General features: G+C 61.4%; 91 protein-coding genes, 2 tRNA genes and 1 pseudogene (2 of these 94 cut by a window edge). 54 read left to right on the forward strand and 40 right to left on the reverse strand.

Going from position 1 to position 115,343, the window contains the following annotated elements:
• The 9 genes from Q0367_RS04090 to Q0367_RS04130 all read left to right on the forward strand — a co-directional run.
• On the forward strand, positions 1 to 85 hold the final stretch of the coding sequence (locus Q0367_RS04090) for a 3-methyl-2-oxobutanoate dehydrogenase subunit VorB (protein WP_297632040.1). The gene continues 1,019 nt to the left of window position 1, outside the view; only the last 85 of its 1,104 coding nucleotides appear in the window; its start codon lies off the left edge, out of view; it ends in the stop codon at positions 83 to 85.
• Positions 86 to 145: 60 nt separating this feature from the next.
• The gene (locus Q0367_RS04095) at positions 146 to 901 is read left to right on the forward strand and encodes a thiamine pyrophosphate-dependent enzyme (RefSeq protein ID WP_363325831.1); all 756 of its coding nucleotides are present in this window, start codon (positions 146 to 148) and stop codon (positions 899 to 901) included.
• Positions 902 to 954: 53 nt separating this feature from the next.
• Positions 955 to 1,512, forward strand: coding sequence for a 2-oxoacid:acceptor oxidoreductase family protein (locus Q0367_RS04100; protein ID WP_297632045.1), 558 nt, complete (start codon positions 955 to 957; stop codon positions 1,510 to 1,512).
• Between the two features lie 211 nt (positions 1,513 to 1,723).
• Positions 1,724 to 3,454, forward strand: a complete 1,731-nt coding sequence (gene nusA, locus Q0367_RS04105) for a transcription termination factor NusA (protein WP_297632048.1) — start codon at positions 1,724 to 1,726, stop codon at positions 3,452 to 3,454.
• Between the two features lie 143 nt (positions 3,455 to 3,597).
• On the forward strand, positions 3,598 to 3,915 hold the full coding sequence (locus Q0367_RS04110; protein ID WP_297632051.1) for an RNase P modulator RnpM: 318 nt from the start codon (positions 3,598 to 3,600) through the stop codon (positions 3,913 to 3,915).
• 467 nt (positions 3,916 to 4,382) lie between these two features.
• The gene (gene infB, locus Q0367_RS04115; protein WP_298981046.1) at positions 4,383 to 6,383 is read left to right on the forward strand and encodes a translation initiation factor IF-2; all 2,001 of its coding nucleotides are present in this window, start codon (positions 4,383 to 4,385) and stop codon (positions 6,381 to 6,383) included.
• Positions 6,384 to 6,487: 104 nt separating this feature from the next.
• Positions 6,488 to 6,865 (forward strand): 30S ribosome-binding factor RbfA, encoded by a 378-nt coding sequence (gene rbfA / locus Q0367_RS04120; RefSeq protein WP_297632057.1) that lies wholly within the window; start codon positions 6,488 to 6,490, stop codon positions 6,863 to 6,865.
• A 226-nt stretch (positions 6,866 to 7,091) separates the two neighbouring features.
• Positions 7,092 to 9,284, forward strand: a complete 2,193-nt coding sequence (locus Q0367_RS04125; RefSeq protein WP_297632065.1) for a serine carboxypeptidase — start codon at positions 7,092 to 7,094, stop codon at positions 9,282 to 9,284.
• 358 nt (positions 9,285 to 9,642) lie between these two features.
• Positions 9,643 to 12,357, forward strand: a complete 2,715-nt coding sequence (locus tag Q0367_RS04130) for a UxaA family hydrolase (protein ID WP_297632068.1) — start codon at positions 9,643 to 9,645, stop codon at positions 12,355 to 12,357.
• A gap of 50 nt (positions 12,358 to 12,407) precedes the next feature.
• Here Q0367_RS04130 and Q0367_RS04135 read toward each other — a convergent pair whose 3' ends face one another.
• Positions 12,408 to 13,466 carry an SH3 domain-containing protein gene (locus Q0367_RS04135; RefSeq protein WP_297632071.1) on the reverse strand — a complete coding sequence of 353 codons (1,059 nt, stop codon included), beginning with the start codon at positions 13,464 to 13,466 and terminating at the stop codon, positions 12,408 to 12,410.
• A 64-nt stretch (positions 13,467 to 13,530) separates the two neighbouring features.
• Here Q0367_RS04135 and Q0367_RS04140 point away from each other — a divergent pair, with 64 nt between their 5' ends.
• Positions 13,531 to 14,043, forward strand: a complete 513-nt coding sequence (locus Q0367_RS04140; protein ID WP_297632074.1) for a tetratricopeptide repeat protein — start codon at positions 13,531 to 13,533, stop codon at positions 14,041 to 14,043.
• Positions 14,044 to 14,055: 12 nt separating this feature from the next.
• On the opposite strand, the gene Q0367_RS04145 is transcribed toward Q0367_RS04140, so the two are convergent.
• The 23 genes from Q0367_RS04145 to Q0367_RS04255 all read right to left on the reverse strand — a co-directional run bounded on the left by Q0367_RS04145 (position 14,056) and on the right by Q0367_RS04255 (position 47,176).
• Positions 14,056 to 15,213: a Gfo/Idh/MocA family protein gene (locus tag Q0367_RS04145; RefSeq protein WP_298981047.1), complete on the reverse strand. Its 1,158-nt coding sequence runs from the start codon at positions 15,211 to 15,213 to the stop codon at positions 14,056 to 14,058.
• 29 nt (positions 15,214 to 15,242) lie between these two features.
• Positions 15,243 to 16,316, reverse strand: coding sequence for a Gfo/Idh/MocA family protein (locus Q0367_RS04150; RefSeq protein ID WP_298981049.1), 1,074 nt, complete (start codon positions 16,314 to 16,316; stop codon positions 15,243 to 15,245).
• Positions 16,317 to 16,322: 6 nt separating this feature from the next.
• The gene (locus Q0367_RS04155; RefSeq protein WP_298981050.1) at positions 16,323 to 17,159 is read right to left on the reverse strand and encodes a carbohydrate ABC transporter permease; all 837 of its coding nucleotides are present in this window, start codon (positions 17,157 to 17,159) and stop codon (positions 16,323 to 16,325) included.
• Between the two features lie 49 nt (positions 17,160 to 17,208).
• A complete protein-coding gene (locus Q0367_RS04160; RefSeq protein ID WP_298981052.1) occupies positions 17,209 to 18,123 on the reverse strand; it encodes a carbohydrate ABC transporter permease in 915 nt (304 codons plus the stop codon).
• Positions 18,124 to 18,195: 72 nt separating this feature from the next.
• Positions 18,196 to 19,593, reverse strand: coding sequence for an ABC transporter substrate-binding protein (locus Q0367_RS04165; protein ID WP_298981054.1), 1,398 nt, complete (start codon positions 19,591 to 19,593; stop codon positions 18,196 to 18,198).
• 71 nt (positions 19,594 to 19,664) lie between these two features.
• Positions 19,665 to 20,573: an ROK family protein gene (locus tag Q0367_RS04170; RefSeq protein WP_298981056.1), complete on the reverse strand. Its 909-nt coding sequence runs from the start codon at positions 20,571 to 20,573 to the stop codon at positions 19,665 to 19,667.
• A gap of 133 nt (positions 20,574 to 20,706) precedes the next feature.
• Positions 20,707 to 21,558 (reverse strand): cupin domain-containing protein, encoded by an 852-nt coding sequence (locus tag Q0367_RS04175; RefSeq protein WP_298981058.1) that lies wholly within the window; start codon positions 21,556 to 21,558, stop codon positions 20,707 to 20,709.
• 9 nt (positions 21,559 to 21,567) lie between these two features.
• Positions 21,568 to 22,674: a Gfo/Idh/MocA family protein gene (locus Q0367_RS04180; protein WP_298981060.1), complete on the reverse strand. Its 1,107-nt coding sequence runs from the start codon at positions 22,672 to 22,674 to the stop codon at positions 21,568 to 21,570.
• Positions 22,675 to 22,770: 96 nt separating this feature from the next.
• Positions 22,771 to 23,547, reverse strand: a complete 777-nt coding sequence (locus Q0367_RS04185; RefSeq protein ID WP_298981062.1) for a GntR family transcriptional regulator — start codon at positions 23,545 to 23,547, stop codon at positions 22,771 to 22,773.
• Positions 23,548 to 23,900: 353 nt separating this feature from the next.
• Positions 23,901 to 25,622 carry a phosphatidylglycerol lysyltransferase domain-containing protein gene (locus Q0367_RS04190; protein ID WP_298981064.1) on the reverse strand — a complete coding sequence of 574 codons (1,722 nt, stop codon included), beginning with the start codon at positions 25,620 to 25,622 and terminating at the stop codon, positions 23,901 to 23,903.
• Positions 25,623 to 25,671: 49 nt separating this feature from the next.
• Positions 25,672 to 27,768: a beta-galactosidase gene (locus tag Q0367_RS04195; protein ID WP_298981066.1), complete on the reverse strand. Its 2,097-nt coding sequence runs from the start codon at positions 27,766 to 27,768 to the stop codon at positions 25,672 to 25,674.
• Between the two features lie 74 nt (positions 27,769 to 27,842).
• Positions 27,843 to 28,820 (reverse strand): LacI family DNA-binding transcriptional regulator, encoded by a 978-nt coding sequence (locus tag Q0367_RS04200; RefSeq protein WP_298981068.1) that lies wholly within the window; start codon positions 28,818 to 28,820, stop codon positions 27,843 to 27,845.
• A 12-nt stretch (positions 28,821 to 28,832) separates the two neighbouring features.
• A complete protein-coding gene (locus Q0367_RS04205; RefSeq protein WP_297632088.1) occupies positions 28,833 to 30,068 on the reverse strand; it encodes a glucoamylase family protein in 1,236 nt (411 codons plus the stop codon).
• 124 nt (positions 30,069 to 30,192) lie between these two features.
• Entirely contained in the window at positions 30,193 to 31,131 is a 939-nt protein-coding gene (locus tag Q0367_RS04210) for a carbohydrate ABC transporter permease (RefSeq protein ID WP_297632091.1), read from the reverse strand.
• A 1-nt stretch (position 31,132) separates the two neighbouring features.
• Positions 31,133 to 32,020, reverse strand: a complete 888-nt coding sequence (locus Q0367_RS04215) for a carbohydrate ABC transporter permease (protein WP_297632094.1) — start codon at positions 32,018 to 32,020, stop codon at positions 31,133 to 31,135.
• The gene (locus Q0367_RS04220) at positions 32,017 to 34,176 is read right to left on the reverse strand and encodes a DUF5696 domain-containing protein (protein WP_298981071.1); all 2,160 of its coding nucleotides are present in this window, start codon (positions 34,174 to 34,176) and stop codon (positions 32,017 to 32,019) included. The genes Q0367_RS04215 and Q0367_RS04220 overlap by 4 nt, the downstream gene beginning before the upstream one ends.
• Positions 34,169 to 36,184: a YIP1 family protein gene (locus Q0367_RS04225; RefSeq protein ID WP_298981073.1), complete on the reverse strand. Its 2,016-nt coding sequence runs from the start codon at positions 36,182 to 36,184 to the stop codon at positions 34,169 to 34,171. Before Q0367_RS04225 ends, Q0367_RS04220 begins: the two co-directional genes overlap by 8 nt.
• A gap of 11 nt (positions 36,185 to 36,195) precedes the next feature.
• Positions 36,196 to 37,104, reverse strand: a complete 909-nt coding sequence (locus Q0367_RS04230) for a carbohydrate ABC transporter permease (RefSeq protein ID WP_297632102.1) — start codon at positions 37,102 to 37,104, stop codon at positions 36,196 to 36,198.
• A gap of 7 nt (positions 37,105 to 37,111) precedes the next feature.
• Positions 37,112 to 38,023, reverse strand: coding sequence for a carbohydrate ABC transporter permease (locus Q0367_RS04235; protein ID WP_297632105.1), 912 nt, complete (start codon positions 38,021 to 38,023; stop codon positions 37,112 to 37,114).
• Positions 38,013 to 40,901, reverse strand: a complete 2,889-nt coding sequence (locus Q0367_RS04240) for an extracellular solute-binding protein (protein ID WP_297632108.1) — start codon at positions 40,899 to 40,901, stop codon at positions 38,013 to 38,015. Before Q0367_RS04240 ends, Q0367_RS04235 begins: the two co-directional genes overlap by 11 nt.
• Positions 40,902 to 41,201: 300 nt before the next feature.
• Entirely contained in the window at positions 41,202 to 42,617 is a 1,416-nt protein-coding gene (locus tag Q0367_RS04245) for an ABC transporter substrate-binding protein (RefSeq protein ID WP_297632111.1), read from the reverse strand.
• 82 nt (positions 42,618 to 42,699) lie between these two features.
• Positions 42,700 to 45,096 carry a GH36-type glycosyl hydrolase domain-containing protein gene (locus tag Q0367_RS04250; protein ID WP_297632114.1) on the reverse strand — a complete coding sequence of 799 codons (2,397 nt, stop codon included), beginning with the start codon at positions 45,094 to 45,096 and terminating at the stop codon, positions 42,700 to 42,702.
• 283 nt (positions 45,097 to 45,379) lie between these two features.
• Positions 45,380 to 47,176, reverse strand: coding sequence for an L-fucose isomerase (locus Q0367_RS04255; RefSeq protein WP_297632117.1), 1,797 nt, complete (start codon positions 47,174 to 47,176; stop codon positions 45,380 to 45,382).
• Between the two features lie 316 nt (positions 47,177 to 47,492).
• Between Q0367_RS04255 and tyrS the strand changes: the two genes are divergently transcribed.
• Entirely contained in the window at positions 47,493 to 48,725 is a 1,233-nt protein-coding gene (tyrS, locus tag Q0367_RS04260) for a tyrosine--tRNA ligase (RefSeq protein ID WP_297632120.1), read from the forward strand.
• Here the strand turns inward: tyrS and Q0367_RS04265 are convergent.
• Positions 48,722 to 48,880: a hypothetical protein gene (locus Q0367_RS04265; RefSeq protein ID WP_297632123.1), complete on the reverse strand. Its 159-nt coding sequence runs from the start codon at positions 48,878 to 48,880 to the stop codon at positions 48,722 to 48,724. The two genes, tyrS and Q0367_RS04265, sit on opposite strands and share 4 nt — an antisense overlap.
• Positions 48,881 to 49,049: 169 nt before the next feature.
• Between Q0367_RS04265 and Q0367_RS04270 the strand changes: the two genes are divergently transcribed.
• Positions 49,050 to 49,853 carry an enoyl-ACP reductase gene (locus Q0367_RS04270; protein WP_297632125.1) on the forward strand — a complete coding sequence of 268 codons (804 nt, stop codon included), beginning with the start codon at positions 49,050 to 49,052 and terminating at the stop codon, positions 49,851 to 49,853.
• A gap of 96 nt (positions 49,854 to 49,949) precedes the next feature.
• Here Q0367_RS04270 and Q0367_RS04275 read toward each other — a convergent pair.
• Positions 49,950 to 50,025: transfer RNA gene (locus tag Q0367_RS04275), tRNA-Asp, on the reverse strand.
• A gap of 295 nt (positions 50,026 to 50,320) precedes the next feature.
• On the opposite strand from Q0367_RS04275, the gene Q0367_RS04280 reads away from it, so the two are divergent.
• Positions 50,321 to 51,055 (forward strand): NrtR DNA-binding winged helix domain-containing protein, encoded by a 735-nt coding sequence (locus Q0367_RS04280; protein ID WP_297632127.1) that lies wholly within the window; start codon positions 50,321 to 50,323, stop codon positions 51,053 to 51,055.
• Between the two features lie 16 nt (positions 51,056 to 51,071).
• Here Q0367_RS04280 and Q0367_RS04285 read toward each other — a convergent pair whose 3' ends face one another.
• Positions 51,072 to 52,427 carry an MFS transporter gene (locus Q0367_RS04285; RefSeq protein ID WP_297632130.1) on the reverse strand — a complete coding sequence of 452 codons (1,356 nt, stop codon included), beginning with the start codon at positions 52,425 to 52,427 and terminating at the stop codon, positions 51,072 to 51,074.
• Between the two features lie 272 nt (positions 52,428 to 52,699).
• On the opposite strand from Q0367_RS04285, the gene Q0367_RS04290 reads away from it, so the two are divergent.
• The 7 genes from Q0367_RS04290 to Q0367_RS04320 all read left to right on the forward strand — a co-directional run bounded on the left by Q0367_RS04290 (position 52,700) and on the right by Q0367_RS04320 (position 60,672).
• Entirely contained in the window at positions 52,700 to 53,284 is a 585-nt protein-coding gene (locus Q0367_RS04290; protein ID WP_297632133.1) for a MarR family winged helix-turn-helix transcriptional regulator, read from the forward strand.
• A complete protein-coding gene (locus tag Q0367_RS04295; protein WP_298981078.1) occupies positions 53,281 to 55,188 on the forward strand; it encodes an ABC transporter ATP-binding protein in 1,908 nt (635 codons plus the stop codon). Before Q0367_RS04290 ends, Q0367_RS04295 begins: the two co-directional genes overlap by 4 nt.
• Positions 55,185 to 57,200, forward strand: coding sequence for an ABC transporter ATP-binding protein (locus tag Q0367_RS04300; RefSeq protein WP_298981080.1), 2,016 nt, complete (start codon positions 55,185 to 55,187; stop codon positions 57,198 to 57,200). The genes Q0367_RS04295 and Q0367_RS04300 overlap by 4 nt, the downstream gene beginning before the upstream one ends.
• 168 nt (positions 57,201 to 57,368) lie before the next feature.
• A complete protein-coding gene (chrA, locus tag Q0367_RS04305) occupies positions 57,369 to 58,529 on the forward strand; it encodes a chromate efflux transporter (protein ID WP_297632140.1) in 1,161 nt (386 codons plus the stop codon).
• A gap of 19 nt (positions 58,530 to 58,548) precedes the next feature.
• The gene (hutH, locus tag Q0367_RS04310) at positions 58,549 to 60,129 is read left to right on the forward strand and encodes a histidine ammonia-lyase (RefSeq protein WP_297632143.1); all 1,581 of its coding nucleotides are present in this window, start codon (positions 58,549 to 58,551) and stop codon (positions 60,127 to 60,129) included.
• Positions 60,130 to 60,192: 63 nt separating this feature from the next.
• Positions 60,193 to 60,330: a hypothetical protein gene (locus tag Q0367_RS04315; RefSeq protein WP_297632146.1), complete on the forward strand. Its 138-nt coding sequence runs from the start codon at positions 60,193 to 60,195 to the stop codon at positions 60,328 to 60,330.
• Positions 60,331 to 60,387: 57 nt separating this feature from the next.
• Complete coding sequence (locus Q0367_RS04320) at positions 60,388 to 60,672, forward strand: DUF411 domain-containing protein (RefSeq protein ID WP_298981081.1); 285 nt, start codon at positions 60,388 to 60,390, stop codon at positions 60,670 to 60,672.
• A gap of 9 nt (positions 60,673 to 60,681) precedes the next feature.
• Here Q0367_RS04320 and Q0367_RS04325 read toward each other — a convergent pair whose 3' ends face one another.
• The 4 genes from Q0367_RS04325 to Q0367_RS04340 form a co-directional block, all read right to left on the reverse strand.
• Complete coding sequence (locus Q0367_RS04325) at positions 60,682 to 61,593, reverse strand: ABC transporter permease (protein ID WP_298981082.1); 912 nt, start codon at positions 61,591 to 61,593, stop codon at positions 60,682 to 60,684.
• A 7-nt stretch (positions 61,594 to 61,600) separates the two neighbouring features.
• On the reverse strand, positions 61,601 to 62,521 hold the full coding sequence (locus tag Q0367_RS04330) for an ABC transporter permease (RefSeq protein ID WP_297632155.1): 921 nt from the start codon (positions 62,519 to 62,521) through the stop codon (positions 61,601 to 61,603).
• Positions 62,522 to 62,608: 87 nt separating this feature from the next.
• A complete protein-coding gene (locus Q0367_RS04335) occupies positions 62,609 to 64,174 on the reverse strand; it encodes an ABC transporter substrate-binding protein (RefSeq protein WP_298981083.1) in 1,566 nt (521 codons plus the stop codon).
• Positions 64,175 to 64,250: 76 nt separating this feature from the next.
• A complete protein-coding gene (locus Q0367_RS04340) occupies positions 64,251 to 65,033 on the reverse strand; it encodes an alkaline phosphatase family protein (RefSeq protein WP_297632161.1) in 783 nt (260 codons plus the stop codon).
• A 662-nt stretch (positions 65,034 to 65,695) separates the two neighbouring features.
• On the opposite strand from Q0367_RS04340, the gene fusA reads away from it, so the two are divergent.
• On the forward strand, positions 65,696 to 67,759 hold the full coding sequence (fusA, locus tag Q0367_RS04345; protein ID WP_298981085.1) for an elongation factor G: 2,064 nt from the start codon (positions 65,696 to 65,698) through the stop codon (positions 67,757 to 67,759).
• Between the two features lie 96 nt (positions 67,760 to 67,855).
• Here fusA and Q0367_RS04350 read toward each other — a convergent pair whose 3' ends face one another.
• On the reverse strand, positions 67,856 to 68,263 hold the full coding sequence (locus tag Q0367_RS04350) for an Hpt domain-containing protein (protein WP_298981086.1): 408 nt from the start codon (positions 68,261 to 68,263) through the stop codon (positions 67,856 to 67,858).
• 155 nt (positions 68,264 to 68,418) lie between these two features.
• Between Q0367_RS04350 and Q0367_RS04355 the strand changes: the two genes are divergently transcribed.
• The 6 genes from Q0367_RS04355 to Q0367_RS04380 all read left to right on the forward strand — a co-directional run bounded on the left by Q0367_RS04355 (position 68,419) and on the right by Q0367_RS04380 (position 77,545).
• Complete coding sequence (locus tag Q0367_RS04355; RefSeq protein ID WP_298981087.1) at positions 68,419 to 70,002, forward strand: glycosyltransferase; 1,584 nt, start codon at positions 68,419 to 68,421, stop codon at positions 70,000 to 70,002.
• A gap of 154 nt (positions 70,003 to 70,156) precedes the next feature.
• Positions 70,157 to 70,381 carry a hypothetical protein gene (locus Q0367_RS04360; RefSeq protein ID WP_297632172.1) on the forward strand — a complete coding sequence of 75 codons (225 nt, stop codon included), beginning with the start codon at positions 70,157 to 70,159 and terminating at the stop codon, positions 70,379 to 70,381.
• 106 nt (positions 70,382 to 70,487) lie between these two features.
• Positions 70,488 to 73,295, forward strand: coding sequence for a DNA polymerase I (polA, locus tag Q0367_RS04365; RefSeq protein ID WP_298981088.1), 2,808 nt, complete (start codon positions 70,488 to 70,490; stop codon positions 73,293 to 73,295).
• A 50-nt stretch (positions 73,296 to 73,345) separates the two neighbouring features.
• Entirely contained in the window at positions 73,346 to 75,034 is a 1,689-nt protein-coding gene (gene argS / locus Q0367_RS04370; RefSeq protein ID WP_298981089.1) for an arginine--tRNA ligase, read from the forward strand.
• Between the two features lie 37 nt (positions 75,035 to 75,071).
• The gene (gene serA, locus Q0367_RS04375) at positions 75,072 to 76,667 is read left to right on the forward strand and encodes a phosphoglycerate dehydrogenase (protein WP_297632183.1); all 1,596 of its coding nucleotides are present in this window, start codon (positions 75,072 to 75,074) and stop codon (positions 76,665 to 76,667) included.
• A 149-nt stretch (positions 76,668 to 76,816) separates the two neighbouring features.
• Entirely contained in the window at positions 76,817 to 77,545 is a 729-nt protein-coding gene (locus tag Q0367_RS04380; protein ID WP_297632186.1) for an SH3 domain-containing protein, read from the forward strand.
• 148 nt (positions 77,546 to 77,693) lie between these two features.
• Here the strand turns inward: Q0367_RS04380 and Q0367_RS04385 are convergent, their stop codons facing one another.
• A complete protein-coding gene (locus Q0367_RS04385; RefSeq protein WP_298981090.1) occupies positions 77,694 to 79,652 on the reverse strand; it encodes a LysM domain-containing protein in 1,959 nt (652 codons plus the stop codon).
• A 1,009-nt stretch (positions 79,653 to 80,661) separates the two neighbouring features.
• Between Q0367_RS04385 and acpP the strand changes: the two genes are divergently transcribed.
• A complete protein-coding gene (gene acpP / locus Q0367_RS04390) occupies positions 80,662 to 80,907 on the forward strand; it encodes an acyl carrier protein (RefSeq protein WP_297632192.1) in 246 nt (81 codons plus the stop codon).
• A 123-nt stretch (positions 80,908 to 81,030) separates the two neighbouring features.
• On the opposite strand, the gene lexA is transcribed toward acpP, so the two are convergent.
• The 3 genes from lexA to recO form a co-directional block, all read right to left on the reverse strand.
• Positions 81,031 to 81,810 carry a transcriptional repressor LexA gene (gene lexA, locus Q0367_RS04395; RefSeq protein WP_298981091.1) on the reverse strand — a complete coding sequence of 260 codons (780 nt, stop codon included), beginning with the start codon at positions 81,808 to 81,810 and terminating at the stop codon, positions 81,031 to 81,033.
• Positions 81,811 to 81,955: 145 nt separating this feature from the next.
• Positions 81,956 to 82,342, reverse strand: a complete 387-nt coding sequence (locus Q0367_RS04400; RefSeq protein WP_297632198.1) for a MazG-like family protein — start codon at positions 82,340 to 82,342, stop codon at positions 81,956 to 81,958.
• Between the two features lie 12 nt (positions 82,343 to 82,354).
• The gene (gene recO / locus Q0367_RS04405) at positions 82,355 to 83,143 is read right to left on the reverse strand and encodes a DNA repair protein RecO (RefSeq protein WP_298981092.1); all 789 of its coding nucleotides are present in this window, start codon (positions 83,141 to 83,143) and stop codon (positions 82,355 to 82,357) included.
• 109 nt (positions 83,144 to 83,252) lie between these two features.
• Here recO and Q0367_RS04410 point away from each other — a divergent pair.
• From Q0367_RS04410 to Q0367_RS04515, 22 genes and pseudogenes are all read left to right on the forward strand, one after another.
• Positions 83,253 to 83,690 (forward strand): annotated as a pseudogene (locus tag Q0367_RS04410) (8-oxo-dGTP diphosphatase); the annotation flags it as partial.
• A 323-nt stretch (positions 83,691 to 84,013) separates the two neighbouring features.
• Positions 84,014 to 85,342 (forward strand): histidinol dehydrogenase, encoded by a 1,329-nt coding sequence (gene hisD, locus Q0367_RS04415; protein ID WP_298981094.1) that lies wholly within the window; start codon positions 84,014 to 84,016, stop codon positions 85,340 to 85,342.
• A 110-nt stretch (positions 85,343 to 85,452) separates the two neighbouring features.
• Entirely contained in the window at positions 85,453 to 86,619 is a 1,167-nt protein-coding gene (gene hisC / locus Q0367_RS04420; RefSeq protein ID WP_297632208.1) for a histidinol-phosphate transaminase, read from the forward strand.
• Between the two features lie 46 nt (positions 86,620 to 86,665).
• A complete protein-coding gene (locus Q0367_RS04425; protein ID WP_297632211.1) occupies positions 86,666 to 87,199 on the forward strand; it encodes a PH domain-containing protein in 534 nt (177 codons plus the stop codon).
• An 11-nt stretch (positions 87,200 to 87,210) separates the two neighbouring features.
• Positions 87,211 to 87,801, forward strand: a complete 591-nt coding sequence (gene hisB, locus Q0367_RS04430; protein ID WP_297632996.1) for an imidazoleglycerol-phosphate dehydratase HisB — start codon at positions 87,211 to 87,213, stop codon at positions 87,799 to 87,801.
• A 59-nt stretch (positions 87,802 to 87,860) separates the two neighbouring features.
• A complete protein-coding gene (murQ, locus tag Q0367_RS04435) occupies positions 87,861 to 88,763 on the forward strand; it encodes an N-acetylmuramic acid 6-phosphate etherase (RefSeq protein ID WP_298981095.1) in 903 nt (300 codons plus the stop codon).
• Positions 88,764 to 88,850: 87 nt separating this feature from the next.
• Positions 88,851 to 89,300 carry a hypothetical protein gene (locus Q0367_RS04440; protein ID WP_297632217.1) on the forward strand — a complete coding sequence of 150 codons (450 nt, stop codon included), beginning with the start codon at positions 88,851 to 88,853 and terminating at the stop codon, positions 89,298 to 89,300.
• A 307-nt stretch (positions 89,301 to 89,607) separates the two neighbouring features.
• Positions 89,608 to 90,849, forward strand: coding sequence for a glycosyltransferase (locus Q0367_RS04445; protein ID WP_297632220.1), 1,242 nt, complete (start codon positions 89,608 to 89,610; stop codon positions 90,847 to 90,849).
• 58 nt (positions 90,850 to 90,907) lie between these two features.
• Positions 90,908 to 91,315: an SCP2 sterol-binding domain-containing protein gene (locus Q0367_RS04450; protein WP_297632223.1), complete on the forward strand. Its 408-nt coding sequence runs from the start codon at positions 90,908 to 90,910 to the stop codon at positions 91,313 to 91,315.
• 218 nt (positions 91,316 to 91,533) lie between these two features.
• A complete protein-coding gene (dnaG, locus tag Q0367_RS04455) occupies positions 91,534 to 93,537 on the forward strand; it encodes a DNA primase (RefSeq protein WP_297632226.1) in 2,004 nt (667 codons plus the stop codon).
• A 21-nt stretch (positions 93,538 to 93,558) separates the two neighbouring features.
• Positions 93,559 to 94,884, forward strand: coding sequence for an RNA polymerase sigma factor RpoD (gene rpoD, locus Q0367_RS04460; RefSeq protein ID WP_297632229.1), 1,326 nt, complete (start codon positions 93,559 to 93,561; stop codon positions 94,882 to 94,884).
• 681 nt (positions 94,885 to 95,565) lie between these two features.
• Complete coding sequence (locus tag Q0367_RS04465; protein WP_298981096.1) at positions 95,566 to 96,609, forward strand: sugar-binding transcriptional regulator; 1,044 nt, start codon at positions 95,566 to 95,568, stop codon at positions 96,607 to 96,609.
• Positions 96,596 to 97,624: a zinc-binding dehydrogenase gene (locus Q0367_RS04470; RefSeq protein WP_297632235.1), complete on the forward strand. Its 1,029-nt coding sequence runs from the start codon at positions 96,596 to 96,598 to the stop codon at positions 97,622 to 97,624. The genes Q0367_RS04465 and Q0367_RS04470 overlap by 14 nt, the downstream gene beginning before the upstream one ends.
• Before the next feature lie 91 nt (positions 97,625 to 97,715).
• The gene (locus tag Q0367_RS04475; RefSeq protein ID WP_298981097.1) at positions 97,716 to 98,516 is read left to right on the forward strand and encodes a ribulose-phosphate 3-epimerase; all 801 of its coding nucleotides are present in this window, start codon (positions 97,716 to 97,718) and stop codon (positions 98,514 to 98,516) included.
• A gap of 9 nt (positions 98,517 to 98,525) precedes the next feature.
• Positions 98,526 to 99,671, forward strand: a complete 1,146-nt coding sequence (locus Q0367_RS04480; RefSeq protein ID WP_298981098.1) for a Gfo/Idh/MocA family protein — start codon at positions 98,526 to 98,528, stop codon at positions 99,669 to 99,671.
• A gap of 292 nt (positions 99,672 to 99,963) precedes the next feature.
• Complete coding sequence (locus tag Q0367_RS04485) at positions 99,964 to 101,286, forward strand: ABC transporter substrate-binding protein (protein WP_297632242.1); 1,323 nt, start codon at positions 99,964 to 99,966, stop codon at positions 101,284 to 101,286.
• 83 nt (positions 101,287 to 101,369) lie between these two features.
• On the forward strand, positions 101,370 to 102,413 hold the full coding sequence (locus tag Q0367_RS04490; RefSeq protein WP_298981099.1) for a carbohydrate ABC transporter permease: 1,044 nt from the start codon (positions 101,370 to 101,372) through the stop codon (positions 102,411 to 102,413).
• Between the two features lie 74 nt (positions 102,414 to 102,487).
• Positions 102,488 to 103,264 (forward strand): carbohydrate ABC transporter permease, encoded by a 777-nt coding sequence (locus Q0367_RS04495; protein WP_363325832.1) that lies wholly within the window; start codon positions 102,488 to 102,490, stop codon positions 103,262 to 103,264.
• A 10-nt stretch (positions 103,265 to 103,274) separates the two neighbouring features.
• Positions 103,275 to 104,774 carry a GMC family oxidoreductase gene (locus tag Q0367_RS04500; RefSeq protein WP_298981100.1) on the forward strand — a complete coding sequence of 500 codons (1,500 nt, stop codon included), beginning with the start codon at positions 103,275 to 103,277 and terminating at the stop codon, positions 104,772 to 104,774.
• Between the two features lie 242 nt (positions 104,775 to 105,016).
• Positions 105,017 to 105,439, forward strand: a complete 423-nt coding sequence (locus tag Q0367_RS04505; RefSeq protein ID WP_298981101.1) for a heme-binding protein — start codon at positions 105,017 to 105,019, stop codon at positions 105,437 to 105,439.
• Positions 105,440 to 105,495: 56 nt separating this feature from the next.
• A complete protein-coding gene (locus tag Q0367_RS04510) occupies positions 105,496 to 106,440 on the forward strand; it encodes an ROK family protein (RefSeq protein WP_298981102.1) in 945 nt (314 codons plus the stop codon).
• 11 nt (positions 106,441 to 106,451) lie between these two features.
• On the forward strand, positions 106,452 to 106,835 hold the full coding sequence (locus Q0367_RS04515; RefSeq protein ID WP_298981103.1) for a nuclear transport factor 2 family protein: 384 nt from the start codon (positions 106,452 to 106,454) through the stop codon (positions 106,833 to 106,835).
• Positions 106,836 to 107,121: 286 nt separating this feature from the next.
• Here the strand turns inward: Q0367_RS04515 and Q0367_RS04520 are convergent.
• The 4 genes from Q0367_RS04520 to Q0367_RS04535 form a co-directional block, all read right to left on the reverse strand.
• A tRNA-Asn gene (locus tag Q0367_RS04520) sits at positions 107,122 to 107,197 on the reverse strand.
• Between the two features lie 82 nt (positions 107,198 to 107,279).
• A complete protein-coding gene (locus tag Q0367_RS04525) occupies positions 107,280 to 108,272 on the reverse strand; it encodes a hypothetical protein (RefSeq protein WP_297632263.1) in 993 nt (330 codons plus the stop codon).
• On the reverse strand, positions 108,253 to 108,999 hold the full coding sequence (locus Q0367_RS04530; protein WP_297632266.1) for a hypothetical protein: 747 nt from the start codon (positions 108,997 to 108,999) through the stop codon (positions 108,253 to 108,255). Before Q0367_RS04530 ends, Q0367_RS04525 begins: the two co-directional genes overlap by 20 nt.
• Positions 109,000 to 109,019: 20 nt before the next feature.
• Entirely contained in the window at positions 109,020 to 111,011 is a 1,992-nt protein-coding gene (locus tag Q0367_RS04535; RefSeq protein ID WP_297632269.1) for a Wzz/FepE/Etk N-terminal domain-containing protein, read from the reverse strand.
• A gap of 383 nt (positions 111,012 to 111,394) precedes the next feature.
• Between Q0367_RS04535 and Q0367_RS04540 the strand changes: the two genes are divergently transcribed.
• From Q0367_RS04540 to Q0367_RS04555, 4 genes are all read left to right on the forward strand, one after another.
• Positions 111,395 to 112,435: a zinc-binding dehydrogenase gene (locus tag Q0367_RS04540; protein WP_363325833.1), complete on the forward strand. Its 1,041-nt coding sequence runs from the start codon at positions 111,395 to 111,397 to the stop codon at positions 112,433 to 112,435.
• A gap of 45 nt (positions 112,436 to 112,480) precedes the next feature.
• Positions 112,481 to 114,277: a CapA family protein gene (locus Q0367_RS04545; protein WP_298981104.1), complete on the forward strand. Its 1,797-nt coding sequence runs from the start codon at positions 112,481 to 112,483 to the stop codon at positions 114,275 to 114,277.
• Positions 114,278 to 114,441: 164 nt separating this feature from the next.
• Positions 114,442 to 115,146 (forward strand): thioredoxin domain-containing protein, encoded by a 705-nt coding sequence (locus Q0367_RS04550; protein ID WP_297632278.1) that lies wholly within the window; start codon positions 114,442 to 114,444, stop codon positions 115,144 to 115,146.
• Positions 115,147 to 115,173: 27 nt separating this feature from the next.
• Positions 115,174 to 115,343 carry the beginning of a disulfide oxidoreductase gene (locus tag Q0367_RS04555; protein WP_297632281.1) on the forward strand. 739 nt of this gene lie beyond the right edge of the window, so the window shows 170 of its 909 coding nt (coding positions 1–170); the start codon lies at positions 115,174 to 115,176; the stop codon falls past the right edge of the window.

A 115,343-nucleotide genomic window follows, 5' to 3' on the forward strand; every position in this document is an offset into this window, starting at 1 on the left:
CGCCGCCGAGATCGTGCACATGGCCCGCACTCACCAACGCGGCAATGGTCATGGAGCGCAGCGCCTGCTGCAATTCAAGGAGTGACGCAGTATGACGACCTTGTCTTTGGAAGCCCCCCTGCGTGAAGTCTCGGCGCCGCCGCAGATGGAAATCGTCTACGCGCCCCCTGCGGCGTTGGCGGACGTGCCCATGCACTATTGCCCTGGCTGCTCCCACGGCGCCATCCATCGCCTGATCGCCGAAGTCGTCGACGAGCTGGCGATCCGGGAGCGCACACTCTGCGTGGCGCCGGTGGGCTGTGCGGTCTTCGCCTACAAATACTTCAATTTCGACAGCTGTGAGGCGGCGCACGGCCGCGCGCCGGCGATGGCGACCGGCCTGAAGCGCGTTCTGCCCGACCGCATCATCTTCACCTATCAGGGCGACGGCGATCTCGCCAGCATTGGCGCCAACGAGATTCTACACGCCTCCTTACGCGGAGAGCCGATCAGCGTGATCTTCGTCAACAACGCCGTCTACGGCATGACCGGCGGTCAGATGGCGCCGACGACCTTGGTCGGGATGAAGACGACCTCCTCCCCTCTGGGCCGCGATCCGCTGACGCAGGGGCGTCCCATCCATATCACCGAAATGCTGGCGACGATCCCAGGCGTCGCCTACGCCGTGCGTCGGTCCATGCATTCGGCGGCGGAAATACGCAAGACGAAAAAGGCCATTCGGCTGGCGTTTCAGGCGCAACTGCAAGGGCTAGGGCTCAGCATCGTCGAAGTCCTGGCGGCCTGTCCGACCAACTGGCGGCTGACGCCCATCGAAGCGCTCGACTTTATTCGCGATCGGATGTTGCCGGAATATCCTATAGGAGATTTTAAGGTGGATGAGAGGTTGAGGGAGAAGGGTTGAGGCTTAACCGGTCGGCAAGCTTCGGGCTTCAGCACCTTCAAGGAGAGCCGTGTATGGAAACGTCGATCATCATTTCGGGCTTTGGCGGCCAGGGCGCCTTGTTCGCCGGACAGGTGCTGGCGCACGCCGCCATGGAGAGCGGCAAAGAAGTGACGTGGATTCCGTCCTACGGACCGGAGATGCGCGGAGGAACGGCGCATTGCACCGTGGTGATCGGCGATGAACCCATTGGCTCGCCGCTGGTGCGCAACCCCCACTGTGTGATCGCCATGAACCTGCCCTCGGTCGACAAATACGAGCCGCTCGTGGCGGTCGGCGGGCGCCTTCTTTACGACAGCACGCTGGTCAAACGGCCGCTGCATCGCACCGACATCCTGGGCGTAGCCATCCCTGCGCACGACATCGCCCTGCGCTGCGGCAGCCAGCAACTGGTCAACATCGCCATGCTTGGGGCGCTGCTGGCGCTCTGTCCGCTGGTGGAGCTGGCGGCTGTGGAGCAGGCGTTGCGCACCCACCTTCCCGATCGCCACGCGGAGCTCCTGCGGCCCAACATCCTGGCGCTGCACGCAGGCGCCGCGTACATTCGAGAGCAGCGCATTGCAATGAGCTGACCGCAAGGCGACGCTTGCCGGGAAATTTTTTGCGCCCTTCCGCCAGACTTGCATCTATAAGAATCTTATGATATAGTTTTGGCAGTGCGAACCGCTTGTCGTCTCGTGTGAGAAGCGGTGATGGAGTGGAGTTGAGTGAAGTTGGCAAAAGTGGGTGACCCCCACTTTTGTTGTTGTAAGGGGCAAAAGCGGAGAAAAGAGCAGAACGAGTATGTCGAAAGCATTGATCGCTGGCATCAACCAGGTGGCGACCGACAAAGGGCTGGATCGCGAAGTGATTTTTGAAGCGATCGAGGCGGCGCTAGTCTCGGCCTACAAGCGCAACTATGGGCCGGCAGCCAATATCACGGCGAAAGTGGATCGCGTCACAGGGGAGATGCGCATCTACACAGAACGCGAAGTCGTTGAAGAGGTCTTCAACGAACGCACGGAAATCACGCTAGAAGAAGCAAAGCGCTATGATCCAAACGCCAAGCTGGGGGATGTCATCGCAGTGCCGAGCACGCCGAGCGATTTCGGACGCATTGCGGCGCAGACCGCCAAGCAGGTCATCTTGCAGCGCATTCGCGAGGCGGAGCGCGACACGGTCTATGAAAACTTCGCTCACCGCATCGGCGAGGTGATCACGGCGCAGGTTCGCAGCATCGACGCGCAGTCCGGCGCAGTTTCGGTCATGCTCGACGACAAGCACGAGTGCCTGATGCTGCGCGAGGATCAAATTCCGACGGAGAAGTTGCGGCGGGGCGATTACGTCAAAGTCTACGTCGCCGATGTCCAGAAAAACTCGCGCGGGCCGGTGATCAAGATTTCGCGCACGCACCGCAACCTGCTGCGTCGTCTGATGGAGCAGGAGATCCCCGAGGTGCGCGAAGGGAAGGTCGAGATCAAGGCCATTGCGCGAGAACCCGGCTATCGCAGCAAAGTCGCGGTGCAGGCGACCGTGCCCGGCCTGGATGCGGTCGGCAGTTGCGTGGGCATGCGCGGGCTGCGCATCCAGAACATCGTCAACGAGCTGGCGGGCGAGAAGATCGACGTCGTCGAATGGAACGCCAATCTGGCGCAATACATCTCGAATGCGCTGAGCCCGGCCAAGGTCCAGGCGGTGCTGCTCGATGAAGAAGGGCCGATCAAGACGGCTACGGTCGTGGTGCCCGACCGCCAGTTGAGCCTGGCCATCGGCAAGGAAGGCCAGAACGCCCGGCTGGCGGCCAAACTGACCGGCTGGCGCATCGACATCAAGAGCGAAAGCGAGGCGCGCGCAGAAGGTTTGGACCGCATCATCGCCGAGCGCGCCCAGGAGGCCGCTATGCGCGCCACCGAAGATCTGTTGGCGAGAGCGGAACAGATCTTGCGCAGCGAAGGCGAAGAGTTGGAAGACCGCTTCCTTCAGGCTGTGCAGGCGCTGCGCTCCGGCGACGAAGTCGAAATCACCGAGCTGCCCTCAGGAACTTTCAAGAGCTTCGAGGAAGTGCTTGCCGAGCTCAGCGCAGAGGAGAAGGGAAAAGAAGCGGAGGCTTTCTCGATCGAAGAGATGGACGAGAGAGCGTTGCTTGCAAAGACGGCTGCGCCAGAATGGCCTGAGCTTCCAATTGAAGAAGTCACGCGCCCAGGCGAACTTGCGTCTCCTGAGCTTCCCGTGGAAGGCAAAGGCGCCGCCGAGGCGGAAACCTTTGGCGCTCCGCTCGGCTCTGAAAAGCTGCCTGAAGTGATCACAGCGGATATGCTGCGCGCGCGTATGGCGGAGCGCAAAAAGTTCACCTTCAGCGAGGAGGATTTCGAGGTGCCGCCCGAATTGCTGAAAGGCTACGAAGAGGACGACGATTTCTTTGAGCAGGGCGGCAAGGGCAAAGGCAAAGCCAAAGGCAAGAAGTCGGCGCCCAAGCCGAAGGCGAAGACCAAGAAGCCCGCTCGACGCCCCTGGGAGGATGAGGACGACTTCTAGACGTAGGGATTCCAGGCGTAGGGCGACCGAGTGTCAACGTGAAGCGCTCGAGATGCGGAGACTGAGGCTGTAAATAACCGTCTCGGTTTCTGCATCTCAACCTGATGTGCATTATAATTTAAAAATTGGGATGAGTTACGGCTATGAAGCATACGCCGATCCGCACCTGCATCGGATGTCGTCAGACGCAGAGTAAGCGCTCTTTGATCCGTCTGGTGCGCACAGCGGATGGGGTCGTCGTGGATCCGACAGGCAAACGCGCCGGTCGTGGGGCCTATGTGCATGCGGAGCGTTCCTGTTGGGAAGCAGCCCTCAAGGGCGGTCAGCTTGAGCGAGCGCTGCGCACCAAGATCGACGCCGAAACTCGAGCCATGCTCGCTCAAGAACTGAATCGTCTGACAGGCGCAGAGGCCGATGGCGTTGCGCAGGAAGGCGAAAGGCGTGCTGCAAACGCCAAATGAAGAGGAAGTAATCATTGCAAACGAACAAGTTGGCGTGAGATTGCGACCATGAAACGCAAGACAACGGTGTCCTCAGAGGCAGACGAGTCATGATCGCTGGTAAAACAGCCATGATGCACGGCGGCGGGTGGATGCATGAGGCGAACCAGGCGATGACTGGCGCGAGGGTGAGTATGGAATCAACCAGGTGATCGGCCGCTCTCGCCCCTAACGGTTTTCCGCTTTCTCCTCATCTTCGTCCTCTCAACGCAAACGCCCCTGCCTCTAGCGACATTTGCGGATCGACGCACATCACCCATACGCTGCAACTTTGCTTGTTGTCTTCGGGCGCGGCTGAGAGACGCCTTCGCCTCGAAGCAGCAAAGCCAACGCCACGTGAGGCGTACACTATCAACATTTTATTTTCAATCGATGATCTGAAACCATCGATGCAATTTTCAACCCTGTGTTAGGGCAGGATGGGAGGCATGATGACAACAAAGAGCAAAGCGCCGGGCAAAGATCGAGCGCCCGCAGCACAACAACGAACAAAGCAACGCATGGAAAAGGATCTCCCGGAAAAGGAGCGCCCTCTGCCGGGCGACGGGCGCGCCGGCCGCCCATCGAAAGAGCGACCGGCGCCGCGCAAAGAGGAAAGCCGCGCGGCGGTGGCGGCGCCTCCGAAAGAGGTCGAGGTCGGCGAAGCCATCACGGTGCGCGACCTGGCGGCGCTGATGCAGCGCAGCCCGATCGATCTGATCAAGATTCTGATGCAGTACGGCATCATGGCGCCGATCACCCATACAATCGACCATGACACGGCGGTCATTCTGGGAGAGGAGCTCGGCGTCACCGTGAAATGGCCGCCGAAAGCCGTCGAGGAGAAGCCTGAAGGCGCGGGCGAAAAAGAGCCCGCAGGCGCCGCGCCGCCAAAGCAGCGCACCTACATCCAGGAAATCCTGGCCAAGCAGCCGCCGGAGCAGATGGTGGAGCGCCCTCCCGTGGTCGCCGTGCTCGGCCATGTGGACCATGGAAAAACCACGCTGCTTGACCGCATTCGCCACACCAACGTGGCGGCCGGCGAGGCGGGCGGCATCACCCAGCGCACGGGCGCCTATCAGGTCACCGTCCAGGACAAGAAGATCACCTTCCTGGACACGCCCGGCCATGAAGCTTTCACCGCCATGCGCGCCCGCGGCGCCCAGGTGACGGACATCGTCGTGCTGGTGGTAGCTGCAGACGACGGCGTGATGCCGCAGACGCTGGAGGCGATCAGCCATGCGCGCGCCGCCAATGTGCCGATCATTGTGGCGATCAACAAGATCGACAAGCCCAACGCCAATCCGCAGCGCGTCATGGAGGAGCTGGCCAAAGAAGGGTTGCAGCCCGAAGCATGGGGCGGCGACACAATCATGGTGCAGGTCAGCGCGCTCAACAACCTGGGCATCGACGACCTGCTCGACAACATTCTCGTGCTGGCGGAAGTCGAACAGTTTAAGGCCAACCCGAACGGCGAGTGCGTCGGCACCGTGATCGAAGCGGAGCTGGACAAGCATCGCGGCGTCACGGCGACCTTGCTCGTGCAAAACGGCACATTGCGCCGTGGAGACGTGATCGTCGTCGGCAAGACGTGGGGACGCATCAAGGCCATGTTCGACTTTGAGGGCAAGCCGATCAAAGAGGCCGGCCCCAGCACGCCCACCATCGTCCTGGGTCTCCATGAAGTGCCGATGGCGGGCGACATTTTCGAGCGCGTCGCCAACGACCGCATTGCGCGGCAGATCGTCGAGGAGCGCAAGCAGGCCGCCGCCGCCCCTGTGCAGGAGACGCGACGCACCATGTCGCTGGATGAGTTCTTCAAGCGTCTGGAGGGCGGCGAAACCAAGACGCTCAACCTGATCGTGCGCGCCGACATGCAAGGCACGCTGGAGCCGATCGTCAAGAGCCTGAACGAGCTCAGCAACGAGGACGTCGAAATCAAAATCCTGCAGGCCAGCATCGGCGACATCTCGGAGTCCGACGTCATGTTGGCCGAAGCGAGCGACGCCGTGATCATCGGTTTCAGCGTCGGCGTCGACCGCGCAGCGCAGGTCCGCGCCGAAAACTCCGGCGTCGAAATCCGCCTCTACGATGTCATCTACAAGATGCTCGAAGACATCGAGGACGCCATGAAAGGCATGCTCGAACCGGTCTACAAAGAGGTCGTGATCGGCCATGCCACGGTGCTGCAGCTCTTCAAGCTGCGCAAAGGCGTGGTGGCCGGGTGCATGGTTAACGATGGCGTGGTCAAGCGGGGCGCCCTTGTGCGCGCGCTGCGCAACGGCGAAGTCATCGTCAGCGATGTGCGCGTGGAGTCGTTGCGCCGCTTCACCGAGGACGTCGCCGAAGTGCGTCAGGGCTATGAATGCGGCATCAACCTCACCCAGGGCGATGAGCTGCTCAAAGAGGGCGATGTGCTGGAGTTCAGCGAACGGGTGCGCGTCCGCTGAGCGGATGAGATCGGAAGATGAAGGTTGGAGGTGGAGAGCGGGAGGTGGATGGAGCGCCTATCTCCCTTCTTGCTCCCATAACGATGAAGATAGGCGGTGTTCTTATGTCAACGGAAATTCGTCAACAACGCGTGGCAGAGTTAATCTTTGAGGAGATGAGCATTATGCTGGCGGGTGAGCTGCAGGACCCTCGCATCAGCCTGGTCAGGGTGACGGATGTGCGCGTGAGCAAGGACCTGCGCAACGTGCGCGTTTTTGTCTGCCATGACGACGAAACCGTCTCTCGTCGCGACCTGCTCAAGGCGTTGCAGAACGCCACCTCTTATCTGCGTCGCCAACTGGCCGAACGACTCAGCCTGCGCGCAGTTCCGGAGTTGCTCTTTTCTTACGACGATTCGCAGGAGAAAGCTGCGCGTGTGCAGGAGCTGCTGCGCCAGATCGCGGCGGAGCGAGCCGCGCGCAACGCCGACGAAAGCGCCTGAGGCGCCCGCCTCGCGCCAATTCGCCGAATCGAAGTTCAAGCAGCACGGAGCGTCGAAGTGCTCCGTGCTGCTTTTTTTTGACAACCGTCCCTCTATAGCGATGTCATCCGCCCCTGTACAGTTTCTTCCACCTTTCTTAAAGTAACAACAGTCGAAACCACGATCAGGGGGCAGGCTGGACTTCATCGGCCGTTGCGCTTCCTGCGAGGCTGGAAGGAACAAAACCATGAAACGAATCACGGTGATTCACCTGGACAATTCAGAATATGACGAGATCGTGCAATTTCTGGGCCAGAGGGTCGAGATTCGGCATCGCGGCTGCAACGGCGATCCTGAAAAAGCGCGCGCTTTGATCGTTGAAAGCGATGGCAAGGTGGACGCCATCGGGCTGGAAGGGCTGCCTGCACAGCTGCAGCTCGGCTCCGCAGTGCGCAGCCATGAGATCGGCAGGACGTTGCCCGCCGCCGCCGGCAAGACGCCGGTCGTCGATGGCAGCGGCATTCGCGCTGGCCTGGAGCGCTGGGCGGTGATCCTGGCGGACCGGGCGCAGCCCGGCATCTTCGCCGAGAAGCGCGTGCTGATGACGCCCGGCCTCAACCATTCCGGCCTGGCGCAGGCGCTCTCGCGACACACGACTGCGATCCGCTACGCCGATCCGATCATCTACTTTGGTCTGCCGGCCATCCCGCTGGTCGGCGCGCACAGCACCCTGGAGCAGGCCGCCGCGCCGACGCTCGAACAACTGAAGGACGCGCCCTTCCGCCGCTTGCTGCCCCAGCCAGGCGAGCCGGGCCACGTGCGCGCGGCGGAGCCGTTCCGCAACGCCGACGTGATTGCAGGCGACATCGGCGCCATCCGTCGCTACGCGCCGGAGCGGCTGGATCACAAGACCGTCGTCGTGGAATGGGCGGAACAGGCCGATCTCGACGACCTGCGCCGCCGCGGGGTGAGCATCGTGGTGACGCTGATGCCATCGCTCGACCCTGAGGACGATCTGGGGCGTTGGTCGGCGGCCACGATCGAGGCGGCGCTGGTGGCGTTGCGTCGCGATCGCAACCAGCCGCTGAGCGAGGACACCTATCTTGACCTGATGGCCGACATCCACTGGTCGCCCGCCATCCGCTACTTACAGCCCGAGGAAGCGGGCATCAACCGCTTCGCCTTCGTGATCCACCCGCTCAACGTGGGCTTCATCCACAAACACCCCCTCTTCCGCTGGACGAGGTATTTGCCCGACGAGTTGGTGGAGGAAGTGGCGGCCTATTTGCCCGCCATGTACGTCTCGCGCATCACGGGCGGCGTCTCGGAGGCGACCGGCCAACGCATCGAAGGGCATCTGATCACGCTGGGCGCCACCCCGCGCATGATGATGAAGCACGACGCAGCCTTCACCTATCGCCGGCTCAATCAGGCGGCGCGGCTGGCCGAACGCAAGGGCGCGCGCATCATGGGGCTGGGCGCCTTCACCAGCGTGGTCGGCGATGCAGGCGTCACCGTCGCACATGAGGCGGACATCGCCATCACCAGCGGCAACAGCCTGACCGTCGCCATGACGCTGGAGGCGGCCAAACAGGCGGTGAAGCTGATGGGCGCCACCGACCTCACCAGAGGCAAGGTCATGATCGTCGGCGCTACGGGGTCGATCGCCTCGGTCTGTTCGCGGCTGGTGGCGCAGGCGATCAAGGACGTCGTGCTGGTCTCCATCGAGCCGGAGAAGTTGCTCGAGCTGAAGCGACTCATTCAGTCAGAGACGCCAGGCGCGAAGGTGACCATCGCCACCAAGGCCGGCGACCTCATCTCCGACTGCGACCTCGTGATCACGGCCACCTCCGCCTTCGGCCAGCGCGTGATCGACATCACAAAGTGCAAGCCCGGCGCAGTCATCTGCGATGTGGCGCGGCCGCCGGACATCAATCCGGCGGAGGCGGCGCTGCGGCCCGACGTGTTGGTGATCGAAAGCGGCGAGGTGATCATCCCCGGCGACGTCGACTTCGGCTACGACATCGGCCTGCCGCCCAAGACCTCCTACGCTTGCCTGGCGGAGACCGCCTGCCTCGCCATGGAGGGGCGCTTCGAGGACTACACATTAGGACGCAACATCTCGATGGAGCGCGTCAAAGAGATTTACAAAATGGCACAGAAACATGGCTTCAAGCTGGCGCCGCTCCGCTCCTTCGGCAAGTATGTGACGGAAGAAGACCTCGCCGCCAAACGCGCGCTTGCAGAGAAGTATCGCAACGACCCGGCGCTCTTCGCGGCGGTGCAGGCGGAAGCGCAGCGCAAATTGCAAGACATCCCGGTGATGGCGAAGGGCGTGCGCCAATCCAACGGCTTCGACAAGCGCTGGTTGACCGTCGGCGCAGCGAGCGCAGCGCTCGGCGCGCTGGCATGGACGATCGTCGGCCGCGGACGCAAATAGCCTCCTCACGGGGTCGATCAGGGCGTGCGGCTGCGAGCCGCACCTACGATGTTTCCTTCTCCCCTCTCCCGCTCTTGGGAGAGGGGGCCAGGGGGTGAGGGCCTGCCTTGACCCATCGAGAACATGCGGCTGCGAGCCGCACCTACGAAAAATCATCATTGCTCCGTAGGCGCTGCTCGTAGCAGCGCCATCTCAGTTTTTCCACGGCGAGTGTGTCTGTCAAGAACGTGCGGCTGCGAGCCGCACCTCCAACAGGCCGCCGTCATTGCGTGAGCGTTGCTCGTCGCTGCGCTTCCCCGATTTGCCCGCAAAAGGCGGATCGACGTTACAATAAACTCCAAAGAATCAAACCCATCGCATGAAAGGTCTTGCTATGCCCGGCGTGCATTCGCTCGAATCTATCGCCCGTCTGCCGATGCCGGCGGACAACGTCGCCATCGCCGTTCGTCGACTTGAGGCTGGCGAAACGGTGATAATCGATGGCCGCGCCGTCCCCCTTTCGCATACAGTGCTGGAAGGCCATCGCTTCGCCGTGCGGCGCATCGAAGCAGGAGAGCCTCTGCTCTCGTGGCAATTGCCCTTTGGCGCGGCGCTGCGCCCCATCGAGCCGGGCGAATATGTGTGCAACGAGCGCACGCTGCAATCGCTGCGCAATCGCAGCGTGCAGGCGCAGCTGCCGGATTCCGCCAATTTCAGCGACTATCGCAGCGCGTACACGTTGGACCCGGCGACCTTCCGCCCTGCGCCGCCGACGCCCCGGCTCACGCCCGCGCCCACCTTCGCCGGATTCTGGCGCAGCCCGGCGCGTGGAGCCGGCACGCGCAATTACATCGTGCTGTTGGGAACCAGCTCCATCACCGGCGGCTTCGCGCGCGTGCTGGCGGAACGGCTGAAGGACGTCGCCTCCGCTTGCGCCAACATCGACGGCGTTGTGGCTGCGGCGCACACAGAAGGCAGCGTCCCCAATGCCAACAATCGCCTGCATGTGCTGCGCACGCTGGCCGGTTTCATGGTGCACCCCAACGTCGGCGCCATCCTGGCTGTGGACGCCGGCTGGGAACCGATCAACAACGCTGCGCTGCAGGCATTTCTGAGCGAGCAGGGCTATCCCCTCGACGAGACGTTGCACGCATTTCTATCGTTGGGGCCATCCTTTGAGGAGACGTTGGCGCAGGCGGAGCGCATCGTGCGCGGCTGGCTTGAACCGGTGAGCGCTTTTCAGCGCACGTCGATCCCCGCCGCCCATCTCAAGGTCGCCCTCCAATGCGGCGGGTCGGACGCCTTCTCCGGCGTGTCGGCCAACCCGCTGATCGGCTGGGCCGCGCATCGCATCGTCGGCTACGGCGGCTGCGCCAACATCGCCGAGACGCCGGAGCTGATCGGTGCAGAGACCTACATGCTGGCCAGGGTGCGCGACCTCGAAACTGCGCAGCGCTATCTCGCCATCCGCGATCGCTTCATCGCCTACGCCGCTGCGCATGGAACCTCGGCGGAAGGCAACCCCTCCGACGGCAACAAGCTGCGCGGCCTCTACAACATCACGCTCAAGTCGATCGGCGCAGCCATGAAAAAACACCCGGACACTCGCCTCGACTACGCCATCGACTACAGCGAGCGCATGGCTGCACCCGGCTTTTACTTCATGGACAGCCCCGGCCTCGATCTGGAAAGCGTCGCCGGGCAGGTGGCCGCAGGCTGCAACCTGATCTATTTCACGACCGGCAACGGCTCGGTCACCAACTTCCCCTTCGTCCCGACGATCAAAGTGGTCACCACCACACCACGCTTCGAACTGCTCTCGCGGGATATGGACGTCAACGCTGGCGCATATCTGGATGGGACGCCGATGGATGCGTTAGGCGAGACGCTGCTCGACTTGACGCTGCGCGTGGCGAGCGGCGAGCGCACCGCCGGCGAACGCGCCGGCCATGCGCAGGTTCAAATCTGGCGCAACTGGAGACAAAGCATCGAGAGCGTCAACGGACGAACGCAAACGAAAAAGACGTCGCCGGAGGGGGCGCCGCTGGCGGTGAAGGCGGCGGAGCGTCGCCTTGCGTTGCGCTATCTGGCGCTCGAGACGCCGGACGGCCCGGCCTTTGAGCAGGTGGGGTTGATCTTGCCCACCAGCCTCTGCGCTGCGCAACCGGCGCAACTGGCCGCCCATCGGCTCAATCGGCGTCTGGCGACCATCGGTTTGGGCTTTTCGCGCTTCGTGGCGCTGCCGCACACGGAGGGCTGTTCGGACGCCACCGGGGAGGCGATCACCATGTCCGCGCCGACGCTGCTCGGCTACGCCACCCATCGCATGGTGGGGCGCTGTCTGCTGCTCGAACATGGCTGCGAAGTGGTGCACAATGACTTCATGCGCCGGAAGTTGAGCGAGCTGGGATATGACTTGAACCGCTTCGGCTGGGCCAGCGTGCAGTTGGACGGCGGCATCGCTGCAGTGCTCGACAAGATCGAGGCGTGGTTCGCCGCCTGTGCAAACGGCGCCCCGACGCCGACGGAGGGCTCTCTCGCCACGCTGCGTCTGGGACTGATGGCGGCTGCGCCGCTGTCTCCAGAGACAGGACGGACGCTGGCGATGGTGGCCGCTAATGTCGTGGACGCAGGAGGCCTCGTCCTGGCGGCGGAATCCGGCTATCTCTGGCAGTGTGCAGGCTTTGTCGATACACTCTTGGATGCTCCGGAAACGGTGCAACCAACCGTCGCCTACGCCCATCGTCCGCACCGTCCTGGCTTTCACGTCATGGCCACGCCGACCGACCATCCGGTGGAGATCGTCACCGGTTTGGGGGCAGCCGGGGTCGATCTCGTGCTCGCCTACGTCGGCGGCCATCCGACGCCCGGCCATCCGCTGACGCCTGTGTTGGAGCTGGCGACCGCCGCCGACTGCCCGCCAGAGACGGCGACCGACCTGGACCTGGTTTTAACGAATGACCCTTCAACCTGGCCGGAGCAGATTCTGGAGCGGATCGGAGAGTTGGCCGCCCATCGCTATGTCCCGCGACACATGCGCATCGGCAACATCGATTTTCAGATCACGCGCGGGCTGATGGGCATCTCGCTTTAAGGACCCGGCGGTTGAGCTGCTATGCGGCGCCGGAGGCGTGACCTGCTGCGCTACCCCTGGTCGAACTCCATCCAGACCTCGCCCTGTCCTTCGGGGACGGTGAAGGTGTAAGTCTGGCTGTCGCGCTCGCCGTTGCCGTCCAGCACCCAGATGGCGTACACGCCGGCGACGTTGTTGCCGGGGATGTCGCCCAGACCGATCTTGTATTCGTAGTTAAATCTGCCCAGCGTCCCCTGCTGGCTCTGTAAGGCGATGCTGCGCACGCCGTCGGACACAGGCAACTTGACGCCCTCCTTTTCCAGCCAGACGAAGTAGCTGCCCTGCGGCTGGCCGCCGTCCACTCCGCTGTGGATGAAGTGAATCTGTAGCTTCAGCTCGGCTCCGCCGTTGGGGGCGAAGCTCGGCCCGCTGCGCAGCCTGAACTTACAGCCATCGCCGCCGATGTTGGCGCATGGGTCGTCGGCCGGTGGAGGCTGGGGCGCAGGCGTTGGGGTGGGTTCGGCGGGGGCGGCGGGCTGTTGGGCCGGCGCCTGCGCAACCTGCTGCGGCGGCGCAGGAATGTCATCGATCACCTGGGCGAACGCATCGTTCTCGCGTTCGGTCAGTTCGCCAAAGATCCACGCTTCTTTGCCGTTGACGCAGCAGATGAGCCACCAGCTTCGGTCGGCGTTGACGCCGACGATGGGGAACTCTTGCCCTTGCTCGGCGACGCCCGCCAACCCGTAGTTCGTGCCTGGACCGAGGCGCACGTTGACCGTGGCCTCTTTGACGGTCAATCGAGGCGAGGGCGTGGCGGTCGGCTCGACTGTCGGAGAAGGCGCCTCTTCAGCGCCTGGGTTGGGAGATGCAGCTTCGATGTCGAGGGAGATCACCAGCGTTGGCGCGGCTTCTGGGGTCGGCGTCGGCGCCTCCGTCACGGGCGTCGGCGTAAAGGTGGGAACGAGCGAGCGGGCGATGACCGGCGTAGGCGTCGGCTCCGGCTCGCCGGCGCCGAAGAAAAGACCGCAGCCGCTCAGCGCCATCGCAGCGGCTGTGAAAAGAGCCGCCGTCCGTAGGGCGCAAATTGGCGGGATCGCTCCCTGCACAATTCGCTGTATAATCCCAATCATTGTTTTCATTCCTTTTTCTTTGCATTCATTTGCGTGCATTGATCGCTCAGGACATCGTACCATCATGATCGCTCAGCCCGATAACCTGCCGGACGATCAGATCGAGGTCTGGCAACAGGCGGTCGAACATTTCGAGCGCGGCTATCGTATGCAGGTGCAAGGAGACATTGCGGCCGCCATCCGTGAGTACAAATTGTCGATCCGCTTTTACCCGACCGCCGAGGCGTACACGTTTTTGGGGTGGGCCTATGCCCACCTGCAACTCTATGACGAGGCGATCGCAGCGTGCAAGCTTGCCATTGAAACCGACCCTGCGTTCGGCAACCCCTACAACGACATCGGCGCCTATCTGATTGAACTGGAGCGCACTGAGGAGGCAATTCCCTGGCTGGAGCAGGCGCTGACCGCGCCGCGCTATGAGGCGCGCGTCTTTGCGTTTTTCAACCTGGGCCGCGCGTATGAACAGCTTGGCGACCTGCGCCTGGCGCTGGAGTATTACCAGGCGGCTGTGCAAAACTATCCAGACTATCGCCCGGCGACGGAGGCGATGCAGCGCCTGTTGGGAAAAATGAATTGATCGTTGCTGAGGCTATCGTCCCACCGCGGTGACGAGAGATTGTGTTTCGCCTGACGCGATCGCCCGACGCGCGGCCTCGATGATTTCGACCACGTGACGAGCCTGTTCGCCGCTGGCGCGGCAGGGACGATCTTCCACAATTGCATCCACCAGCTCCATTATATCGACGTAAAGATGAGGCTCCTCGATTGCCAGGTGCGCCGGGGTGAGATAGGAGCAGTCGGACAAAGGGGTGATTTCCTCGGTGAACCCGCCGTCGGCGACCGCCCAGGAGCCGCCCCGCCGAACGACAAAACGCGTGGGATAACCGCTGGCGCTATGGACTTCGGTCACTTCAAGCGCACCTTGGGTTCCGTAGACGCCCAGCCCGCCCCAGGGATTCATGCGGCTGCCGACGCAATCTGAACCCACGGCCACAGCCAGCGCGCCGCTGCTGAACTCCATCAACACAACATTGTTGTCTTCCACTTCGATATCGATCGTGCGATTGCGCCAGGTGCGCTGGGGCATGATTTTGTTGCCCAGAGCGGTCACGCGGCGCACCGATCCAAGCACGCTGGTCGCCAACTGAAGCGCGTAGACGGTCACGTCGGGCAATGGGCCGGCGCCGGCGCGGTAATACCAGGTGGGATCGATGGCGCTGAGCGCTCCCTCACCACGACGGATGGGTTCGTATTCGTGACCGAAGCCCAGCGTGTAGGTGTAGCCAATCGCCACCCGACCCAGCGCGCCGCTCTCCACGACGTTGCGCATCTTGGCCGTCGATGGAAAAAGATCGAAGCCCGGTGCAGCGGCCAGTTTCACGTTCATCCGATCGCGCGCGGCGAGCAAGGCGTCGGCCTCGGCCAGCGTCGTCGTCATCGCCTTTTGAATGTAGACATGCTTACCGGCCTGGATGGCGCGCATTGCGTGCTCGAAGTGTTGTTGGATTGGTGTGATCACCAACACGAGATCGACGTCGCTCTGCGCCAACATGGCGTCGATGTCCGTATACCATGCCGGGACGCCCCACTTCTCCGCAGATTGCGCAGCGCGCTCGGCGACGGCGTCGACGACGGCGACGAGCTGTACACGCGCTTTTGCATCCTCGACGCTCAAGTGAGGCAAGACGCCGCGCTGCGACACACTTCCACAACCGATCAACGCTGCGCGCAAGGGAAGAATGCTCATATCGTCAACTCCTTCAATATCTCCAGTGATCAGGGACCGATCTCGACCATGCGTCCGGTGCGCGACGACTCCACTGCGGCCTCGATTACGCGCAGCACGTGTGCAGCCCGGTCGAGAGTCAGTTGAGGTGAGCAACGACCTTCAATGCAATCCAGCAAATGCATGACGCCAAGGATATGGTCGGGGCCGGCGCTGCGGCCAGGGTCCGCGTCGGGGAAAGGCGGTGCAACTGTTCTCCAATCGCACCCGCGGCTTAGCACGTCCACCGGTTTTTGCACGTAGATCGGGTCGAAGGCGATGGTGCCCGCCAACCCATGCAGCTCGAGCGGCGGACAACGCGTATCGACGACCACGGCGTTGGCGGCGACGCTGGCAATGCAGCCGCCCCCAAAGTCGAGGAGCAGCTGCCAGTGATCGTCGGCCTCGACCGGCACGCGCAGCCCGGCGTGCGGCCCTTCGGTCACGATGAAGCTCTCCTGCACTTTGGTCACCATCGCAACGACGCGTCGCACCGGCCCGAAGAGGGTCGTCAATGTGTGTAAGGGATAGACGCCCATATCCATCATCGGCCCTGCGCCGGCGGCGAAAAAGGGGGTGGGGTCGGAGAAGTACCCAGGCCACGGCGGCACGCCCCAATGGCCGTAGCCGCGCGCCGAGTAGATCGGTCCGATGGCGCCTTCCTTGACCAGACGCGCTACATATTGCATCTGCGGGAAGAGGCGGATGCTTGGCGCGCAGAGCGCATGCAGGCCGCGCGCCTGCGCTAGCTCCGCCAACTGTTTTGCAGCGCGAGAGCTGCTCGCCACCGGCTTTTCGCTGTAGAGGTGTCGTCCAGATTCAAGGATGGCAAGGTTGGTCTGGTCGTGCAGGGGAATGGGCGTCAGGTTAATCACTGCGTCGGCCTCGCTTTCGGCCAACATGCGGCGATAGTCGGTGTAGCCATGAGGGATGGCGTAGCGATGCATCGCCTCTTGCATGCGCGTGGTGGAGCGGGTACACACAGCGACGAGCTCGGCGCGATCGGCCACGCGATGGAATTCAGGCAAATAGTCGCGCTGCGCTACGTCCCCACAGCCAAGCAGCGCCAGCTTGATTTTGCTCATCGTCGATCATCCCTTCAGGCCGGTCAGGGTCACACCCTCGATAAAATAACGCTGCAGGACAAAAAAGGCCGCAATGAGCGGAATCGTGATCGCCAGCGCAGCCGCAGTGATGAGGTTCCACTGGAGGGCAAAACGTGTGCGAAACGCATAGAGGCCGATGGACAAGGGGTAGCGGCTCGAATCGTCCAGGTAGAGCAACGGCCCCAAAAAATCGTTCCATGCGTAGATGAAATTGAAGATCGCCACCACGATCAAAGCCGGCTTCACCAACGGAACCATGATCCGCCACAGAATCAGAAAATCGCCCGCGCCATCGACGTAAGCAGCATCGCTCAACTCAACAGGGATCGTGAGCATAAACTGGCGCAGCAGAAAGATGTTGAAGGCGCTTCCAAAAAAGTAGGGAATGATCAACGGCGCGTAGGTGCCGACCAATCCCATGCGTTGAAACAGCACGTAGGTGGGGATCAGCGTGACGACCCCCGGCAAAAGCAGCGTCGCCAGCGTAATGCCGAAAAGCAAATCTCGACCCGTGAAGCGCATCCGCGCAAATGCATAGGCCACCACCGCCGATGAAACGACCGTGCCAATCGTAGAGGTGACGCAATAGAAAAGCGTGTTCCCCATCAATCTCCAAAAAGGAAAGGCCGGCGAAGTCAAGGCTGCAACATAGTTCTCCCATTGCGGCGGCTGCGGCCACCAGATCGGCGGAATCGTAAGAATTTGATCGAGCGGCTTGATCGAGGTGACGAAGAGCCACCACAGAGGAATCAAGAACAGGAGGGAGATGGAGAACAACAGCCCATGGACAACCCCTTGGCCCAGCAGCTTCTGCACTTTCATTGCGTTTGATCTCTGTCCCTTATAGACGCCGGTCATCCCTTCCTCTCGATCAGCGCGGCGAAGCGCCCTCATAATGCACCCATTCCCTGGAGGAGCGAACCAGGATCAGCGTCAACACCACCAACACCAAAAAAAGCACGACCGCCATCGCCGAAGCATATCCCATCGCAAAGTAGCTGAACCCTTGCCGATAGAGATGCACCATGTAGACCAGCATCGAGTTAAGCGGACCGGCCGGGCTGGCGCCGCTGGCGGAAGCCGTCGCAACGAAGGCGGTGGTGAAGACTTGAAAGGAGGCGATCAGGGTGATCAGCAGATTGAAAAAAATCGTCGGCGTAAGCAAGGGAATGATGACGCGCCAATATCGTTGCCAGGCATTGGTGCCGTCGATAATGGCGGCTTCGAGCAAAGACTGCGGCACATTCTTCAAGCCTGCCAGGAAAATTAACATCGGCTGCCCGACCCCTGTCCACAGCGCGATGATGATCAACGACGGCTTCGACCAGGCGACGCTGTACATCCAGCCGAGTTTCGGCAGACCCACAGCCTCCAGCGCCGCGTTGGCTAACCCTGCGCGCGGGTCCAAAATCAACATCCAGAGCAGCGTCGTCACAACCGCCGGCACCAATGCGGGGAGATAAAAGGCGGTGCGATAGAAGCCGATCCCGCGTGTGCTCAGATTGAGCAAAGTGGCCAAGAACAGCGCCACGAGCATCTGGAGAGGCACAGAAACGACCGTGTAATAGAGCGTGTTCCAAACCGCCACCCAGAATAGATCGTCCTTGGTGAACATCACCCGAAAGTTCTCCAACCCAATCCAAACCGGCGGCCTCACAATTGTATAGCGCGTCATAGAGAAATAGAACGAGGCCAGCATCGGGTAAGCGGTGAAGACCAACAGCGAGATCAGCCATGGCGATACGAATAAATAGGCGCGCAGATTATCGCGAGTCTTGCGGGACATCGACGCCTCCTCCTATGCTCATGTCTTCCTGGAAGCTGGCGGCTTCCAGGAAGACGCACCTATCCGCAACCATTACCCTGCGCGCAGCGTCTCCTCCAGTTTTGCCTGGATCAGCGCCTGCGCTTCGTCCATCGCAGCCCGCGCACTTTTGACCTTGCCCAGCACCGATTCAATCGCCGTCTGCAGCGTATCCATGGCAAAGGCATTGACCGGCGAGTCCCACATTGGCGCAGAATCTTCCAGGTAATCCAGGAAAAAGCGATGCAGCTCCAGCGCACGCTCCTCGCCCACTTTGTCGATCAGCGCCTGTGTGACGACGTCGCGCGAGGCCCCTTTCCAGGCCGGCGTATCCGGAATCGCCCTGTACCAGGTTTCCCACCCTTTGGTGCAGAAGTACTCGATAAAGAGGAACGATTCGGTGGGATGCAGGCCACCTTTCGGCATAGCGAACCAGTTGGGCCAATAGCCCGAAGCCGTCTTTGTCCCCATCGGCCCATAGGGCAGCTTGGCGACTTCCCATTCGAACGGGAAATCGATGTCCGTCATGATCCAGCCGCCATCCACAAACATGGAGGAGAGCTGATTGTAGAAAGCCGAGTTCTGATCAGGGTAAGCAGAGCCCCAGTTTCCGGCAATATTGATGCGCTCGAAATTTCCTCCATACGCCTCATCGAGCCAGTTCGCCCAATATTCAATCCACGCGATGTTTTCGGGGCTGTTTACGGTGTACAGGGTGTTGGCGGCGTCAAAGATCAAACCGCCGTTGAGCACGCTCCACACCGGATAGAGCCAGGTGGCGCTCCATGGCGGCATAAAGCCAGCCTGTTTCACTTCGCCGTTCTCCAGGACGGTGAATTCGTCAGACAACGCGCGCAGCTCGTCCCAGGTGGTTGGAAACGTCTCGCGCGTCATGGCGATGCCCTTTTCGGCGAACAGGTCCGTATTGAAGAACATGGCCGCCGCCGCCGCCGAAGCCGGCAGCCCATACGTCCGTCCTTGCCATTTACAGGTGTTCAGCACATTCTCGTAGAATGCGTCCGGCGTGGCGTAGGTGGCCTGCGCCATAAACTCATCGATGGCGGTCAATGCGCCCAGCGCCCCATATTGCGACGGGGCGTCCCAGAGCGTGATGGTGTCGGGAGGATTGCCGGCTGCAATGCGCGAGAGCATCACTTCGGTCAGGTTGCCACCGCCCGGCGGCCCGCCGCTGATCTCATAATCGATCTTGATGTTGGGATGCATCCTCTCGAACTCGCCGACAATTTGCGGTGCAATCTCCTGGACGGTGGGCGTGCTAAATCCATTCCACCAGGAGATCGTGACCTGGCCGTCCGCACTGGCTGGCGGCCCTGTTTGAGCGGAAGGCGCAGAAGGCGCGCAGGCAGCCAGCGCTGCGACGCCCGCCGCCATGCCCGTGAGGCGCAAGAAATGGCGGCGGCTGATCAAGTTGCGTTTGACATCGGTTTCCATACAGCTCCTCCTTGGTTGTTTGAACACGCACCGAGCAGACTTTACGTTCGATCTTCAGGACATACAGAAACTCACCCGGCGAAAATAGACGCCCCCGCCCCGATGACGCCAGCGTCGGCGCCGCACGCAGCGTGCAGGATCGGCAGCGTTCGGCTGGCGTCGGCGAAGATGTGCGTCCGAGCAGCGGCGACGAGGCTCTCCCAGTAAAGGCCGTCGGCTAGCCCCAGGCCACCGCCCACAATTACAGCCTCTGGATCGAGGACATTCACCAACCAGGCGACGGCGCCGCCCAATGCTTCGCCGCCGCTGCGCAAGATGGAGTCTGCAACCTTGTTGCCCTGCGCCGCATCGGCGACAATCTCTTCAACTCGGGCGACGCCGGCTTTGTGACGACGGTAACGTTCGATCAGGCCAAGCCCTGAAGCAAAAGCTTCGAGCGCGAACTCAAATTTGCGTTCTTGCTCATCGAACACGACGAGCGGCATGGTCGCCAACACCAGGGCGTTGCCACGCGCGCCGGCATACGGTCGCCCCTCCAGGACGAAGCAACTGCTGATCCCGGTCCCAACATTGACGAAGACGAAGCTGGCCAGTTTGCGTCCGGCGCCAAACCTTGCCTCGGCGAAAGCATGGGCGCGCACATCCGCAACGACCACGGCGGGCGCAACCAGCTCGCTGAAAATCGTCTGCACCGGAATCTTCCGCCACTGAAGTGTGTACTCGCTGGTGACGACGCCTTGCAGATCGACCAGCTCGCATACGCTCACGCCGACGCCTGCAACCTTGTAGCCTTCAGCCTCAGCGGATGCACGCAGAGCTTGCGCCAGGCCGAGCGATTTTTCTAACACCGCCATGCCTCCTTGCGCTGCGTCGGTTGGAACGGTTCGACGCATGAGCACCTTTCCATGGCGGTCTATCAATCCCGCTGCAATCTTGGTGCCGCCGACATCGAGGCCGATGGCGACCTCGTCCCAGCTCATCTTCAGAGACAACCCTTTCTGACGCAGGAGCCATGTCACCGCCAGAGGCGGTCACCTACGATAGATGCACAATCGCCGCCGAATCCAGAACAGCCTTTATGCCTTGACAGCGCCACGAATGACGAAACGTCTGTCATCGATAATCCGGCGCGACGCCGAAAAGCAGCTCCACCGGCTGATCCGTCATGTTGTGAAACCGGTGAGGCGTTCCGGCGGGCGCAAAGAAGCCATCCTGTGGGCGCAGCTCGAACCAGGCCAACCCTTCGCTCTGCTCCGGGCAATAGATGTGCAGTGCGCCGCGCAGCACGTAGAGGCTCTTGTCGCCAGGATGGCTGAGCACATCGCTTTTGCGTCCGGGCGGCAAAAACAACTTGCCCACCAGCAGGTGTTCGGTTGAGCAGAGCACCCCCACCAACACTTCATCTCGACTTCCCTCGAGCCGCCATAACAGATCGCTTTCTCGAATTACCGTGATGGTGAAGCCGCTTTCAATTGTGGCGCGCTCCATCGGCCAGCGACCCAAGGCGCAATCGAGGCTATATTTGTTTTCAGTAAGCAGCGATTTGGAGCGGGCATAGGCGCCAGATGCCCCCTGCGAGGGAGGCGGCGCAAAGAATTCAAGCACCCGCAGCATCTCCGCGCTGTAATTAAACACATGGTGCCAGGTGTCTTTACGAAAGAAGGCCGCTTCGCCAGGCCCCACCCGATGCACTTCCCCCGTCTCTGGATTGGCGATCACCATCGTTCCGCTTAGCACGTAATAGACCACGTCTGCACCAAAGATCGTGCGGTACTCATTGGAGTGGCGAAAGGCGCCGCCGGGCGGCAGCCCCCACACAAGTTGGTGAATCTTTGAACTGGATACGTAGATCCAATCGGCAACCTGGCCGGATTCAGCATCTCCCCATAGATGGCGCGCCGCGGTTTCATAACGCAACGCAGTTGGCCCATTGAAGTTTGGTCGAGGCGATGGTTTATAGGTCATAAGCTATCGTCAATTCGTGCGATCATGTTTCAGGTGAGGAGCTTCTTCTTCCTTCGCCGTCGCAAAGGTGGGCGGCGTAAACGTGCTTTCGATCGTCTGCGCCAGGCCTGTTTTGCCGACGATGCGCGCCTTTTCGATGATCTCGATTACGTGATAGGCGTGCTCCGGATCGTGGATTGGCTTTTCGCCGTTGCGGATGCAATGCACCAGATGATTGATGCCATCGGTCCAGGGCCAGTTCGGATCGCTTTCGGGATAGACCATCCAGGCGCCGACGTCGTTGCGCCAAAGCTCATAGCCGTCTGGGTCCCAGTCGTCGCCCAGCATCTGGATCGTGCCCTGGCTGCCGTAGATTTCAATGGCGGGAGTGCGGTAACGCTGGATCGTGAAACCGGTCGTCACCACCGCATAGCAGTTGTTGGCGAACTCGACGCAGAGCTGCACGTTGTCATCGGCCTGCACTTCGATCATCTCTCCTTCGGCGATTCGCTGTTTGATGGCGGTGCCGATGAACCCGGAGACGCGCCTGGCGGGACCGAGAAAGCCGGTCAGGCTGGTCAGGTTATAGATGCCCAAATCGAACATTGCGCCGCCGCCCGGCTCGTAGAACCACTTGCTCCAGGTCGGGCCGGCCCATCCATAGAAGGCGCGCGCCAGGTAGGGCGTCCCGATGTCGCCGTTGTGGATATGCCGCCACATTTTTTGATAGGTGGGGCTGAGCAATACGTGCGGCGCCGGCACCAGATAGCCCCTGCTCTTACGGGACAGCTCCACCAATGCCGCCGCGGCGTCCAACGTGTGCGCCATCGGTTTTTCCACCAGCACATGCTTTCCCGCCTCGAGCGCCGCGCGCGCCACCATGCCATGCTCGCGCATTGAAGTGGTCACCAACACCAGATCGACGTCGCTGGCGGTCACGACGTCCTCGAAATCGGTGGTGAAACGTTGATAGCCATACTCCGGCCCGGTGACGATAGGTCTGCGCTCCTCTTTGACGTCGCACGCCACCACCGTCTCCACCCAACCGCGCATCTTGAGCTGATTGATCTGTCGAGAGTACGCATGGAGCATGACGCTGCCGCATCCCACGACGCCGATTCGAACAGGTGTCGTCATAAAACTCTCCTCATCCTTTGTCTGTCCTTTGTCTGTCATCTGTCTAGATGCGCCGGAACTATATGCTGGGGAATAGAGCGGCAAGATGACCGCCATCTACGCCACAACAACGCTCATCCGCTGCACGCCCCCTGTCCTGACCTCGCCATCGCGCCAGCTTTCCAGTTGGAATTTACAGCGATCTCCCCGGTAGATCGCTTTGAAGTATTCGATCGGCAGGTCCCGTTCTGCGTAGACGACGCCTTCAAGCAACAACACCCCGGCCCCGGAATGCAGACCAAACAGCGACTGCTCGTATGGAGTCGCTGCAGCGCACTCCATCGTTTGCTGGGCGCGCTCCAATCGCAAGCCGTACCGACTCTCCAGCACTTTGTACAGTGAATTGGCGGCCAGATCGACCTGCTCCAGACCAGGGCAGAGCGCCGCCGGAATATAGCTTGTCTCCAGCAACATCGGCTCCTGATTCACCTTGCGCAGACGCGAGAGCTTCACGGTTCTGCCGCCTTCCTCTAAGGCCAGACGCTGGGCCACGCGAGGCGGCGGCTCCACGATCGCCTGCTCCAGCACGATGGACTCCACCTGGTCGCCGCGGCGACCGATCTCCTCTGAAAATCCAAGCAGATGGAGCGCATCGTAGGTCTGTTTGGGTTGGGCGACGAAGGCGCCGACGCCCTTGCGCACTTCGATCAATCCATTGCGCTGCAAATAGTTGAGCGCCTGGCGCACGGTCATGCGGCTCACGCCCAACTGCTCGCTCAGCTCGCGCTCCCCCGGTAAGCGAGACCCACTGGCCAGCTCTCCGGAGGCAATTTGCTCTCTGAAATGTTCGGCAATCTGGTAATAAAGCGGAACAGGGCTGCTTTTATCGATCATGTTTCCTTTGTCATGGGAATTGGAGAATTTTTTGGTATAGAGGTCTATACCAGTTGCAAAAGAGAATATCATGCAACCGGAGCGATGTCAACAGGTTTCGCAGGCGCTTTGTTGATTTTTTTGAGGAATACGGCTTTCAGTAGTTCACACTGAACTGTGGAGCAGGCCAGTAGCCTTATACGTTGGGGAGTACACCCGGTTTTGGATATCCGCTTATCGTTCTGAGGATTCCCGCCGGTCAACAACAGGTGGAATCATAATCGAGCGTGCGCATCAGCATAGCCGACCTCAACGAAGCATGGCAGAATCAATGCGCTGAACGCATGATACGAAATCGACAAGAAAACGCCGTCTCACCGCCCAGCAAGATATCTCCACCAAAAATCGTCTCCTGAATGGACGCGCACGAGCGTGATCATCACCTGAGGCAGGTCGGCCACCCCCAGGTAAGCCAGATAACGCGGCTCCCAGCGTGGATGAAACTTCTCCTTGAATTCGTGCAGCCCCTTGAAATGATAGAAACGGTTCAGGGATTCCCCAATTGCTTTCAAAACCTTCTCAGTCTGCGGGTCGGTGGGCCTTTCTCCAACCCCGGCCAACCCGCTCAAGCCAAGGCTGAAGGTTGCATAGCCTTGCTCCTTGGCCCACTGCAACATGGAAGCAAACAGAAGCTCCATCACCCCTGACGCCGCTTTGGGATAGCGACGCATCAGGTCGATAGTGATTTCGTTCTTTTGGTACTCTGACACCAGATTGGCGAACGCCACCGGTTGATCGTCAGGCCCATAAACGACCGCCACCGGACCGTTGCGGAGGTAATCTTCGTCAAACCAACCAAGAGAAAAGCGCATCTCACTCCCGTGTTGAGCTGTCAACCAGGCGTCGCTGATCCAACGCAAGGCGTGCAGAAGGTGATCGGGGACGGGAGGAAGATGCACCTGAAAACGATACCCGGATCGAATCATCTTGTTGACAGCATTGCGGACATTCTTGTTTTCACTGCCCTGTAAGGTGTAACTTTCCAGCGCCACAATAGCCTCATGGCCTATGCAGAAGGTCTGGAAACCCGCCTGATGATAGGCGTCCAGAGAATCCGGCAGAATCTCGAGGAACGCCGGCGTCCAGTCATTTCTCCGGCAAAAGTCTCGGAAGGCGACGATCGCCGCCGCGGCATCCTCCTTTGGACCGATCGGATCGCCCAAGGCCATCGCGCCTCGCCCGCGCGCAGCATAGGCGACCACGGAGCCGCCGGACGTAAAGAAATAGGATTTGTCTTCGAACAATGCTGCCCGCGCCAGAGCAGTCCGTCCATAATTTTGCACAATAGCCGCAGCCCGTTGACGCTCCGCCGCTGTGGCCGGCTCGCGCACCAGCACCGGACGCAGCAGCATTCTCAACGCATAAAGAAAGGTCGCCAACGCAATGCCATAGATCGAAAAGGCAAAGTATCTGCCGTACCCTGTCAGCGGCTCTAATCCGCTGTTGTCGAACGCTGCAAACATCATGATTGTCTGATGCAGGGCGGCCGGCAAACTAAAGTCAACGTGAAAATGCCTGTCGAGTAAATAAAAACCGATCGTGCCATAGGCGAGCGTGAACAAGAACGAGCCGGCCAAAACCCAAAGTCCTTGCCTCCAGGATGGAGGATCGCTGTGCGCATGAAAGCTGTTCCGCAAAAGGATGAGCAAGAGAAGCAATCCGCCCGCAACTGCGGCCTCCTCCACATCCAGCCCTTTCAGCAGATGAGTCAGGATGGAGACGACCAGGGCGATCCCCGTCAACATCCAGGCGGCGCGCTTGCGCCGCCCTAGGCCAAAAGCGAGCACCAGCAAAGCAAAACCGGCCAGGGCGGAAGCCAAACGGCTGCCATAGCGAACTTCCATCGGCAGGATTTTGCTGAGAAGGATGAGGCGATCGGCAAGGGCGGGCATCACAGCCGACAAAAGGTTGATGACGCCCATGGCGGCTGTCGAAATGGCCATGAACCGAACAGCCCAGCGTTCAATCTGAGCCTCGGTTTGCGCTGAGAGGAATTTCCGCTGCTTATGAACGAGTAACGACATAAGGTAGCCCAATCAGTTCGATCATCTCAAAGAATGCCAGTAAATCAACAATTCCAGTAAATCAGAGGGGCAGGACTGCGCCCCGTCGCGGCGGCAGACGAACAGGTTGCCCCTCGAACAGTGGCGCGCCTGCACAGGTCACGGTGGTCTCCAACGGCTCTTCGCGGTAGTTGTTGATGAACAGAAAGCTCCCCCGATCCCCCTCGCAGAGATGCACGTCCGCCCACTCGCTCAATTCAAAAAGCGGCGCGCAGCCCATGCGGTTCGCCATCTGATGAAAGACGGCCAGGTCCTCCAGGGTGTTGGCCGCAAAGGCGGCGCCGAGTATCATCGCCAGGCCTTCACCGATAGGCTGCACAAAGCCGACGACGCCGCCTTCGCCGTCGACGGCGAAGACCTCCGCAAAGGCTCCGGCGTACGTTTCGACGAAAGAGGCCGGAATGTCTCGCTGCTCGAAGGCGTGGATTTCGGTCTGGACAAATGGACGACCGCCCTGGATGCGTTCGACGCCCAGCGCATCCTTCAACAACGTGCACGGACGGCCTTCTTCATCCTCCACGCACAGACGGCCGACCAGGATCAACCTGCCGCCCGCACGGACGTAATCGAGCAGCTTTTGCTGGATGGCAGCGTCGCACGGTCGCTCCATCATCGCCCACAGCACCGGATGTTTGGCGACCGAGAGTTCGGCCAGGCGCAACTCGACGGCGTCGAAGGGGCGATGGGTCAGGGCCAGCCCGCGCGCAATGAAGTCGAAGAGGATCGTCTCGCGCTGGTGGGTGAGGACATTCGTCGTTTCCTGCGTGCAGGCGTTGTTGACCTCCGTCATGAAGAAATCGAGCAAGAAACCGACCGTGGCGACGGTTTTGGGGCGGCTCAGCGCCAACGCCTCCCCGTAGGTCGCCAGCATCCGGGACAACCGAGGGTAAGTTGCGTAATGGCGTCGGGTGGAGCCGTCTTTGCGCACCGGATGCCCCCAGTCGTGACGTTTCACCGGGCTGAGCAGGGGATGGTTTTCGCCGTCGAAGAAAAGATAGTGGTTGATCCCGCGCATGCCGCAGGCGATGGAAAGCAGCGCATGCAGTTCATAGAGCGACGTCTGCGCGCCGCTGAAGTCCTGCGCGCCGCCCGCCTGAAACTCGATGGAGAAGAGCGGTTGTTCGGGATTTTGCAGCGCCTTCGTCATCTCGTTGACCAACAGCAGCTCGTGGAAGTTGCCCTCGCCGATAAAGAGCGGATAGACGTCGGTGGCGCTCACCATGCCTTCGCTGCGCATGGCCTCCACAAGCTGCGACAGGCCGATGGGAAAGGTCTTGCCGCCGCGGCCGAAGCCGTGAATGTTGAGCACCGGCGGGACTTCCATGCCGAACGCGCGCGCCGTGCGCCAAAGCCACTCCGCATATTCGCGCAGATAGCTCCGATAGAAACGGCGATAGTCGGCAAGCACGCGCGCGCCGAAGGGCGGCGCCGGCTGCGTGAGCTGCGCCTCCAGGAAGCCCACCAGATCGCGCACAGGATAGCGACCAAACAGATGGTCTCCATAACGGCCTCGCAGATGATTCGCAAAGCGATTCAGCGTATCGGGGTTGACGTCGATCAGATTCCTCACCCAGTGCAGCATCCCCATCTCGTTGTCGAGCTGCACCAGGATGACGGCGCCGCCGCGCGTGATCTGTCGCGGCGCAAGCGCAGCAAAGACCGCCCCATACCACTGCTCGACGCAGCGGAGAAAGTCGGGATGGAGATAACTGGCGATCGGCTGGGGCTGCCCGTGCTGGTCCACCAAAACAACCTGAGGATAGCGCTCGAAGACCCAGGGCGGAATGCCCTCGTTGATCGTCTCGGCCATGATGTACGGACCAGGGCGGGCGATGATCAGAAAGCCCATCTCCGCCGCCAGATCGAGGAAACCGACGAGGTTGCGCAAGGGGTGAGTGTGGCCGTCGAGATCGAGCATGCGCTCCTCCGGCTGATGCCAGAGCCAGGGGATGTACGTGGCGACGGCGTTGAAGCCCGCCTCTTGCAGCAGCCCGAGCCGATGCTCCCACTGCTCGGCGGGGATGCGAAAATAGTGCAGCTCGCCCGCATGGATGAAAGCGGGAGCGCCGTCGAGCCAGAACTGTCCTCCTTGCACGCGGAAGTCTGTGTAGGGCGTCATGGTGTTTGTCCTTGTGGTGCGTGGTGCGTGTTTCGTGTTTCGTGACGCACCACGCAACACGCAACACGCAACAACTACGCCTTGCGCTCCAGTGCACTCGACTGTCTCGGCAGCAGGCGCGTGGGGATGCGCTGCAGATGCAGGGGCGCTTCGTGCTCCAGAAACTCGATCAGTTGTCGGATCGCCGCTGCGCCCCACGTCTGCCGGGGAGCGCCCACGGTCGAGAGCGTCGGCTGCACGCAACGGGAAAGCAAAATGTCGTCGAAGCCGACGACGGCGATGTCCTCCGGCGCTTTCAGCCCATGCTCCTGCATGGCGCGCAAAAAGCCGATGGCCATCTGATCATTGGCGCAAAAGACCGCTTCCGGCAGGTCGCCCGATTGAATGATGCGTCTGGCCGCATTGTATCCGGAAATTTCGGTGAACGCGCCGTAATGAAGCGCTGGCTCCACGCCGCGCCCTCTCGCCTCCTCCAGAAAGGTCTGCATGCGCTCCGTATTGTCGAAGGAGTTCAGGTCGCCGGACACGAAGGCCATTTTGCGCAGCCCTTGCTCGTAGAAATGATGGAACGCCTCGCGCACGCCCTGGGCGTTGTCCAACAAAACCGGCGCCACGAAATCGGCCTGCAGAAGCCGATCCATCACCACGATCGGGAAGCGCCGCGAGGCCAGCTTCAGCACGCTTTCATCCGAGATCTCGGAGTCGAAAACAATGGCGCCGTCCACCTGTCGATACATCAAGATGCGCCGCTCTGAACGGCTGCGCGGGCAGACCACAAGGTCGTACTCGGTGGTCAGCGTCACCTCATGGATGCCTTCCAGAATCTCATCCCAAAATGCGCCGCCGAAGCTGGTGATGAAGACGCCGATCGTCTGCGTCTTGACCTTTTTCAGGTGCCTGGCGAAGGCGTTGGGATGATAGTTCAGCTCCTCCGCCGCCCTGAGCACACGCGCGCGCGTGGCGTCGCTGATCGAGCCGACGCCGTTGAGCGCGTAGGAGGCGGTGGTGACGCTCACTTTGGCGCGCTTTGCGACGTCTCGAATGGTGGTCATTGCTCAGAATCCTCAGTTGTTCTCTCTGTGAACGATCTGAAGGCGCTCCAGACCGGTCAGAATGGTCGGATGGTTCATGGTGATTCGGTGGACCCCATCGTTCTCGTAGTTCGCCAGCATCAAGAGCGAAATGCCTTTATCGATGCCGATGACGTCCCTGGAAAACCAGTTGCGACTCAAATTATAGGCGGAGACAAACCCATACCGACCCTTCAGCTCCTCAATTGTGAAATAGTGCAGCATGGCGGCCATCGCCTCCTCCGGCAGAAACAGAATGGAGCCGATGGCCGCGTAGGGCGGAACCGTGTCATCCACCCGATGCGCGCGATTGTCGAAGCCGGAGGGCGGCGCGCCGTACAGTCCGTTGTAGCCATCTGGGCCATCCGAGGCGCTCAGTCCCCACGAGCGGGGGCCGAGCGTCTTGAACTGCGCCTGCATATCGACGGCGAAGTCATAGTGCGCTCTCGTCGCCCGCACCGAGTTTTCCCACCAGTCCACGCCTTCGCGATCCACGTAGCCGCGAAAATCGATCCATGCGTGGCTGTATTGATAGGTGAAGAGAGAGCCGAACCAGGAGTGGATGAAAGGCTCGCCTTCGCCGTAGCGGCCAAGATGACGGCGGAAGCCATAGTAGAGCGAGTCGTCGGTCGGGTGCGTGGGCGAGCCGGCGGCCAGCACGTACAGCATCAATTGCTCGGCGTAGAAGTCCCAGTGTCCTTCAAAGCCCTTCTCCGGTCGATAGGCCATGTAGAACATCTTGCGGGCTTCGTCGACGAACCAGGGCCAGTTCACGTCACGATAAAGTTGCTCTGCCTTGGCCTGCACTTCGCCGCCAAAATACTCGCCCGCCGTCAGCGCGCCCATCAGCAAGATGGCGGTGTCGATGGTGGAGACCTCGCTGTTCCAGGCGCGCCTGCCGCTCTGCATGTCCACGAAGTGGTAGAAAAAACCCTCGACGCGCTCCATGCCCAACAGTGTGTCGAGCGTCCGGCTCGCCCGCTCCATTCCCTGCGCATGGCTGATGTAGCCCTTTTCCACGCCGATCGGGTAGGCGGTGAGCGCAAAACCGACGGCGGCGATGCTCGCAATGCCGGGCGAGCCGGGATAGCGGTCGCGCACCAGGCCATAGCCCGGGCTGGCGGGGTCGGTGTTCGCCTGCTCCCAGAAAAAGTCGAAGGCGCCTTTCATCTCGTATTCGATGACCTCCTGGACGGCGGCGGTCTCCACAGCAGCGGATGGTGCAGACATAGTTTGCGTCTCCTCCGGGATGATCGGCGTTGGAGATTCAAAAAGGGGCGAAGGCGTTGACGGGCCTGGAATGGCCGTGCAACTGACCAACAAAAATGCAGCAATCCCTAAAACAGCAGCAAGTCTACTCACCGGCGATCCCCGTCCTTTCCACCGACTCGACGAACCACTTTTGCAGAACGAAATACATCACGAGCAGCGGCAGAATGTTGAGAAAGGTGCCGCTCATCTTCACCGCCTCGTTGATGCGGTCGAAGATGTTGACTGCGCCCGGCGGGTAGAGATTTTCATAGGCCTGCACAAAGCGGGAGAGCTGCATCGGCAACGTCTGCACCCCGCCTTCCAGGAAGATCGAGGTCAAGAAGGTCTCGTTCCAGTACCAGACCACCGAGAAGATGAAAGAGACGATGAACGCCGGCAACGCTGAAGGAACGGCGATGGTCAGGAAGATGCGCAGATCTGAAGCGCCGTCGATGCGCGCCGCCTCCTCCAACACTTTGGGGAGGGAGAGAAACGTCTGGTAAAAGACCAGGATGAAGATGGCGCTGCGATAGCCCTGCCCGAACGCAGCGGGCAAAATCAGCGCCAGCGGGCTGCCCAGCAGCCCCAGGTCGCGGTAGGTCAACATCTGAGGGATGACGGTGTTCTGCGGCGGAATAATGAAGGTGGCCAGAATGAGCAGCAACACCAGCCGCCTGCCCCAGAAGCGATAACGCGCCAGCCCGTAGCCGATCAGCGCAGCCACGAAGGTCTGCAACAGCGAAGGCGCCACGCTGAGCAAGATCGAGGCCACCAGCGCGTTGGGGTAATTCAACACGCGGAACGCCTTGACATAGTTGCCGGTGTAGAGCTCCGTCGGAACCCACTGCACCAACGGGTTGAGCAAGTCGGTGGGGCTCTTCATGCTCGTGATGAACATGAAAAGCAGCGGATAGAGGTACACGAAGCCGATGGCGATCAACAGCGCATAAAGCACGGTGGTGAAGATCAGCCCATAGCGCGTGCGGCCGCCGAAGAGCAGGCTTCGCACCCGATCAACGGTGTGAGAATGAAAGACTTGCATCTCAGCGCGCCTCCTTGCCCAGCAGTCGGGTCAGAAAGAGATAGACGATCAGCAGCAGGACGGCCATCACGGCGAAATAGAGGAACGACATGGCGCTGGCGTAGCCGATGCCGCCTTGCAGCGCGTAAGTCTGACCGTAGATGTAGCGGACGACCTTGTTCTCCGAAAAGTGCGACAGTGTGACGATGGTGTAGACGGCGTTGACCACCGTCGCCGTGGTGAGCGTGGGCAGCGTGATCTTCCAGAAAATCTCCCACGCCGAGGCGCCGTCGATCGCCGCCGCCTCGTAGATGCCCTGATCCACCTTTTGCAGACTTGCCAGGTAGATGAGAATCTGCACGCCGGAGAACCACAGGATGAGGATGAACGAGACCAGCAGATACTCCACCGGGTTGCGCAGTGCGCTCGGCAATTGCGCCAGAAACTCCGCCACCGCTGGCGCGTCGGCGATGCCCGGCGCAGTCGCCGCACCCTGCTCCGTGAGCTCCCGGATCACCGGCCCGCTTGTGATCACGACCGGCAGGAAGAAAATCGTGCGGAACACTCCTTTAAGGCGGAAGCGCAGGTTCAGAAAGAGCGCGATGATCATGGAGAAGATCAACACGATGGGCACGGCGACCAGCGTCTCGATGGCGTACCCGATCAACAGCTCGCCAAACGCCGGGTCGGTGGCAAGCGCGCGCGTGTAATTCGCCCAGCCCACATAGGTGAGATTCACGCCGGTGACGGTCACCACCACTCGATTCAGGCTGTAATTGAAGGTCTGAAGCAGCGGGGCCAACGTAAACAACACAAAACCGATCACCCAAAGCGCAATGAACGCGTAGCCGTGCAACGCCTCGCGCGTGCGCAGGCTGAGCAACCGGCGAGGAAGCGGACGAACGGTCATGGCGCACTCTCCAACAAGAACGCATTTCTGGCCTCAACGGTGACGCCTTGGTAGGCGAAGGGACGGTCGGTGTAGTTCACAACGATCTGCTTGCCGTTGGCGTACGTCGTGGCGAAGACGCCCTGCGCCAGTTGACGACGGGCGACGATCTCCTGTCCGCGCACCGGCCCCAACAGCGCATTCATCCAGCGATACGTCTCCCGGATATGCTCGCCCCACTGGGCGTAGGAGGAGGTGAAGATCCAGTTGGAGCGGGTGTTGAGCATGGCGGCGGTGGGCCGCTGCGTCAAAAAATAGGAGGGATAGACGCCATAATCGACGTGCCGCAGCAGGTCCTCCTGCAAGTTCGCCGAAAAGTTGAGCGCCTCGCCGTAGTAGGGAAGATGCCCCGCCAGCACGATGGGCAGGAAAGGAACCGTCTCGGAGGTGTACACATAGCCGTTGTCCCCCAGCGGCATCTCGAAGTACGCCTCCGCCGCGCTGAACAGATAATCGTTGGGACGGTAGAGAACAAGCCGCACCGGCGAATCGGCCAACAGCGCGCGATACGCTTCGGCGGCCTGCACGCGGTTCAACGCGCGACCGCTGCGAAAATCGCTGTAGAGCATCCAGCCGATCTGATCGAGCGCCAGCCCGATCGATGGATGGGCGGCGAGCGCATTCTGCATCGATGCAAAGCGACGGCGCAACGCCTCGAAGGTGAAATAGAAGACCACGTGGTTGCGGTTGTAGCCGGTCAGGCTGACGTTGGTGATCGCAATGGCTAAGTCGTTGCGCGGGGAATAGCCGGCCTCCTCGCGCAGAGCCCCCTGAGGGTCCAGATAAAGCGAAAAATGTCCGCCCGCCGCTGCGATCCGCTCCGCCAGCGCAGTCAACTCGGCGACGCTGCCCAGCGCACGCTCCAGCCGCAGCGTCGTCGGCGGCATGCTCGACGCGCCGAGCGGCTGCCAGCCGTAATAGACGACCTCCGGATTTGCAACGTCTAACGCGGCGAGAATTTCCTCCATCTCCGCCAAAGTGGTCATCGGCGCGAAGCGACTCCAGAGCAAGATCTGCTCCTTGTCCCCGCCGAGAAACTCCAGGCGAACGCCGATATTGGGGTTCGCGACCGGAACCTTGCGCAGCAGCCCCTTTTCGACCAGATAGCGCTGATAGCTGCGCGCCATGCCCACGTAGTCCGCCGCCTCGCCGGTCAGAAAGCGGAAGTGCACGACGACATTGAACTCGTTCGTCCGGCGCTGCACGACGGTCACGCCGGCGCCGGCCCGGTTCGTCGCTTGATAGTAGCTTTCGTTGTAGATGAAGGCGTTGTAGATAAAGTTGAAATTGGTCAGAATGCCGGCGGGGTGCGCCTGAATCTCCCCGTAAGCCGCCCCCTGCTCCACGATTGAAAGAAAGGCGTTTTGTCCTTCGCCGTGCACCATGCCGAAGACCGGGTAGGCGATCGGATACGGACGCCTGAGCTCCGGGTCGAACGGCGCCACTGCGATCATGCCCAGGTCGGGTCCATAATAGCGACCGTAGAACATATTGCGAGCTTTGGTGGCGTCGGCGAAGCGAATCAGGCTGCCGACGCCGTCTGGCAGCAGCATATAGCCGGGCGTTTCGCTCCCGCGCGTGGCGCCCAGGAAGGGATAGAGATAGAGCAGCCCCAGCTTGAACTCCGGCTTCTCCTCGCGGATGGAGTTTGACGGGACCTCCACGCGCACGCCTTCCGCCTCCAGCTGCAGGAGGAGGCGCAGCGAAATCCCGAACTCCAGAAACGTCACATCCGCCGCAACGCCGCCATCGATGGGCGTCACTTCCAGCGCATGTTCCGAGTTCGTAAGGGAGACGCGACGGTTGATCGCGCGTGCGTCGAGATATTCGATGCTCACGCCGCTGCGCGCAAAGGCCTGCCAGGCGCGGTTGAGCCGGTCGCCCTCCTGCAGCTCGTCCAGCCCCGAATGCCACACGTAGCCGCTGCGTTTGTCCAGCAGTTTGAACGCCAGCGAGTCGAAGTCTACAAACAGGCGAAACTGCTCGTTCTCCGCCACCGCTCGGTACGAGACGGGAATCTCTTCTATCTGTGTAGATGGAGCTGCTGTCGCCCTGCCATGCATAGCGATGAGCGCCAGCCACACCAACCCAAATGCAATGAGCCGAATCTTACACACGCAGGCCCACCTCCTGCACGATCGCATGCACGAATTCATAAAGCTGGTTGAACAGCACATACAGGATATAGCCGGTCAACAAGAACATCGCCATCGTGAAGAGCGTGGTCAGGATGTTCTTGATCGTCTCTGAAACCGAGTAGTTGTGAACCTCCTTCACCATGATGAAGAGCATCACACCGACCCAAAACCACATCAACTGGGTCGAAAAGGTGTAAATGAAAATCTCGTTCAGCGTCAACAGGTTGGAAAGCAGCGCAATCGGCAGGGCGAAGAGCGCATACGGGAACAGGCTGTACGCCGTGCCGATGATCACGTCGCGCAGCCGCCCCTCGCCGTCGCTGATGGTGGAGACCAGATAATTGGCGGCGTTCCAGAGCGCAAGCGGCAGGACGGCGTAGATGAATTCGGTCAGCACGCGAATCTGCGTCGGGCTGGCGTAGGGGCTGAAGATAAAGCCGGTCAGGTAGAGCGATGCAATGCGGGCGAACACCACCCAGCCGTACAGCAGAAAAGCAAAGAACAGGCTGCCGCGCTCGTTGACCTTGATATAGTAAAAGCTGTCGGCGGGATGGCGGATGAAGCGAAACAGAAAGACGAAATCATCCATCAGCCGCACCCGGCGCAGGGCGTGCAGCCGATGACGCAGCGGCTCCAGCCAGCCGCGACCGCGCTCCAGGCGCGTGAAGACGCTGCCGGCCACCCAGAGGCCGAAGAGCGCGACAAGCCCGTTGCCGAGATGGCGCTGCAAGACGATGTTGCGTAGCTCCCAGAAGGCTTCCGAATAGCCGTTGCGGTCCTCGGCGTAGCGGTAGTATTCGAGCGCCTGCGCGTACGCGCCCCTTTTGAAATGGGCGTCGGCGATGGCCTGATAGGCGAGGATAAAGAGGCCGTTGTAGGTCAACACCTCCTCGAAATAGGGCTGCGCCTCCTCGTAGAGGCCCTCCATGTAGAGCCGAACGCCCTCATGCACGCGGCTCGCAAAATCGGTGGCCCGGTAGACCACGATGGCGCTTTTGTCCTTGTCGAGCACGTAGAGCTTGTCGCCGATGCGTTCGATCGCCGAAGGATTGGCCAGCATGCCCAGGCGTTGCTCCCCCCTGTCCGGCGCGCCGAAGACGAAGAGCAGCGAGCCGTTGAGGTCATACTCGTAAATTTTGCCGTTTGCGTCCACCGCCGTCAGCAGACCGTCGGCGCTGCTGACGTGCAGGTCGCGGAAGGTGCTCGAGCCGTAGACGTCGTCGAACAGGTTCTGGCCGACGATCGTGAATTTGCGGATGCTCCTGTCCCTGGCCGTGCCGGCCGTGACGGTGTAGATGAGCGAACGCTCGTCGATGGCGACGTTGGAAGGGGAGGCGGCCTCGTTGCGAACCAGCTGCTCCAGCTGCTCCCTGGTCAGAAACATGCGCTGCAAAATCATCCTGAACGACATCTCGGCCATATTGGCGCCGAAATAGCCGATGAAATTGCCGTTGGTGTTCATCATCACCAGGCCGTCCACCGAGCCTTCGCTGACGATGTAGAGGTTCTTGCGCGCGTCGACGACGATTTTGCGGGGCAGAAACTCGCGGCGACGGCCAAAGAGCGGCTCGGAGGGCCGGCCGAACTCGTTGATCAGGCCGCCTTCGCCGTCCAGGATCACGATGGTGTTTTTGCGGGCGTCGGCGATGTAGAAGACGCCATCCTCATCGATGAACAAGCCGGTCGGCGCCTCGAGAACGCCCTTGCCGAACTCTGCGACGATCTCAAAGTCTTGATCCAGTTTGACGATGCGCCCGTTGCCGGTGTCCGCCACATAGAGAAACCCGTCCGGCGCAAAAAAGAGTTCATCCGGCCCGGAAAGCGGCAGGTCGATCTCGTCGATCGGGATGTAGGCGTCTTGCGTCAAAAATAAGCGCCCGCCTGGCCCCATCGTCCATGTCGTGTAGGGGGAAAGCGCGCTGGCTGCGCCGGAAAGCATCCCCGCAAGCGACAGGAGAAGCAGCGATAGGATCAGGGTCAGCAGCAAAAGGGATCTTTTCATTTCAGGCCGGAATGAGACATCGTGCTCATCACCTGACTTTGCAAGATGATGAAAATGATCAGGTTGGGCAGAAACATGATCAGCGCCGCAGCGGCTGCGATGCCCTGGCCGGCGACGGCGTTGGCGCCGGTGGCGGTGGTGGTCAAGGTGCTGAGGTAGAAGGCGAAAGTGCGCAGGTTTTCGCCATGAATGTAGAGCGACGAGGTCTCGACGTTGTTCCACGCCGCCTGGAAGGTGAGGATGGCGATCGTGGCGAGCGCAGGTCGGATCATCGGCATCACGATGTTCCAGTAGATCGCCAGATCTGAGGCGCCGTCCATCTGCGCCGCCTCCAACATCTCGTTGGGGATGGTGTCCATAAACTGCTTGAGCAAAAAGACGCCCACCGGCAGCGCCAGCACCGGCAAAACGTGCGCCCAGAAGGTGTCGAGCAGGCCGAGGCGGTGAATGACCAGAAAGCGAGGGATGGTCACCGCGATCGGCACGAACATCAGGGCCACCGTGTTGATGGTGAAAAGCGCCTGTTTGAGCCGGAAGCGCTTCTTGGAAAGCGCATAGGCCGCCGTGCTGGAGATGACCACCGACGCCGCCACCGCCACGAGCGTCACCATGACGCTGTTGAACAGGTAGCGGCTGACCGGCATGTTGGAGCCGGACATCCTGGAGAAGAGGTCGTTGAAATTCTTCATGGTTGGGTTGATCACAAAAAAGCGCGGCGGATAGGCGTACAACTCATCCGGCGGCTTGAAGGCGCTGGAAAAGATGAAGAGGATTGGCAGCACCATGAAAACCGAAAGCGGCAGCAGGATCAGGTAGAACTTGATCTGGCTGACATGAAAGCCATCGGGGTTGATGCCCCGGTTGCGCACTCCGGCGTAGCGGCTGAACCAGTTTCGCTTTCTCATATCCTCCTCACTCTGCAGTGGCGAAGAGACGGTTGAAGATTCTCGTAAAGAAGAGCACCATCAACAACAAAACCACCGAGACGGCGGCGGCGTAGCCCATCTCGTAACGGAAAAAGCCATAGTCCTCGATGTGGTTGACGATCAGCTGGCCGGCGTAGCGCGGGGTCGGGTTGCTGCCGGACAGCATGACGCCGATGGCCCCGGCCTGAAACGCGCCGACGATCGCCATCACCGCGCCGAAGAGCATCTGCGGCTTCATCGACGGGATCGTGATATAGAAGATCTCCTGCCAGATGCTGCTCATGCCATCGAGGGCGGCGGCTTCGTACAGGTCCGGGCTGATGTCCAGGATGCCGGCGAGCATGGCTAAAAATCCAATCCCCATGCTGCTCCACAGGGTGACCAAAATCATGATGCTCATCAGGTATTGCGGTGCGTAAAGCCACTGGATCGGCTCCTGGATCAGCCCCCAATTGAGCAGCAAGCTGTTCAGATAACCGATCTGGTCGCCGCTGAAGAGTGTGCGCCACACCACGACCATCGCCACCCCGGCCGTCATCGAAGGCGAGTACAGGATCAGCGCAAAGATCGTGCGCGGCCCCTTGGGCAGATGCGCCAGCATCCACGCCAGCAAAAAGGCCAGCGCATAGCCGCCCGGCCCCACGATCACGGCGAACTGCACCGTGTTGGGCAGCACGTAGCGCATAAAGATGTCGTCCTGCGTCAACAGCGTGATGTAATTGCGCAGGCCGATGAAATAGGGCGGCTGGATGGCGTCGAAGAAAGTGAAGGAGAGCGCAATCGCTGCAAAGACCGGCACTGCAATAAAGGTCAGGAAGAGAAGCGCATACATGGCAAGGAACGCATATGCACTGCCTTCCCGCGTCCACCAGCGTTGCAAAGAGCCTTCACGACGCATCGTTCATCCATCCTTTCACGGTTTCGATCGTCGGAATCTTGGGCGTGCGCACCCGCACCCCATTTCTGAGATACCCGAACTCCTCCATCTTGCGCGTGATTTCCCGGTTGGTGACCAAAATGGCGCGGTCGATGGCCACGCGCGGGTTGACGCCGTCGAAGACGATGCGATTCCATGCGTTGCCCAGCTCGCGCTCCTGCATGTAGGAGCCGGGAAGACGCACCGGCTCCTGCAGCCACTGCCACTGCTCCAGGATCACGCGGCGATGCTCCTGCGGAATCGGCAGCGCAGCGAAAGCTTCCAGATTGGCGGAGTTCCACAGATACTCCCTGCCGTAGTTCAACAACAGCCGCTCCTGAAAGTCGATCTGCGTCTCGGTGGACATCCACCATTTGAGAAATTCCCAGCCCTCCTGCGCCTTGTCGGTGTTTTTGAACATGATGCTCGCCTGCGCCGAGCCGGTGGCGTAGCGATTCTGCGTTCCATCCGGCAGCACCGTCGCCGGGTAGAGGTCGACGCCCCACAGCCCCTCCAGCTCCGGCGCCGCCGTCATCAGCTTGACGTAGGTCTCGATGTTGGAAACGCCGATCGGGAGCAGTCCGTAGCGGAAGCTCTCATAGAAACTGGCGGTCGTCAGCGGCATGCCGTAGATGGTGAAGCTCTCCGCCATGAACTTGACGGCGGCGAGCGCCTCTTCGCTTCCCAGGCCGGAGGCGAAACCGTCGTCGCTGTAGAGTTTGGCGCCGAAGTTGAAGAGATAGGGCGCCGTGACAAAGTACCAGCGTATGCCGGCGTCGCCCGAAAGCGGTGAGCTGTAGTTCATGCCGTAGCGTTGCAGCTCCGGCAGAATCTCGATGACTTCATCCCAAGTGCGCGGCACAGGCAGCCCGAACGCATCCAGGATGTCCTTACGATAGAAGGTGATCCAAAAATCCTGCGTCTCCGGGATTGCGTAAACCGAATCATCGATAATGTAGCTGAGGAGCGAGCCGGGCGAGTAGATGCGGATGAACGAATCGAAATCGTCGAAGGAGCGCAGGTCGTACAGGGCGTTGCGCACGGCCAGGTCGTAAGGGATGTGCGTGCTGATGCCCAGCGCCACATCAGGCTGGATGCCGGCGGCGTTCGCCAGCACCAGCTTCGACTCGTCAGGCATGATCGAAAACTTGACGCGAATGCCGGTGCGTGGGGTGAAGGACTCATCCGCCATCAGCTGCAAAAGGTCCACATACTGCCGCGGGCGGTTGACCCACACCTCCAGCTCGTCCTCACCCGCGCCGATGGATTCGTACGGGTCCGGTTGGAATGAATGGAAAAATCGCTTCAGCCCTTCCGTAAACGCCAGGCCGAAAGGCGCCGACGGAGTGACAGGCGTCACATCGGGCGAGTGAATGTAAATTTTGTCGAGCGCCAGCGGCTGCTCTTGCAACATGGGTAGCAGCGAACCCAACAACTGCGCCGCCGATCCAGGCCCTTCGGAGAACCGCCCCATGTGCGTGGGAATGCGGTCCGGCTCTTCGGCGAGGAAGAGCAGATTGTCGATCGCCATTTGATAGGTGAGAATTTCCGGCGAAGAGTCGCTCCGCAGGATGGCGACCAACGTCTCTTGATCGGCGCGGAGGCTTTCGGCGATGGCGGTGAGCCGATCGCGAATATCCGGAATATAGTCGGAGACAACCCACTCCTTGAACGGATTGCGCTGATTGCCGGTCAGCTTGCGGATCTCCAGCGCCAGTTCGTTGATGTCGAGCAGCGCCTTCTGGACGGTTTGAATCGCAGGCAGATAAGGTGAATTCGTCGCCTCGACGCCCAGCACGTTGCGGCCCTTGTGCAGAAAAATTTGGAAAGGCGTCCCCTCGCCCAGCGGCACGTCCACCCAATCCGTCGTATAGGCGAAGGGGAAGGCGTTCAGCTCGACGAAGGGCGTCTCCCCGTTGATGGTGAAGCGGCGAAAGACGGTGAAGTTGCTGCGCGTATCCTGCAACGCACGCAGGGTGATGGAGTACAGGCCGTCCTCCGGAACCTCGAAGACATAAAAGACGGCGCTGCCGCTTTTGATCCAGCTTTCGCCGCCCAGCGTGTTGAGCAACAGCCGATAGGTGTCGTAGGGCGTCACCGTCAGGCTGCGGCTGGCCGAAGGCCGCACCGACGTGTCATTCTTATAGGAGGGGAACTCCGCCTCGAGCGTGAGCATAAAGTCGGAGACGACCCGATCAGGCTGCATCGCTCGATATTCCGGATAGGGGAGATAAGGCGTAAATTCTTCGATGTAAATGCTGCCCAGGTGCACCGTCCCTTGATGCAGGGTGAAGTCAAAGCGATGTTCGCCTGCGCGCAACGCAATGCGCAGGGGATAAGGCTGGCTGAAATTGACGTCGCGCGCCGGCGCCTTTGTCCAATGCACCATGCGCTCCTGGCGGATCAGGGCGTCGTTGCCGTAGCGATCCTTCGGGAAGTCATCGGCGGTGTTGCGATAGAAGACCGGAAAGACGACGCGACGCAGATCATCGACAGGCAGTTCCCCGTCGATGCGCAGCGCTCCCTCCGGCGCGCCCACCGACGCACTATCCGCCGCCACATCAAAGGCGATCGTGTATACGCCGTCGGCGGGAAGGGTCGCCAGGAATTCGATTCGATCCCCCTCCCGGAGCAGAACGCTTGGTTTGTCGTATTGTCGGGCGATCTCGTCCTCGGCCAAAGGGAGGCCGAAGGCGTCGGCGGTCACTTCGATGTGGGTCGGAGAGACCTTCGCCGCCGCAACAGAGGCGTCTCGATTGGGAATGGCCGACGTTTCTGCAAGCGTGCGGTGGCCGGCGCTGAACGCAATCAGAGCCAACGTCAGCGCCGCCGCCCTGCTCAGCTTCCACAAAATGCTCATGGTTGGAGGCTCGGCTCCGCCCTCCTGTTCTTCACACACAATACACCGGTTTTATTGTAGGCGCAGCTCGTAGCTGCGCTGTCTTGATTCCACCCAACCTTGCGTGACTGTCGAGGACGGGCGGCTGCGAGCCGCCCCTACGGTGCACCCTTCTCCCCCTCTCCCAGCCTTGGGAGAGGGGGCGGGGGTGAGGGCCTCCACCCTCCGGCGAACCGGTCGCCGCCCGTCGTCCCCAACCTTGTGTTTGGTTGAGGACGGGCGGCTGCGAGCCGCCCCTACGCAAGAACCGTCGGTCTTCGACTATTTCGGCAACTCGGCGCGGGCTTCGGCCAGGATGCGATTGGCGAATTCCTCGAGCTGAGGCGCGTAATCCTCGAACTTGAACTTGCCGGAATTGGCGTGGTAGAACATGTACCACATGTTCACATCCTTGTCCTCGCCGATGTCGATGCCGGGCTTGCCTTCCCAGCGCGCCTGGATGTAGCCGGGCACGATCTTCGCCAACGACTCGACGATGCTGCCGTCCAGGTTCTCCATCGCCTTGCGAATGCCGGGCTTGTCTCCGAAGAAGGACAAGTAGTTTTCAATCGACTCGGCGTCCACCGAAACCGGCATGTTGATCGGCACCCGGTTCATCTCGCGCGAAAGCTCCAACTCCTTGGCATAGGCCGCCTTGGAGAAACTCATCCATTTGGCGAAATCATAGGCCACCTCCAGGTTCTGAGTGGCCGAGGAAACCGCAAGGATGTCGACCACCATCGCCTGGTTGCCGCCGGGGAAGCCGATGAAGTCCCACTCAAAAGGAGCGTTCTCCACCAGGCCGGGAATCCAATAGCCGCCTGCCCAGATCACGCTGAATTCCTCATTCAGGAATTCCCAGGACTCTTTGGACTTGAAGTTGGCCTTCTGCTCTTCGGTCAGGCCCGCAAAGCTATAGGGAAGCATCTCGCCGGCCTTGGCCACTGCGGCTCTGAAGGCGGGAGAATTGTAATTCATCTTCTCGCCGTCAAAGCTAAACCAGCCCAGCCGGCTGTCCAGCGTATGCGGATACCACCCCAAAATCGGCTCCACTTCATCCAGGCCGACCACCGCCCGCTGCACGTTGGTGACGGCGATCATGGCGTTGAAGAAGTCATCCACCGAGACGCCGTACTCCGGCGCGTCCAGATTGGCGGCGTCAAACAGATCTTTATTGACGAAGTACCCCATGACGAAGTAGGCGTCGGGCAATCCCAGCACCTTGCCACTGTAGGTCACCGCTTCTTTCAAGACGGCCGGCACATCCTGCCAGTCGGGGTCGTTTTCGACGAACGCCGTCAGGTCGGCCGTCCAGCCGTTCTTCACGTAAAGCGGGGTGTTGTCCGCCGTCCAGACGTCGGGCAAGGCGCCTCTGGCAGCGTAGACGGTCAACTTCTCATCCCAGCGCCCCTCGCCGGACATATCGACGAGCTCGATTTTGACGTTGGGATGCATCTCCATGTAGGCCTTGATGAGCCGCCAATCGAGGTTGTTGTCATCCTCCGCCGGCACGCTCCAGTTGGCGTAGCGCAGCGTGATCGTCTCGCCAGGCGCGGCGGCAGCAGGCGCTTCAGCGGGGGGCTGTGTGGCGGCGGGTTCACCCGGCGCAGGCGCCGCCGGCGGCGCAACACAGGCAGCCAGGCCAACGACAAGAACCAGAACGATCGCCCAATGCATCAGCCGGTTGTGAATCTTCATGTCTTTTCTCCTTAGTAGATCATGAACAAACGACGAAGGAACCGTGGGAAGCAAACATGCTCTGGCCTGGGGGCACCTCCTTTCACGCAGCGCTCGGATTTCCCATCACGACTTCGATCACGTGCGTCCTGCCGTCCGCAAACACGGGGAGCAAGTTGCTCGCATACGGCTTGCCGTCGATGGAGACGGACTGGACGCCCCGGTTGACATTACCTGGATTCTCAACTCGAATGTCGTAAAGCGCGCCGCGGAAGCGCCGCCTGACGCGGAACCCCTTCCAGCGCGCCGGAATCGACGGATCGACCAACAGGCCGTCCTCCTGCGGACGGATGCCTAAAATCCAATGTGTGGCGACGCGATGTAGCCACTGCGCCGAACCGGTGTACCAGGTCCAGCCACCCCGGCCATAGTACGGCGAAACAGGGCCGTCGATGTTTCCAGGCGTGACGTACGGCTCGGCTTTGTACACCTCGATGTCGGCGCTGCGGTTGGGCGGACAGATGCGCCGATAGGCTTCATACGCCGTTTCGGGCTGACCGATCAGCGCGTAGGCCCACACCGCCCACGTGGCGGCGTGCGTATAAACGCCGCCGTTCTCGCGCAACCCCGGCGCATAACGCGTGACGTAGCCGATGTCTGCGCGCGGCCGGGTGAACGCCGGATAGTTCAGCAACGCGCCGTAATCTTTCAGTAGACACTGCGTGACGGCGTTCATCGCCGTGCGCGCTCGCGTCTCATCTGCAGCGCCGCTGATCACCGCCCAGATGTTGGGCATCAGGAAAATTTTGCCTTCCTCGTTCTGGTGCGAGCCGAGGAGCTCCCCTGCGTCGGTGGTGGCTTGCAGATACCACTCGCCGTCCCATCCCCAACGGTTGAGCGCCTCTTTCAGGCTGCTGCGAACAGCCTCGCACTTGCGGGCGAACGCATGATCCCCGCGTCGCTGCGCCAGCGGGGCAAAGAAGCCGAGTATCATATACAGGAACTCGGCCACCCAGAAGCTCTCTCCCTTCAGCAACGTCCCCACCGCGCTCAGGCCGTCGTTCCAGTCGTGGTCGCCCATCAGCGGAACCCCACGCGGAGAGAAGCGAGAGAAAGAGCGCTCGATGGCGCGCTTACAATGATCGTAGAGCGGCTCCGCCGGTCCGTTCAGATAGGGAACCGGCTCGTCCAGGATGCCGTAGTCCGCCGTCTCCTTCAGATAGGCGTCCAGGATGAAGGGCAGCCAGAGCAGGTCGTCCGAGCAGTTGGTGCGCGGCCCGCCGCCTCGAATCGAAAACCACCAATGCAGCACGTCGCCTTCGATGAACTGCTGCGCCGCATGAAGCAGCAACTGCCGCCGCGCATACGCCGGCTCGCTGACCAGAAAAATCTGGCTGTCCTGCAGCTGGTCGCGAAAGCCGTATCCCGCCGAAACCTGATAAAAGGCCGACTTGCCCCACAGCCGGCAGGAGATCGCCTGATACTTGGCCCAAACGTTGGTCATGAAGTTCAAAGCCTCGTCCGGCGTCTCCACCTGTTCGGCGTCCAAAAAACGCGACCAAAAGGCGTGCACTTCCTGCAGCGCGCGTTCGCTCGCCTCCACCGAAGCATAGCGACGGATTAGCTCGGCGGCGTTTTCCCGCTCCTTCTCCGCTGCACCCAACGTGAAGACAAGCGTGTGCGACGCTCTCGGCTGCAACGTCACCGCCGCCTGCAACGCGGCGATGGCGTCCGTGAAGCGACCGACCCGCCGCGCCAACGTTGGCTCGTCCATGGCCCGCGGACGGTCCTCGTTACGGTACAGGCCGAGAAAGGACTCCTTATCGCCGTCGTAGGATTTGAGCGGCTCGCTCACGGCCATGAAGGCGGTGTACGGCCAGTCGATGTTGTTGTAGCGCCCATGTTCGTCGGGAAATCCCCACAGATATTTGCGCGCAAAGAGGGCGTTCAGCTTCTCATCCACCGCAACGTCGATGAAGAGCTTGTGAAACTCGCGATGCTCGTCAGGGGCGAACCCGAGCAACCATTCGACATAGGAGGTCACGTCCAGCCTGCGCACCTCATCGCTGAGGTTGGTCAAGCGCAGGTGCAAAAACTCGAGCGGCGCGTCCACCGCCACGAACACGGTCAAAACGCTTTCAATTTCTTCGATTTGCTGTGTAAAGCGCGAATAGCCTGGGCCATGGGCCGCCTCGTAGCGCCGGAAGGGATGCATCACCGGCTTGTAGGTGGCCGACCAGTGCACCCGCCGATCCAGATCGCGAATGTAGAGATATTTTCCCCAGTTGTCTTTGATCAAATCCTGAAAGGAACGCGTGATGCGGTTCTGCCCGGCGTTGCCGCGCCAGCTATAACCCGAGCCGGTCTGAGAGACCATCAGGCTGTAGTCGCCGTTGCTGATGACGTTGCCCCACGGTCGCGGGGTGAACGGCGTCGTAATGACGTACTCCCGGCCATCCTGCGAAAAATAGCCGTAGGCGCACTCAAATTTTCGGTTCACGAACGCTCCGGGAATCGACAATTGACCAGGTGAAACGTTTCACTTGACAGGATAGCATAGCCGCCAGCGGTTGTCAAGATGGAGAGAAAGTGCAAAATGTGCGCTCCGACGAGCTTTGCGAAGCTTTTGGAGTCAATCAGAGCATGCTGAGTGATGTGCAGGAGATCGCCTATCGGAAGGGGCTTATTCCACATTCCTGCGGATCGGCAAAAGGGTGGAATGACAGGCTTCCTGTCTTCCCGGAAGCGTTCGCCTCCGGGAAGACAGCGGCCCGGTGAAAACTTCACCAGTACAGCGGGCCGAAATTGGCGCAGGCGCGGAAATCGGCGCCCATCGGTTCATTGGCGCCGAAGAGCGTCCACGCGCTGGGGCGGAAGATGGCGGTCTCATCAACGTTGTGCATGTAGACCGGGATGCGCAGCATGGCGGCCAGGCTGATCACGTCGGCGCCGAAATGGCCGTAGCCGATAGCGCCGTGGTTGGCGCCCCAGTTGTTCATCACCGTGTAGACATCGCGGAAGGGACCGCTGCCCGTCGTGCGCGGCACGAACCATGTCGTGGGCCAGGTCGGGTTGGTGCGCTCGTCGAGGATGGTGTGCACCTCGTCGGGCAGGTCCACCGTCCAGCCCTCGGCGATCTGCAGCGCCGGCCCCAGCCCCTGCACCAGATTGACGCGGATCATCGTGACCGGCATGCCCCCGCGCGTGCGGAAGCGCGTCGACCAGCCGCCGCCCCGGAAGTATTCGGTCATGGCTGCGTGCCAGGTCGTCGCTTTCAGACACGCCTCCGCCTCCTCCGGCGTAATCTCCCAGAAAGGCTTCATGGCCGGTTCGCCGTTGCGACTTTGCTGACCCGTGCCGTCCAGCGCAGCCGGGCCGGAGTTGATCAGATGCAAAATGCCGCCCGCGGCGCGGCCGGTCAGCTCGTAGCCGGTGACGCGCTTGACCGCCTCTGGGCTCCAGTAGGTGCGCACGTCGGCGAAGATGGCCGCGGCATTGGTCAACAGGTGAATGAAGAGCATGGAGATGCCGTTGAGCGCGTCGTTCTCGGTGGCGACGATGAAGGGCGGGCGAATGCCGTTCCAGTCGAAGGACGAGGTGAGGATCGCCTCCATAAAGTCGCCGTTGGGCAGAAAGTCCGTCCACTGACGCTGACCTTGGAAGCCGGCGGCGATGGCGTTGTGGCCGAGCGCCTCCTCGCCGAAGCCCATCTCGCGCAGCCTGGGGTTGCCGATCATCAGGTCGCGCGCGATCAGCGCCATCTTGACCGAGGTCGCCCAGTCTTCGTCCTTCTGGGCGCGGGTGCGCTGCTTATCCGGCGGGTTGTAGTCCTTGCCCTCGACGCAGTTGGCGCGCACCCAGGCGTAGGCGCGCTCGAATTCCTCTTTGTCGTAAATCTCGTACTGGATGCGACGCACGAACTCGACCATGTCGATCGTCTCCACGCGCATGCCCAGCCAACGCTCCAGGAAATCATGGTTGACGATCGACCCGGCGATGCCCATGCTCACGCCGCCCATGGCCAGATAGGATTTGCCGCGCATGTTGGCGACGGCCAGGCCGGCGCGCGCAAAGCGCAGCAGCTTCTCCTGCACGTCGGCGGGGATGGTCGTGTCGCCGACGTCCTGCACGTCGCGACCGTAGATGTTAAAGACGGGCAGCCCCTTCTGATTGTGCGCAGCCGAGACCGCCGCCAGGTAGACGGCGCCCGGTCGCTCGGTGCCGTTGAAGCCCCACACCGCCTTGGGGAGATGCGGGTCCATGTCCATCGTCTCCGAGCCGTAGCACCAGCAGGGGGTGACGGTGAGCGAAACGCCGACGCCCTCGCGGCGGAACTTCTCCGCCGTCGCCGCCGCCTCGGCGACGCCGCCGATCGTGGTGTCTGCGATCACGCACTCCACCGGCAGGCCGTTGTAGTGGCGCAGATTCTCGCTCAAAAAGCGGGCGACGGTGCGCGCCATCGTCATCGTCTGCTCCTCCAATGACTCGCGCACGCCGCCCAGCCGACCGTCGATGGTGGGGCGGATGCCGATCTTCGGCATGGCGCCGATCAGATGATTGGTGGGTGGATTGACTTTCATGGGTCTCACTCCGTTTTGATGGTGGAATCTGCTTGAAATCGGGTTTCTACGACGAAAGATTGACAAAGCACTATGGATGTAAGAGAAAGACTATCGAAATAGATTCCTTTTGATTATAGCACAACGGAGGCGATTGCATCGCCAGATTCGATTTGGCGTCACCGATTGGGATGCGCCAACTTCGATTCGGGGAAACCGGCCAAAGTCCGCCGCTTTGACGCTCACCCTCTCTTCAATCCACCCCCTGATTGACCGTGATCGATGTGTCGGTTTATGATACCGAAAAAATCACACATCAATAGAGCGGAGTATTCTGATGAGCCACTTTCCACCCGTCGATGAGCAGATGCGCATTTTGATGCGCGGCGTCGATTTCGGCGACGAACAAACGTACAAAAACATGGAAAAAGAGCTGCGCGAACGGCTGCAGGAGAGCTATGACACAGGCCGGCCGCTGCGCGTCTACTGCGGCTATGACCCCTCGTCGCCCGACCTGCACCTCGGCCACACCATCTCTATGCGAAAATTGCGCCAGTTCCAGGATTTGGGTCACGAGGTGACCTTCCTGATCGGCACCTTCACGGGTATGATCGGCGATCCCAGCGACAAAGATTCGGCGCGGCGTCAGCAGACGCTGGAGGAAGCGCTGGAAAAGGCGCAAACCTACGCCGAACAGGCCTTTCGCGTGCTCGACCGCAGCAAGACCCGCATCCGCTACAACCATGAATGGCTAAGCAAGCTCACCTTCGGCGACGTCGTGAACCTGGCCAGCAATTTCACGGTGCAGCAATTTCTGGCGCGCGAAAATTTCGCCAATCGCTATGCGCGCGGAGACGCCATTTGGCTACACGAATTCTTCTACGCGCTCATGCAGGGCTACGACGCCGTCGCCCTCGAAACCGACGTGCAGATCGGCGGCACCGATCAGTTGTTCAACCTGATGGCCGGCCGCAAGCTGATGGAAGCCTTCGGCATGCGCCCGCAAGTAGTGCTCACCTTCCCCATCCTGCCGGGCACCGACGGCGTGCTGCGCATGAGCAAATCGACCGGCAACTACATCGGCATCGACGAGCCGCCGGGCGTGATCTTCACCAAAGTGCTCAACCTGCCCGACCCCGTGATCCACACCTACGCCGTGCTGGTGACGCGCTGGGAGCAAGACGAGATCGACGCGCTCTTCGCCCAGGTCGCGTCCGGCCAACTGGAGATGCGCGAGTTGAAGCACAAGCTGGCCTGGGAGATCGTCAGCATCTTCCATGGCGACGCCGCCGCCGATCAGGCCGCGCAGGACGCCCGTCGCATGCATGAAGGCGAGGCGCCCAGCGACGCGCCGGTCTTCGCTCTGACTGCGCCCATGAACATCCTCGACGTCCTCCTGGAAGGCGGCCTGGTCAAAAGCAAAAGCGAGGCGCGGCGGTTGGTGGAACAGAGCGGCGTGCGGCTGAACGGCGAGGTCGTGACCTCGAAAGAGCTCATGCTGACGCCGAACAGCGGCGAACAGGTGATTCAGGCGGGCAAACGCAAGTTTCTGCGCGTAGTTGTCGACTAGCGTTGCACATGCAACGAGCCGGCCAGCCCATCGACGCCATCGCTCGGCCGCCTGGAAAGCCGGGCGACTTCAGTTGCAACGAGCGGCGAATGTCCTTTTTCCTGGCCTGCACCGACGTCTTGACGCCCAAACGAGCGTTCTATTTTCCTATCCATAGCCCGCGTGCATCGAAAGGCTGTCGTTTCCCGCAACCATCGCACCGTACCGGTGTTACACTGTTATGCGAACGATTCGACGCAGCCGTGTAGAATCACGCGGCGCCACTTCATCTTCATATTCCAGAACGACTTCAAAATCCTAAATGACCACGAAGGAGCTCATTGCATGGGACTATTTAGCGGAAAAAAGGGACTGATTTTCGGCGTCGCCAACAAAAATTCGATTGCCTGGGGGATTGCCCAGGCGCTGCACGCCGAAGGGGCCGAGTTGGGTTTCAGCTACGCCGGTGAAATCCTGAAGAAGCGCGTCGAGCCGCTGGCGGAGAGCATCGGCAGTCGCTTCGTGGAAGAGTGCGACGTCACCAGCGACGAGGCCATCGACGCCCTCTTCGACAAGGCTGGGCGGCATTTCGGCAAACTTGACTTCCTGGTGCACTCGATCGCCTACGCACCGAGTGAGGAGCTAGGCGGCCGCTTCATCAACACCACGCGCAACGGCTTTCGCATTGCGCTCGACGTCAGCTGCTACAGCCTGATCGCCCTGGCAAAACGTGCGCAACCGCTCATGACCGACGGGGGGGCCATGCTCACCATGACCTATTACGGCGCCGAAAAGGTGACGCCCAACTACAACGTCATGGGCGTGGCCAAAGCAGCGCTGGAGGCCACCGTGCGCTATCTGGCGTGGGACCTGGGCAAGGATCGCATCCGCGTCAACGCCATCAGCGCCGGACCGATCAAGACGCTGGCGGCCTCGGGCGTGAGCGGCTTTCGCAAGAGCCTCCACTACGTCGGCCAGGTGGCGCCGATGGGCAACGTTGACCAGGAGGATGTCGGCCACGCGGCGGCCTTTTTGCTGAGCGACCGCGCCGCCCGCATCACCGGCGAGGTGCTCTATGTGGACGGCGGCTACAACATCATGGGCGCGCCCGATCCGTCGCTGATGGGCGGAGAGAGCAAGGAAGAGTGAGATGCGCTGCGTGTTGCGTGTTGCGTGGGTTCATCGACGCAACACGCAACCGCAACAGAAATAAAAACGCCCACAGACTTTCATCTGTGAGCGTTTTGGCGGAGACGACGGGATTTGAACCCGCGACCTACGGCTTGACAGGCCGTTATGCTAACCGCTACACCACGTCTCCAGGTTTGCAGTTTTCAGAGACACCCTCTGTTGTCCGCACGCTGCGTCGAACTCCATTCGTCGTCGCAAACTGCTGACTTTCACAGAATATCATGCTCCCCTTTGAATGTCAAAATTGCAAGGCGGGGAGGATGCAATTTCGTCCTGGCAGCCAGGCATTCTTGCTCCACAGCCGCGTCTGTGGCAAACTAGCGAAAGAATAAGATGTTGTCAAGATGACACTTCCCTTGTCTTATCGGCGTCGTCTCTTGACGCCGAAAGGATTGACACCGACACAATGAAGTGTGAGGCGCTCCGTGAGTGAAGCATCCGTGCAAACTTCCGTGAACCATTCCCCTGCCAAGCAGTACGTCTACAGCCATCCCCGGCCTGCCGTCACCGTCGACATTATTCTCTTCGTCTTTCAGGAAGGAGAGCTGCGCGTCCTGTTGATTCGGCGCGCCCACGAGCCGTTCAAAGGCAAATGGGCGCTGCCGGGCGGCTTCATCGACGAAAACGAAGATCTTTACGACGCTGCGCTGCGCGAGCTGAAAGAAGAGACCAACGTCTCCAACGTCTACCTGGAGCAGCTCTACACCTTCGGCAAGCCCGACCGCGACCCGCGCACGCGCGTCATCACCGTGGCCTATTTTGCGCTGCTCAGCGCCGAAGAAGTGGCGCAGCAGGAGGTGCACGGTTCGTCAGACGCAGGCGAGGCGCGCTGGTGGAACATCTACGACCTGCCCGAGCTGGCGTTCGACCACGCCACCATCCTCGAATATGCGCTGCAGCGGCTGCGCTGGAAGTTGGAATGGACGGCGCTGGGCTTTTTGCTGTTGCCGAAAGAGTTCACGCTCTCAGAGCTGCAGCGCGTCTACGAGACCATCCTCAACGAGCCGCTGGACAAACGCAACTTCCGGCGCAAGATTCTGGCCGCCGGGGTGATCGAACCCACCGGCAACCTGCGCGCCGGCGACCATCGGCCGGCGCGGCTCTTCCGCTTCACAGCCGCAGCCATCGAAATGGAGCGGGCGCGACGCCGCTTCCCATAACCCGAAGGTTCCCCGGCTACGGATCCCCCTCTGCTCGTCCCTCCTCTTCCAGGGCAGGCTGCCCGACCAGGGGTGGAATGATCGCCGTCTCCTGGATAGGCGGAGGGGTGATGACCGTAGGGCGCTTGCGTTGCCTCCATACATAGACGGCGAACAGCGCCGTGCCCGCCAGCGTGACGATGGCGCTGAGCAAAAACGCAGCGGCGTAGCCGAAGTGCACGATGATAAAGCCGCCCAACAGGGAAATCAATGCAAAGCTGAAACCGGCCGCCATTTCGCCTGCGCCTGTCATGGTGGCGCGCAGCCGCGGCGGCGTGCGCTCCATGATGTACACGTAAAAAGTGGGATAGCGAATCGCCGTAAAGGCGAGCAGGCCGATGAACCCTAAGCCCGCCGCCGCCGGATTGGGAATCAACGCCAGGGGCAGCAGACTGAGCGACGCGCCCAACGAGCCAAGCATCGCCGCTTCCCCATAGCCGACGCGTCGCGCCAGCGTCGGGCCCAACAGCGCCGCCGGCACAGCCAAAAGGCGCGCCGTCGCCGCAACCAACCCGATGATCGGGGTCGCCACGTGCAGTTCAGCGTCCATGTATACGTTGAAGAAAATCACAGCCGCGCCGACGCCCGCCACCTGCAAGAAGCGCACGACCGACATAAAGAGGATCAATGGATAGGCCGAGCGAGGCCGCGGCGCGCCGGGTTTGGCTTCAAGGCTTTCCGGTTCGGCCTCATCCGCCTCCGGCTCTCGGGTCTGCAACACCAACAGCAGCGCCCCCGCCGTCAAGGCGCCGACCAGAAGCAGAGGCATGCGATATGGCCCAGGATGCATCATCGACACGCCCATCCAGAAGGCGAAGAGCGCAGGCAACATGCCGCCGAGCAGCCCGCCCGCAAAGGAGGCGAGGCCGCTGATCGCCGACTGCACGGCGAAGATGGCCCCGCGGGCGTTGACCGGCGTGACGCGAATTAAAAAGGGCCCGGAATTGACGAAATACAGCGCCAGGCCCAGATAGGCGAGCAGCAACGTCGTCGTCAGCCAGACGGCGCGCGTTGCGCTTGGGGCGAGCTCGCCGAGGGGAAGCGCCAGGGCGCCCACCACGGCGATCCCCATGCCGGCAATCATCACGCGTCGATTGCCGTAGCGCATTCCCAGCCAGCCGGCCGCCAGGCTACCCAACGCAAAGGTCAAATTGGCCACCGAATTGATCTGGCCGACGAACTCCGGCCCAAAATTGAGGCGCAGCAGGTAGAGGTTGAAGATCACGGAATAGACGCCGCCGTCGATGCTCAGCCCCATCACGGCCGAAAGCAGGAGCACGATGCGGGCGTTGCGGGTGGCGTTGCGGAGCGTCTCGACATACGCGGCCAACATGGACGATCCCTTCTTGGCTGGACAAAACGATGACAGCCGCCTTGGCGGTGGCCGTCGGAAAGTCAACGGCGCAGAGGTTCGCTCAAAAGCTCCCAATCCGCAGCAACAATCCGCATCAGCGACGTCTCTGCATCGATTGCTCCAGGTAGTGTAATGGCTCGGCGAAGACCTGGCGAAAATCGGCGCCTGCGCTTTGCGCCAAAACACCAGGTGAGAGGTGACGGGAAAACTGCTTACATTGAAAAATAATTCGGAGGCGTACAATTCGAGCCATGACGAACGCGGCAGGATTGCCCCCTCAGGTGGCGACTCAACTGCAAAAGTTGCTGGCGCAGGCCGGCGTCGAGGGCATGCACGGCATCGAAATCTTGCGCCTGGTGCGCATGGCCGCCGGCGCGTATGACCGGCTGCTCGGCGACGCCACGCGCCGCGAATCGCTCTCTCCGCCGCGCTGGGGCATTTTGCTGCGGCTATGGCTGGAAGAGCAGATCAGCGGCGAGGCTATGAACCCGACGCATCTCAGCCACAGCCAGCGGGTCTCGAAGAATACGATCAGCGACCATCTGCGGGCGCTGGAGGAAGCCGGGCTGGTTGAGCGCACGCTCGATCCGGACGATCGGCGACAGTTCAAAATTCACCTCACCGAAGCCGGGCGCACCCTTGTGCAGCAGGCGACGCCTGCGCATGCGCGGCTGCTCAATCAGGCGCTGACCTCTTTTTCGGCGGAGGAGATTGCCCACCTGCAGCAGCTGCTTGGCAAGTTGCATGCGTCCTTGTGTGCACAGATCGGTGAAGACGGCTGCCCATCGACGCCACCCACCCCTGTGAAAACGCACTTACAGAAGGAGGATGTGTGACCTCAGGTTCACAGTCTCAGAGCGCGCGCCCCGATTTCAAGAACCTCGGCCGCGCCATTGCGTATTTAGGGCGCTATCGCGGCGTGGCAATCGCCGCCTACGCAGCGCTGCTCTTGAGCATCGGTGCGCAGTTATTGGTGCCACAGCTGGTGCAGAACATCCTCGACGCGGTCACGCGCGGCATGATGGCGCAACAGCTTGCCCAGGCGCCGGCCGCAGCGCAGGCCGCGGCGCTTCATCAGGCGGGCATGAGCGCCGCCGAGCTGCAGAGCATCCTCGCCAATCCGCTGACGCCGCTCTACTGGGCGATCGCGCTGATCCTGACGATGGCCGTTGTGCGTGGGTTGTTTGCCTTTGCACAGGCGTATCTCTCGGAGAAAGCCGGACAGAACATCGCCTTTGACTTTCGCAACGAGCTGTTCGCCAAGATTCAGCGCCTTTCCTTCAGTTACCACGACCGCAACCGCACAGGGCAGCTGATGATTCGCGCCACCGACGACGTCGAGAAAGTGCGCCTATTTATCGGGCAGGGGCTGTTGATGGCGATGCAGGCGATCGTGCTGTTGACCGGCGCCCTGATCATGCTGCTGTTGACGAATTTTCAGCTCACGCTGGTCGTGCTGCCGATCTTGCCGATTGCGCTCGTGATGTTCATGCTCTTCGGCGCCATCACGCAGCCGCTCTTCAGCAAGGTGCAGCAAAAGCTCTCGACGCTCAACACCATCCTGCAAGAGAACCTGGCCGGCATCAAGGTGGTCAAGGCCTTCGCCACCGAAGCGCAGGAGCAAAAGCGCTTTACGGCCGCCGCCGACGATCTGATGCGCCAGCAAATTCACGTCTCTCGCATCTTCAGCTTTCTCTTTCCTGTAATTTTTCTCATCGCCAACCTCGGCCAGGCTGCGGTGCTGTACTTCGGTGGAGCGCAGATCATCGCCGGCACATTGACTATCGGCGAGTGGCAAAAGTTCAGCCTCTACCTCGTCTTCGTCTTCTTTCCGCTGGGACAGCTCGGCTTCATCATCTCACAGATGAGTCAGGCCGCCGCCAGCGCCAATCGCATCTTTGAGATCCTCGATGCGCCCAATGAAGTGACCGACAAGCCCGGCGCCATCCCCTTGCCGCCGATTCAGGGCGAAGTGGTCTTTGACCATGTCTCTTTCCGCTATTTCGGCAGCTCGGAGCTGGTGTTGGATGACGTCAGCTTTCGCGCCGAGCCAGGGCAGACGGTCGCCATTCTGGGCGCAACAGGCAGCGGCAAGAGCAGCATCATCAACCTGATCCCCCGCTTTTACGATGTCACCGCCGGCCGCGTGTTGATCGACGGCTACGACGTGCGCGACGTCACCATCGAATCGCTGCGTCGGCAGATCGGCATCGTGCTGCAGGAGACGAACCTCTTCACCGGCACCATCCGCGACAACATCGCCTTCGGCCGGCCCGACGCCAGCGACGAGGAAGTGATCGCCGCCGCCAAGGCTGCGGCTGCGCATGAGTTCATCATGAGCTTCCCCGAAGGCTACAACACGCCGGTGGGCGAGCGCGGGACGACGCTGAGCGGCGGACAGAAGCAACGCATCGCCATCGCCCGCGCGCTGTTGCTGAACCCGCGCATCCTGATCCTGGACGATTCGACCAGCGCCGTCGACGTGCAAACCGAGCTGCAAATCCAGCAGGCGCTCGACCGCTTGATGAAGGGTCGCACAAGCTTCGTCATCGCCCAGCGCATCAGCACGGTGCTCAACGCCGACAAAATCCTGGTGCTGGAAAAGGGGCGCATCGTCGCCGAGGGAACGCACGCCGAGTTGATCGAAAACAGCCCTGCCTATGCGGAAATCTATCGCAGCCAGCTGGTTGAAGACCCAACCGTCGAGCCTGCGGACAAAGAACTGGAGTTGATCCTATGATCGGTGGTCCACGCGGGATGCTGGAACAAGAGGTCAGCAAGCCGCGCAGCGTCGGTCGCACGCTGGGGCGTCTGACCGGTTATTTCAAACCCTATTGGCTGGCGCTGGTCGGCGTCGCCGCGCTCATGATCGTCAACGCCTGGGTGCAGGTGGTCACGCCGGAGCTGCTTGGGCAGGCGGTGGATTGCTATTTGACGCCCGCGGTGACGAGCGCGCTGCGCAGCGACGAAAACGCGGCCAACGCCTCGCAAGGCGCGCCGGCGCAGAACGCAGCGCCTGCGCCGGTGGAGCGCAGCAGCTTCGTCTGCTGGTTTGGGACGGTTCCCGCCGATGCGCCGGCGGCTGAATTCATGGCCGGGCTGGGGCGGCTGGTGGTGGGATTGATCGCCTTTTTTGTGGTCGGCGCGCTGACCGGCGGCGCCATGTTTTTTCTGATGGCGTGGGCGGGCAACCATGTGCTGCGCACGCTTCAGGTGGAAGTGTTCGCCCATCTGCAGCGGCTCTCGCTCGGCTTCTACAGCCGCAACGAGAGCGGTGACCTGATGAGTCGCATCACCAATGACGTCAGCACGATCCAGCAGGCGATCAGCTTCGCCCTGATTCAGGTGCTGGGCGGCGCGCTCCTGCTCGTCTGGATCGCCTGGAACATGCTGGCGCTCAACTGGGCCTACGCGCTGCTGAGCCTGGCCGTTATGCCGTTGATGGCTGCGGCGACCATCTGGTTCAGTGCGCAGGCGCGCAAGGCGTTCCGCGTCACGCGCAAAGAGATCGGCAACGTCAACGCCGAGCTGGAGGAAAGCATCTCCGGCGTGCGCGAGGTGCAGGCCTTCAGCCGGGAAGAAGCCAACATCGAAGCCTTCCGCGCCAGCAACGCCGCCAATCGCGACGCCAACCTGCGCGCCGTCGCCTACACCTCCGCCCTGGCGCCCACGCTGGAGGCGTTCGGCTACGTCGCCATCGCCATCGTGGCGGGCGTCGGCGGCGTCTTTCTGCTGCAAGGGCAGACGCTGGGCGGCGCAGCGGTGACGCTCGGCCTGATCGTCGCCTTCATCGGCTATGTGCAGCGCTTCAATCAGCCGATCGCCCAAATCGCCGTGCTGTGGACGAACATCCAGAGCGCGGTCGCCGGCGCGGAGCGCATCTTCGATCTGCTCGACGAGCCGCCTGAGATCGTCGAAAAACCCGACGCCATCCCAATGCCGCCCATTCAGGGTCGCGTCGAATTTCGCGACGTCTGGGCGGAGTATAAGCCGGGCGAGCCGGTGCTCAAGGGCGTCCATCTGGTCGCCGAGCCGGGGCAGACGATCGCCATCGTAGGCCCGACCGGAGCCGGCAAGACGACGCTGGTCAGTTTGCTGCCACGCTTTTACGATGTGACGCGCGGGGCCGTGCTGATCGACGGCGTCGATGTGCGCGACGTCAAACTCGACGCGCTGCGCAAGCAGATCGGCGTGGTGCTGCAGGACACCTTCCTCTTCAGCGATACGGTCATGAACAACATCCGCTACGGCCGGCCCGATGCGACGGAAGAAGAAGTGATCGCTGCGGCCAAGCTGGCGCGCGCCCACGAGTTCATTGAACGGCTGCCCAACGGCTACAACACCGTGCTCGGCGAGCGCGGGGCGGGGCTGAGCCAGGGACAGCGTCAGCTTCTCTCGATTGCGCGCGCGGCGCTGGCGAACCCGCGGCTGCTCATCCTCGACGAAGCGACCAGCAGCGTGGACACGCGCACCGAGCGCCAGATTCAGGCAGCGCTGGAGCAGCTGCTCGCCGACCGCACGAGCTTCGTCATTGCCCACCGCCTCAGCACCATCCGCAACGCCGACCTGGTGTTGGTGCTGGTCAACGGCGAGATCATTGAACGGGGGACGCACGAAGAACTGCTGGCGCGGCAGGGTTTCTACTACAACCTTTACATGAGCCAATTCCGGCGGCAGGAGCAGGTCGCACGCGCGACGCAGCGACCGACGGACGGGCGTCCTGCGCTCTCGCCGGTTCCCGGCGCAGCCTAGACAAATCAATAAGACAAAATGACTTGACCGCTTGATTCCACAAGGATCAGGGAATCCTCTTCCAGGAAACTTTGGAGTTTCCTGGAAGAGGACGACGGCCCTTGCGCATCGACCTGAAAAGCAACCAATGACCTTTTCCTCTCAACTTCTCCTTCACGGCGACGGACGATGAATCCACAAGACGCCCGGACCGAACCCTCGTTGCAGCGACGACTGATCGAGCTGGCTGCGCTGTTCCTCCGGCTCGGTTTCACGGCGTTCGGCGGGCCGGCGGCCCACATCGCCATGATGCACGACGAGGTCGTCAAGCGGCGGCGCTGGCTGAACGACCAGGAGTTTCTCGATCTCTTGGGCGCAACCAACCTGATCCCTGGCCCCAATTCCACGGAGATGGCGATCCACATCGGTTTTCGCCGCGCAGGATGGTTGGGGCTGCTGATAGGCGGCGCCTGCTTTATTTTGCCTGCCATGGGGATCGTAATGGCGCTGGCGTGGACCTATGTCGAGTACGGCGCAACGCCGGCTGCAACCTGGCTGCTCTACGGCGTCAAGCCGGTCATGGTCGCCATCGTGGCGCTGGCGCTTCTTGACCTGGGCCGCAGGGCTGTGAAGGACGCGCTGACGCTGGCCGTCGGGATCGGCGCCTTTGCGCTCTATTTCTTGCAGGTCAATGAGATCGCCCTGCTGTTTGCAGGCGGCGCCGTTGTGATGATGACCTCCAACCTGCAACGCATCCGCCAAGGGCGTCTGCACGATCTGGCGGCGCCGCTGGCGCTCTTCAGCCTGCCGGCGCTTGCGACGACGCCGTTCAATCTTTCCACCCTCTTTTTCACCTTCCTGAAGATCGGCTCGGTGCTCTACGGCAGCGGCTACGTGCTGCTCGCCTTCATGCGCGCGGACTTCGTCGTGCGGCTTGGTTGGCTGAGCGATCAGCAGCTGCTCGACGCCATCGCCATTGGACAGGTGACGCCCGGCCCGGTCTTCACCACCGCCACTTTCGTCGGCTTTGTGCTCGGCGGGACGCCGGGCGCGCTGGTGGCAACGCTGGGCATCTTTTTGCCGGCCTTTGTCTTCGTGGCGCTCAGCAGCCCGTTCATCCCGCAGCTGCGCAGTTCGACCTGGTTCGGCGCTCTGCTCGACGGCGTCAACGTTGCGTCGCTGGGCTTGATGGCCGCCGTCACGGTGGAGCTGAGTCGGGCCTCACTGATCGATCCGCTGACGATCGGGATTGCTTTGGTTTCCACCGGCCTTTTGATTCGGTATAAAATCAACTCCACCTGGCTGGTCCTCGGCGGAGCTGCGCTGGGATTGCTTGGCGGATGGATGTGATAGATGAAAGAGAAATGCCTTGCCAGACGTCCTTCACCTCGACGGCGAACATCTCACGATTGAGCAAGTGATCGCTGTGGCGCACGGCGAACCGGGCGCGCCGGCGGTGCGCCTGGCAGAGGCGGCGCGTGGACGCGTCGAGCGCTCCGCCGCAGCCGTGCAGCAGCTGATCGCCCAGGGCGTCGTCGCCTACGGCGTCACCACCGGCTTCGGCGCCTTCAAAGACCGCCTGATCCCGCTCGATCAGGTGGAGCAGCTGCAGCGCAACATCGTCATGAGCCACGCCGTGGGCGTCGGCGAGCCGTTCGACCGCGCCACCGTGCGCGCCATCCTGCTGATTCGCGCCAACGCGCTGGCGCGCGGCTACTCCGGCGTGCGACCGACTACACTGGAGCTGCTGCTGGAGATGCTCAACCGCGGCGTGCATCCGGTGATCCCCCAGAAGGGTTCGCTCGGCGCTTCCGGCGACCTGGCGCCGCTGGCCCACATGGCGCTGGTGATGATCGGCATGGGCGAGGCGGAAGTGGATGGACGCGTCCTGCCCGGCGCAGAGGCGTTGGCCCTCAAGGGGCTGGCTCCACTCACGCTCGCCGCCAAGGAAGGGCTGGCGCTCACCAACGGCACGGCGGTGATGACGGCGCTGGGGACGTTGGAATCCTGGCGGGCGCGCAGCTTGAGCCGCGTCGCCGACATCGCGGGCTGCTTGAGCCTGGAGGCGCTGCATGGGACGCCGCTGGCCTTCGATGAACGCATCCACGCTCTGCGCCCCTTTCCACGGCAGATCAACTGCGCCGCCTACTTGCGCGAACTGTTGCAGGAGAGCGAGTTCACGCGTCATCCCGATCCGACCAACGTGCAAGACGCCTACACCCTACGTTGCATTCCCCAGGTGCACGGCGCCGTACGCGACGCCATCGCCTACGCACGCTGGGCAATGGAGATCGAACTCAACGCTGTGACGGACAACCCGCTCCTTTTCATCGACGAGCGGAGCGGCGCCGTCGAAGTGCTGTCGGGCGGCAACTTTCACGGCGAGCCGCTGGCCATTGCCATGGACTATCTGGGCATGGCGATGGCGGAGCTGGGCAACATTTCTGAGCGACGCATTATGCGCCTGACCGACGAGGCGAGCAACGCGCACGTGCTGCCCGCCTTTCTCACGCAGCGCGGAGGGCTGAATTCCGGCTTTATGATCACGCAGTACACGGCGGCTGCGCTCGCCACCGAAAACAAAGTGCTGGCGCACCCGGCCAGCGTGGACACGATCCCAACTTCGGCGAATGTGGAAGATCACGTGAGCATGGGCGTCACCGCCGGGCTGAAGCTGCGCCAGATCAACGACAACGTCGAGCGCATCCTGGCCATCGAGCTCTTGGCCGCTGCGCAAGGGATCGACTTTCGCCGCCAAAAGCTGGGCGCCAACGCCAAGTTGGGCCGCGGCACGCGCCACGCCTACGCGCTGATCCGTCAGATCGCCCCCTTCCTCGAGGAGGACGCCGTCCTCTATCCCTACGTCGAACAGGTGCGCCGCCTGATCGCAGACGGAACGCTGGTGAACGCCGTCAATCATCATGTGGCGGACACATGGCGCACCATGTGATACAATCAGGACGCAGTGAAGAGGATGCGCAATGCGCATTGGGCCTTGAAAAGGAAGAGAGATATGCGTTGGGTTCTTTCTTTGGTTCTGCTGGCGTTGTTTGCGCTGGCTGCAGCGTGCAGCGCTCAAAAGGCGGAGCCATCGCTCGCCCCTGCACAAGACGCGGCGGCCACCATCACCGTCTACAAATCGCCCACCTGAGGGTGCTGTGGCGACTGGATTGCGCACCTGCAGGAGGCTGGGTTCACGGTCAAGGCGGTGGACCGCAACGACCTGACCCCGCTCAAAGCGCAGTATCAGGTGCCGGCGAGGCTCCAGTCCTGCCACACCGCCATCGTGGATGGCTATGTCATCGAGGGTCACGTGCCGGCGAAGGAGATTCGCCGCCTGCTGACCGAACGTCCGTCGATCACCGGCCTGGCCGTTCCAGGCATGCCGATCGGATCGCCGGGAATGGAAATCGACGGCTTCACCCCTGAACCATACGACGTAATCGCCTTTACAACCGGGCAGGCGGATGCAATCTACGCAAGCTATCGATAGTCGTCTCGCTCATCGCCGCATGCGCGGATCGGTTGCGTCGCGCAGCCAGTCGCCGAGCAGGTTGATGCCCAGGGCGGTCAAGGCTATCGCCAGCCCTGGGTAGAGCGAAAGCCACGGCATGCCCGCCATCAGCGACTCGCGGCCCGTGGAGAGCAGGTTGCCCCAGCTCGGCACATTGGGAGGCACGCTGAGGCCGAGAAAGCCGAGTCCGGCCTCGTAGAAGATCATCGCCGACATCTCGAAGGTCGCCAGTGTCACCAGCGGCCCGGTCAGATTGGGGACAATGTGGCGCAACAGTACGCGCAGCGGCGGCGTTCCGATGGCGACCGTCGCCTCGACGAACGCCATGGCGCGCAGCCGCAACACTTCCCCGCGTACAACGCGCGCAAAGAGCGGCGCCGTCGTGATTCCAAAAAGCAAGATCACGTTGACCAGGCTGCGCCCGACTAAAGCCGCCACGACAATCACCAGCACAAGATAAGGGATCGAAAGCAGCAGGTTGACAAGCCCTGAGATGAGGGCGTCCACCCAGCCGCCCAGATAGCCCGCCAACACGCCGACCGCCAGCCCGAGCAGACAGGCCAGCGTTGCCCCAAAAAATCCCACCAGCAACGAGACGCGGGCGCCGTAGAGGATGCGGCTCAGCAGATCGCGGCCCAGACGGTCGGTGCCGAGGGGATGCTCCCAGGAGCCTCCTTCCTGCCAGGCGGGCGGCAATCTCGAAGCGCGCAGGTTCTGCGCCAGCGGGTCATGGGGCGCCAGCAGCGGCGCAAAGATGGCAATCAACACAAAGCCGACCAAAATGACCAACCCCAGAAGCGCCAGGCGGTCGCGACGCAGCAGGCGCAGCAGATGCGCGGACCGGCCACTGACGGGCGAAGATTGCCGGATAGGCGCGGTGGGTGCAATAGCCTGTTCCATAAGCAAGTCACCGATGGCGGATGCGCGGGTCGAGCACGCTGTAAATCACATCGGTCGCCAGATGAATCAGCACGGCGAACGTGGCAATGAAAAGCGTGAGCGACTGCACCAACACAAAATCGCGGTTGCGGATCGCCTCGTTGAGCATCCAGCCGATGCCGGGGATGGCGAAAATCGACTCAATATAAATCGAGCCGGCCATCAAATAGGTGAACTGGATGCCGACGACGCTGACCAGCGCAATCGAAGCGTTGCGCGCAATGTGATGCAGACCGATCGTGAACGGCGAAAGCCCTTTGCTGCGCGCCGTGCGGATGTAGTCCTCGTTGCGGATTTCCAACACTGCAGAGCGCGTGAGGCGCACCAGCTGCCCGACTGCGCCGATCGAGAGGGCGAAGGCGGGCAGGATGAAAGAGTGCGGCCCGTCCACGCCGAACGACGGCAGCCAACGCAGGTTCACGGCGAAGACCCAGATCAGAATCAACGCCAGCCAGAAGGTGGGCGTCGCCTGCCCAAGCAAGCCCACGAGCCGCGCCAGCGAATCCTTCCAGCTCCCCGGCGAGACGCCGCCGATCACGCCGAGCGGGATCGCAACCGTCAGCGCAATCGCCATGGCCAGCGTCGAGAGCAACAACGTGATCGGCAAGGCGGCGAAAATCACCTCGCGCACCGGCTGACGAAAACGCAGGGAATACCCTAAGTCGCCGCGCAGCACATCGCCGGTGTAGCGAATGAATTGGACGTGCAAAGCATCATTCAAGCCGAGCGCTGTGCGCATCTCCTGCAATTGCTCTGGCGAGGCGAAATCGCGCGCAATCAGCAGCGCAGCCGGGTCGCCGGTGAGGCGCACCATCCAGAAAACGAGCACCAGCGCCCCAAAAAGCAACAACAGTGACTGCCCAAGGCGCATCAACAGATAGCGTTGCATTCGTTTAAGCCAGAATTCAGCCCCCTGCCGAACGAGGAACGCTCATTCGGCAAGGGGTCAACGTGAGCCGGTCGCAGACGAAGTTCGTTACTCGGCCAGATAGACGTGCTTCAGATAGTACTGCTCCACCGAATTCGGCGCATAGCCTTTCACCGCAGAGCGGATCGCCTCGAAGGTGATCGGTTCGTACAGGTAGATGAACGGCGGATTTTCGTACATGTACGCCTGCAGCTCTTTATACAGCGCCGCGCGCGCCTCAACGTCGAAGGTGCTGCTGATGGCGGCCAGGTAGCGGTCAATTTCTGGATCAGACCAGGCGGAGTAGCTTTCTTGCCAGCCGCCCAAGGCGCCCACCAGGCGCGGCAGCGCCTCGCCCACGGCGGCCGACCAGCTATCGCCAAAGAGCGGAGGCAGCTCCTTTTTCGACTGGCGATCCCAGTAAACGCCGCTTTCCAAAAACTCGATCTCGCCGCCTTCCAACGTGATGCCCACCTCGGCCAGGTAGTTGGCCACAGCCTGGCAGACGTCCTCGAAGCTGGTGTAGGCGCCGATTGGGCACGCCATGCCGATCGTAAAGCCGTTGGGATAGCCCGCCTCGGCCAGCAACGCACGCGCCCGCTCCGGATCGTAGGGGTAGGGCTGAAGCGACTCGTCAAAGCCCAGGTTCCACGGTGTGACAAAGCCTGCGGACAGCCGGGCGTTGCCGCCGAAGAGGCTGTCCACAATCGCCTGACGGTCGACGGCGTAGTTCATGGCCTGACGCACGCGCACATCTTCGGTCGGCTTGCCGACGCCGGTGGTGAGATTGTTGAAGGCAATATAGTAGACGCGATCGGCGGGGTAGGTGATCAACTCGACGCCGTCGACGCCCTCCAGCGTCCTCGCCTCGTCGGCGCTCAGGCGGTTGATGATGTGCACCTCGCCGGTCTGGATGGCGGCCAGCCGCGTGGACGATTCCGGGATCGGACGGAAGATCACCTGCTGCACCAGCGGTTTGCCCTCATCCCAATACTCCTCGAACGCCTCCAGCACGATGCGGTTGCCCTTGCTCCATTCGACGAATTTAAACGGCCCGCTTCCGATCGGCCTGACCTCGATGCCGGCGTTGCCCTCAGCGGCGAACTGTTCGGCGGAGATGATGTTGTAGCCGACCAGCGAGCGCAGGAAAGTGACGTCCGGCGTACTGGGCTTGAGCTTGACGGTGTAATCGTCCACCACCTCGACGGTGACATTGGCATATGCAGAGGCGTAGGCGTTGACGGGATCTTTGCCCGCCTCAAAAGTGGCGACGACATCCTGGGCGTCGAAGGGGGAGCCGTCGTGGAAGCGCACGCCCTCGCGCAATTTGAAGGTGTATTCCATCCCGTCCTCGCTCACCGTCCATTCTGGAGCGAGCGAAGGGCGCAGCTCATTGGTGACGTTGTCCACCTCGAGCAGGCTGTCGAAAATCTGGTTAATCACGTTGCCGGCCATGCGGTCGGCGGCATTGGGTGGATTGATCGAATTGGGGTCAAGCGGCAGCGCCACGATCAACACGCCGCTCGGCGAGGAGGGCGCCGCTGCGTCACCAGCTGCAACGGAGACAGCTTCACCGCCCGCCCCTGGCGACGGGGCGGGCGCCGCACAGGCGGCCAACGCGCCTACGATTGCCATCGCTCCTAAGATTCGCAAAATTCTTTGCAGCATCGCTCTTACGTTCCTTTCTTTTTCGCATAAACCTTGTTTCAAATCATGTTTCAAAAATTTCATCGATGCACCGACCCTCCCATTGAGGATGAGCCGGAATTTGCAAAATGCGAGCAAGCGTCGGCGCAGTGTCGAGCAAGGTCAACTCCGTTTGGATGACGTAATTGCGACGAATGCCTGGGCCTGCGACCACCCAGGGGATCAGCATGTCTTCAGCCAGTTCAGCGCCGTGCGTGCGCTCGTGGCCGCCGTGATCGCTCTGCAACAGCACAACGTCCTCCGGCTGCAGCGCGTCCAGCACCATGCCGACGCCCTTGTCCACCCGCTCGATCTGACGCAGATAGGCCTCCGACATCCAGCCGAACTGATGGCCGGCGACGTCGACGGTTCCAAAGTAGACGAAGGCGAAATCAGGTCGGTCCGCAGCAATCCGCTGGGCGGCGACCTCGGCGATCGTCAGGTCGCCTTCCGGGGTGTAGCAGGTGTTCTGATAGAAAGAAAGCTCCAACATCTCCGGCCGGTTGAGGTCGCGCAACGGCTCCCAGTTGTGGAAGAAATAGCAGCGCTTGCCGGCCTGTTTCGCCTGCTCGATCAACCCCGGCAGCGGCCGCGCCATCGGCTGCCAGGCATTGGTCATGACGCCGTGGCGCTGCGGCGGAACGCTATGGAAAATCGAAACATGACAGGGAAGCGTAATGCTCGGCGTGACCGAGCGCGCCTGCAGCGAAGAAGCGCCTCGTCGCATCAATCCTGCAATCTGAGGCGCATCGACCAGCGAGAGGGCATCTGGACGCAGGCCGTCCACCAGCAACAAAATTGCCGCCATAAAACACCACGCAAAATCAGATCAATGGGGCAGAGCCTTGCTCTGCTTCGATGAATCGATGAAGTCCATCTTTGGACGCAAAGCACACTCTATTAAGCGCCAGAGACGTTAAGCCAGGATCAACGCACTGATAACGGATGGTTAAACTCATAGAGATGAAGAGTGCGTCGCTCGCAGAAGGCTACGGCGCAATGACATCTTGATCGCAACCTTCCGATGCAACTAAATTGACAATCGCTGTTCAAGTTGACCCTCCCTCGGCTTTTGCGTACAATTCTTAATCAGACGTGAACACAGAATCTGATAGGAACAAACTTCAACAACAGAATCTCTGCTTATGCAGCGCCAGACGCCCGCCGAAACATCGGTGGGCTATTGGCGTTTACGCCCAGAATATTCTTCTAATCCTTTCAGGTTCGTTCGCAGGGGCGCTTCGGACTGCGCCCGTGCATAGCGAGTGAGCTCCGGCGAGCGCTCAGGACGTGTGGAAGCCCTCATCGTCAAACCTTCAAGATAGTAGGCTTCGACCCGTCAGTCGGCGGAGGCATTCGGTGGCAGGCGGCTCCCTTTGGTCTGTAAAAACCACGCCGCGTATGCAAGGCCGATGATGGTTCAGGCGTGGGTTCATCTTTCAGTCATTCATCGATGGTTTGGAGGCTTACATGGCAAAGTATCAAACGGAGCAGATCCGCAACGTGGCTTTGCTCGGCCACGGCGGGGCAGGCAAAACGACGCTGACCGAAGCGTTGTTGTTCAAGACAGGCGTCATCAGCCGCATGGGGCGCGTGGAGGACGGCTCTACAGTTTCGGACTGGGACCCTGAGGAGCACCGCCGTGGCATTTCGATCAATTTGTCGGTGATTCCAATTGAATTTGAAAACACCAAAATCAATTTGATCGACACCCCTGGATATCAAGATTTTGTCGGCGAAGTGATCAGCGGGCTGTTTGCGGCCGAGGCTGGGCTGGTGATCGTCGATGCCGTCTCCGGCTGCCAGGTGGGCACGGAGCTTGCATACGAGCGGCTGCGGGAGCTGGAAAAACCGCGCATCATCTTCGTCAACCGCATGGATCGGGAAAATGCGAACTTCGCCAACGCCGTGCAGAGCCTGCGCACGACGCTCGGCGATGAAAAGATTGTCCCTTTTCAGATTCCGATCGGCTCAGCCGACGCCTTTCAAGGCGTCATCGGGCTGATCGAAATGAAGGCGTACCTGGGGCCGGAAGGCAAGGAGGCTCCTATTCCGGAGGAATATCGTGCGGAGGCGGAAGAGGCGCGCGTGGCGCTGGTCGAGGCGGCCGCCGAAGCCGACGACGAGCTGATCATGAAATACCTGGATGGAGAGGAGTTAACGGTCGACGAGGTGCGCCATGGGCTGCACGTCGGCGTCAAGAACTGCGCCATCACGCCGGTTTACTGCGGCACGGCGCTCAAAGGCATCGGCCTCGAACGACTGATGCAGGCGTTGCGGCGCTACGTGCCCGCGCCCAACGAGCGCAGCGTGCCGGCGCTCAAGAACGGTGAAGAGATTCAGCTCGAGTGCGACGTCAACGGACCGGTGGCGGGCGCCGTCTTCAAGACGCTGATCGACCGTTACGTCGGGCGCATGAGCTTCATTCGCATGTTCTCCGGCAAAATCAGCAAAGATATGCAGGTCGTCAACGCGCGCACCGGCAAGAGCGCGCGCGTCGCCAATCTCTTCAACGTGCGCGGCAAAGAGCTGCAGAACGTCGATGAACTCGTCGCCGGCGACATCGGCGTCATCACCAAGATGGACGACCTGCAGACCACCGACACGCTCTGCACGGCCGATCAGGTGCTCACCATCAAGCCGCCCGTCTATCCGCATCCGCTCTACTCGGTGGCGGTGGCGCCGGTGACGCAGGCCGACAGCAGCAAGATGGGGCCGGCGCTGGCCGCCATCTGCGAGGAAGACCCCACCTTGCGCTATCAGAACGTCAAGGCGACCAAGCAGACCGTGCTGCAGGGCATGGGGGAAACGCACGTAGACGTCGCCGTCAACCGCATGGTGCAAAAATTCGGCGCCAATGTGGAGACCAGCATGCCCAAGGTGCCCTATCAGGAGACCATCACCAAGGTCGCTTCGGCGCAATATCGCCACAAAAAGCAGACCGGCGGCGCCGGCCAGTTCGCCGAAGTACACATGCGCCTGGAGCCGCTTCCCGGCGGCAACTACGAATTCGCCAGCGAAGTCTTCGGCGGCGCCATCAGCAGCTCCTTCTTCCCCTCGATCGAAAAGGGCATCAAATCGGTCATGGAAAGCGGGGTGATCGCCGGCTATCCGGTGGTGGACGTCAAGGCGGTCGTCTACGACGGCAAGGAACATCCGGTGGACTCCAAGGACATTGCGTTCCAGACGGCGGGCCGCGAAGCTTTCAAACTCGCCTTCAAGGCGGCCAGCCCCGTCCTGCTCGAACCGATCTACATTGTCGAGGTGACGGTGCCCGACGAATACATGGGCGACGTGATGAGCGACTTCAACACGCGGCGCGGACGCGTGCTCGGCATGGAGCAAAAGAACAACCGCACCGTCGTGCGCGCCATGGTGCCGCTGGCGGAGATCATGCGCTACAGCACCGACCTGCGCTCCATGACGCAGGGGCGCGGGGTGTACACGATCCAGTTTGATCACTATGAGCCGGTGCCCAGCCACATCGCCGCCGAGATCATCGCCCAGCACAAGGAAGAGGCGAGCGAAGAGTAAGCCGGAATCGTCCGGAGCGTTCACAGCAAACAAACAAAGGGCGCAGCTGGCTCTGCGCCCTTTGCGTTTGGTGAAATATTTTGTGGGGTCTTTCCTTCATGAACCGGCGTCTTCGCCGGCGAAACGCGCTCGCGCCTGGCGAAGCTGGGCGCACGCCGCCTCATGCTCGGTCGCCAACAGATCCAACAGCGCCGCACAGTCGGCTTCCTGGCACTGCGCCTTGGCGACCTTTTCGATAAAAGCGGCGACCTGCGAAAGGCGCATAGCGCCGAACGTCGCACTGCTAGACTTTAGGCTGTGCGCCATTCGATGCAACTTCACCCAATCGCCCGCCGCCAGCGCCGCACGCATTTCCTCATATTGTTTGGTGGACTCCACCAAAAAGGTGTCGATCAGCTCCAGAATGGCGTCGGCGTCTTCGTCTCCGAACATCTCGACGATGTTCTGAAGTGCCTCCGGAGCGAGCACTTCTGCAGCGGGCTCAAATGTGAACTGCATTTTCATGCCAGGCTCCTATCCAAATCAAAGCGCAGGCGTACGGACCTCGGCGCCGACGACCTTTCGTCGGCGCCGTCCAGGACTGGAAAAACAAACGCAATGTATCCAGAGTATATCACATTTGGATAGCCTCCTGGCAACACAGTATATTTAGGCAAGATATGCTGCACATCATCGTCTTTGGACTTGAGTTTCTTTATCTGGTCTGCGCAGCAGGGCTGGCAGTCTACAGCCTCCATGCGCTCTGGCTTGTCTGGCAGCAGGCTCGCCTCACGTCCCCGACGAAGCGTCCGATAGAGCCGGTTGCATGGCCCGCCGTCACTGTCCAGCTACCCATCTTCAACGAGCGTTACGTCGCAGAGCGCGTGATTGACGCGTGCGCTCAATTGGACTACCCACGCCATCTATTGCAGCTTCAAGTGCTCGATGACTCCACCGACGAAACCATTGCTATCGTCGATCGCTGTGCAGCCCGCTGGCGCGAACAAGGCTGCAACATCTCGGTCGTGCGGCGCAGCGACCGCACAGGATACAAAGCCGGCGCGCTGGCGCATGCCTTGCCGCAGGCGACAGGTGACTTCATCGCCATCTTCGATGCAGACTTTCGACCGGAGCCCGATTTCTTGCGGCGCACGATCCCCTATTTTTTCCTAGAGCCTGAAGGTGGAAGGATCGGCTTTGTGCAAAGCCGTTGGGGACATCTGAATCGAGAGTATTCCCCACTCACGCAAAGTCAGGCCCTGGCGCTCGACGGACACTTCGCAGTTGAACAGGAAGGGCGACAGGCGGCGAATTACTTTCTTGGGTTCAACGGCTCGGCCGGCGTGTGGCGTCGCGCCTGCATCGAAGATCCACAGACCGGTGGCTGGCAGGAGGATACGCTCTGCGAAGACCTGGACCTCAGCTATCGTGCGCAGCTGGCCGGGTGGAGACCTTGCTATCTCAACGATGTCGCGGCCCCTGCGGAAATCCCTCCGCAACTGAGCGCCTATAAGCGACAACAGTTCCGTTGGGCCAAAGGCAGCATCCAGACCTTGCGCAAACTCGGCGCACGCGTCTGGCGCAGTGAGCGTCCGCTGGTCGTCCGCTTGTTCGCTCTGATCCATCTAGGCAGCTATCTGGTCCATCCAATGTTGCTGCTGTTGCTGCTGAGCATTCCACCGCTCCTATTGCTGAAGGGCGAGTTGCCTTCGCCCATGCCCCTGCTTGGGCTAACCTCGCTCGGCCCACCGTTGCTCTATGCAATCGGCCAACGCAGGCTCTATGGTTCCCAATGGTGGCGCCATTGGCTTTATTTGCCGCTTCTCATGCTCCTGGGAATAGGCGTCTGTCTCAACAACTCATTAGCCGTCTGGCAAGGATTGCGCAGCCGCGGCGGTGCATTTCAACGCACACCCAAATTTCGCGTCGAACATGCGCAAGATCGCTGGCGCAACAGCAATTACGCGCTCCCTCTCGACCGCGTCCTACTGATGGAAATCGGCTTGATGTTTTATGCAATGTGGGCGACGTGGCTGATCGTGGTTTCGCAAGGGTGGTTTACAGCCATTTTCATGCTGCTGTACACAGCGAGCTTTGCTATGATGGCAGGCGTCTCGCTCTGGCAAAACCGCCCCTCTAAGCCACGGGTGCAACGACGTCTGCAGCGTCTGCTGCGCGCCTTTCCTGTTAAAAAGTCCCCCCCACCCAAAAAGAGCGCGCGCAAATCGATGAAAATTTTTCGTTCAGTCGCTCATGGACGCTAGTGCGCTTTCCATCGCCCCAATACAACTAAAAGCATCCTGTTTCCAGAGCTTCTTGTCGAAAATACACATAGGCGGGTACAATGAACTGACGATTGGCGCCTGTCGCCAGGGCTTCGTAGCATGGGAACCGTATGTATCGTAAAAGAGGATGGGTATGACCAAGCTCAGGGAGCACAACGAGATACAAGAATACACCTGGAAGGAAAATCCAGATGACATCATTGTCCTTGTCAATCGAAGCAACAAAAACCTCATCCTAGACCTGCCCGCCGGACGCTATCGACTGGACGCCGGTCGGCGGATGCGCACGTTGCGTTCGATTCTCAAATATCCCCAGATCATGGCGCTGGTGGAAGAGGGCGCCCTCGTAATCGAATGAGCGGCTCTCCCCTGCATCGTCGGCGTTTGCACTGCGCAGGGGCGGAGGCGGTGGGCAACGCGACGGACGCATCGATCGCCGCGCCGCCCAGAACGGAACATCCATCATGGCGCTTCTACTGCTGATCGACGGCCATTCTCAGGCCTATCGCGCTTACTTCGGCATCAAAACGCCGCTTTCCACCCGCGCGGGCGAGCCGACCGGCGCAGTCTATGGCTTTGCACGCAAATTGCTGGCCGCGCTGCGCGACTATCACCCCGATTGCATCATCGTCGCCTTTGACGCAGGGGAGACCTGGCGTCACGCCGAATTTCCTCAATACAAGGCGACGCGCGAAGTGATGCCCGATGACATGCGCACACAGATGGAGCGCATCGAAAGCCTGCTGCGCGCGTTCAACATCCCGATCATCTCCTACCCGGACTTCGAGGCCGACGACGTCCTGGGCACGCTGGCGCGCAAGGCGGCGGCGCAAGGTCACGACGTCCTGGTGATGACCGGCGATCGCGATATGTTCCAGCTGGTCGATGAGCGGGTGAAAATCCTCTATACGTCGGGCGGACCCAACCCTGTCACGACCATCTACGGCGTCGAACAGGTCCGGGAGCGCTACGGCCTCACGCCCCAGCAGTTCATCGATTTCAAGGCGCTGACCGGCGACGCCTCCGACAACATTCCCGGCGTGCCCGGCGTCGGCGAAAAGACCGCCATCAAGCTGTTGCAGCAGTATGGCTCCCTTGAAGGCATTTACGAGCGCCTGGACGAGATCGGCGGCGTCAAGCTGCGACAGGCGTTGAGCGAAGCGCGCGAGCAGGTGATGCGCAACCGCCGTCTGGTCGCAATCCACACCGACCTCGACATCGACTTTGACCTTGCGCAGTGCGCTGCGCGCACCTACGATCCCGCCGCCGTGCTCGAATTGTTCCACGAACTCGAATTTCGCAGCCTGCTCAAGGAGCTGCCGCTTTCGCCGCAAAACTCGGCGCAGACGCCCGCCGTTGCAGAGCAATCGTCTGGGCAGATGGCGCTCTTCGGCGCGGCGACGGCTGTTGCGGCGCCTCTGGCGCTCGACGGTGAACGCAACGTTCTGATCGTGCAAGACGAGGCGACGCTTGCGAACCTTGTCGAATCGTTGCGCACAGCGGAGCGTCTCTCCTTCGACGTCGAAACCACCGCCACCGACGCCATGCAAGCAGCGCTGGTGGGCCTGGGCGTCGCCTGGGCGCCGGGACAGGCCGCCTACATTCCCGTGACGCACACCGCCGGAGCGCAGCTCGACTGGTCGCACGCAGCGGCGGCGCTTCGCCCCTTCTTCACCGATGCAGCGCTGCCGAAAGTCGCGCACAACGCCAAATACGACCTGATCGTGCTGCGCCGCCACGGCCTCGACGTCGCAGGAGTGCTCGACGATACGCTCCTGATGGCCTGGCTGCTCGACCCCGCCAGCCGTTCGCTCGGCCTCAAGGCGCTGGCGGAAGCCGAGCTGGGCTGGAAGATGACCGAACTGACCGAGCTGATCGGCAGCGGACGCAAGCAGATCACGATCGACCAGACGCCGCTTGAACAGGCGGCGGCTTATTGTGGAGCCGACGTGGACGCCACGATTCGGCTATACGCAATTCTGGAGCCGAAGCTAAAGGAAGCCAACCTCGATACGCTCTATCGCACGATTGAGCGCCCTCTGCTGCCTGTGCTCACCGACATGGAAATGGCGGGCGTGCTGCTCGACGTCGAATTTCTAAAGCAGATGTCCGCCGAACTCTCCAAACGGCTATACGAATTGGAGCAGGCTCTATACGAAGTCGTCGGCCACGAATTCAATCTGCGCAGCACCCAGCAGCTCAGCCAGGTGTTGTTTGAGGAGATGGGCTTCCCGGCCAAAGGGTTGAAAAAAACGGCGTCCGGCCATTACAGCACGGCAGCCGACGTGCTCGAAACGCTGGCCGCCTACGGCGACGACCTCTCGCCGGCGCAGCAGCGCGTCATCGAGCTGATCCTGGAGCACCGCCAGCTCGAAAAGCTGCGCAGCACCTACGTCGACGCCCTTCCTGCGCTGGTCAACCCACAGACCGGCCGCGTCCACACCAGTTTCAGCCAGACCGGCGCCGTCACCGGGCGGCTCAGCAGCAGCAACCCCAACCTGCAAAACATCCCGATCCGCACGGAGATCGGCCGCCAAATTCGCCGCGCCATCGTCGCGCCGCCCGGCTGGCAGCTGATCTCGGCGGACTACAGCCAGGTCGAGCTGCGCGTGCTGGCGCACATGGCCAATGAGCCGCTGCTGATCGAGGCGTTCCAGGCGGACCAGGACATCCACGCCGTCACCGCCTCCAGACTGTTCGGCGTTCCCGTCGAAGCGGTCACGCGCGAGCAGCGCAGCCTCGGCAAGACGATCAACTTCGCCACCATCTATGGCGTCAGCGAATTCGGTCTGAGCAGCCGCACCGAACTGACGCGCGAGCAGGCGCGCCAGTTCCTTGACCAATATTTCCAAACCTACCCGCGCATCCGCGCCTTTTTGGATCGCATCCTGGAGGAAGCGCGCGAAAAAGGGTACGTGCAGACGCTGTTGGGGCGCAAACGCTTTTTCCCCGAACTGAAAAGCGGGCGACTGCCTCCCAGTCAGCGCGCCGCCGTCGAACGCGCCGCCATCAACGCACCGATCCAGGGCACAGCCGCCGACATCATGAAGATCGCCATGATCCGACTATACGAACAACTGAAGGACGGCGGCTATCGCACGCGACTGCTGCTTCAGGTGCACGATGAGCTTGTGCTGGAAACGCCGCCCGAGGAAGTGGAAAACGCCGTGCGCCTCGTGCGCGAGACAATGTCCACCGCCTATCACCTGGTTGTCCCGCTCAAAGTGGATGTAGAAGTCGGGCCCAACTGGAGAGACATGACCAAAGTTTGAACAGCGGATTCGACAACGACTCCTTTAACGATTGCTTTAACAATTGCTTTATGGTGCGAGAACAAATTCAACAGTTGCTTAAACAAGCGATCCACGCAGCTCAAACGAGCGGCCAATTGCCGGCGTTGGAGTCGCTCTCCGTTGAGGTGCTGCGTCCCAAGCAGGCCGATCACGGCGACTACAGCACAAACGTCGCCATGATGGCTGCGGCGGCGCTGCGTAAAGCAGGAGGCTCCGGCAATCCGCGCGCCATCGCTCAGGCGATCGTGGAGCATATCCCAACAGATGGCTTGCTCGGTCGCGTCGAGATCGCCGGCCCCGGCTTCATTAACCTCCATCTCTCAGAGCGCTGGCTGCAAGAGCAGGTCAACGCCATCGTAGAAGCCGGCGAAACCTTTGGCAATCTCGACCGCGGTCGCGGGGAGCACTGGCAGGTCGAATTCGTCAGCGCCAACCCCACCGGCCCGCTCCACTACGGCGGCGCCCGCAACGGCGCGCTGGGCGACTCGCTCGCCAATGTGCTGGCGGCGGCGGGCTATCGCGTGCAGCGCGAATACTACGTCAACGACGCCGGCAACCAGTTCAACCTCTTCGCCGCCACCCTCTATGCGCGCTACGCCCAACTTTTCGGCCGTGATGAGCCGATCCCGGAGGATGGCTACGCCGGCGAGTACATGTTTGACTATGCGCAAACCCTGATCGAACAGTATGGCGACCGCTTCCTGCACATGCCCAAAGACGAGGCAATCGAACAACTGAAGCCGATCAGCGAGGAGATCGTGCTGGCCGCCCTCCAGGAAGAGCTCGGCAAGCTCGGCATTCGCTACGACTGCTGGTTCCGCGAGCAATCCCTCTACGACAGCGGCCTCGTCTACGAGGTGATCGAGAAGCTGCGCGCCCAAGGCGACGTCGTCGAGCGCGACGGCGCCACCTGGTTCCTTGCCAGCAAATACCCAAACGTTGACAAGGACATGGTGCTGATCCGCTCCAACGGCATGCCGACCTATTTCGCCTCCGACATCGCCTATCATTACCATAAATTCGTCGTGCGCGGCTTCGACCACGTCGTCAATATCTGGGGCGTCGATCACCAGGGCCATGTGCCGCGCATGGCCGCAGTGATGGCGGCGCTCGGGCTTGACCCCTCGCGGCTGACCATCGTGCTGCATGGCCTGGTCAAATTGATGCGCAACGGACAGGAGGTCAAACTCAGCAAGCGCCGCGGCAACCTGATCACCGTCGGCGAGGTGGTGGACGAAGTCGGCGCCGACGCCGTGCGTTTCAACCTGCTGACGCGCGGGCCTGAAAGCACGATCGAGTTCGACCTCGATCTGGCGAAACAACAGACCGAAGAAAATCCAGTCTTCTTCGTGCAATACAGCCACGCCCGCATCTGCTCGATCCTGGTGAAGGCCAACAGCGAAGGCGTTCATCCCGCCGCCGGCGCCACGCCGCACGTTGCGCTTTTGACGCATCCTTCCGAGCTGGCTTTGATCCGCAAATTGCTCGAGCTGGAAGAACAGATCGAGCTGGCGGTTGAAAAACTCTCCCCCCACAACCTCACCCACTACGCAGTGGAGCTCGCCAAGACCTTCAACGGCTTCTATCGGGACTGTCGAGTGGTGGACCCTTCCAACCCGACGTTGAGCGAAGCGCGGCTTCAGCTCTGTCAGGCCACTCGCATCGTCCTGGTCAAAACTCTCACCCTTTTGGGCATCAGCGCACCGGAATCCATGTAGCGCTGTCACCCTCTCACACAATATCCGGAGTGCAATCATGGCTGAACACTTTCGAGTTCTTGTCAGCGACAGCATGTCAAAAACCGGGCTGGCCCCGCTGCTGGCGGCGCCCAACATCGAAGTCGACGTGCGCACCGACCTCACGCCTCAACAATTGATCGAAATCATCCCTCACTATGACGCCCTGCTGGTGCGCAGCTCCACCCAGGTGACGGCGGAAGTGCTGCGCGCTGGCGTTCGGCTGCGCGTGGTCGGTCGCGCCGGCGTCGGCGTGGACAACATCGACGTCGACGCCGCCACCCAGGCCGGCGTCATCGTCGTCAACGCGCCCACCGGCAACGTCGTGGCCGCCGCCGAACACACGATCGCCATGCTGATGGCGCTGGCGCGCCACATTCCACAGGCGGACGCCCACGTGCGCGCCGGCCTGTGGAAACGCAACCAATTCATGGGCGTGGAAGTGCGCGGCAAGACGCTCGGCGCCATCGGCCTGGGGCGCGTTGCCCAGGAGGTCGTGCGCCGCGCCCAGGGGCTGGGCATGCATGTGCTGGCCTATGACCCTTACGTCACCACCGAATATGCACACCAGCGCGGGGTCGAGCTGACCGACCTGGATACGCTGCTGTCGCGGTCGGACTTCGTCACGTTGCACGTGCCGTTGACGCCGCAGACGCGCAACCTCATCAACCGCGAACGGCTGGCGCTCATGCAGCCGACGGCGCGCCTGATCAACGTCGCGCGTGGGGGCGTCGTCGACGAACTGGCGTTGGTGGAAGCCATCGAGTCGGGCAGGCTGGCCGGCGCAGCGCTCGACGTCTTTGAACAGGAGCCGCTTCCCGCCGACAGCCCGCTGCGCCGCTGCCCAAACATCATCCTCTCGCCTCACCTGGGCGGCAGCACGGTCGAAGCGCAGGAAAAGGTGGCCGAAGATGTGGCGCTTCAGGTGCTCGACGTGCTCAATGACCGACCGGCGCGCTACGCCGTCAACGCGCCCATCATTCCGCCCAAAGACCTGGAGTTTCTGGTGCCCTACATCGATTTGGCGGAGCGCATGGGGCGCTTCATGAAACAGCTCGGAGCGCAGGGAATGGGCGACGTCGAGCTGACCGCCGAAGGCGATCTCGCCGAGTTCGATCTGAGCTACATCCGCGCTGCGGTGATCAAAGGCATGTTGTCGGACGTCGTCTCGGTGCGCGTCAATCTGGTGAATGCGTCGCTGCTGGCGGAAAAGCGAGGCATGAACCTGATCGAACGCAAAAAACATCAGCGCGAGTTCGCCTACGAAAGCCTGCTCACGCTGCGTTCGACCTCGGGCGCCCAGCGCTGGACCGTGCGCGGCGCCATTTTACAGGGAGAGCCGCACATCGTGGCCATCAACGATCTGTGGGTGGATTTCCCCGCGTCGGGCCATGTGCTGCTGGCGCTGCACAACGACCGACCGGGCATCATCGGCGCAGTCGGCACCATCCTGGGCAACGCCGACGTCAACATCAGCTTCATGCACGTCGGCCGCCGCGCCCCGCGCAGCGAAGCCATCATGGCGCTCGGCACCGATGAACCGACAACACCCGAGCTGCAGGCCCAGATCAGCGCGCTGCCGCATATCCAATGGCTGAAAGCGATCACGCTCTGAACACCGGAACTTGTCCATCTCATTGAGATTTCGTTTAATACAAGTATAGCGCGCTGGACGTAAATGCGATATAATTTCGTTTTATGAACAACAAGGCTTCGATTGCCTCGCCCGGCGAGGGAAAAAGACGACGCAGCAGGCTACGCATATTGTTTGCAGTCGCTCTGATATGGGGAGCGCCTACGCTGGCGTGCGGCAGTTTCGCCGATCGCCCGACGCCTACGCCGACCCCTCCGAGCACCGAGAGCGTCGAACCCAGCGGCCCATCAGGCGGCCCGGTGGCGCTTGAGACGCCGATCCTGCCCCTCATAATCGACACCCCCACGCCAGAGCCGACCGCCACGTTCACGCCGACGCCGATCCCCGGGACAGCGCTCATGATCGGGCAGCCGGCGCGCGTGGTGGCGCCCAACGGCGTCAATATGCGCCAGGAGCCGACGATTTCCGCTGCGCTCGTGCGCTATCTCCCCTCGCGCCTGAGGGTGACCGTCATCGATGGGCCAGTCGAGGCGGATGGCTACCGCTGGTGGAAATTGGACGACGGTGAAGGCAATATCGGCTGGTCGGTGGAAAACGACGGCGAAACCGACTTGCTCAGCCCGCAGATGGGCCAGCCGGAGCCTGTCAACCGCTCTCCGCGCGTGGGCGAACGCGTGCGCATCACGATGAGCACCGGCCAACTCTCGGTGCGCGAGACGCCCGGCACCGACGCCCGCCTGATCACGCGCGTCAACCCCGGTCAGGAGTTTACGGTGATGGGCGGCCCCCAACAGGCCAGCGGCTACACCTGGTTCCAGATTCGCTCCGACAGCGGCGACATCGAAGGATGGGTGGCCGAAGGCGATCAAACAGAACGGTGGGTCAGCCCATTAGAATAGCTCGATCCTCGAGCGCACCATTTTGACGCAAAAGAGCGGCGGCGCTCCGCACAGCGCCGCCGCTTTCCTTAGGATGCAGTGCAGGCTGCGGAGCCGGAACCGCAGCCTGCACTGCCATCGAAGGAGTCTATCTAATCAACCCGTGTGCTCACGGTATGATTAGCACCTGCCCAACATAGATGAAGTTGGGATTTTTGAGGCCGTTGAGCTGACAGAGATAGTCCACCGAGACGCCGCGCCATGCAGCGATCTGGCTCAACGTGTCGCCCGGACGCACGACGTAGGTCTGCCCCGCCGAAGGAGGGCTGACCATCGGCGGCTGCGGCGTAACCACGCCGGAACAGCCGGGCAACGTCAGCACCTGTCCGACAAAAATCAGGTCTGGATTCACTATGTTGTTGACGGCGATCAGATGGGAGAGGCTGACGCCATGGCGATGGGCAATCGAGGCCAGCGTGTCCCCGGGGCGCACTACATAGGTGCAGGCGCCGCCCGGCCCAGACGGCGGCCACAGCGCCGCACAATCCGGAACGCCCGGCTGGCATTCGGCGATCGGTGGAACCGGCTGGACAATCGGCGGGAAGAGATCTTCACAGTCCGGCGCCCACCCGCACTCGCCGATCGGCGGCTTCGGGTGCACGACAGGAGGCGCCACCGGGCCGCCAGAACCGCCGCAGGCCACAACCGCCACACTGTCGATGTTGAAGTCCATCTCGACGTTGGGAATGCCCCACTTCTTCCAGCCGCGAATGAAGAGCGTGATCTCCGAGGCGGGCGCTACAAATTTCATCGAGTAATGCACCATCGGCCCTGGATCGGTGCGCGCGCCGATCGGCCCCAGATTCATCTCCGTCCAGTTGCTCACCGCCTGCCAGTCGCCGCTGTAGCCGGGCAAGAAGCCCCACTGCGCCGCAAAGCGATAGGGATCGTCCTCGTTGCCTTCTCCGCGCAGCAGCCCTTTCATGCTGAACTCATAGGTGGCGCCCGGGTGCAGGCCTTTGATGTACTGATAGATGCCGGCGTAACGATCGTTGTCGACGGGGTATCGGTTCCAGGTGTTGATCTCGATGAGCTGACTGTGTCGGCCGTCCGCCACAACGCGCGGCCACTGATCATCGTAGAAACCGTACTCTGCGCCGCCGCCGTTGGTGAAATAGCCCCAACTGGCGCCGACATGACCGATGGAGACGGCGTTGAAGCCGCCCTCGAAGTCGCCGTTGTAGACCAGATTGGGGCCTGCGCAGACGCCTGGAGGAATGAGATAGATCGGAGGAGTGGCCTCGATCGGCGGCTGCGCGCTGAACCCTGGGTCGAGCGGGTCAACCCCGCCATATACGGGCAGGATCGGCGGATGCTGAGGCGCGTGCGGAGCGGGGCCCACCAGCGAAATTGCGTCCAGGTTGACGTCCAGCTCTTCTTCTGGCACACCCCACTTCTTCCAGACGCGAACATACACCGTCACGTGGCTGGCCTCTGCGCGCAGGCGCGTGGTGAAGCTGTTGAAGGCACCAGGCTCGGTGCGCAGATAATACTTGTCCCAGCCCACGTCCATCCAGTTCGTGACGCGCGTCCAGTCTGGGTAGGGGCCGAACGTCCACCCCACCTGCACCCGATAACGCCACGGGTCGCCCTCCAGATTGGTGGTGCGAATCAGTCCTTTGAGGCTAAGCGTGTATTCCCCCCAAGCGACCACAGGCACCGTCTGGTAGATGCCGGCGTACCGGTCGGCGTCTCCCAGCATTATGCCGTACGTGTTCAGCTCGATCATCTGGCTGTGGCTGCCCTCGGCAACCACGCGATCCCATTGGTCGTCATAAAAGCCATAATGGACGGCGCCGCCGTTGGTGAAGCACTGCCACCCGCTGCCGACGGCGCCGCAGCCCGGCTGATGGGTGAACCCTTGCTCAAAACCGCCATTGTACAGAAGATTGGTGAGCGAAGCGCTCGTGGAGGCGGGCTGGACGATCACCGCCGCAATGCCGGCGACGATGGCAAGAACGACGACCAGGCTCACGCTGCGTTGAGCGCCAGGGCTGAGGCCATGGAACTGCCGTAGGGAGCGCCTGGACAACAACCTGGCAAGAGGGAAACGGATATGACGCCACATGATGTCCTCCTATTCGATGGCAATTGCGATGGCAATCATGACGCTGCTGCGCGATGGCGAGCACAGCAGATCTCCGGCTATCGCTGGCGATCATAGCATTGCAGTTCCTTATGCGCAATAGGGAAAATTTTCAACAAACATTTCAGATCGATGACTATCTGAAATATCCTCAGGGACGCAAGTGGGGCGGACGATGACTATGCAAAATTGTGGGGCGAGCCTGACCTGCCAGTATAAACAACCCTCCTCCAGAAAGCTCAGAGTTTCCTGGAGGAGGCGGCGAACATCTTGCATCCATCGGGGTCGCAGAAGAGAAGCTTCCCTTATTCGGAGAGAGAAAGGCGGCGACCAGCGATCGCCGCCGGCCAAATCGGTCTCGTTATACGAAAAATGGCTCATGCAGAAACCAGGTTCGCAAATTGCCTTGCTATCACTATACGCAATTTCAAGGATGTGAATTGCTAAAAAAGCGCCCGCCACCGCATAAGCGGTGGCGGGCCTGTACAAAGGAGGAACCAAAGGAGGTGCTGGTTCGAATTGTGAAGTAAGCTCCCCTCAAACTTCACAACTCTGCCAAACGACCGACAGCTGTAGAAAAACCGCTGAATCCCATCGACGAGTGTCGGACGCTTCTCAGAGCGTTGAACCAATCATCCCATCAGACAATTCAATTTTCAGTATACAAGACTTTGTTGCAGCGCCGTTGCCGTACGATTCCCGCAGGAAAAACGCACCCAATCCGCCGACAAGCGCGCAACTTCTCCGTGCAAACGGTGTTATGAAATTTCGGCGAAGTCCAATAAACGCCGATGACTTTATTCTCTGGCGGTCTGGAACTTTCAAAGCAAAAAAGACACGCCGTATGTTTGACAGGGAGTTTTACACTGGTCTACAATAGCCGTTACGATTTTGCCAATGACCCTGCCGGGAATGAAAGCCATCGGGCGTTGATGCAACAAAACCAGAACACATCCGAGCAGTGGCACTGAAAAGAGGAGAGATTACGATTATGAGCGAAAACAGCACTTTTGAACGAGTCCGAGCAATTATTGTCGATCAACTTGGGGTCGACGCAGAAGATGTCACCATGGACGCCAATTTTCGCGAGGATCTCGAGGCCGACAGCCTCGATCTCGTCGAGTTGATCATGGCCTTTGAAGAAGAGTTCGGCGGAGAGATCAACGACGAAGATGCGCAAAAAATCATCACCGTCGGCGATGCTGTGCGTTATCTCGAAAACGCAGCCAATGCGTAAGCGCTTGGACAGGGCATGCGTTGACGCGGCCGCCAGCTAACCGGTGCGTCGTCTCAAAAATGCAGCCAACGCCTCTCCACAAAGCGGGCAGAGCGCCCGCTTTTTTTATGCAATGGAACGTCTCTACTTTAACACGCGAATGACGGAGACGACTTTGCCGTTGATGCGAACTTTGTCCGCAGGGCGCACAATCGGCTGATACTCCGGGTTCGGATTGGCGGGGATCAGCCGCACATTGGGGCCTTCGCGCTGCAGAAATTTCAGCGTCGTCTCCTCATCGCCTTCAATCCACGCCGCCACCATGTCCCCATCTTCGGCCGTCTCCTGATGGCGCAAGATCACAATGTCGCCGTCGAGCACGCTGGCGTCGATCATCGAATCTCCCTGCACGCGCAGCGCAAAGAGATTGTCTGCAGGCACGTTCAACAGCCCTTCGGCCAGCTCAATCCAGTCCTCCGGGTCATACGCCTCTCTGGGATTGACCGCAATCGGCGAGCCTGCAGCGATCTTGCCCAGGATCGGCACGCGGAAACGCCGCGACGACGCCCGCTCTACAGGCGACTCATCGGCTGTGTCATATTCCAGCTCCGGCGCCCTCTGGGGGGTGGACGTTTCCTCGACGAATGCCGCTTTTTGAAGCGACTCGCCGTTTTGTTGAAGGGGATAACCGCTCGCCAGCAGCGCCGGAAAATTGACGCTCAACCCTCTGCTCTTGTCCGGCGCCCGCGAAATGAACCCATAGGATTCCAGCTTGCTGAGATTGTACTTGACCACCGAAGTGCTGCTGATGTGGACATGGTCGCCGATCTCTCGGATCGACGGCGGGTAGTGATTCCGCCGCGTGAATTCGACGATGAAGTGAATAATCCGTTGTTGGCGTTCAGAAAGGTCGGAGAAGTTCATGGCGCTTTCCCAATCGCATTATCCCAAACAGAACGTTTGTTTCCCAACTTTCCCAAATGGTACACGAACATCTGTGCGATGTCAAGACCCCAAACGCACGTTTGTTCTAAATTTGTTCTGAATGGGATGGGAAAAGAGGAGCGCCTTACGCTTCGAGGCCGGCGCGACGGAGGTAGGCCTGATAGCGCGCCCAGTAGGCTTCGCGCTCGGCCGGCCCGTCGGCGGGGTTGGGAAAACGTTCGTCCGCCTTGCGCTGCCCGCGCGCCATCGCCTCCTCCATGTCGATGCCGCAGAGATAGGCAAGTTTAAAGAGCATGACCTGGAGGTCGCTGAGCTCCAGCGCCAGCTCCTCGCGCAGGCGCTCGAGATCGGCGGGCGAAGGATCGCGGTATCCTTCGATCATTTGCACGATCTTGCTGATCTCCCCAAGCTCTTCAAGCGCATGCAGAAGCGTATGGCTCAATGTGACCTGCTCCCAGGTGCGGGCGCGATCCCACGCCTCCAGCCACGCCTGATAGTCGCGAATGTGCATAGATGAGCTTCCTCACGATTGCGGGATGTGCGCCGCCGTCAGGCGACGCAGGAAATGCGTCGAACGCACCTGACGCTCCAACACGATGATGAGATAGCGATTCAAAATGTTCTCAACGCGGCGCAAGGTCGCCGGTCGCGCGTTCACCTGCGCAACTGTGGTCCAAGGACGGCTCTGGAAAAAGCGCAACACTTTGAGCGCGTCCACGTCCAACGCCTCGGCGTCGTTGCGCTGGGCCGCGCATTGAGGGCAGAGGACGCCGCCCTCGGCGAGCGCCAGGAAATTCACCGTCGGCTCCAGCTCCTTGTCGCAGGCGAGGCACCGGAAAAATTGGGGCTGAAAACCGGTCAGGCTGAGCAGGTGCAAGGCGAACCAGGGGAGCAAATTCGCCGGCGCTGCGTTGTAGGCCGCCGCTTCATCGAGGATGCGCAGCGCCTCCAGCGTCAAGTCCCAGATCGCATGGGCGTCTTCGCCCTCGCCGGTGAAAGCGTCGACCAGCTCGCAGATGTAGCTGGCGGCGGCGATGGCCTCCAGGTGGCTGCGTAGATGGCGAAAGCTCTCCACGGTCTGCGCCTCGGTGATGATGTCCCACGTGCTGCCTTGCGCCAGCGTCAGCGCAACATGGACGAAAGGCTCCAGGTGACCGGCTTTGCGACTGCTCGTCTTGCGCACGCCTTTGGCGATCAGCTCCAGCTTGCCTTCGCCGGGCGTCAGCGCGGTCAAGACGCGATCGGCGTCATGGATGTCGCGACGACGTAAGATCAAAGCTCGCGTGGAGCGAATGCGTTCACGGGCCGGCATGTGCATCAGTGTACCATGTACGCTTGTGCATCGCCAGCGAGGTAGGGTACTATGAAGAAAAAGACGAGAGGGATGACAAGGCAACTGCACACCGGGCAAGGATCATTCGATGGCGAACATTCTGGCGACGCTGGTGTACGTCAGGCGGCCGGGACAGACGCTGATGTTGCATCGCATCAAGCGCGCCGGCGACATGCATCAAGGCAAATGGAATGGGCTGGGCGGCAAACTTGAGCCGGGAGAGTCGCCGGAAATGTGCGCGATCCGCGAGGTCTACGAAGAGAGCGGGCTGCGCATTCACAACCCAGAATTGCGCGGCATCCTCACCTTTCCCGACTTCCGCGCCGATGAGCATTGGTACGCCTTTGTTTTCGTGGCGCACACGTTTACCGGGACGTTGATCGATTCCGCCGAGGGCGCGCTGCAATGGATCGACAACGATCGCCTGCTTGCGCTGCCGCTGTGGGAGGGTGACCGCATCTTTTTGCCCTGGCTCGACCAGGATCGTTTCTTTTCGGCGCGCTTTGTCTACAAGGAAGGACGGCTGTGCGCATACGACGCCGTCTTCTACCCGCTGCAACCAGGCGCAGCGACGGCGTCCGTCGCCTCGTCCGGCCCGCAACCTCAGAGGGCGGCGACGTCGCATTTGTACGAACCCTCGGAGGATGACGACGAACGCTGCTGGGTGTGCGGAAGTCCGGTCGTCAAGCGCCATTGCAAAATCACCTGCACCGTTTGCGGCTTCCGACGCGACTGCAGCGATCCGTGAAAGATGGTGCGGAATGGATAGTGCGTGTTGCGTGGTGCGTGTTTCGTTTGACTCCAACGCGCAATGCGCAACACGCAGCGCGCAACAGAAAGGTTTCGGCGATGCAAATTTTCGATGTTGAGTCTGCGAGGCGAACGATTTTACGGCGCACGGCATGGGACGAGGTGAGCGTTCCCCCCGCCGTGCTGGAGCGCATTGAACAGCTTTTCGGGGAACGGATCGGACCGGAGGAGGCGGTGCGACGCATTCTGGCCGACGTGCGTGCGCGTGGCGCTACGGCCGTGCTGGAATGGTCGCAGCGGCTCGACGGCGCAGCGCCGGCGGCGCTGCAGGTTCCGCCGGAGGCGATCCGCGCCGCCTACGATGCGGTCGCCCCCGAGGTGGTGGAGGCTCTCCGGCTGGCGGCGGCGCGCGTCGAAGCCTTCCATCGTCGTCAGCCGACGCCGAGCTGGATTCATAACGACGCCGAAGGCACGCTGGGACAACTCGTGCGCCCCATCGAGCGCGTGGGCGTCTACATTCCCGGCGGCACGGCGCCGCTGCCCAGCTCGTTAATGATGACCGTCGTCCCTGCGCGTGTGGCGGGCGTTCCCTTCGTTGCAGCCATTTCACCGCCACAGCGCGCCACCGGCCTGCCCCATCCCGCCATCCTGGTGGCCGCAGACATCGCCGGCGTGGACGCCGTCTACACGGCGGGCGGCGCCCAGGCGATCGGCGCGCTGGCCTTCGGCGCCGACCCCATCGCCCGCGTCGACAAAATTTTCGGGCCGGGCAGCCTCTTCACGACGCTCGCCAAGCGCCAGGTCTTCGGCATCGTCGGCATCGACGGCCTGCCTGGACCGACGGAGACGCTGGTCATCGCCGATGAAAGCGCCGACCCGCAGCTCGCCGCCGCCGATCTGCTGGCGCAGGCCGAACACGATGTGCTGGCAAGCGCCATCCTGTTGACCCCTTCGCGCGCGCTGGCGGAGGCGGTGCAGGCGGCCGTCCATGCCCAGATGGAGACGCTGGAGCGCAGCGAGATCATCGCAGGCTCGCTGGCGCGCAACAGCGGCATCGTCGTCACCGAGTCGCTGGCGCAAGCGTTCGAGCTGGCCAACGCCTACGCGCCCGAACATCTCTGCCTGCTCGTGCACGATCCCTGGCAATATCTCGGTCAGGTGCGCAACGCCGGCGGCGTCTTTCTGGGCGAGCGCAGCTTCGAGGTGCTGGGCGACTACGTGGCCGGCCCTAGCCACGTCATGCCGACGGGGGGGACCGCACGCTACGCCAGCCCGGTGAACGTCCTGGACTTTGTCAAGATCGTCAGCGTGGTCGGCCTCAACGAACAGGCGCTGCAAGCCATCGGGCCGGCTGCGCAGACGCTGGCGTGCGCCGAAGGGTTGACCGCCCACGCCGCCGCCGTCCAACGGCGACTCTCGGAGCGCTGATCACGATTTTCGATTGGTCGTTCATCTTGCAGGAAATTCTGAGGCTTTTTGAACGAGTTGTACGCCCATAACGGAAACCTTTCTGGAATCGATTCACTACGACGAAAACTATGTCTCTGATCTCTGACGCCGCCGCTCGACCCTCCGCCACACAACCACCGCCCGCCTTTGACGTTCAGAGGCTGGTGCGCAGCGAGCTGAACGCACTCGAAGCCTACACTCCGATCGTTCCCTTCGAGGTGCTCAGCGAACGCCTCGGCCTGCCCGTGGAGCAGATCATCAAACTGGACGCCAACGAGAATCCATACGGGCCGGCGCCGGCCGTGCTCGAAGCGCTGGCGGAATACAATTTCTATCACATTTATCCCGATCCACAGCAAACAGAGTTGCGCGCCGCCCTGGCGGAGTATGTCGGCGTTCCCGCCGGGCATATCCTGCCCAGTCACGGCGCCGACGAAATGCTCGATTACCTCTGTCGGATTTTTCTGCGCCCCGGCGACGCCATCGTCGACTGCCCGCCGACCTTCGGCATGTACAGCTTCGATGCGCAGCTCGCCGGCGCCGAGGTGATCGAGGTCTGGCGTCGGCCCGATTACAGCGTCGACGTCGAGGCGGTGGAGCGCGCGGTGTTGGAGCAAGCAACCGGTCGCGTCAAGCTGCTCTTTCTCACCTCGCCGAACAATCCATCGGGGACGTGGCTGCCGGACGAGGACCTGGCGCGGCTGCTGCGCCTGCCGGTGATGGTGGCGCTGGACGAGGCGTACGTCGAGTTCGCCGACCATCCCAGCCGCGCAAGCTGGGCGCTGCGTCATGACAACCTTGTGGTGCTGCGCACCTTCAGCAAGGCGGCGGGCATCGCCGGGCTGCGACTGGGTTATGGCGTCTGCCCGGCATGGCTGATGGAGACGCTGTGGAAGTTCAAGCAGCCCTACAACGTCAACGTGGCGGCGACGGTGGCCGGGCTGGCGAGCCTGCGCAATCTGGACCATCTGCGCGCCACCGTGGAGAAGCTGAAAGCGGAGCGGCGACGGTTGACTGCGCTGCTGGAGACGATTTCCTACTTGAGACCTCAGCCGTCGGAGGCAAATTTCGTGCTCTGCCGCGTGGTCGGGCGCAACGCCAAAGAGATCAAACAGGCGCTGGAGCGGCAGGGCATCCTGGTTCGCTATTACAACAAGCCGGGGCTGGACAACTGCATCCGCATCTCGGTGGGACGCCCTGAACAGACGGATCGGCTGATTGAGGCGCTGCGCGAAATCGACGCCGTCCGGCTATAATGTCTTCTAATCACCACAGTTCTGCAAAAGAAAGGCCAGGGAAAACATGGCGCTGCCGGTTCAGTTACAAGAAGGCGAAGTCGTCGCCCGCATTATCAAACGCCATCCTTTCGCCTTAATCGGGCGTCTTGTCTTGATTGCGCTGCTGTTGATCCTTGGCATCTTGATTTGGTGGTGGCTGCGCAGTTTTGGCGGCGGCTTACAGCTCGTGGCGGATATTCTAATCGTCATCGTTGCGCTGGTTGCGCTTGGCTATGCGGCGCTGCACTGGTATCGCTATGAGAACGACCTGTGGATCGTCACCAATCAGCGTCTCATCGACTCCACCAAAATGACGCCCTTTGACCACGACGTCAAAATCGCCAGCCTCCTTAACATCCAGGACATCAACATCCAGCGTCGCGGCGTCTTTCAGACGATCTTCGAATATGGCGACGTGATTTGCCAGACGGCCTCCGCCACCGGCGCCACATTCCAATTTCTGGGAGTGGCGAAGCCTGCTGAGGTGTTGGATCTGATCGAAGATCAACGGGCGCTGGCGCAACAACGCTTCAACCGCGCTTCAACGACAAAGGAGTAATCTCTTTGACAATGCGTGACGCTTTGATTCAACGCAAAACCGGCGAGACGGAGATCGAAGTTCATCTGCTTGTGGATGGCGTCGGCAAGGCGGACATTGACACCGGCGTCGGCTTTCTCGACCACATGTTGACCCTCTTCGCCGGCCACGGCCTCTTTGACCTGAAGGTGCGCGCCCGCGGGGATCTGCACGTTGACGAGCACCACACGGCCGAAGACGTCTTCATCTGTCTGGGCAGGGCGCTGGACCAGGCGCTGGGCGAACGTCGCGGCCTGGTGCGCACGGCCCACGCCTACACGCCGATGGACGAGTCGCTGGCGTTGGTCGCCGTCGACCTGGGCGGTCGGCCTTACTGCGTATTCGAGTGCGACTTCGCCACGCCGGCGGTTGGAAGGCTGGGCACGGACCTGATCTTTCACCTGTTCGAGTCGCTCGCCATCCATGGACGCTTAAATCTCCATGCCCGCGTGCTGTACGGTCGCAACGATCATCACAAGATTGAAGCGCTCTTCAAGGCGCTGGCGCGGGCTTTAGATGCGGCCACCCAGATCGACCCGCGTCGGCAGGGCGTGCCCAGCACCAAAGGGACCTTAACCGTTTGATTGGAAGCTCACAATCAGGAGCGTCTCCAAAACCCAAATCATCGCCGGGAAGCAGCCACATGGATCTGCACAGCCTGATCACCGAACAGCGCAACCCCAATACCTTCGACATCGATGAGCGCTCGACGCTCGAAATCGTGACTTTGATCAACCGCGAAGATGCGCGCGTAGCGCTGGCGGTCGAGGCGGCGCTTGATGAGATTGCAGCGTTGGTCGACGCCGCCGTGAACGCCATCTCCAACGGAGGCCGCTTGATTTACGTTGGCGCCGGCACCAGTGGACGGCTCGGCGTGCTCGACGCCTCGGAATGCCCGCCCACCTTCGGCATCGACCCGCGGCGGATCGTCGGCGTGATTGCGGGCGGCGATCCGGCGCTGCGCTATCCGATCGAGGGCGTCGAGGATGACGCCGAGCAGGGGGTTGCAGACATGAAGGCGCTGGGCGTCTGCGCCGAAGATGTGGTGGTCGGGATCGCCGCCTCCGGCCGCACGCCCTACACGCTGGCCGCCATGCGCTACGCGCGCAGCGTCGGCGCTAAAGTGGGTTGCATCGTCAACAATCCTCACACCGACATGGAGAAAGCGGCGCACTATCCGATCGTCGTCTTATGCGGGCCGGAGGTGATCACCGGCTCGACGCGCATGAAGGCGGGCACGGCGCAGAAAATGGTGCTCAACATGATCTCCACCGCCACCATGATTCGACTCGGCAAGGTGTATGAAAACCTGATGGTGGACGTGGCGCCCTCCAATGCCAAGCTGCGCGCGCGTGCGGTGGGGATTCTCTGCGAAATCACCGGCGTCGATGCCCAACAGGCGCAGTCGGCGCTGGAGGCGCACGGCACGGTCAAGGCGGCGGCCTTCGCGCTGCTGACCGGCGCCGGCGGCGAAGAAGCGCGGGCTGCGTTGGAGGCCAGCGGCGGGCATCTGAAACGAGCGTTGCAGATGTATCGAAAGAGATAGAGCATCGACAGAGATAGAGCGGATGTCTATGCGCCAGGCGGCAAGGGAATCAGGGATAAACATTTTTCACGAAAGGATGGCATCACCATGACCGAGGAACAGAATCGTTCGCTCCTTCCCGAACAATTGAACGAAATGCTTCTCAACGTACGCAACGAAGCCATCGTCCAGGCGGCCAACCTGATCATGATGGGGCAAAAGGCGCTGCATCTCGGCATCGGCGCCATCGCGTTGACCAAAGATGAAATCTCGGAGCTGCTGACGCGCATGATCGAGCGCGGCGAGATCGCGGAGGCGGACATTCAGAAGACCGTAAACGAGCTGGTGGAGCGCATTCGCGCGCGCGGGCAGGCCACCGACGCCGAGCTACAAGAGTTCGCCCAGAAGGCGACGGTCGTGTTGCGGGAAAATCTGCGCACCATTCTGGAGCAGATCAAGTTGCCGGGTGGGGCGAACCTCGAAGACTTGGTCAAACAGATGGGAGAGGAGCAACACCGCGAGCCTCCGCAACCGCCGACCGATCAACCAAAGGCGTAATCGGTTCGGCCATTGAAGCTTTCTGGAAGCTCGAAGCTTCCAAAAAGCTGAGGGCGAACCATCCATGGAACGCAGAAAGCGGAAAGCCGGTGCGCTCGGGAGAGGCGTCTTGCACGGATGCCTCTCCCTGGATTGTCCGCTCTGGCCGATCGATGTATTTATTCTTTGAAGCGAAGCCTGCTCCCCTCTCAAAATTTGCAGCCATCTCTGAACATGTTATAAATGAACAGTAAGGAATGATGCTGGGATAGGGTTGGCGCCTGGCGACTCAATTCGTTGCGAGGTTGCACTTGAGGAGGCACCCTCCATGACCGGAGATAAAACGGCGACTATGCGCATATTGCTTGTTGGGCAATCCTACTATCGCAAGGACAATGGCCAGGCTGTTTTCACGATCCGGCTGGCCGAGGGGCTGGCGGCGGTCGGGCAAGAGGTCATGGTCCTGGCGCCGTCGGAAAAGGGCGTGGCCAGCCGTTGCATCGTCAACGGCGTCATCGTCCAGAAGGCGCCTGCGTTGCATATCGGATACAACCTGAACATCACCGCCTTCAGCGACAGCCTGGTGGAGTCGGTGCTGGATGAATTTCGACCGGATATTGTGCACATCCAGGATCACCTGTTTCTGAGCCGCACGGCGCTGCGTCTGGCGCGGCGTCGCAACCTGCCTGTGGTCGGCACCAATCATTTTCTCCCCAACAACTGGTCCAACAACCTCTACATTCCGCGCAGCGTGCAGGGCGTCGTCCACAAGGCGATGTGGCGCAACATGCTGGAGGTGTTTAACCAACTCGATGCGGCCACGACGCCGACGGAGACGGCGGTCGCCATTTTGCGCAAGCAGGACATTCGCATTCCTGTCAAAGCCATCTCATGCGGCGTGAACCAGAACGAATTTTATCCGCGCCCCGATCTGGACCCGGCCATCATGCGGCGTCGCTATGGTCTGGCGCTCGACCGCACGCTCTTTCTGTATGTGGGGCGGGTCGATCGGGAGAAAGGGCTTGACGACCTGGTGGACGCCGCCGAAATCCTGAAGCATGAGCCGATTCAGTTTGTCATTGCGGGCAAGGGGCTTTATCGGGACATCCTGCTCGAACACACGAACAGCCGCAACCTGAATCACGTGGTGGTTTTCCCTGGCTTTGTCCCTTCTGAAGATTTGCCGCTGCTCATCAACAGCTGTGACGCGTTCATCATGCCGAGCGCCCAGGAGCTGCAGAGCATCGCCACGTTGGAGGCGATGTCATGCGCAAAACCGGTGTTGGCCGCCAACGCACGCGCTTTGCCGGAGCTGGTGGAGCATGGCGTCAACGGCTATTTGTTCTCCCCGTTCAATCCCGCCAGCATTGCCGGAGCGGTGCAGCTCTTCTTGAGCAAGCGCGAGCGCTGGGCGGAGATGGGAGAGGCGAGCCTCGCCAAGTCGCGCCCCCATCACCTCAGCAACACGGTGCAACGTTACATCGAATGGTATGAAAGCGTGATCGGACGCCCCGTTTACGCGCAGATGCGCCAACCCGACCAGCAGATGAGCGTGACGACTCAGGGCTAACAAAACGCGATCCGCTTCGTTTCTCAGGCAACCTGCGTCCAGACAACGATTCCCTTCTATGCCTGTCTACCAATCCGCCGAGCAATTTTACGCTGTCATGAGAGAAGTCTTCGACGAGGTGGCGCAGCATCCTGAATATGTCGACGCCTTTATGCACAGCAACCTCGTTGTGCGAATGAACGTCGCCGATCCGGACGCCGAGATTTTGTTGGATGGCCGTCAGCCGCCGTTAGAGGCCTTCTTTGGGCCTCGTCCAGGGCGCGCCAATCTCGAAATCACGCTGAGCGCAGACCTGCTCCATGCCCTTTGGATGGGAACGGAGAGCACTCGCCAGGCGTTTTTTGATGGCCGCATTCAAACGCGCGGCAATCTACTCAAAGCCATGCCGCTGATCGAAGTGTTCCTCGCCGCAGAGCGCGTCTACCCGGCGATCGCCGATCGGCACGGCTTGCCCGGTCGTCTTTAGCAAGCTTCCAGCCGTCCATCGAGTGACAGAGGAGGGCCGCAGCGACTTGAACCATGCGTCAAAGCGTTCAGCGCCACCTCACGTCGAAGCATATCCGCCCCCTACGAACCGCTTTGACACCTGCTCATACAGCCAGTATAATCGCTGTGTTCGGCTTGAATTTTGATGCCAGGAAGACGCCCCAGTAAGACGCCGTGGCGGTGGGAGAGGGAAATGGTATGGCGAGCAACGTCACGGACAGCAACGTCGCGGATGAGGTGAAGCAGCGGGTGGACCTTGTCGAGCTGATCTCCCGCTACACGTCGCTCAAACGGGCGGGCAGCGTTTACAAAGGTCTTTGCCCGTTTCACAGCGAACGCACGCCGAGCTTTGTCGTTTTTCCCCATACAGGCACGTGGCATTGTTTTGGCGCCTGCGGCGCAGGCGGCGACGCATTCTCGTTCGTCATGCGCAAGGAAAACCTCACCTTTCGCGAGGCGTTGGAGCTGCTCGCCGCTCAGGTCGGCGTCGATCTGAAGGTGGCGGGAGGCGACGCGCGCAACGAACAGCGCACCCTCCTCTATGAGGTCAACGAGCTCGCCGCCGCCTTTTTCCAGCACGCGCTTGCACATCACCCAATGGCCGAAAAGGCGCGAAGGTATCTGAAAAGCCGCGGCGTCGACGAAACAACCGCTCAAGCTTTTCGCCTGGGCTACGCCCTACCCGCCTGGAGTGGGTTGCGCGACCATCTGCTCGAACGCGGTTTTTCCCTCGACCTGCTGTTGGAGGCCGGGTTGATCAAACGAAACGAGGAGCGCCAGAGCACCTACGACGCCTTTCGCGATCGGGTGATGTTTCCTATCTGCGATCGTCAGGGGCGGGTGATCGGTTTTGGTGGGCGGGCGTTCGAGGAAAATGCGCCCAAATATCTGAACACCTCGGAAACGCCGATTTTTCACAAGAGCCATGTCGTCTACGGCCTGGATCGCGCGCACCGCGCCATTCGTGAACAAAACCGGGTGATTATCGTCGAAGGATATATGGATGTCATCGCCGCCCATCAGCATGGCTATACGAATGTCGTGGCGTGCATGGGAACGGCGCTGACGAGCGAGCAATTGCAACAACTTCAGCGCTACACCAGCAACTTTGTCCTGGCGCTCGACGCCGACGCCGCCGGTCAACAGGCCACCGTGCGTGGACTCAACCAGGCGCGGCAGTCCCTGGCGCGCGTGCACAAACCCGTCGTCACCCCAGGCGGCAAAGTCCAGCTTCAAGAGCGACTGGGCGCCAATCTGTTCATCACCACGTTGCCGGAAGGCCGCGACCCGGACGAGGTCATCCGCCAGGATGCGCGACTGTGGGAGCAGATCGTCGCCGAGGCCAAACCGCTGGTGGACTTCTATTTCGACGTCGTCGCCCGCCAGACCGACCTCAGCACGGCCCTGGGCAAGGGACAGGCGGTCGCCGAGCTGACGCCGCTGATTGCAGAGTTGCATGACGAGATCGAGCAACAGCATTACATCCAGCGCCTCAGTCGCATGGTGCAGATCGACGAGTCGATCATCGCCAGCCGCGTGCAGGCCTCGGCGCGCACCATGCGAGCGCTGGCCGGCAATCCACGCCCCCCTGCAGCGCAGAACGCCAATCCGACGCAACCATCGCCGGCGCCATCGCCATCCGAGCGCCGCGCAGAAAAACCCGGCCCCTACGACACCGAAGATCACGTGCTGGCGAATCTGCTCGCCGACGTCGATCTGGTCCTCTGGCTGGCGCAGGTGACCGAACAATATCAGTTGGCGCCGTTGCAACCGCAGGATTGGCAGCGCGTCGAAAATCAGGAAATTTTCCGGGCGCTGAAACGATTCTTGAACAGCGATGAACCTTGGGACATCGAGCTTTTTCAAGATATGCTAGATCCGCAGCTGCACGGCCGTTTTGCAAAGCTACTGGCTTATGCGGCAATGTTGCCTGCGCGCGACCCCAACGTGGTGCGCGAAGACGTCGTCAAAGGACTTTTGCGCATGCGGATCGATCGATTGCGCGCCGAGGCGAAGCGGATCAAGTATCTACAAGACGAATTGCAGCAGAGCGGCGATCTGGAAGGAGTGCGCAGTTTTGAAAGCGTGATGAACGGCTATTTGCGCGAACTGGCTCATCTCCAGCGCCAAAGCGTGCGCATTCCTCAGGAGTTATTCCGCAAAACAGGCCAACGAGAAGGCGTCAAACTCGTAACCGTTTAGCATAAGGACAGAACACCATCGATGGCGAAGCCAATCTCTCCCTCTCCAGAACATCACGATCCAGAAGAAGAGCTCGAGGCGATTGAGCCGTTGCCTCGTCGCGGAGACAGCGGCGAAAGCGAGCTGGACGAATATATCCATCTGGGCGAAAGCGAAGCTCAGGAGGAAGATCTCTTTGAAGAGCCAGAAGGCGCCGAGCCAGAGGAGGATGACAGCGCGCCGATTCCGCGCATCGAACGCGACCTGAAGCTCGAAGAAGAGATCGAGCAGGAAAAGTATAAGCCGATCGAAGCGCTGATCGCCGACTTGCAAGAAGAGATCGGCCAGAGCCTGGACCCTGTGCGCATGTATCTGCGCGACATCGGACGTCACCCGCTGCTGACGGCGGAAGAGGAGATGGAGCTGGCGGAAAAGATTCGACTGGGCGTGGAGGCGGAGAAAAAACTTCAGGAGCTGTTCGGCGACCGCAGCGAGGATGAACTAACCGACGAGGAGCTCGACCAGAAAGACGAACTGGAAATGCTCGTGCACCAGGGACGCGTGGCCCACAGCCGCCTCGCGCAAAGCAACTTACGCCTCGTGGTCAGCGTCGCCAAGCGCTACATCGGCCGCGGCTTGAATTTTCTGGACCTGATCCAGGAAGGCAACCTTGGCCTTCTGCGCGCAGTCGATAAGTTCGACCATACGCTGGGCTTCAAGTTCAGCACCTACGCCACCTGGTGGATACGCCAGGCCATCAGCCGCGCCATCGCCGACCAGGCGCGCACGATTCGCATTCCCGTGCACATGGTGGAGACCATCAATCGACAGGTGCGCGTGCAGCGCCGTCTACAACAGGAGCTTGGCCGCGAGCCAACCTACGAAGAAATCGCCATCGAGATGGATTTCCTCTCTCCCGAGGACGTCAAGCGCTACAAGGAGGCGGTCGCTAAGGGCAAACGCCTTGACCCGGACCTGCAGCGCCAGGTGGAGCGCGCCGCCGCCAAAGTGCGTCGCATCCAGCGGCTCAGCCAGGAGCCGCTCAGCCTGGAGACGCCCGTCGGCTCCGAGGAAAACAGCTACCTGGGCGACTTCATCGAGGACGACAGCCTGCCCGGCCCCGCCGACTCGGCCAGCCGGCGCTTGCTGAAAGAACAGATGGAAGAGATCCTCGACAATCTGAGCGAACGCGAGCGCAAGGTGCTGATCATGCGCTTTGGCCTGGAAGACGGCGTCACGCGCACGCTCGAGGATGTCGGCAAGGAGTTCAACGTCACCCGCGAGCGCGTGCGCCAGATCGAGGCCAAGGCGCTGCGCAAGTTGCGTCATCCCCTGCGCAGCCGCAAACTGCGCGATTACCTCGCATAGGCCACTGAAAGATCACAGATTTGTAGAATGAAGGCATCGGCGCAGCGGTGCTGCGGCCGATGCGCTTCATCGCTTTGCGTCAAAATTCGCTGGTGATTCTGACGCCCTCCAGGCGCGGTTCGCAACTGCGCTTCGTTGCTTTTCCCACGGCTCCAGGGTTCACCAAGGGCCTGCGGCTGCGAGCCGCAGCGACGATGAATCCAAAGCACCTGCGGACGCTCCCTCCTCCCCCTCTCCCGGCTTGGGAGAGGGGGGCCAGGAGGTAAGGGCTTTCTCTCCCTCTCCCAGCATTGGGAGAGGGGGCCAGGGGGTGAGGGCTTTCTCCCCCTCTCCCAGCTTGGGAGAGGGGGCCAGGGGGTGAGGGCTTTCTCTCCCTCTCCCAGCATTGGGAGAGGGGGCCAGGGGGTGAGGGCTTTCCCCACGGCTTTTGGGCCTGCCAAGGGCCTGCGGCTGCGAGCCGCAGCTACGATGAATCCAAAGCACCTGCGGACGCTCCCTCCTCCCCCTCTCCCAGCATTGGGAGAGGGGGCAGGGGGTGAGGGCTTTCTCCCCCTCTCCCAGCATTGGGAGAGGGGGCAGGGGGTGAGGGCTTTCCCTATCGATCGCCTGAGTTCAACGCAACTCCTTGACAAACGCCTATCCATGTGTTATGCTCTGTGCAATCGCACTCGAAATGAACATTTGCACATTTATTGTGAGACGCCTGTGCTCGATTACACCGAACATGACCTGCTGGCGCAGGTCGCCTCGATGTACTACCTGGAAGAAATGACGCAGGACGCCATCGCTGCGCAGCTCGGCGTCTCGCGCATCAAGGTGTATCGCCTGCTCAAACAGGCGCGCGAAGAGCAGGTGATTCAGTTCACCATCAACTGGCCGGTGCAGCGCGCACCGGAGGTCGAGGCGCAGTTGTGCAACGTTTTTCACCTGCGCGAGGCGCTTGTGCTTCGCCCCAGCAGCCCGGATCGCTCGCACGCGCTGGCGCGCGTCGGGCAGTTGGGCGCCCGCTACCTGGAGCAGATTCTGCACGACGGCATGGTGATGACCGTCTGCTTGGGACGCTCGACCTATGAAGTGATCCACGCTGTGCGGCCGGGCTTTCAGGGACACGTCGACGTCGTTCAGGCCGTGGGCAGCCTGGCGTTGGCCACGCCGGAGCTGGACAGCGCCTCGCTGGCGCGCGAGCTGGCGGCCAAGCTGGGCGGCAAAGCGCACTATCTCGCTGCGCCGATGGTGGTGGATGGCGTCGAAGCGGCGGAGATGCTGCGCGGCCAGCGCGACATTCAGCGCGTGCTGGCGATGGCGCGTCGCGCCGACGTGGCGTTGCTCGGCGTCGGCAACCTCGACCCTGCAACCTCGGAATTCACCAAGGGCGGCTATCTTTCGGCGAACGAGCTGGCGCAAATCCGCGCCGCTGGCGGGGTCGGCGATATGTCGGGTCAGATTTTCACCGTCGACGGGCTGCCGTACACAGGCGGTTTCAATGAGCGGGTGATCGGCCTGCGGCTCGACGACCTGCGCGCAATTCCCACCGTCATGGCGATCGCGATCGGCGAGGCGAAGACCAAAGCGATCCTGGGCGCGCTGCGCACCGGCGTCATCGACGTCTTTTGCACCGACCTGGACACGGCCAAAGCCGTCCTTGAGAGCGCAGCCCAGACGAGAGAGGCTCTCTCTGTTCCAAACCCATCATCGCACCTAAGGACCAACGATGGCGCAATTTGAAACCGTTCCGATCTTTCGCGGCGACGGCGTGATCGAGTACGTCGAACGCCGAACGCCGCAGCTTGCCGCCGACGATGACGTGATCGTGCGCATTGAAGCCTGCGGCATCTGCGGCACCGACCTCAACATTCTGGCTACGCCGCCGGCGCACAAGGCGACGCCTGGCATCGTCATCGGCCATGAAGGCGTCGGCGTGGTCGAGGCGATCGGCCCGGCGGTGAGGCACGTGCAACCCGGCGATCGCGTCGTCATCGCCAACCGCCTGACCTGCGGCAAATGCGACTACTGTCGACGCGGCCTGGACAACCAGTGCACCAACTATCAGACCATCGGCACCACCCTCGACGGCGCTTTTGCGCCCACGCTGCGTGCGCCGGCGCGCGCGCTCTGGAAGATCGATCCGTCCGTCCCGCGCGATGACGCAGCCTTTTTCGAGCCGCTCTCCTGCGTCGTCGGCTCGGTGAAGCGCGCGCCGTTTCAGCCCGGCGACAACGTGGCGATCATCGGCGCCGGCCCGATGGGCTTGCTCTTCGCGCTGCTTTATCGCACCATGGGCGCCGGCAAGGTGATCCTGCTCGACGTAGCGCCCTACCGCCTGGACTTTGCGCAGGAGATCGGCATGGACGCCGCCCTCAACGTTGCACAGGTCGATGCACCGGCCGAAGTCAAACGATTGACCGGCCTGGGCGCAGACATCGTCGTGGACGCCGTGGGCAACCAGATCGACCAGGCGATTCGGCTGGCGCGTCGCGGGGGGCAGATCATCCTCTTCGGCCTACGCCCACACGACAACCCGACGGTGAACCAGTACACCATCACGCGCTACGACCTGACGGTGCACGGTGCGTTCGTCGGCCTGCATCCCTTCGCCCAGACCATTCAACTGCTGGAGAGCCGACGCATTCAGCCGTCGATCCTGGTGACGCATCGCCTGCCGCTGACGGAGCTGATGCGCGGAGTCGAGCTGATGCGCACGCAGCAGGCGATGAAGGTGTTGATTGAGATGGGGAGCTAGAAGAAGGGGATGGCCCTTGTCGATCCGGTCTATAGTTTTCGACCTTAAAATCTAAACAAACCTAAAACCAGTTTAAGGAGCGTAAAATCTCATGGCAGACACAATCGGAAAAGTCACACAACGCTGCAAAATTGCCGCCGGCCTGTTTTGGGCCGACTACGCCGTGCTCGGCGCGCAGGTGAAGGACCTGGAGGAGGCGGGCGTCGACTGGCTGCACATCGAAGTGCGCGACGGCAAATACATGGACTTCGGCATGCCGCGCGGGGGCTTCGACATCATCGAGGCGGTGCGCGCCAGCACCAGCCTGGAGATCGAGGCGCAGCTTCAGATGTACCGCCCCACCTTCGACGTCTTCGATCAACTCAAGGACCTGGGCGTCAACCTGATCAGCCTCCCCATCGAGACCACGGAAGAGATGATCTTTCAGCAGATCACCTACATCAAGGAAAAGCTGGAGCTGAAGGTCGGCGTCTGGGCGTGGCAGGGCGTGCCCACCATGGCCTTCGAGCAGTTTATCCATCCCTACGTGGACATCATCGAATATGAAAGCCGGGCGCCTTTCTGGGTCAAGCCCAAGCCGGGCCAAAGCCCCCATACGATGGACCCCATCATGGTGCGCACGATCCGCAAGCTTCACGACATGATCGCCGAGGCGGGCATGGAAGGGCAGATTGAGCTGATGGAGGACGGCGGCCTCAACGCAGGCAACGTGGCCGAATTCATCGCCGCCGGCATGACCGTGGGCGAGTTCTCGTCCCCGCTGCTCAAGGGGCCAAACGGCAAACTCCGCCCCGGCACCGGCGAAATCGCTGCGGCTGTGCAGAAGCTGCGCGCCGTGATGGACGCAGCCAGCGAGCAGTATCGGACGAACGACGGGAGACTGAAAAAATAGGGTGCACCCATGACCTTTCCCACCATCGGCATGATCGGCTACGGCGGCATCGGTCGCGTGCACGGCATGGCGTACCGTTCGCTGACATTTCACTATGGCCTGCCGGCGGACGCCATTCGCATCGTCGGCGTGGCGACGACGCGGGCGGAGACGGCGCAGGCCGCCGCAGCCGAGTTAGGCTGCGACTTCTGGACGGCGGACTATCGCGAGCTGCTGGCGCGGCCCGAGATTGAGGCGGTGGACATTTGCGTGCCGAACCATATGCACGCCGAAATCGTCGAAGCCGCCGCCGCCGCCGGCAAGCACATTTATTGTGAGAAGCCCCTGGCGATGAACGTCGCCGAGGGGAAGCGCATGGCGGCGGCGGTCGAGCGCGCCGGCGTCAAGACGCAGATGACCTTCAATTTTCGCTTTTACCCCGCCGTGTTGCGCGCCAGACAACTGATGGAAGAGGGCTTTTTAGGGCGCATCTTCTCCTTTCGCGGGCGCTACTACCGATCGAGCTACATCGATCCCAACAAGCCCATCTCCTGGCGCCAGCAGAAGGCGATCGCCGGCGGCGGCGCGCTCTTCGACATCGGTTCGCACATTCTCGACTTGCTCTATTCCCTGGTCGGGGAATTCGCCTCCGTGCAAGCGACGCTCGACACGTTGATCCCGGAGCGCCCCGCAGCGCCTGGCTCAACGGAGCGCGTGGCGGTCGACGTGGACGACATCGCTCTGCTCACGCTGCGCACCAAAGAGGGCGTGTTGGGGACGGTGGAGGCTTCGCGCATGGGCACGGGCCTGACCAACGACATCGGCTTTGAGATTTTCGGCGAGAAGGGTGCGCTGCGCTTCAACGGCCTCGACCCGGCGTGGCTGGAAGTCTACGACGTGCGCGATAGCGACAAGCCCACCGGCGGCCTGCGCGGCTTCCGCAAAGTGGAGGCCGTCAATCGCTACGCGGGCCAGAAAGCGCCGGATTGGTCCATGACGCCCGATTTCGTGCGCACGCACGCCGAATGTCAATGGCAATTCTTGAAGGCAATCGCCGAAGGCCGCCCCACCCAGCCGACGCTCGCCGACGGCCTGCACATCCAGGCGGTGATGGAGGCTGCCGAGCGCTCTTCGCAAGAGGGGCGGTGGGTGGAGATCGGCGAGGTGCTTGCATAGACGCCGGCCCTGGGTCGGCGGTGCGCAACGTTGAGACGCATGTAGTTTTACAGCAACGGGGGGCAACGTACAGTCTCTGGATTCTCACCCGTTGTGAAAAAGGGGCGGCGCCATCCATCCTTGGCAGGGGTCGAATGCGCCGCCTCCTTCCTACGTCATCGGCATCGATTCGGGTTCAGAAACGGTCGAGCTCCGAAAGGAGGTGAGCCTGATGTAAATCACACCCAAAGCTTCCCAGAACATCAACCGTTCCATCGATGCTTCAGACCTTTTCAGTATAAGGAGAAAGAACATGTTCGGCAAAAGAACCCTGTCCACAGGGACGCTTATTCTCTTGCTTGCGCTGGTCATGACCGCATGTGTGGCGCCCCAGGCGGCGCCTGCCGGCGAACAGGCGGCTCCATCCGGGGAGCAGGCGCAGGCCGGCGGCGGCAAGCTGGAAGTTTTCTCCTGGTGGACTTCCGGCGGCGAGGCGGCGGCTCTGCAGGCGCTCTTCGACGTGTACAGTGCACGGTATCCAAACGTAGAGATCATCAATGCAACGGTGGCGGGCGGCGGCGGCTCGGCGGCGCGGCCCGTGCTACAAACGCGGCTGGCGGGCGGCGATGTGCCCGACACCTGGCAGGTGCATCCGGGCTATGAGCTGCTCGGCCAGTATGTGGAGCCCGGCTACGTCGAGCCGGTGACCAGCCTGTATCAAGAGGAAGGGTGGGAGGCCGTCGTGCCCGAGGCGTTGCGCGCCATGATGACCAAAGACGGCGAACTCTACCAGGTGACGGTGGGCGTCCACCGGGGCAACGGTTTTTGGTACAACAAGAAGTTGCTCGCAGAGAACGGCATTGAGATCGGCGCAACGCTGAGCGTGGATGAGTTCTTTGCGATCGCCGAGCAGCTCAAGGCGGCGGGAGTGACGCCGCTCTGCGTCGGCGACTCCGGCATCTGGGCTTCGGCGCAGCTCTTCGAGAACACCTTGCTGGGCGTCATCGGGCCGGAGCGCTACAACGGCCTGTGGGATGGCTCGGTGCGCTTCGATGAGCCGGACGTGAAACAGGCCATGGAAGTGTACGGCCGTATGCTCGATTACCAAAACGACGACCACGCCGCGCTCTCCTGGGATCAGGCGGTCAAGAAGCTGATGGATGGAGGCTGCGCCTTCAACTCGATGGGCGACTGGGCCTACGGCGAGTTCGTCAACGCCGGCAAGGTTGACAACGAAGACTTCGGCTGGGTCAGCCACCCCGGCACCGATGGGTCTTTCATGATCGTGGCGGATGGTTTCGTGCTCGGCAACGGCGCGCCGAATCGAGAGAACACCATCAACTGGCTGCGCGTGATTGGCGGCAAAGAGGCGCAAGAAGCGTTCAATCCGCTCAAAGGTTCGATCTGTGCGCGCACCGACTGTGACCGCGCCAAATTTGGCCCCTATCACAACTGGTCGATGGACTCCTTTGCGAAGGATGCACTCGTGCCGACGGTCGTGCACGGCTCTGCGGCGCCGGCCGACTTCCAACAGGCGCTCAATGACGCCGTGACCGTCTTCGTCGTCGACAAAAATGTCGACGCTTTCGCCAACGCGCTGGTCGCCGCTGCACAGAGTTCGGGATTCGGGCGGTAGGAAGTTCTGAATTTTCCGGTCTCCAGTCTTCCGAATCAACGACTGGAGACCGGAAAACAGGGATCGTTCAGAAAGGCGTCTCCATGACCACTGCCTCCACCGATTCCACTCCCGCCGTGCGCACGACGCCGGTCGAGACGCGGCGTTGGCGCCTGTCGGAAACGATGCAGACTGTGCTGTTGTTGCTGCCCTCGATCGTGGCGCTGGCGGTCTTCGTCTATGTCTTCATCAGCTTCACGTTCTGGGTTTCCCTCTCCAACTGGCGCACCCTGAAGGTGGACCTCTCGCTGCGCGAGCCGCTCTTCGCCACCTACGGAGAGCTGTTTGCCATGGCGCGCTGGCAGGCGGACCTGCGCAATACGTTCGTCTTCACCGTGTTCTTTATTGCTTTCGCCGTGACGCTGGGTTTGACGCTGGCCGTGATGTTGGATCGTCACCTGGCCGGTCATCACATTTTTCGCAACATCTTTCTCTTCCCCTACGCCCTCTCCTTCGTGGTGACCGGCGTGGTGTGGCGGTGGATTTTTAACCCGGAGACCGGTTTGAATCTTCTGTTTGAGCTGTTGGGAGTGAACTATCTTCTCGCACAGATAGGTGCGGGGCCATTGAGGCCGGGCTGGATCACCGATCCAACCGTAGTGGCGCAGGTGAACGGCATTCTCGCCACCGTGCTTCCCGGCGCCGAGAGCTGGCAGGTGCGATGGGGCATTCCCCTGGCGATGATTCCTGTGGCGATCGCAGCGACATGGCAGCTTTCGGGTTTTGTGATGGCGCTATACCTCGGCGGCATGGCGACGATCTCTGAAGAGGTGCGCGAGGCGGCCCGCATCGACGGCGCCAGCGAGTTTCAGATTTACCATCGGGTGATCATCCCGATGCTGCGCCCGGTGACCATCAGCGTCGTCGTCATCCTGCTGCATGTATCGCTCAAAATCTTTGACCTGGTCTACACCATGGCCGGCGTCGGCCCTGGCTTCGCCACCGACGTGCCCGCCATTTTCGTGTTTGAGCAGATGTTCAAGGCCACGCGCTACAACCTCGGCTCCGCTGCGGCCATCATCATGCTTGTGCTGGTGGCCCTTGTGATTGTTCCATATCTAGCCAGCACGTTGAAGGAGGAGTCATGACGACCGCTGCTTTGGCTCGAAAGCGGCGCAGGCCGCGCTGGGGTGCATACGCCGTCTGGTTCGTCCTCTTTTGCATGGCGATCGTTTTTCTGATGCCGGTGTACGTTATGATCGCCAACGGCTTGAAAGATGCGCAGAGCGTCAGCTTGCAGCGCATGTGGCTGCCGCCCGCTCAGCTTTCCGGCGCCAATGGCTTTGTCGGCGCGTGGGAGCGTCTCAGCCCGAACTTGATGAACAGCCTCAGCATGGTGATTCCGGCCACCGTCCTTTCGTCGCTGATCGGCGCCATCAACGGCTATCTCTTTGCAAAGTGGCGCTTCCGAGGCTCGGACATCATCTTCACGTTGATGCTCTTTGGCTTTTTCATTCCCTATCAGAGCATCCTGTTGCCGTTGGTGCGCACGCTTCAAGTCATCGGCCTGTACGGCACGATTCCGGGGCTGGTGCTGGTGCACGTCATCTACGGCATCCCGATCACAACGCTGATCTTTCGCAACTATTTCGCCAACGTGCCGACCGAGCTGCTGGACGCCGCCCGCGTCGATGGCGCCGGCGTGATCACGACCTTCATTCGCGTCATGCTGCCGTTGTCGATCCCGGCCTTTGTCGTCGTCGGCATTTTCCAGTTCACCAATATCTGGAACGACTTCCTCTTCGGCGTCACCGTCGTCCCCAACCCGGCCAGGCAGCCGGTGACGATTGCGCTGAACAACCTGTCGGGCACCTTTTCTGTGGAATGGAATGTCGTGATGGCGGGCGCAGTCGTGGCGGCGCTGCCGACGGCTATCATTTACATTTTGCTGGGCCGCTTCTTCATCCGCGGCATCCTGGCCGGATCGGTGAAAGGATAAAGCAGGCGCTATGACGGAGCACTTCGATCTCATGATCATCGGCACGGGCGCGGGCGGCGGAACGCTGGCCTATGCGTTGCGCAACAGCGGACTCCGCATCCTGCTCATCGAGCGGGGCGACTTTTTGCCGCAGGAGCCGCAGAATTGGCAGCCCGCGGAGGTCTTCGACCGCCGGCGCTATAAGCCGGATGAAACCTGGTACGGCGCGGACGGCAAACCCTTTCATCCCGGCGTGCATTACTTCGTCGGCGGCAACACCAAGGTCTACGGCGCTGCGTTGCCCCGCTTTCGCAAGGAGGACTTCGGAGCCATCGAGCACGAGGGCGGAACCTCGCCGGCCTGGCCGATCCCCTACGAAGATCTGGAGCCGTACTACGCCCGCGCCGAAGCAATTTATCTGGTGCATGGCGCGCCCGGCGAAGACCCAACCGAGCCGCCGCGTTCCGGGCCATTCCCCTATCCACCTGTACCTCACGAGCCGTACATCGACGAGCTGTGCGAGCGGCTGCGCCGTCAGGGGCTTCATCCGTTTCATCTGCCGATGGCCATCGATCTGCGCGCCGGCGGGCGGTGCATCCGCTGCAAAACCTGCGACGGCTTTCCCTGTCAGGTGTTGGCGAAGGGAGAAAGCGACGTCTGCTGCGTGCGACCGGCTCTGGACAGCCCGAACATCACCCTATGGACGCGCACGCTGGCAAGACGGCTGCTGACGGATGCAACGGGTCGCCGCGTTGTAGCGGTTGAAGTGGATCGCAACGGACAAAAGGAGACCGTGCACGCCGATCGATTTGTCGTCTCTTGCGGCGCGGTCAACTCAGCGCTGCTGTTGCTGCGCTCCGCCAACGACAAACACCCCAACGGCCTGGCGAACTCGTCCGGCCTGGTGGGGCGCAACTATATGGTGCACAACAACACGGCCCTGATGGCGGTCGATCCCCTGCGGCGCAACCCGACGATCTTTCAGAAGACGATGGCCGTCAACGACTTCTACTTCAGAGGGCCGAACTTTCCCTATCCGATGGGCAACATTCAGTTGCTGGGAAAGCTTCAGGCCGGCATGTTGACCGCTGCGCAACCGCTCGTGCCCAAGCCCATTTTGCAAGGGATGGCCGACCGCAGCGTCGACTGGTGGGTGATGTCCGAAGACCTGCCCGACCCCGACAACCGCGTCGAGCTGCGCAGCGATGGGCGGGTGGTGATCCACTGGAAGCCCAACAACTTGACGGCGCATCGCAAACTCGTCGAGGCGGCAAAGGAGATGATGCGCGCGGCCGGCTATCGCTTCATCTTTATCAAACCGATGGGCATCGAGACGAACTCTCATCAGTGCGGCACGCTTCGCTTTGGGACAGACCCGGCCACTTCGGTGCTCGATCCCTACTGTCGCGCCCACGACGTCGAAAATTTGTGGGTGGTCGATTCGTCGTTTTTCCCTTCATCTGCGGCGATGAATCCGGCGCTGACCATTGCGGCGCAGGCGTTGCGCGTGGCGGAGAAGATTTCGAAATAAATTAGGGTCTTGGTGCGTTCACGGAGGTGCAGCGACGAGCTGCGCTTAACGAGAATACACCGATTTCACCGTAGCTGCGGGCCCTCACCCCCTGGCCCCCTCTCCCAATGCTGGGAGAGGGGGAAAGAGCGCCATAGCCGCGGCTCGCAACGGCAGGTCTTTTGGATTCACCGTAGCTGCGGCTCGCAGCCGCAGGTTCTGGCACACCGTTTCATGGTTTTTTAAGGGATAGGAGTGAAGCTATGCACGAACAGCTTACATTGTCGCATCAGGACGCGCTGCGCATCCTCGAGGCGATTCGCAGCGAGCTGGAGAAGCAGGGCAAAGGCGCGGCGGTTGCGGTCGCCGACGCGCATGGCGAGTTGATCGCCTTTCTGCGCACCGATGGCTGCAAGCTGCCGTCAATTCAGATCGCCATCAACAAAGCCTTCACCGCCGCACGCGAGCAGCAGCCGACCCGCGCCATCGGCGACTCCGCGCGCAGCCACGGCTGGCCGATGACCAACTTCGGCGACCTGCGCTATACAGCATGGGGCGGCGGCGTCCCCCTCCGTTATCGGGGGCAAGTCGTCGGCGGCGTGGGGGTCAGCGGCCTGCCGGAAGAAGAAGACATGGCGCTGGCGGCGATGGGCGCTCGACTCCTTGAAGCGCACCCAGACGATTGAAGCAAACGGTGTTACAATCCATCGGCAACCCAAAAACAACGAATCAGGATGCAGAAATGTTCGTAGCAGGCGTCGATTTGGGCGGCACCAAGACGGAAATTGGACTGGTGACGCCGGATCATCGAATTATTGCGCGAAGACGCTTCCCAACCGAAGACCGTCTAGGGCCACATTCCGTGGTGGAACGGATTGCGGCGAGCATCGAGGAGATGCAACAGCAGCTTCCCAGGGGAGAGCGTGTGGCTGCAGTGGGCGTCTGTACGCCGGGGCCGGTCGATCATGCCGCCGGCGTCTTGCTCGATCCCCCGAACATTCCCGGCCTGCACCAAGCGCCGCTGGCCGCGCTGCTGAGCGAACGCTTGAATGCGCCCGTGCGCCTCGACCATGACGCCAAGGCGGCCGGCCTGGGCGAGTTTCACTACGGCGCCGGGCGCGGCGAGCGCAGCATGGTGTACATTATCGTCGGCACGGGCGTCGGCGCAGCCATCATCGCCGATGGGCAGGTCTATCGCGGGCTGCACAACTCCGCAGGCGAGTTCGGCCACACGACGCTGGATCGCGCCGGCGCCCTCTGTTCCTGTGGCTCGCGCGGCTGCGTTGAAACCTTCATGAGTGGCCCCTGGCTGGCGCGTCGCTATGCAGCCGCGCAACGGGGAGAAACGCCCACATTGGAGACCTCGACTGCGCTGGACGGCCAGCAGGTGGCGGCGCTGGCGCAGCAGGGCGACGCGCTGGCGTTGCGCGTTCTCACCGAGGCGGGCGAGGCGCTTGGCGTCGCCATCGCCACCCTGGCCATGATCCTGGACATCGAATGTTATGTGATCGGCGGCTCGGTGGCGCACTGCGGCGACCTGCTGCTGGAGCCGGCGCGACGCGCGGTCCCGCGCTATAGCTTCCGCTCGGTGGGTGAACGCGTGCGCATCGTGCAAAATCAACTGGACACGGACGCCGCCCTCCTGGGGTGCGCCTGGCTGGCGCGCGAAGCCTTGCAAGCGACGTAGGAGGAAAATCGATGAGCCCTGTACGCATGTCGAAGGTGGAAGAGGCGGTGCGGGCCGTGCTGGCGTTCAACGAGGCCTTCAATCGCCATGACGTGGGCGGCATGATGGAGCTAATGAGCGAGGATTGCGTCTTCGAAAACACCTCCCCGCCTCCCGATGGCGCCGTCTATGCAGGCAAAGCAGCGGTGACGCACTTCTGGCAAACGTTCTTCCAACAGTCGCCGCATGCCCATATCGAGATCGAAGAAATCTTCGGGGCCGGCACGCGTTGCGTCATGCGCTGGCGTTACGACTGGGTGGACGATGCAGGACAGGCGGGGCATGTGCGCGGGGTCGATCTCTATCAAGTGAGAGGAGGCCTGATCTGCGAAAAACTCTCTTATGTCAAAGGATGAAGGAGGATCGTCCAGGATGAAGGACGATGCACCGGGAACTTGAAACGAACCTCCGCAAAGGCGAGAGCGGCTCTGGAATCGCGTTCTTGGAAACCTGAAAAATAATTAACACAAAGGCACAAAGACACGAAGAAGCGAAGACAGAAAGGCGCAGAGAACAGCAAAAAATGAATCGTCGGTCTGGCGGGATTCTCATCGGTTAGGTGCTGAGTTAGCTAAGCCTGACGTCTCCGGCCATCACCAAACAAAAAACCCTTGCGGGTTGAACGCAAGGGTTTCTTTCTTCTGGCTCCCCGGGTTGGACTCGAACCAACAACCGTCCGGTTAACAGCCGGATGCTCTGCCGATTGAGCTACCGAGGATCGCTGCCAACACTTAAAGTATAGGAAAGAAGGGGTGGCGTGTCAAATTGTAGGGGGCAAAAAATGAAAACAAACCCTCCTCCTACGCCGTGCGCGGGATGCGCTCAGGCTGGTCAGCATGGGCGATGATGGTGGCGACCAACTCCACGGTGCGGTCGACGTTGGCCGGCCCTCCCTCCGCCGGCGGTCGATGGTCGAGATAGCCGCCGCGACCGGTGTGGCCCATTCCCTCCATGCGGATGATCGTGGCGCGGCCTTGACGCAGCGCCCGGTTCCATTCCGAGGCCGCCATCCAGGACCAGCGCCCAGGCATCAGAAATCGCCAGATCTGCGCCTGATCGCGCGTGCCCCACAGATGGAAGACGTGGCTTGCCGCCAAAATGCCGGGATCGCTGCTGAAGATGCCGCCCAGCGAAATGACGTAGATGGGCGCTTTGGTCCACTCGCGCAGATAGGTGACCGCGCCGATCGCGATTTGTCCGGCGCCGCTGTAGCCGATCAGAAAGATCGGCACCGAACTTTTGGGGTCAAAGTGATAGCGCATCACAGTGTCGAGCATGACCTCCGCCATGGCCTGGTTGTAGATCGGCGCGTAGCGCTTGTCGGCGGCGATGGCGACCTGCAACAGATTGCGGATGTTGATCAGATAGCCTGCCAGCGCCGGCCCGTCCAACTTGCGATCGAGCGCCCATTTCCACAAGCCGGCGAAGATCGGCTGTCCGGTGAGCGCAAGGTTGTTGACGGAGTAGGGAAAAATGTTGTCGATCACGACTGCGCCAGGGAGACGATTGCGCAGCCGGTTGAGAAATTCCTGCTCGCGGTAACTCAGCGTTTGCCCGGAGACGCGACCGATGCCGGACAGGAACAGGACATACGCCGTAGCGGGCTGGCGTCGAGGCTCGCTCGATGACGAAGTCGCCTCCGCCTCGGAGACGGAGACGTCGTGATAGATGGCGTTGCCAAACCATCCCGCCCACCAGCCGAGCGTCTCGAAAGGCGTCAAGGACGCCCAAAACAGGAAGATGATCAGCGCCGTCAACGGCAGCAGCAGCAGATCACTCCAATCGGTGAACATGGTTCGTCTGACCGTCCATCCCGCGACGTTTCTTTCGCACCGGCGGAAGACGCACGCTGCGGCGTCGCGCCTCCAATTGCTCATACCAGTTGCGCAGGGTGTGGCGGCGAAGGCGCGCCACATCCTCCAGCCGCGCCGTCAAGGGCACGCCCGCCGCGCGGTGCTGCAGCCAGCTGAGCAGCCGCAAAATCGGCCATCCTACAGTGCGGCGCAGCGCCTGCATGACAACCCAGCCCAGGGCGGAGACTAACAACGCCTGCCATGGCTCCAGACCCAACCCATAGTGGAGCGCCACGACGATGGCCAACATGCTCCAGAGCGAGAGCACACCCCAGATCAGGTTGCCCAGATAAGGCGTCAGCTCAAAAAAGGCGAAGATTTGGGGGGCGTAGGCCAATCCTACAACTACGGCGACCTCGCGGAAATCCTGCTCTTTTTGCGTAAGCAAGATGCCCACAGACCAGATCGTCAAAGACCACAGAAGATAGCCGAAGACGTTGCTGACCGTGGTGATGGACAGCGCCAGGACAAAGCGGCGCGGCCGCACCCGGTTCAAGAGCAGCACCACGCTTTGACCAAGCGATTCAGATAGCCCGGCCAACAAAACAATCAAAGCAGCGTAGTAGACTCCCTGCGTCTTATCGCGAAGCAAACCGTAGATAGATGGATCAAGGCGCAAGGAGAGCCGCAGGGTTTCCAGGAAGCCGGGCAGAGCTACATCGCTCATCGGTCAGGAAGGCGGAACGTTTACACCGCCTGAGAAGTCCGTACAAACAGAGGCGGCCTCCCCAGGTGCTCCAACAGAAAGGCCAGGAAGATCGCCAGCATGAAGCCGACCACGGCGGCCAGGGCGATGCTGATCGGAGCGCTGGCGATTTGAACCGGCTCATCCGGCGCAATCGCCGGCGTGCCCATGCGCACCTCGGTGTTGGCGGCGGCGCGCTCCAGGCGTAGCTCCGCCTGTTTGGTGCTCAAGGCTTTCAACGCGTCCCAGGCCAGATCGCGCTGCTGCGTAAACCGGCGATAGGCCGCCTGCTCCGCCTCCACCTGCGCCTGCAGCTTCTGGAGCCGACTCTCCAGCAGCGCAATGCTTTCCTGCATGGGTGCGTCGGCCTGAACGGTGAGCGCCGCCGTCTCTGCGCCGGCGAGCTTCAGCAGCTCCTCCGCCTGGGCGCGCCCCTCGCTCGCCAGCCTGGCGTCGCGGCTCGCCGTTTCGCCGAGCTCTGAAAACGGCCCGCGCTCGAACAAGGTCGGATAGCGGGCGCGAATGGCGTTCACCAGCTCGCTCTCCTCAGGCATCTGCACTTCCAGTCCGTTGAAACGTTCGCCGCTTGCCAGCGCCTGGGTGAGCGCGTCGATGTCCGCCTCCAGTTGCGCAAGCTGTTGCTCCAGCGCTGCAATCGTCCCGTTCAAATCGGCGGTGAGGGCAGCCAACGTGATTTCAGAGGGCGACGTCAACGCAAACTGCAGGGTCGGTTGCCGCGAGGTCGTCTCCGGCGCTGCGCCAGGTTGGAGCGTCTGGACGCCTTGCACGACCAGGGCGCCGACGGAGGTAGTCAACGGGACGCGCTCAACGAACGGCGTCGTCGATTTCACGGCCAGATCGGGGTTGTTCAGTTGCAGGGACGGGATGTCGCTGATTGTGGAAGAGGCGAGCTGCGTCTTGAGCAACTGCAGCGCAGCCGCCGTGCTGGTCACAGCCCCTTCTCCACCTGCCTGCAATCCTGCCTGCAACAGCCGCGCCGTCGAGAGCGCAGCCGTCATTTGCAGCCACTGATCATGGTAAAGCCGCAGCAACCGAGCGTCCCGTTGGCGCTGCGTGTCGAACGCATCGACCAGGGCGCTGTTATAGGCGAGCATGTAGGCGTCCAGGAGCTGACGTCTCCCCTCCTGTTCGCGCTGAAAGCCCAAAAGCTGGGCTTCCGTCTGCGCGTCCAGATAAGCGGTGATAATGCGGCGATAGGAGCTGAGAATTTCATCGGCGTAGCTGGAAAGGGCGGTGGCGTTGACGTTTTGCAAGGTTGCGATCGCCTGCTGCGTCTCCTCCATTTCGCGACGCAACGCATTGAGCGGAGACTCGGCTAGGAATTGCTCTAAAGCGCGCTGCGCCTGCGCATAGTTCTCCTGGGCCTGGTTTAGCTCCTTCTGCACAGAGGCGATGATCTCATCCGGCACCTGTCCATAGATGCGATTGACCTCCTGCACGTAATGCTGCGCCCAGGCGTTGGCGATCGCTGCGGCCACAAGCGGGGACTCGGCGCGGGCGGAGATCAGAATCAGATCGCTTTGGCCGGTCCGGTTATTGGGCGTGGAGAGTTCGGCGTTGATCTGGCGCAGCAGATAGGCCGGATCACGCTGGCGCTCGTTCAATTGGTCGCGCAGATCGGCGACCACGCGCTCGGCGATCGAGCCGCTGTAGACCAGCCCCAGCAACGCGCTGCGGCGAGAGTTGACGTCGCCGGCGCCCGGCGCCCCAGACGAAGTGGTGAAACGCTCGTCGAAATTGACCTCCGTCTGGGTGCGCACAATCGCGACGCTGGCGCGCGCCTCATACACGGGAGCCTGCAACAGGCGGTAAGCAAGCACGCCTAACACGCTCGCCGCAATCACCAGAAGCGTGAAGAAAACGATCTCGCGCCAGCGCTTGATCAGAACATCGATGTATTTGCGCAGGTCGATCTCATCATTGGCTTCCCATGCGTCGATCGGTTTCGCGCCCTGAACCGGATTTGCAGACATAAAACGCTTGATCCCTTTCACAAACGGTTTTCACTGTCAGCGCAGATAGGGTCGCATCCATGGTTGCATGCTGACGTCGGCAACGGTCGCTCCGCAATCGTGCTAACTTATACAGTATACAATTTCTGTCGAGATTCAGAAAATCGTCAGGCCGATTTCGTGGAAGCGGTCTTTATCGAAAGTCGGTCAGGAAGAAACCCGATTCCATCGCCAAGGCGGACGGGTTCTATGGAAGAAGACGACATGATTGTACAATAACTGCCGTTGAGATACGACTTGCGCATTGTAAAACAAAGACGGCTTTAGCTCGCCAAGAAGGACGTCCATTCAAAGACCATTCACAGAAAAGACCATTCACAAGAAAGGAAGCGACCTGTATGAAAATGCGCGGCGTTTTACTTCCCGGCGGTCGAAAGGTGGAGATCCAAGAGTTCGACGTGCCGGAGCCTGGTTACGGTCAAGTGTTGGTCAAGATGAAAGCCTCGTCCATCTGCGGCAGCGACATTCGCGCCATCTATCGGGAGCATCTAGGTCACGGACCGGAGGCGTATCAGAACGTGATCGCCGGCCACGAACCCTGCGGGCAGATCGTCAAAGTCGGGCCGGGATGCAAACGGTTCAAAGAAGGCGACCGCGTCATTCTCTACCACATCAGCGGCTGCGGCGTGTGCAACGACTGCCGCAAGGGCTACATGATCTCCTGCACCTCGCCCCATCGCGCCGCCTACGGCTGGCAGCGCAACGGCGGCCACGCCGACTATTTGCTGGCGGAGGAGAACACCTGCATCGCCCTTCCCGATGCGCTGAGCTATGTGGATGGCGCGCTGGTGGCCTGCGGCTTTGGCACAGTCTATGAAGCGCTGAACCGCGTCGCCGTCTCCGGCGAGGATCGCGTGCTCATCACCGGCATGGGGCCGGTGGGTATGGCCGCCGGACTGGTCGCCAAGAAGATGGGCGCCACTCAGGTGATCGGCGCCGACGTCGCGCCTTCGCGCCTGGACTTCAGCCTGAAGGTCGGCGCCATCGACCATGCCGTGCGCGCCGACGCAACGGATGCGCTGGCGCAGATCAAGGCGTTGACCGACGGGCTGGGCTGCGAAGTCTCGATCGATTGCTCCGGCTCGCCTCAGGGCAGGCTGCTTGCATTGCAAGGCACGCGGCGCTGGGGACGCTGCGCTATGGTCGGCGAAGGCAACCGCGTTGATTTCGACGTCAGCCAGACCATCATCCACAACCAGATCACGATCTACGGCTCCTGGGTCACCAGCCTGGGACATATGGAGGACCTGGTCGAAAAGCTGGTGGAGTGGAAGCTGAAGCCGGAGGTGATCGTCTCACATCGCTTCACCCTCGACCAGGCGGAGGAGGCGTATCGCGTCGCCGACGCCGGCCTCAGCGGCAAAGTGTGCATCGTCATGGAATGACGATGCGTCGAGGAGGCGCCTCCACCCATTCGCCCTGGAATCGACATGATGCCTGATCGAAATCTCCATAAAGTTGTCCTGTTCATCGCCCTTGGCTTGATCACCTTCGGAGGGGTTCTGATTTTCCAGGGGCTTTCTCCATGGCGAGCGCAATCCTCCACTGCGCGGCCGCCGGAAACGCCTGTCCTGACTGCGGTTGCGTCCCGTCCACCCGGTGGAGTCGCAAACGCCTCAACGCCCAACGCGGAAAGGACGCCAACCGAGGCGCAGACCACGCCTACTACGGCGCCTCAGACGCCGCCTATTTCCATCTGGTTGGATGCGGACGCCGCTCCTGCGCTGCGCGACGCCGTTGAGAGCCTTTCTGTGGACGGCGTACACTTCGCAACTGCGCCCGAAGACGCCGCGCTGCGTCTCAGCGCCGAACCGGGGCCGAATGCACAGCGCGCCTACACGCTCACCTTCGCCGCCGCCACCCGCTTTGACACGATCCATCCTCTGATCGCCTGGCGCGAAGTGCAGGCGCTGTGGAGGGGCGAGCCGCTCGAAATTGCGGACGCCAGCAGCCTGAGCCTTGCGCCGCAATTGACGAGGATCGTAGTGCTCACAGAAACCCTGCCGCTGCTGACGCAGGCGCTCGGCGCGCCGGGGCCGAAGGTCGTCGGCATTTCCGACGCAGCGGCGTTGGTGGATGCGGCGTGGCAAGATCGCGCCACGCTGGTGATTCTCCCTTTCGAGCAGCTGGAGCCAAGGCTGGTTGTGCTCGCCATCGACGGCCAAAATCCGGTGGAAAACAGCGCCCACTTCGACCCGGCTCAATATCCGCTCGTCGCCCATCTCTACGCCCAGGCGTATCCGAGCAATGAAAAAGAGGCGGAGCGCATCGCAGAGGTGCTGAACGCGCTGCCGCCCGGCAACCGCGATCCCGACCGGCTCACCGTGTTGACCATGACCGGCGTCACCGCCATGTGCCGCCTGACGGCAGCGCAGATGGAGCGCTTCGGCCCGGCGTGGCCTGCAGAGGTGGTCGGGCCGGAGCTGGCCAGCGCCGACATCACCCACATCAGCAACGAGGTGCCTTTTGTGGAGGGATGCGAACCGAACACCGATCCCAACAATTTCAACTTTTGCAGCAAACCGGAGTATGTCGAAACGCTTTTTGCGTCAGGCGTCGACATCGTGGGCATGACCGGGAACCATCAGAATGACTTCGGTCGTCAAAATGCTATTGCGTCGCTGGAAATGTACGAGGCGTGGGGCTTACCTTACTATGGCGGAGGGAGAAACCTGGCCGAAGCGCTCAAACCGCTCTACATCGAACACAACGGCAACCGGCTCGCCTTTCTGGGCGCCAACAGCTACGGCCCGCCCATGGCGTGGGCGACCGACGCGCTGCCGGGCGCAGCGCCTTTCGACCTGAACATTCTTTCGGCGACGATTCGCTCGATCAAGGAGAAAAACCTTGCAGACATTGTGTTGGTGGAGCTGCAATATCAAGAGAGCTACGATGTGCAGCCGCTCGTCGATCAACGGCTCGACTTCAACGCTCTGGTGCGCGCCGGCGCCGACATCGTGACCGGCGTGCAGAGCCATGTGCCGCAGGCGATGGAATTCACCGACAGCAAGCTGGTTCTCTATGGGTTGGGCAACCTCTACTTCGATCAGATGTGGTCGCAGGCGACGCGGGAAGGGATGGTGGTCAAGCACACCTTCTACCATGGCCGCCACCTCAGCACCCAAATTCTGACCACGATGCTGTATGACTACGGCCAGCCGCACTGGACGACGTCCCAGGAGCGCGCCAACATCCTCCGTCGCGTCTTTGGCGCAAGCTACTGGTAAAGAGGTTTCCAAATTCTTGTCGAAGCGCTGCGCCCGGTGTATACTGGGCTGTTGCTCACTGAAAGCAGCGGAGTGTGCAATGAACAATGAATCGACGTCAAAATATCTGTTTGCATGATCGTTCAATATCTGGGTGACAAGGAACCGAAGGGAAGAGGATTACGATGGCCACAACGATCAAGAAAAAAAGCGCCAGACGCGCAGGCAGCTCCAATATCGGGCTTTGGCTTATTGGCGCCAGCTTTGCTATTGTCGCTGTTGTCGTTGGTTTAATCGTTTTTAACGAGCGTCGCACAATTTCGGCGCCGGTTTCGCAGCCGGACGTGCCTGCGGAATGGATCAACCGCACCAGCCTGGGCAGCCCGGATGCGCCGGTCGTGATTCAGCTTTGGGAAGATTTTCTCTGCCCCGCCTGTCAGACCTTCAGCCGCACCGTCAAGCCGCAGCTCGTCGAAGAGTACGTGAAAAGCGGCAAGGTGCGCCTGGAGTTCAACCATTTCCCGCTGCAACAGCATGCACCTGGCTCTTTCCTGACCGCGCTCGCCGCCGAGTGCGCAGCGGACCAGAATCTCTTCTGGCCCTATCACGACAAAGCCTTCCAGGTGATCTCTGCGGAGCAGCAGCGCGGTGCGACTTTTGAAAAGCTCACCGAATTTGCTCGCACCGTCGGCTTGAACGAACAGGAATTTCAGGCCTGCATGACTGCGCAGCGCCATCAGTCGACGATCAACGCTTCGCTGGCGCGTGCGAGTCAACTGGGACTGCGCTTCACCCCCTCCGTCATCGTCAACGGCCAGCTTCTGGAGAACTCGAGCTATCCTAGCGTCAAAGCAGCCATCGACGCCGCGCTGGCTGCGCAGGGCTCGTAGTCTGAGATCAAAGAGGCGACAATCTTGATGGAGCGGATTTCTCTCTGGCTCAATCGCAACAGCATGTATATTGCGCTGGTCGCCGCGTGGGTGGCCATGTGCGGCAGCCTCTACTTCAGCGAAGTGCGCGGTTACGTGCCCTGCGTGCTCTGCTGGTATCAGCGCATTTTGATGTACCCTCTGGCGGGGTTCATCGC

Origin of the sequence: uncultured Caldilinea sp., from assembly GCF_937128415.1 — a bacterium.
Lineage (GTDB): Bacteria > Chloroflexota > Anaerolineae > Caldilineales > Caldilineaceae > Caldilinea.

Bases quoted from the DNA above. Each gene is read 5' to 3' on its own strand.
- Q0367_RS04230 (WP_297632102.1), bottom strand. From the start codon at position 37,104: ATGAGAAAGCGAAACTGGTTCAGCCGCTACGCCGGAGTGCGCAACCGG.
- Q0367_RS04530 (WP_297632266.1), bottom strand. From the start codon at position 108,999: ATGAGCGATGTAGCTCTGCCCGGCTTCCTGGAAACCCTGCGGCTCTCC.
- Q0367_RS04425 (WP_297632211.1), top strand. From the start codon at position 86,666: ATGGCGCTGCCGGTTCAGTTACAAGAAGGCGAAGTCGTCGCCCGCATT.
- murQ (WP_298981095.1), top strand. From the start codon at position 87,861: ATGGATCTGCACAGCCTGATCACCGAACAGCGCAACCCCAATACCTTC.
- Q0367_RS04385 (WP_298981090.1), bottom strand. From the start codon at position 79,652: ATGTGGCGTCATATCCGTTTCCCTCTTGCCAGGTTGTTGTCCAGGCGC.
- Q0367_RS04290 (WP_297632133.1), top strand. From the start codon at position 52,700: ATGACGAACGCGGCAGGATTGCCCCCTCAGGTGGCGACTCAACTGCAA.
- Q0367_RS04510 (WP_298981102.1), top strand. From the start codon at position 105,496: ATGTTCGTAGCAGGCGTCGATTTGGGCGGCACCAAGACGGAAATTGGA.
- Q0367_RS04300 (WP_298981080.1), top strand. From the start codon at position 55,185: ATGATCGGTGGTCCACGCGGGATGCTGGAACAAGAGGTCAGCAAGCCG.
- Q0367_RS04195 (WP_298981066.1), bottom strand. From the start codon at position 27,768: ATGACGCCCTACACAGACTTCCGCGTGCAAGGAGGACAGTTCTGGCTC.
- chrA (WP_297632140.1), top strand. From the start codon at position 57,369: ATGAATCCACAAGACGCCCGGACCGAACCCTCGTTGCAGCGACGACTG.
- Q0367_RS04165 (WP_298981054.1), bottom strand. From the start codon at position 19,593: ATGGAAACCGATGTCAAACGCAACTTGATCAGCCGCCGCCATTTCTTG.
- Q0367_RS04400 (WP_297632198.1), bottom strand. From the start codon at position 82,342: ATGCACATTCGCGACTATCAGGCGTGGCTGGAGGCGTGGGATCGCGCC.
- fusA (WP_298981085.1), top strand. From the start codon at position 65,696: ATGGCAAAGTATCAAACGGAGCAGATCCGCAACGTGGCTTTGCTCGGC.
- Q0367_RS04315 (WP_297632146.1), top strand. From the start codon at position 60,193: ATGCGTTGGGTTCTTTCTTTGGTTCTGCTGGCGTTGTTTGCGCTGGCT.
- Q0367_RS04470 (WP_297632235.1), top strand. From the start codon at position 96,596: ATGGCGCAATTTGAAACCGTTCCGATCTTTCGCGGCGACGGCGTGATC.
- Q0367_RS04110 (WP_297632051.1), top strand. From the start codon at position 3,598: ATGAAGCATACGCCGATCCGCACCTGCATCGGATGTCGTCAGACGCAG.
- Q0367_RS04255 (WP_297632117.1), bottom strand. From the start codon at position 47,176: ATGAAAGTCAATCCACCCACCAATCATCTGATCGGCGCCATGCCGAAG.
- hisC (WP_297632208.1), top strand. From the start codon at position 85,453: ATGTCTCTGATCTCTGACGCCGCCGCTCGACCCTCCGCCACACAACCA.
- Q0367_RS04525 (WP_297632263.1), bottom strand. From the start codon at position 108,272: ATGTTCACCGATTGGAGTGATCTGCTGCTGCTGCCGTTGACGGCGCTG.
- Q0367_RS04135 (WP_297632071.1), bottom strand. From the start codon at position 13,466: ATGATTGGGATTATACAGCGAATTGTGCAGGGAGCGATCCCGCCAATT.
- Q0367_RS04140 (WP_297632074.1), top strand. From the start codon at position 13,531: ATGATCGCTCAGCCCGATAACCTGCCGGACGATCAGATCGAGGTCTGG.
- Q0367_RS04095 (WP_363325831.1), top strand. From the start codon at position 146: ATGGAAATCGTCTACGCGCCCCCTGCGGCGTTGGCGGACGTGCCCATG.
- Q0367_RS04440 (WP_297632217.1), top strand. From the start codon at position 88,851: ATGACCGAGGAACAGAATCGTTCGCTCCTTCCCGAACAATTGAACGAA.
- Q0367_RS04245 (WP_297632111.1), bottom strand. From the start codon at position 42,617: ATGAAGATTCACAACCGGCTGATGCATTGGGCGATCGTTCTGGTTCTT.
- Q0367_RS04540 (WP_363325833.1), top strand. From the start codon at position 111,395: ATGCGCGGCGTTTTACTTCCCGGCGGTCGAAAGGTGGAGATCCAAGAG.
- Q0367_RS04550 (WP_297632278.1), top strand. From the start codon at position 114,442: ATGGCCACAACGATCAAGAAAAAAAGCGCCAGACGCGCAGGCAGCTCC.
- recO (WP_298981092.1), bottom strand. From the start codon at position 83,143: ATGCCGGCCCGTGAACGCATTCGCTCCACGCGAGCTTTGATCTTACGT.
- Q0367_RS04205 (WP_297632088.1), bottom strand. From the start codon at position 30,068: ATGTCTGCACCATCCGCTGCTGTGGAGACCGCCGCCGTCCAGGAGGTC.
- Q0367_RS04335 (WP_298981083.1), bottom strand. From the start codon at position 64,174: ATGGCAATCGTAGGCGCGTTGGCCGCCTGTGCGGCGCCCGCCCCGTCG.
- Q0367_RS04155 (WP_298981050.1), bottom strand. From the start codon at position 17,159: ATGAAAGTGCAGAAGCTGCTGGGCCAAGGGGTTGTCCATGGGCTGTTG.
- Q0367_RS04240 (WP_297632108.1), bottom strand. From the start codon at position 40,901: ATGAGCATTTTGTGGAAGCTGAGCAGGGCGGCGGCGCTGACGTTGGCT.
- Q0367_RS04355 (WP_298981087.1), top strand. From the start codon at position 68,419: ATGCTGCACATCATCGTCTTTGGACTTGAGTTTCTTTATCTGGTCTGC.
- rbfA (WP_297632057.1), top strand. From the start codon at position 6,488: ATGTCAACGGAAATTCGTCAACAACGCGTGGCAGAGTTAATCTTTGAG.
- polA (WP_298981088.1), top strand. From the start codon at position 70,488: ATGGCGCTTCTACTGCTGATCGACGGCCATTCTCAGGCCTATCGCGCT.
- Q0367_RS04500 (WP_298981100.1), top strand. From the start codon at position 103,275: ATGACGGAGCACTTCGATCTCATGATCATCGGCACGGGCGCGGGCGGC.
- Q0367_RS04535 (WP_297632269.1), bottom strand. From the start codon at position 111,011: ATGTCTGCAAATCCGGTTCAGGGCGCGAAACCGATCGACGCATGGGAA.
- Q0367_RS04200 (WP_298981068.1), bottom strand. From the start codon at position 28,820: ATGACCACCATTCGAGACGTCGCAAAGCGCGCCAAAGTGAGCGTCACC.
- acpP (WP_297632192.1), top strand. From the start codon at position 80,662: ATGAGCGAAAACAGCACTTTTGAACGAGTCCGAGCAATTATTGTCGAT.
- Q0367_RS04285 (WP_297632130.1), bottom strand. From the start codon at position 52,427: ATGTTGGCCGCGTATGTCGAGACGCTCCGCAACGCCACCCGCAACGCC.
- Q0367_RS04325 (WP_298981082.1), bottom strand. From the start codon at position 61,593: ATGGAACAGGCTATTGCACCCACCGCGCCTATCCGGCAATCTTCGCCC.
- hisB (WP_297632996.1), top strand. From the start codon at position 87,211: ATGCGTGACGCTTTGATTCAACGCAAAACCGGCGAGACGGAGATCGAA.
- Q0367_RS04490 (WP_298981099.1), top strand. From the start codon at position 101,370: ATGACCACTGCCTCCACCGATTCCACTCCCGCCGTGCGCACGACGCCG.
- Q0367_RS04265 (WP_297632123.1), bottom strand. From the start codon at position 48,880: ATGGATAGGAAAATAGAACGCTCGTTTGGGCGTCAAGACGTCGGTGCA.
- Q0367_RS04495 (WP_363325832.1), top strand. From the start codon at position 102,488: ATGGCGATCGTTTTTCTGATGCCGGTGTACGTTATGATCGCCAACGGC.
- Q0367_RS04360 (WP_297632172.1), top strand. From the start codon at position 70,157: ATGACCAAGCTCAGGGAGCACAACGAGATACAAGAATACACCTGGAAG.
- Q0367_RS04125 (WP_297632065.1), top strand. From the start codon at position 7,092: ATGAAACGAATCACGGTGATTCACCTGGACAATTCAGAATATGACGAG.
- Q0367_RS04485 (WP_297632242.1), top strand. From the start codon at position 99,964: ATGTTCGGCAAAAGAACCCTGTCCACAGGGACGCTTATTCTCTTGCTT.
- Q0367_RS04480 (WP_298981098.1), top strand. From the start codon at position 98,526: ATGACCTTTCCCACCATCGGCATGATCGGCTACGGCGGCATCGGTCGC.
- nusA (WP_297632048.1), top strand. From the start codon at position 1,724: ATGTCGAAAGCATTGATCGCTGGCATCAACCAGGTGGCGACCGACAAA.
- Q0367_RS04100 (WP_297632045.1), top strand. From the start codon at position 955: ATGGAAACGTCGATCATCATTTCGGGCTTTGGCGGCCAGGGCGCCTTG.
- Q0367_RS04145 (WP_298981047.1), bottom strand. From the start codon at position 15,213: ATGAGCATTCTTCCCTTGCGCGCAGCGTTGATCGGTTGTGGAAGTGTG.
- hisD (WP_298981094.1), top strand. From the start codon at position 84,014: ATGCAAATTTTCGATGTTGAGTCTGCGAGGCGAACGATTTTACGGCGC.
- tyrS (WP_297632120.1), top strand. From the start codon at position 47,493: ATGAGCCACTTTCCACCCGTCGATGAGCAGATGCGCATTTTGATGCGC.
- Q0367_RS04545 (WP_298981104.1), top strand. From the start codon at position 112,481: ATGATGCCTGATCGAAATCTCCATAAAGTTGTCCTGTTCATCGCCCTT.
- Q0367_RS04175 (WP_298981058.1), bottom strand. From the start codon at position 21,558: ATGACCTATAAACCATCGCCTCGACCAAACTTCAATGGGCCAACTGCG.
- Q0367_RS04475 (WP_298981097.1), top strand. From the start codon at position 97,716: ATGGCAGACACAATCGGAAAAGTCACACAACGCTGCAAAATTGCCGCC.
- Q0367_RS04160 (WP_298981052.1), bottom strand. From the start codon at position 18,123: ATGTCCCGCAAGACTCGCGATAATCTGCGCGCCTATTTATTCGTATCG.
- Q0367_RS04450 (WP_297632223.1), top strand. From the start codon at position 90,908: ATGCCTGTCTACCAATCCGCCGAGCAATTTTACGCTGTCATGAGAGAA.
- Q0367_RS04185 (WP_298981062.1), bottom strand. From the start codon at position 23,547: ATGATCGATAAAAGCAGCCCTGTTCCGCTTTATTACCAGATTGCCGAA.
- infB (WP_298981046.1), top strand. From the start codon at position 4,383: ATGATGACAACAAAGAGCAAAGCGCCGGGCAAAGATCGAGCGCCCGCA.
- Q0367_RS04350 (WP_298981086.1), bottom strand. From the start codon at position 68,263: ATGAAAATGCAGTTCACATTTGAGCCCGCTGCAGAAGTGCTCGCTCCG.
- Q0367_RS04445 (WP_297632220.1), top strand. From the start codon at position 89,608: ATGACCGGAGATAAAACGGCGACTATGCGCATATTGCTTGTTGGGCAA.
- Q0367_RS04170 (WP_298981056.1), bottom strand. From the start codon at position 20,573: ATGAGCTGGGACGAGGTCGCCATCGGCCTCGATGTCGGCGGCACCAAG.
- Q0367_RS04340 (WP_297632161.1), bottom strand. From the start codon at position 65,033: ATGGCGGCAATTTTGTTGCTGGTGGACGGCCTGCGTCCAGATGCCCTC.
- lexA (WP_298981091.1), bottom strand. From the start codon at position 81,810: ATGAACTTCTCCGACCTTTCTGAACGCCAACAACGGATTATTCACTTC.
- Q0367_RS04270 (WP_297632125.1), top strand. From the start codon at position 49,050: ATGGGACTATTTAGCGGAAAAAAGGGACTGATTTTCGGCGTCGCCAAC.
- Q0367_RS04215 (WP_297632094.1), bottom strand. From the start codon at position 32,020: ATGACCGTTCGTCCGCTTCCTCGCCGGTTGCTCAGCCTGCGCACGCGC.
- Q0367_RS04330 (WP_297632155.1), bottom strand. From the start codon at position 62,521: ATGCAACGCTATCTGTTGATGCGCCTTGGGCAGTCACTGTTGTTGCTT.
- Q0367_RS04505 (WP_298981101.1), top strand. From the start codon at position 105,017: ATGCACGAACAGCTTACATTGTCGCATCAGGACGCGCTGCGCATCCTC.
- Q0367_RS04235 (WP_297632105.1), bottom strand. From the start codon at position 38,023: ATGCGTCGTGAAGGCTCTTTGCAACGCTGGTGGACGCGGGAAGGCAGT.
- Q0367_RS04180 (WP_298981060.1), bottom strand. From the start codon at position 22,674: ATGACGACACCTGTTCGAATCGGCGTCGTGGGATGCGGCAGCGTCATG.
- Q0367_RS04150 (WP_298981049.1), bottom strand. From the start codon at position 16,316: ATGAGCAAAATCAAGCTGGCGCTGCTTGGCTGTGGGGACGTAGCGCAG.
- Q0367_RS04515 (WP_298981103.1), top strand. From the start codon at position 106,452: ATGAGCCCTGTACGCATGTCGAAGGTGGAAGAGGCGGTGCGGGCCGTG.
- Q0367_RS04210 (WP_297632091.1), bottom strand. From the start codon at position 31,131: ATGCAAGTCTTTCATTCTCACACCGTTGATCGGGTGCGAAGCCTGCTC.
- argS (WP_298981089.1), top strand. From the start codon at position 73,346: ATGGTGCGAGAACAAATTCAACAGTTGCTTAAACAAGCGATCCACGCA.
- rpoD (WP_297632229.1), top strand. From the start codon at position 93,559: ATGGCGAAGCCAATCTCTCCCTCTCCAGAACATCACGATCCAGAAGAA.
- Q0367_RS04130 (WP_297632068.1), top strand. From the start codon at position 9,643: ATGAAAGGTCTTGCTATGCCCGGCGTGCATTCGCTCGAATCTATCGCC.
- serA (WP_297632183.1), top strand. From the start codon at position 75,072: ATGGCTGAACACTTTCGAGTTCTTGTCAGCGACAGCATGTCAAAAACC.
- dnaG (WP_297632226.1), top strand. From the start codon at position 91,534: ATGGCGAGCAACGTCACGGACAGCAACGTCGCGGATGAGGTGAAGCAG.